The 115,343-nt window shown below is 56.2% G+C and carries 92 protein-coding genes (2 of these 92 only partly in view); 41 read left to right on the top strand and 51 right to left on the bottom strand.

Translation table 11 applies throughout. The annotated features are described in order from the left end of the window. Nucleotides 1-946 carry the 3' portion of a TRAP transporter large permease gene (locus tag RBH33_RS04985; RefSeq protein ID WP_306731039.1) on the top strand. The gene continues 356 nt to the left of window position 1, outside the view, so 946 of the gene's 1,302 nt are visible here — the last part of the coding sequence; its start codon lies beyond the left edge, outside the window; its stop codon occupies nucleotides 944-946. Between the two features lie 42 nt (nucleotides 947-988). Here RBH33_RS04985 and RBH33_RS04980 read toward each other — a convergent pair whose 3' ends face one another. Continuing rightward, nucleotides 989-1,933 (bottom strand): sugar kinase, encoded by a 945-nt coding sequence (locus RBH33_RS04980; protein WP_306731038.1) that lies wholly within the window; start codon nucleotides 1,931-1,933, stop codon nucleotides 989-991. Nucleotides 1,934-2,179: 246 nt separating this feature from the next. Here RBH33_RS04980 and RBH33_RS04975 point away from each other — a divergent pair, with 246 nt between their 5' ends. Further along, nucleotides 2,180-3,655, top strand: coding sequence for a mannitol dehydrogenase family protein (locus RBH33_RS04975; protein ID WP_306731037.1), 1,476 nt, complete (start codon nucleotides 2,180-2,182; stop codon nucleotides 3,653-3,655). Nucleotides 3,656-3,962: 307 nt separating this feature from the next. On the opposite strand, the gene RBH33_RS04970 is transcribed toward RBH33_RS04975, so the two are convergent. From RBH33_RS04970 to glnA, 5 genes are all read right to left on the bottom strand, one after another. Then, nucleotides 3,963-5,444: a methyl-accepting chemotaxis protein gene (locus RBH33_RS04970; protein WP_306731036.1), complete on the bottom strand. Its 1,482-nt coding sequence runs from the start codon at nucleotides 5,442-5,444 to the stop codon at nucleotides 3,963-3,965. A gap of 253 nt (nucleotides 5,445-5,697) precedes the next feature. Continuing rightward, a complete protein-coding gene (gene glnG / locus RBH33_RS04965) occupies nucleotides 5,698-7,113 on the bottom strand; it encodes a nitrogen regulation protein NR(I) (protein WP_306731035.1) in 1,416 nt (471 codons plus the stop codon). Further along, the gene (gene glnL / locus RBH33_RS04960; protein WP_306731034.1) at nucleotides 7,113-8,174 is read right to left on the bottom strand and encodes a nitrogen regulation protein NR(II); all 1,062 of its coding nucleotides are present in this window, start codon (nucleotides 8,172-8,174) and stop codon (nucleotides 7,113-7,115) included. Before glnL ends, glnG begins: the two co-directional genes overlap by 1 nt. A gap of 248 nt (nucleotides 8,175-8,422) precedes the next feature. Continuing rightward, a complete protein-coding gene (locus RBH33_RS04955) occupies nucleotides 8,423-8,950 on the bottom strand; it encodes a DUF4124 domain-containing protein (RefSeq protein ID WP_306731033.1) in 528 nt (175 codons plus the stop codon). Nucleotides 8,951-9,096: 146 nt separating this feature from the next. Next, complete coding sequence (gene glnA / locus RBH33_RS04950; RefSeq protein WP_306731032.1) at nucleotides 9,097-10,503, bottom strand: glutamate--ammonia ligase; 1,407 nt, start codon at nucleotides 10,501-10,503, stop codon at nucleotides 9,097-9,099. A 395-nt stretch (nucleotides 10,504-10,898) separates the two neighbouring features. On the opposite strand from glnA, the gene thiI reads away from it, so the two are divergent. The 6 genes from thiI (at nucleotide 10,899) to RBH33_RS04920 (ending at nucleotide 16,301) form a co-directional block, all read left to right on the top strand. Further along, nucleotides 10,899-12,350, top strand: coding sequence for a tRNA uracil 4-sulfurtransferase ThiI (gene thiI / locus RBH33_RS04945; RefSeq protein WP_306731031.1), 1,452 nt, complete (start codon nucleotides 10,899-10,901; stop codon nucleotides 12,348-12,350). 41 nt (nucleotides 12,351-12,391) lie between these two features. Then, nucleotides 12,392-12,865, top strand: a complete 474-nt coding sequence (locus RBH33_RS04940) for a hypothetical protein (protein ID WP_306731030.1) — start codon at nucleotides 12,392-12,394, stop codon at nucleotides 12,863-12,865. A gap of 104 nt (nucleotides 12,866-12,969) precedes the next feature. Next, nucleotides 12,970-13,599, top strand: a complete 630-nt coding sequence (locus tag RBH33_RS04935) for a 2OG-Fe(II) oxygenase family protein (protein ID WP_306731029.1) — start codon at nucleotides 12,970-12,972, stop codon at nucleotides 13,597-13,599. Between the two features lie 118 nt (nucleotides 13,600-13,717). Then, entirely contained in the window at nucleotides 13,718-14,605 is an 888-nt protein-coding gene (locus RBH33_RS04930) for an ABC transporter ATP-binding protein (protein ID WP_306731028.1), read from the top strand. Further along, entirely contained in the window at nucleotides 14,602-15,924 is a 1,323-nt protein-coding gene (locus tag RBH33_RS04925; RefSeq protein ID WP_306731027.1) for a hypothetical protein, read from the top strand. Before RBH33_RS04930 ends, RBH33_RS04925 begins: the two co-directional genes overlap by 4 nt. Then, nucleotides 15,924-16,301, top strand: coding sequence for a GntR family transcriptional regulator (locus tag RBH33_RS04920; protein WP_306731026.1), 378 nt, complete (start codon nucleotides 15,924-15,926; stop codon nucleotides 16,299-16,301). Before RBH33_RS04925 ends, RBH33_RS04920 begins: the two co-directional genes overlap by 1 nt. A 61-nt stretch (nucleotides 16,302-16,362) precedes the next feature. On the opposite strand, the gene RBH33_RS04915 is transcribed toward RBH33_RS04920, so the two are convergent. Beyond that, the gene (locus RBH33_RS04915) at nucleotides 16,363-17,202 is read right to left on the bottom strand and encodes an alpha/beta hydrolase family protein (protein WP_306731025.1); all 840 of its coding nucleotides are present in this window, start codon (nucleotides 17,200-17,202) and stop codon (nucleotides 16,363-16,365) included. 474 nt (nucleotides 17,203-17,676) lie between these two features. Between RBH33_RS04915 and typA the strand changes: the two genes are divergently transcribed. Then, nucleotides 17,677-19,494 (top strand): translational GTPase TypA, encoded by a 1,818-nt coding sequence (gene typA, locus RBH33_RS04910; protein WP_306731024.1) that lies wholly within the window; start codon nucleotides 17,677-17,679, stop codon nucleotides 19,492-19,494. 100 nt (nucleotides 19,495-19,594) lie between these two features. Here the strand turns inward: typA and RBH33_RS04905 are convergent, their stop codons facing one another. After that, a complete protein-coding gene (locus RBH33_RS04905; protein ID WP_306731023.1) occupies nucleotides 19,595-19,867 on the bottom strand; it encodes a DUF378 domain-containing protein in 273 nt (90 codons plus the stop codon). 230 nt (nucleotides 19,868-20,097) lie between these two features. Between RBH33_RS04905 and RBH33_RS04900 the strand changes: the two genes are divergently transcribed. Genes RBH33_RS04900 through RBH33_RS04890 form a run of 3 tightly spaced genes read left to right on the top strand, consistent with a single transcriptional unit; the run spans nucleotide 20,098 to nucleotide 22,748 of the window. Continuing rightward, nucleotides 20,098-21,240 (top strand): AsmA family protein, encoded by a 1,143-nt coding sequence (locus RBH33_RS04900; RefSeq protein WP_306731022.1) that lies wholly within the window; start codon nucleotides 20,098-20,100, stop codon nucleotides 21,238-21,240. 8 nt (nucleotides 21,241-21,248) lie between these two features. Then, the gene (locus tag RBH33_RS04895; protein ID WP_306731021.1) at nucleotides 21,249-21,893 is read left to right on the top strand and encodes a hypothetical protein; all 645 of its coding nucleotides are present in this window, start codon (nucleotides 21,249-21,251) and stop codon (nucleotides 21,891-21,893) included. A gap of 48 nt (nucleotides 21,894-21,941) precedes the next feature. Continuing rightward, nucleotides 21,942-22,748 (top strand): sulfite exporter TauE/SafE family protein, encoded by an 807-nt coding sequence (locus RBH33_RS04890; protein WP_306731020.1) that lies wholly within the window; start codon nucleotides 21,942-21,944, stop codon nucleotides 22,746-22,748. On the opposite strand, the gene RBH33_RS04885 is transcribed toward RBH33_RS04890, so the two are convergent. The 3 genes from RBH33_RS04885 to RBH33_RS04875 are packed head-to-tail and all read right to left on the bottom strand — an operon-like array spanning nucleotide 22,745 to nucleotide 24,573. After that, nucleotides 22,745-23,212: a GFA family protein gene (locus RBH33_RS04885; protein WP_306731019.1), complete on the bottom strand. Its 468-nt coding sequence runs from the start codon at nucleotides 23,210-23,212 to the stop codon at nucleotides 22,745-22,747. The two genes, RBH33_RS04890 and RBH33_RS04885, sit on opposite strands and share 4 nt — an antisense overlap. A gap of 23 nt (nucleotides 23,213-23,235) precedes the next feature. After that, nucleotides 23,236-23,847 (bottom strand): TIGR04282 family arsenosugar biosynthesis glycosyltransferase, encoded by a 612-nt coding sequence (locus RBH33_RS04880; RefSeq protein ID WP_306731018.1) that lies wholly within the window; start codon nucleotides 23,845-23,847, stop codon nucleotides 23,236-23,238. 33 nt (nucleotides 23,848-23,880) lie between these two features. Continuing rightward, the gene (locus RBH33_RS04875; protein WP_306731017.1) at nucleotides 23,881-24,573 is read right to left on the bottom strand and encodes a TIGR04283 family arsenosugar biosynthesis glycosyltransferase; all 693 of its coding nucleotides are present in this window, start codon (nucleotides 24,571-24,573) and stop codon (nucleotides 23,881-23,883) included. Nucleotides 24,574-24,752: 179 nt separating this feature from the next. Here RBH33_RS04875 and RBH33_RS04870 point away from each other — a divergent pair, with 179 nt between their 5' ends. Further along, the gene (locus RBH33_RS04870) at nucleotides 24,753-25,403 is read left to right on the top strand and encodes a hypothetical protein (protein WP_306731016.1); all 651 of its coding nucleotides are present in this window, start codon (nucleotides 24,753-24,755) and stop codon (nucleotides 25,401-25,403) included. A gap of 25 nt (nucleotides 25,404-25,428) precedes the next feature. Continuing rightward, complete coding sequence (locus RBH33_RS04865) at nucleotides 25,429-25,614, top strand: hypothetical protein (protein ID WP_306731015.1); 186 nt, start codon at nucleotides 25,429-25,431, stop codon at nucleotides 25,612-25,614. Nucleotides 25,615-25,748: 134 nt separating this feature from the next. On the opposite strand, the gene RBH33_RS04860 is transcribed toward RBH33_RS04865, so the two are convergent. Genes RBH33_RS04860 through RBH33_RS04850 form a run of 3 tightly spaced genes read right to left on the bottom strand, consistent with a single transcriptional unit; the run spans nucleotide 25,749 to nucleotide 28,152 of the window. Further along, a complete protein-coding gene (locus RBH33_RS04860) occupies nucleotides 25,749-26,693 on the bottom strand; it encodes a 5-oxoprolinase subunit C family protein (protein ID WP_306731013.1) in 945 nt (314 codons plus the stop codon). Beyond that, nucleotides 26,690-27,382, bottom strand: a complete 693-nt coding sequence (pxpB, locus tag RBH33_RS04855) for a 5-oxoprolinase subunit PxpB (protein ID WP_306731012.1) — start codon at nucleotides 27,380-27,382, stop codon at nucleotides 26,690-26,692. The genes RBH33_RS04860 and pxpB overlap by 4 nt, the downstream gene beginning before the upstream one ends. After that, complete coding sequence (locus RBH33_RS04850; protein WP_306731011.1) at nucleotides 27,379-28,152, bottom strand: 5-oxoprolinase subunit PxpA; 774 nt, start codon at nucleotides 28,150-28,152, stop codon at nucleotides 27,379-27,381. Before RBH33_RS04850 ends, pxpB begins: the two co-directional genes overlap by 4 nt. A 172-nt stretch (nucleotides 28,153-28,324) precedes the next feature. Here RBH33_RS04850 and grxC point away from each other — a divergent pair, with 172 nt between their 5' ends. Continuing rightward, entirely contained in the window at nucleotides 28,325-28,582 is a 258-nt protein-coding gene (grxC, locus tag RBH33_RS04845; protein ID WP_306731010.1) for a glutaredoxin 3, read from the top strand. A gap of 75 nt (nucleotides 28,583-28,657) precedes the next feature. Continuing rightward, on the top strand, nucleotides 28,658-29,137 hold the full coding sequence (locus RBH33_RS04840; RefSeq protein WP_306731009.1) for a hypothetical protein: 480 nt from the start codon (nucleotides 28,658-28,660) through the stop codon (nucleotides 29,135-29,137). Nucleotides 29,138-29,162: 25 nt separating this feature from the next. On the opposite strand, the gene trmH is transcribed toward RBH33_RS04840, so the two are convergent. The 7 genes from trmH to RBH33_RS04805 all read right to left on the bottom strand — a co-directional run bounded on the left by trmH (nucleotide 29,163) and on the right by RBH33_RS04805 (nucleotide 37,137). Beyond that, nucleotides 29,163-29,846 (bottom strand): tRNA (guanosine(18)-2'-O)-methyltransferase TrmH, encoded by a 684-nt coding sequence (gene trmH, locus RBH33_RS04835; protein WP_306731008.1) that lies wholly within the window; start codon nucleotides 29,844-29,846, stop codon nucleotides 29,163-29,165. 61 nt (nucleotides 29,847-29,907) lie between these two features. Next, entirely contained in the window at nucleotides 29,908-31,632 is a 1,725-nt protein-coding gene (locus RBH33_RS04830) for a bifunctional protein-serine/threonine kinase/phosphatase (protein ID WP_306731007.1), read from the bottom strand. 15 nt (nucleotides 31,633-31,647) lie between these two features. Beyond that, complete coding sequence (locus RBH33_RS04825) at nucleotides 31,648-32,466, bottom strand: formate/nitrite transporter family protein (protein ID WP_306731006.1); 819 nt, start codon at nucleotides 32,464-32,466, stop codon at nucleotides 31,648-31,650. 317 nt (nucleotides 32,467-32,783) lie between these two features. Next, nucleotides 32,784-33,824: a ferrochelatase gene (gene hemH, locus RBH33_RS04820; protein ID WP_306731005.1), complete on the bottom strand. Its 1,041-nt coding sequence runs from the start codon at nucleotides 33,822-33,824 to the stop codon at nucleotides 32,784-32,786. Between the two features lie 140 nt (nucleotides 33,825-33,964). Continuing rightward, nucleotides 33,965-35,116 (bottom strand): PQQ-dependent sugar dehydrogenase, encoded by a 1,152-nt coding sequence (locus tag RBH33_RS04815; RefSeq protein WP_306731004.1) that lies wholly within the window; start codon nucleotides 35,114-35,116, stop codon nucleotides 33,965-33,967. A 153-nt stretch (nucleotides 35,117-35,269) separates the two neighbouring features. After that, nucleotides 35,270-36,409 (bottom strand): endo-1,4-beta-xylanase, encoded by a 1,140-nt coding sequence (locus tag RBH33_RS04810; protein WP_306731003.1) that lies wholly within the window; start codon nucleotides 36,407-36,409, stop codon nucleotides 35,270-35,272. Between the two features lie 98 nt (nucleotides 36,410-36,507). Next, nucleotides 36,508-37,137, bottom strand: coding sequence for a DNA-3-methyladenine glycosylase I (locus RBH33_RS04805; protein ID WP_306731002.1), 630 nt, complete (start codon nucleotides 37,135-37,137; stop codon nucleotides 36,508-36,510). Between the two features lie 118 nt (nucleotides 37,138-37,255). Here RBH33_RS04805 and pip point away from each other — a divergent pair, with 118 nt between their 5' ends. Continuing rightward, entirely contained in the window at nucleotides 37,256-38,227 is a 972-nt protein-coding gene (pip, locus tag RBH33_RS04800; RefSeq protein ID WP_306731001.1) for a prolyl aminopeptidase, read from the top strand. 10 nt (nucleotides 38,228-38,237) lie between these two features. Beyond that, nucleotides 38,238-38,675 (top strand): D-aminoacyl-tRNA deacylase, encoded by a 438-nt coding sequence (gene dtd / locus RBH33_RS04795; protein ID WP_306731000.1) that lies wholly within the window; start codon nucleotides 38,238-38,240, stop codon nucleotides 38,673-38,675. Between the two features lie 14 nt (nucleotides 38,676-38,689). Here the strand turns inward: dtd and ubiB are convergent, their stop codons facing one another. The 3 genes from ubiB to ubiE are packed head-to-tail and all read right to left on the bottom strand — an operon-like array spanning nucleotide 38,690 to nucleotide 41,750. Continuing rightward, complete coding sequence (gene ubiB, locus RBH33_RS04790) at nucleotides 38,690-40,339, bottom strand: ubiquinone biosynthesis regulatory protein kinase UbiB (protein WP_306730999.1); 1,650 nt, start codon at nucleotides 40,337-40,339, stop codon at nucleotides 38,690-38,692. A gap of 9 nt (nucleotides 40,340-40,348) precedes the next feature. Beyond that, nucleotides 40,349-40,999 carry a ubiquinone biosynthesis accessory factor UbiJ gene (locus tag RBH33_RS04785; RefSeq protein WP_306730998.1) on the bottom strand — a complete coding sequence of 217 codons (651 nt, stop codon included), beginning with the start codon at nucleotides 40,997-40,999 and terminating at the stop codon, nucleotides 40,349-40,351. Between the two features lies 1 nt (nucleotide 41,000). After that, nucleotides 41,001-41,750: a bifunctional demethylmenaquinone methyltransferase/2-methoxy-6-polyprenyl-1,4-benzoquinol methylase UbiE gene (gene ubiE / locus RBH33_RS04780; RefSeq protein ID WP_306730997.1), complete on the bottom strand. Its 750-nt coding sequence runs from the start codon at nucleotides 41,748-41,750 to the stop codon at nucleotides 41,001-41,003. A gap of 666 nt (nucleotides 41,751-42,416) precedes the next feature. On the opposite strand from ubiE, the gene RBH33_RS04775 reads away from it, so the two are divergent. The 3 genes from RBH33_RS04775 to RBH33_RS04765 all read left to right on the top strand — a co-directional run bounded on the left by RBH33_RS04775 (nucleotide 42,417) and on the right by RBH33_RS04765 (nucleotide 48,840). Next, the gene (locus RBH33_RS04775) at nucleotides 42,417-43,298 is read left to right on the top strand and encodes an alpha/beta hydrolase (RefSeq protein WP_306730996.1); all 882 of its coding nucleotides are present in this window, start codon (nucleotides 42,417-42,419) and stop codon (nucleotides 43,296-43,298) included. 155 nt (nucleotides 43,299-43,453) lie between these two features. Continuing rightward, nucleotides 43,454-45,265 (top strand): autotransporter assembly complex protein TamA, encoded by a 1,812-nt coding sequence (locus RBH33_RS04770; protein WP_306730995.1) that lies wholly within the window; start codon nucleotides 43,454-43,456, stop codon nucleotides 45,263-45,265. Further along, entirely contained in the window at nucleotides 45,262-48,840 is a 3,579-nt protein-coding gene (locus tag RBH33_RS04765) for a translocation/assembly module TamB domain-containing protein (protein ID WP_306730994.1), read from the top strand. Before RBH33_RS04770 ends, RBH33_RS04765 begins: the two co-directional genes overlap by 4 nt. 20 nt (nucleotides 48,841-48,860) lie before the next feature. Here RBH33_RS04765 and RBH33_RS04760 read toward each other — a convergent pair whose 3' ends face one another. Beyond that, nucleotides 48,861-50,759: a putative bifunctional diguanylate cyclase/phosphodiesterase gene (locus RBH33_RS04760; RefSeq protein ID WP_306730993.1), complete on the bottom strand. Its 1,899-nt coding sequence runs from the start codon at nucleotides 50,757-50,759 to the stop codon at nucleotides 48,861-48,863. 175 nt (nucleotides 50,760-50,934) lie between these two features. On the opposite strand from RBH33_RS04760, the gene RBH33_RS04755 reads away from it, so the two are divergent. After that, complete coding sequence (locus RBH33_RS04755) at nucleotides 50,935-51,735, top strand: TatD family hydrolase (RefSeq protein WP_306730992.1); 801 nt, start codon at nucleotides 50,935-50,937, stop codon at nucleotides 51,733-51,735. Between the two features lie 83 nt (nucleotides 51,736-51,818). On the opposite strand, the gene RBH33_RS04750 is transcribed toward RBH33_RS04755, so the two are convergent. After that, entirely contained in the window at nucleotides 51,819-53,399 is a 1,581-nt protein-coding gene (locus RBH33_RS04750) for a glycoside hydrolase family 28 protein (RefSeq protein ID WP_306730991.1), read from the bottom strand. A 160-nt stretch (nucleotides 53,400-53,559) separates the two neighbouring features. Continuing rightward, nucleotides 53,560-54,954 carry an MATE family efflux transporter gene (locus RBH33_RS04745; protein ID WP_306730990.1) on the bottom strand — a complete coding sequence of 465 codons (1,395 nt, stop codon included), beginning with the start codon at nucleotides 54,952-54,954 and terminating at the stop codon, nucleotides 53,560-53,562. A 146-nt stretch (nucleotides 54,955-55,100) separates the two neighbouring features. Here RBH33_RS04745 and radA point away from each other — a divergent pair, with 146 nt between their 5' ends. From radA to RBH33_RS04730, 3 genes are all read left to right on the top strand, one after another. Then, nucleotides 55,101-56,474 carry a DNA repair protein RadA gene (gene radA / locus RBH33_RS04740; protein WP_306730989.1) on the top strand — a complete coding sequence of 458 codons (1,374 nt, stop codon included), beginning with the start codon at nucleotides 55,101-55,103 and terminating at the stop codon, nucleotides 56,472-56,474. Between the two features lie 122 nt (nucleotides 56,475-56,596). After that, on the top strand, nucleotides 56,597-57,691 hold the full coding sequence (locus RBH33_RS04735) for a porin family protein (protein ID WP_306730988.1): 1,095 nt from the start codon (nucleotides 56,597-56,599) through the stop codon (nucleotides 57,689-57,691). Between the two features lie 39 nt (nucleotides 57,692-57,730). Further along, nucleotides 57,731-59,758, top strand: a complete 2,028-nt coding sequence (locus tag RBH33_RS04730) for a BCCT family transporter (protein WP_306730987.1) — start codon at nucleotides 57,731-57,733, stop codon at nucleotides 59,756-59,758. Between the two features lie 109 nt (nucleotides 59,759-59,867). Here RBH33_RS04730 and RBH33_RS04725 read toward each other — a convergent pair whose 3' ends face one another. Together RBH33_RS04725 and RBH33_RS04720 are read right to left on the bottom strand one after the other, a co-directional pair. Continuing rightward, nucleotides 59,868-60,239 (bottom strand): PilZ domain-containing protein, encoded by a 372-nt coding sequence (locus RBH33_RS04725; RefSeq protein ID WP_306730986.1) that lies wholly within the window; start codon nucleotides 60,237-60,239, stop codon nucleotides 59,868-59,870. Between the two features lie 19 nt (nucleotides 60,240-60,258). Next, nucleotides 60,259-60,624: a PilZ domain-containing protein gene (locus tag RBH33_RS04720; RefSeq protein ID WP_306730985.1), complete on the bottom strand. Its 366-nt coding sequence runs from the start codon at nucleotides 60,622-60,624 to the stop codon at nucleotides 60,259-60,261. Between the two features lie 188 nt (nucleotides 60,625-60,812). Between RBH33_RS04720 and RBH33_RS04715 the strand changes: the two genes are divergently transcribed. From RBH33_RS04715 to RBH33_RS04705, 3 genes are all read left to right on the top strand, one after another. Further along, the gene (locus RBH33_RS04715; RefSeq protein WP_306730984.1) at nucleotides 60,813-61,724 is read left to right on the top strand and encodes an ROK family protein; all 912 of its coding nucleotides are present in this window, start codon (nucleotides 60,813-60,815) and stop codon (nucleotides 61,722-61,724) included. A gap of 140 nt (nucleotides 61,725-61,864) precedes the next feature. Beyond that, complete coding sequence (locus RBH33_RS04710) at nucleotides 61,865-62,296, top strand: hypothetical protein (RefSeq protein WP_306730983.1); 432 nt, start codon at nucleotides 61,865-61,867, stop codon at nucleotides 62,294-62,296. A 51-nt stretch (nucleotides 62,297-62,347) separates the two neighbouring features. Further along, entirely contained in the window at nucleotides 62,348-63,583 is a 1,236-nt protein-coding gene (locus RBH33_RS04705) for a substrate-binding periplasmic protein (RefSeq protein WP_306730982.1), read from the top strand. Between the two features lie 84 nt (nucleotides 63,584-63,667). Here RBH33_RS04705 and ettA read toward each other — a convergent pair whose 3' ends face one another. The 8 genes from ettA to RBH33_RS04665 form a co-directional block, all read right to left on the bottom strand. Then, entirely contained in the window at nucleotides 63,668-65,332 is a 1,665-nt protein-coding gene (ettA, locus tag RBH33_RS04700) for an energy-dependent translational throttle protein EttA (RefSeq protein WP_306730981.1), read from the bottom strand. A gap of 139 nt (nucleotides 65,333-65,471) precedes the next feature. Then, the gene (locus RBH33_RS04695; RefSeq protein ID WP_306730980.1) at nucleotides 65,472-68,054 is read right to left on the bottom strand and encodes a sensor domain-containing protein; all 2,583 of its coding nucleotides are present in this window, start codon (nucleotides 68,052-68,054) and stop codon (nucleotides 65,472-65,474) included. 145 nt (nucleotides 68,055-68,199) lie between these two features. After that, nucleotides 68,200-69,486: an alkaline phosphatase gene (locus RBH33_RS04690; RefSeq protein ID WP_306730979.1), complete on the bottom strand. Its 1,287-nt coding sequence runs from the start codon at nucleotides 69,484-69,486 to the stop codon at nucleotides 68,200-68,202. 107 nt (nucleotides 69,487-69,593) lie between these two features. Further along, on the bottom strand, nucleotides 69,594-70,925 hold the full coding sequence (locus tag RBH33_RS04685; protein ID WP_306730978.1) for an outer membrane protein assembly factor BamB family protein: 1,332 nt from the start codon (nucleotides 70,923-70,925) through the stop codon (nucleotides 69,594-69,596). A gap of 83 nt (nucleotides 70,926-71,008) precedes the next feature. Further along, the gene (locus RBH33_RS04680; protein WP_306730977.1) at nucleotides 71,009-72,385 is read right to left on the bottom strand and encodes a tetratricopeptide repeat protein; all 1,377 of its coding nucleotides are present in this window, start codon (nucleotides 72,383-72,385) and stop codon (nucleotides 71,009-71,011) included. Nucleotides 72,386-72,433: 48 nt separating this feature from the next. Further along, nucleotides 72,434-73,726 carry a serine hydrolase domain-containing protein gene (locus RBH33_RS04675; RefSeq protein ID WP_306730976.1) on the bottom strand — a complete coding sequence of 431 codons (1,293 nt, stop codon included), beginning with the start codon at nucleotides 73,724-73,726 and terminating at the stop codon, nucleotides 72,434-72,436. A 45-nt stretch (nucleotides 73,727-73,771) separates the two neighbouring features. Continuing rightward, nucleotides 73,772-75,721, bottom strand: a complete 1,950-nt coding sequence (locus RBH33_RS04670; RefSeq protein WP_306730975.1) for a TonB-dependent receptor plug domain-containing protein — start codon at nucleotides 75,719-75,721, stop codon at nucleotides 73,772-73,774. A 75-nt stretch (nucleotides 75,722-75,796) separates the two neighbouring features. Continuing rightward, nucleotides 75,797-76,756 carry a sensor domain-containing diguanylate cyclase gene (locus RBH33_RS04665; RefSeq protein ID WP_306730974.1) on the bottom strand — a complete coding sequence of 320 codons (960 nt, stop codon included), beginning with the start codon at nucleotides 76,754-76,756 and terminating at the stop codon, nucleotides 75,797-75,799. A gap of 351 nt (nucleotides 76,757-77,107) precedes the next feature. On the opposite strand from RBH33_RS04665, the gene trhP reads away from it, so the two are divergent. Together trhP and RBH33_RS04655 are read left to right on the top strand one after the other, a co-directional pair. Continuing rightward, a complete protein-coding gene (trhP, locus tag RBH33_RS04660; RefSeq protein ID WP_306730973.1) occupies nucleotides 77,108-78,376 on the top strand; it encodes a prephenate-dependent tRNA uridine(34) hydroxylase TrhP in 1,269 nt (422 codons plus the stop codon). Nucleotides 78,377-78,379: 3 nt separating this feature from the next. Further along, a complete protein-coding gene (locus RBH33_RS04655; RefSeq protein WP_306730972.1) occupies nucleotides 78,380-78,577 on the top strand; it encodes a YfhL family 4Fe-4S dicluster ferredoxin in 198 nt (65 codons plus the stop codon). 38 nt (nucleotides 78,578-78,615) lie between these two features. Here RBH33_RS04655 and RBH33_RS04650 read toward each other — a convergent pair whose 3' ends face one another. The 4 genes from RBH33_RS04650 to RBH33_RS04635 form a co-directional block, all read right to left on the bottom strand. Continuing rightward, entirely contained in the window at nucleotides 78,616-79,692 is a 1,077-nt protein-coding gene (locus RBH33_RS04650) for an OmpA family protein (RefSeq protein WP_306730971.1), read from the bottom strand. Then, a complete protein-coding gene (locus tag RBH33_RS04645) occupies nucleotides 79,689-87,077 on the bottom strand; it encodes a beta-propeller fold lactonase family protein (protein ID WP_306730970.1) in 7,389 nt (2,462 codons plus the stop codon). Before RBH33_RS04645 ends, RBH33_RS04650 begins: the two co-directional genes overlap by 4 nt. A 531-nt stretch (nucleotides 87,078-87,608) precedes the next feature. Continuing rightward, nucleotides 87,609-89,108, bottom strand: a complete 1,500-nt coding sequence (locus tag RBH33_RS04640; RefSeq protein WP_306730969.1) for a tryptophan halogenase family protein — start codon at nucleotides 89,106-89,108, stop codon at nucleotides 87,609-87,611. 19 nt (nucleotides 89,109-89,127) lie between these two features. After that, entirely contained in the window at nucleotides 89,128-90,087 is a 960-nt protein-coding gene (locus RBH33_RS04635) for a hydrogen peroxide-inducible genes activator (RefSeq protein ID WP_306730968.1), read from the bottom strand. Nucleotides 90,088-90,266: 179 nt separating this feature from the next. Between RBH33_RS04635 and RBH33_RS04630 the strand changes: the two genes are divergently transcribed. Further along, nucleotides 90,267-91,355 (top strand): sulfite exporter TauE/SafE family protein, encoded by a 1,089-nt coding sequence (locus RBH33_RS04630; RefSeq protein ID WP_306730967.1) that lies wholly within the window; start codon nucleotides 90,267-90,269, stop codon nucleotides 91,353-91,355. Between the two features lie 75 nt (nucleotides 91,356-91,430). Here the strand turns inward: RBH33_RS04630 and RBH33_RS04625 are convergent, their stop codons facing one another. Next, entirely contained in the window at nucleotides 91,431-94,013 is a 2,583-nt protein-coding gene (locus RBH33_RS04625) for a glycoside hydrolase family 9 protein (protein ID WP_306730966.1), read from the bottom strand. A gap of 215 nt (nucleotides 94,014-94,228) precedes the next feature. Here RBH33_RS04625 and RBH33_RS04620 point away from each other — a divergent pair, with 215 nt between their 5' ends. Continuing rightward, complete coding sequence (locus RBH33_RS04620) at nucleotides 94,229-94,546, top strand: hypothetical protein (protein WP_306730965.1); 318 nt, start codon at nucleotides 94,229-94,231, stop codon at nucleotides 94,544-94,546. An 85-nt stretch (nucleotides 94,547-94,631) separates the two neighbouring features. Here RBH33_RS04620 and RBH33_RS04615 read toward each other — a convergent pair whose 3' ends face one another. From RBH33_RS04615 to RBH33_RS04575, 9 genes are all read right to left on the bottom strand, one after another. After that, complete coding sequence (locus tag RBH33_RS04615; RefSeq protein WP_306730964.1) at nucleotides 94,632-95,120, bottom strand: hypothetical protein; 489 nt, start codon at nucleotides 95,118-95,120, stop codon at nucleotides 94,632-94,634. Between the two features lie 147 nt (nucleotides 95,121-95,267). Beyond that, on the bottom strand, nucleotides 95,268-96,752 hold the full coding sequence (locus tag RBH33_RS04610; protein ID WP_306730963.1) for a tryptophan halogenase family protein: 1,485 nt from the start codon (nucleotides 96,750-96,752) through the stop codon (nucleotides 95,268-95,270). Between the two features lie 117 nt (nucleotides 96,753-96,869). After that, complete coding sequence (locus tag RBH33_RS04605) at nucleotides 96,870-97,559, bottom strand: DUF6445 family protein (protein ID WP_306730962.1); 690 nt, start codon at nucleotides 97,557-97,559, stop codon at nucleotides 96,870-96,872. Next, on the bottom strand, nucleotides 97,559-99,052 hold the full coding sequence (locus RBH33_RS04600; protein ID WP_306730961.1) for a tryptophan halogenase family protein: 1,494 nt from the start codon (nucleotides 99,050-99,052) through the stop codon (nucleotides 97,559-97,561). Before RBH33_RS04600 ends, RBH33_RS04605 begins: the two co-directional genes overlap by 1 nt. A gap of 36 nt (nucleotides 99,053-99,088) precedes the next feature. After that, nucleotides 99,089-100,096: a cupin-like domain-containing protein gene (locus RBH33_RS04595; protein WP_306730960.1), complete on the bottom strand. Its 1,008-nt coding sequence runs from the start codon at nucleotides 100,094-100,096 to the stop codon at nucleotides 99,089-99,091. Nucleotides 100,097-100,101: 5 nt separating this feature from the next. Then, complete coding sequence (locus RBH33_RS04590; RefSeq protein ID WP_306730959.1) at nucleotides 100,102-100,836, bottom strand: SapC family protein; 735 nt, start codon at nucleotides 100,834-100,836, stop codon at nucleotides 100,102-100,104. 90 nt (nucleotides 100,837-100,926) lie between these two features. Beyond that, complete coding sequence (locus tag RBH33_RS04585; RefSeq protein ID WP_306730958.1) at nucleotides 100,927-102,474, bottom strand: tryptophan halogenase family protein; 1,548 nt, start codon at nucleotides 102,472-102,474, stop codon at nucleotides 100,927-100,929. A gap of 89 nt (nucleotides 102,475-102,563) precedes the next feature. Beyond that, on the bottom strand, nucleotides 102,564-105,479 hold the full coding sequence (locus RBH33_RS04580; protein ID WP_306730956.1) for a TonB-dependent receptor: 2,916 nt from the start codon (nucleotides 105,477-105,479) through the stop codon (nucleotides 102,564-102,566). A gap of 433 nt (nucleotides 105,480-105,912) precedes the next feature. Beyond that, nucleotides 105,913-107,295 (bottom strand): DUF3300 domain-containing protein, encoded by a 1,383-nt coding sequence (locus tag RBH33_RS04575; protein WP_306730955.1) that lies wholly within the window; start codon nucleotides 107,293-107,295, stop codon nucleotides 105,913-105,915. 362 nt (nucleotides 107,296-107,657) lie between these two features. On the opposite strand from RBH33_RS04575, the gene glyA reads away from it, so the two are divergent. From glyA to acs, 9 genes are all read left to right on the top strand, one after another. Then, a complete protein-coding gene (gene glyA / locus RBH33_RS04570) occupies nucleotides 107,658-108,923 on the top strand; it encodes a serine hydroxymethyltransferase (RefSeq protein ID WP_306730954.1) in 1,266 nt (421 codons plus the stop codon). Nucleotides 108,924-109,553: 630 nt separating this feature from the next. Beyond that, complete coding sequence (rpsF, locus tag RBH33_RS04565) at nucleotides 109,554-110,009, top strand: 30S ribosomal protein S6 (RefSeq protein WP_306730953.1); 456 nt, start codon at nucleotides 109,554-109,556, stop codon at nucleotides 110,007-110,009. A 3-nt stretch (nucleotides 110,010-110,012) separates the two neighbouring features. Beyond that, nucleotides 110,013-110,240, top strand: coding sequence for a 30S ribosomal protein S18 (rpsR, locus tag RBH33_RS04560; protein ID WP_306730952.1), 228 nt, complete (start codon nucleotides 110,013-110,015; stop codon nucleotides 110,238-110,240). A gap of 28 nt (nucleotides 110,241-110,268) precedes the next feature. Then, nucleotides 110,269-111,129 carry a YybS family protein gene (locus RBH33_RS04555; RefSeq protein WP_306730951.1) on the top strand — a complete coding sequence of 287 codons (861 nt, stop codon included), beginning with the start codon at nucleotides 110,269-110,271 and terminating at the stop codon, nucleotides 111,127-111,129. Nucleotides 111,130-111,168: 39 nt separating this feature from the next. Continuing rightward, nucleotides 111,169-111,615 (top strand): 50S ribosomal protein L9, encoded by a 447-nt coding sequence (gene rplI / locus RBH33_RS04550; RefSeq protein WP_306730950.1) that lies wholly within the window; start codon nucleotides 111,169-111,171, stop codon nucleotides 111,613-111,615. 135 nt (nucleotides 111,616-111,750) lie between these two features. Continuing rightward, entirely contained in the window at nucleotides 111,751-113,142 is a 1,392-nt protein-coding gene (gene dnaB, locus RBH33_RS04545; protein WP_306730949.1) for a replicative DNA helicase, read from the top strand. Between the two features lie 119 nt (nucleotides 113,143-113,261). Then, on the top strand, nucleotides 113,262-114,131 hold the full coding sequence (gene panC / locus RBH33_RS04540) for a pantoate--beta-alanine ligase (protein ID WP_306730948.1): 870 nt from the start codon (nucleotides 113,262-113,264) through the stop codon (nucleotides 114,129-114,131). A gap of 5 nt (nucleotides 114,132-114,136) precedes the next feature. Next, nucleotides 114,137-114,517 (top strand): aspartate 1-decarboxylase, encoded by a 381-nt coding sequence (gene panD / locus RBH33_RS04535; RefSeq protein WP_306730947.1) that lies wholly within the window; start codon nucleotides 114,137-114,139, stop codon nucleotides 114,515-114,517. A 783-nt stretch (nucleotides 114,518-115,300) separates the two neighbouring features. Then, nucleotides 115,301-115,343, top strand: partial view of an acetate--CoA ligase gene (gene acs, locus RBH33_RS04530; protein WP_306730946.1) — the 5' end (the start) only. 1,895 nt of this gene lie beyond the right edge of the window; the window shows 43 of its 1,938 coding nt (coding positions 1-43); the start codon lies at nucleotides 115,301-115,303; its stop codon lies beyond the right edge, outside the window.

The raw sequence follows: 115,343 nt of genomic DNA, 5'->3' as shown, positions 1-115,343 counted from the left end.
GTCTGCCGTAGGCGGTTTTATGGTTCCGGCCATGACGAAAGAAGGCTATGACCGGGGCTTTGGCGCGGCGCTTACCGCCACCGCCTCCACCAGCGGTCTGCTGATTCCACCCAGTAACGTGTTGATTATTTATTCTCTTGCCAGCGGCGGCGTGTCCATCGCCGCGCTATTCGTTGCTGGTTATATCCCCGGGCTACTGATGATGCTGGGCCTAATGGTGGTGTGCGGAATCTGGGCCAAGAAGAAGGGCTACCCGGTGGGGGAAAGAATTCCCGCCCGTGAAGCGGTGAAAAAAACGCTGGATGCTATACCCAGCCTGCTGCTGATTATCATTGTAATAGGCGGCATAGTGGCTGGGTTTTTCACGGCGACAGAAGCCAGTGTGATTGCGGTGCTGTATGCCCTGCTGCTAGCGGTTGTCATCTACCGCGAAGTCGAGTTTAAGGCTTTGCCGGGTATCTTTATTAAATCAGTGGAAACGACAGCCATTGTTATGTTGCTGATCGGCGCCTCGTCGGCCATGTCTTGGGTTATGTCCTATGAAAACATTCCTCAGGCAATCAGCGATGGTTTGATCGCCTTAAGTGACAACCCCATAGTGATTTTGTTGACCATCAACTTGATTCTGCTGGCGGTTGGTGTGTTTATGGATATGACCCCGGCAGTACTGATTTTTACCCCCATCTTTCTACCGGTGGTTACTGAGTTGGGCATGTCGCCTTTGCACTTCGGCATTATGATGGTGATGAATCTGTGTATTGGTTTGTGTACGCCGCCGGTGGGTAGTGTTCTGTTTGTCGGTGCGGGCATTGCCAAATCGTCGATTGCGGAAATGTTTAAGCCGTTGATTCCCATGTACTTCGCAATGTTTGTCATGTTGATGCTGGTGACTTATGTCCCGGCTATGAGCGAAGCGCTGCCACGGTTATTCGGGCTGTACGAATAAAAAGGGGCGCAATGCGCCCCTTGGAAAAACGTGTAGCCAAACTTAACCTTTATTCAGTTCCGTCTCGAACACCGTTTTAGGTAATACACCCCCGCGATGCTGAATAACAATGCCAGCGCAGCGGTTTCCTTGACGGGCGGATTCTGCAGCACTCTCCCCTTGTAGGCGGGCCGCTAGGTACCCGGCATTAAAGGTATCACCAGCGCCAGTGGTATCGATGACGTGCTGCACCGGAGTCACAGCGACGTGTTCAACTTGACCATCCACTATAACTACAGTGTCTTCACTGCCGCGCTTTAAGACCAGCTCGTTAAGCTCTAAGTTGGCGTAGCGTTTTTGGCAGCCCTCCACGGAGTCATCTCCCCACAACTGGTATTCGTCGTCGAGGGTCAGTAAGGCGATATCGGTATGCTCTAACACGGCTCTCATGGCGCTTTGAGCTTGGGCTATGTTGTTCCAGAGGCGCGGTCGGTAGTTGCTATCAAATACAATCCGAACGCCTTTGCTGCGCAACTTAGCCAGACACTCAACCAGATTTTCCCGAGCAGTGTCTTTTAATATCGCCAGAGTTATTCCACTCAGGTAGATACAATCGAATTGGGCCAATTGTTGGTACAGCTTTACGCTGGCCGTGGGATCGGAAAACAGCTCCCGTGCGGGCGCCTCACGCCGCCAATAAAAAAATTCCCGCTCGCCTTCGGGGGAATTGTGAATCATGTAAAGTCCAGGATTACGCCCGGGTGTACGAGTTACCAGGTCTACACCTATGCCCTCATCGTGCATGCACTGAAGAATCTGTTCGCTGTAGTGGTCGTCTCCGAGCAAGGTAGCGTAATGCGTTTTAAGGCCCAGGCGGGCCAAATAGACGGACGTGTTGTAGGTGTCGCCAGCGAACGACAGGGCCTTGATCTCCCTGGTTTCCTCCGGTGCAGTAGGGTAGGGAGAAAGCTCGATCATTACTTCGCCGATAGCGGCTATCTGTGCCATAAAAACTGCCTGTTCGTTGATGCTGGTGGTTCCGTTCCCGAAAAAGTCACGGCGCTGAAAGACTCCCACCCACCTTGGCGGCGAAGGTATTCCTATTGTTATTGGTCGACAAATATACCACCGGACCCGATGGGTTTCTAGCGACGATTCCACTGTAGGGTGAGCCCTTAGGCCCGTTTCTTGACAGTTTCTAGAGCTTCTGTGACCATCCCGACACATTTAGCTCACCTGTTGGAAAGCACTGTTATGAATCGACTCTCAAACAATTCCATGGCGGCACTTCCAGCCGACGTTCAGGTTCCCACTTACAATCGCGCTCAGATGAAGACCGGTATTGTTCATCTGGGCATTGGCGCTTTTCACAGGGCTCACCAAGCTTTTTACACTGAAGCGGTTCTGAATCGCTTCGGTGGTGACTGGGGAATCCTCGGTGCCAGCTTGCGCTCGCCCACTGTGCGCGAGCAACTGGCTCCTCAGGACGGGCTCTACACTCTCGTGGAACGCGCCACCGACGGCGAGCGTCTGCAGGTTATTGGTGCGGTTCAATCGGTACTTGTGGGGCCGGAAGATCCCAGCGCCCTGGTAGCCGCCATGGCCTCCCCAGAAGTGAAAATAGTCTCCCTGACGGTCACCGAAAAAGGTTATTGCCACGATCCTGCAACAGGCAATTTGAACCTCAATAACCCCGATATCATTCACGACCTGAATAATATTGAAAAACCCCGCACAGCTGTGGGCTACTTGGTGGCTGCTTTACAGAAACGTCAGCAGGCGGGCTTGAAAAGTTTTACCGCACTGAGTTGCGATAACTTGCCCGACAACGGCGAAGTTTTGGAAAAGGTGGTGTTGCAGTTTGCTCGTGAACTTTCCACTGAACTTATGACATGGATCCAGGAAAATACTTGCTTTCCTTGCACCATGATTGATCGCATTGTGCCGGCGACTACGGATGCGGACCGGGATCAACTGGCGGAGCGGATTGGCCTTAGGGATGAAGGTGTCGTGGTGGCCGAGCCATTTACGCAATGGGTGATCGAAGATCGCTTTGTGGATGGCCGACCGGCCTGGGAGCAGGTCGGGGCGCAGTTGGTGTCGAGCGTCAGTGAGTTTGAAAAAATCAAATTGCGGCTTTTGAATGGCTCGCATTCAACCCTGGCTTACGCAGGCTACCTGTCTGGTTTTGACTACATCAGTGAAGTGATGCGGGAACCGGCTTTCGAAAAGTTGATAGCCACGTTTATGGCACGCGAGGCGGGCGAAACGGTGTCCGCCCCGGAGGGGTTTGATCTTGAGCACTACCAGGAGCAGTTGCGGGAGCGCTTCCGCAATACGGCGCTGAAGCACCGCACTTGGCAAATCGCTATGGATGGTTCGCAAAAGTTACCGCAACGACTTTTGCAAACAGCGAGAGAACAACTGCGTGGTGGCGGACACATTGACATTATATGTTTGGCGGTGGCGGCGTGGATTCGCTACGTTTCAGGCGTCGATGAGCAGGGCAATGCCATTGAGGTGTCTGACCCTTTGGCCAATCGATTACGCGCAGCGTGTGATAAGCACAAGGGCGATGCCGCAGGAATGGTTAAAGAGGTTCTCTCCATCACCGAGGTTTTTGGAACAGATCTTCGTGATGAAGCGGTGTTTGTGGAGACCACTACCAACTGTCTGCAGCAATTTTATCAACAGGGCGTTTTAAATACGGTGCGCAAGCACTTTGATTAGTTTTCTCGTGCGTTGATACGCGTTAGGTGGCTGAGTTTTTCAGTTATGTGTGCTCGGACAAAAACAATCCAATCGGCTACTTCGTAAGCAAGCTCAAGGGTCGCGCAGGGTGTGTGTTCAGCAAACGTCGTGAACCCATCCATGGGGACTGCCTCACAAGGTCCCTCTTGTGAGGCTTGCTGAACACACACCCTACACGCCCCTGGTAAGCTGAGACTACTGAGTTCAAACAAAAAATTTGAAGGGCGAGAGCTGAGCCTGGAAGTGGCGGAGCGCTCTCCCACAACAGGAGAGCGCGCTATCACCTTTAAAGTTTGAAGTTATTCAACTGCTTCTTAAGTTCGGTACTTTCCCGAGCTAGCTCGGTGCTGTTGTCTCGCACGATCTGAGAATCCCGGGACACGTTTTCCGACAGGGTTTGAATGGTGGTAATAATTTTACTTACCTCCCCTGCCACCGTGTTCTGTTCCTGAGATGCCGTGGCAATCTGATGGTTCATATCGTTAATACGGTCGATCTTCTGACGCATGGCACCGAGAGACTCGGCCACTTTCTTCGAAGACGCCGTGGTTTCTTTCACCGAGTTAACACTGTTGTGCATGGACTCATGGGCCTCATCCGCTGCGCGCTGCAGCTGGGTAACGATTTGGCCGATCTCTTCCGTGGACTTCTGAGTCTTCTGCGCCAAAGCGCGTACTTCATCCGCGACTACGGCGAAGCCGCGACCCTGTTCGCCTGCGCGAGCCGCTTCGATGGCGGCGTTTAGGGCCAGCAAGTTGGTTTGCTCCGCGATGGTGTTAATCACCTCCATCACAGAACCGATGTTGCCACTGCTGTCTTGCAGCAATTGAATGCGGCTGGCTGTGGCTTCGATTTGTTCGGTCAGTTGTTGCACGGTAATGGCTGAGGACGCGACCACTTTGTCACTTTCTTCGGCCAGGGTACTGGTTTCCCGCGTGTGCTCGGCTGTGTTGCTGGCGTTGTGTGCCACTTCTTCCGCTGAAGCGGAGAGCTCTTGCAGAGCCGCCGCAATCTGCTCGATTTCCCGGCTCTGCTGAGCGCTGGCTTCGGCGGTGCTGTCCGTTGCCTTGGTCATGGCATGCACATTCAAATCCACTTGATCAGTTACATCAATAACGTCTCGGATGATCTGTGCTATGTGTTCCATGACTCGATTGAAATTATGGGCGAGCGCGGCAACCTCGTCGCCTTTGTCGCTGGGTAGGCGGCGGCTCAGGTCACCACCCCCGTCGGCGATGCTGGCCAAAGACCGGGTAACCTCAGCCACTGGGCCGAGCATCAGTTTCTTCGTCAGAATGAAGACGGTCAGCAAGCTGACGATCAAGAGAATGACCACCACAACCGCGTTCTGCCGGACTTGGCTGGCGAGCAAGCGCTCCATATCGGCCGTGGAGAAGCTGATGTCGTATTGCCCAATTTGATTATCATCAGTGCCCACGGCAACACCGCTGCGATGCACATCGCCTTGGCCGGTTTGTGCGCTAGCCAGTTCGCGACCGCGGTGGTCGACAATATTAATGGCGGTAATGATGGAGGTGTTGACCAGGGAATCAGCGATGGCCTGAATTTGCTGGAAGTCGTAGGCGAATACCGCTTCTTGCAAAGAAGAGTTCGCCAGCTCGATCATAGCCTGGGTATCGTGTTCGAACTCCGCCTGCATCTCGCTGGCGACCAGACGATAATTTACAAAAATCACCGCAATGGAGATCAGCACCATTATCAGCGTTAAGATGAGCATCAACCGGGTCAACAGTGATTTTTTTATCATCGGCCTGGATCCTGTGTATATAAGGTTGCCGGTGGCCTCTTTGGCCTAGGGCGGACATTGAGCTGGGCGGGAGGGCCCGCTATCAGGTTCTGCTCTTACCAGTTTGTCGCCTGCGCGCGGGCTTTCTTTAGGTTTAATTCCCAGCAGCGGGCTGAGAGCCGGCGAGAACTGGCGCAATATTTAGCATAGCACAGAGTCCTGGCCCGTGACGGGCCAGGAAGGAGGGGGGGATAAAGGAGGGTTCGACGGAGCGTCAGTCTTCGCCGTTAGCCATGTCCAGTTCTTTCAGCTTGCGGGTCAGGGTATTGCGCCCCCAGCCCAGCAGGTTGGCGGCATCGCGTTTGCGCCCGGCGGTGTACTTAAGGGCGGTTTCAATCAACGCGCGCTCAAAGGTGGGCACGGCTTCGCTCAGCAGTTGGTGGTGGCCGCGTGCCAGGGCTTGGTCCGCCCAGTGGCGCAGGGCTTTTTCCCAGTCATCGCCGGGGGTGGCGCCTTCTTTGTTGCTGAGCAATTCTGGTGGCAGATCCTCAATGTGAACCTCACGGCCCGAGGCCATGACGGTAATCCAGCGGCAGGTGTTTTCCAGTTGACGGACGTTGCCGGGCCAGGGCAGGGAACAGAAAAACTCCTCCGTCTCCGGCAGTAAAACCTTGGTGTCCACGTTCAGTTCGGTGGCGGCTTTGTGCAGGAAGAATTGACTGAGCTTGGGAATATCCTCACGCCGTTCGGCCAGCTTGGGAATGTGAATTCGGATTACGTTCAGGCGATGGAACAAGTCCTCCCGGAAGCGGTTGTCGGCGACTAGGGTTTCCAGGTCCTGGTGGGTGGCGGCTATGATACGCACGTCCACTTTTACCGGTGTGTGCCCCCCGACCCGATAGAACTCGCCATCCGCCAGTACCCGCAACAGTCGGGTTTGAGTTTCGGAAGGCATGTCACCGATTTCGTCCAGGAACAAAGTGCCGCCATTGGCCTGCTCGAAGCGGCCCTGGCGTTGTGCGGCGGCGCCGGTGAAGGCACCTTTCTCGTGTCCGAACAGCTCAGATTCCATTAAGTCCTTGGGGATCGCGGCCATGTTCAGCGCGATGAACGGCTCGTTGCGCCGAGGGCTGTGGCGGTGCAGAGCGTGCGCCACCAATTCTTTACCCGTACCCGATTGACCGTTAATCAGCACCGTAATGTTGGATTGTGACAGTCGGCCAATAGCGCGGAAGACTTCCTGCATGGCAGGCGCTTCGCCGATGATTTCAGTATTGACCTCAAGGGCGTTGGCCGACCCCGACTCCACTTTTTGTTCTTGCGCGTGAGCCAAGGCGCGCTGAGTCACCGCCACCGCTTCATCCACGTCAAACGGCTTGGGCAGATACTCGAAAGCCCCGCCCTGATACGCTGCGACGGCACTGTCCAAGTCCGAATGGGCGGTCATAATGATTATGGGCACGCTGGGGTGATTGGCGTGCAGATTGCTCAGCAGCGCCAAGCCATCGATGCCCGGCATGCGAATATCACTGATGATGGCGTCCGGGACCTCTCGGTTCAGCTGGCTCAAGGCGCTGTCGCCGGAGTCGAAAACCTGAGTCTCCATCCCCGCTCCAACCAGTGCCTTTTCCAGCACCCAGCGTATGGAACGGTCGTCGTCGATGATCCAAACCCGATTAGACTTCTGCATTACTGTGCTTCCATTGGTAAGTAAAGCGAGAACCGGGTTTCCCCAGGTTCGCTGTGGCATTCAATCAGCCCATGGTGTTGGTGTATCAAGTGTTGCGAAATGGTTAGCCCCAGGCCGGTGCCATCGGCGCGCCCGGAAATCATCGGGTAGAAAATATTGGCGATGATGTCCGACGGTATGCCGGGGCCGTTGTCCACAATATCCACCAGGCATACCAGCGCATGGTTCCGGCGGCCGATGGTGTAACGGCGCACAATGCGCGTGCGCAGGCGTAACTGGGGTGATTCGGTGCCGGCCTCCAACATAGCTTGCATGGCGTTGCGGGCGATGTTGAGCAGGGCCTGAATCAGGTGCTCCTTGTCTGCGGAAAGCAGGGGAATGCTGGGGTCGTAATCCCGTACCAGGCGCACGGCGCCACTGCTCTCGGCCTTAATAATGGTGGCCACTCGCTCCAAGGCCTCGTGAATGTTCAAGGGCTGAAGTTGAGGCAACTGGTTGGGGCCCAACATCCGGTCCACCAGATTGCGCAGGCGGTCGGCCTCATCGATGATTACCCCGGTGTACTCTTGCAAGCCGCTATCGGGCAACTCCCGGGCCAACAACTGTGCGGCGCCTCGGATGCCGCCCAGGGGGTTCTTGATTTCGTGAGCCATGCCGCGCACCAGGTTGCGGGTGGTCTCCTGAGAGGCTGCCAACAGCTCTTCCCGGCTAATGCGCAGCAACCGGTCAATGGACTGGATCTCGATGATCAGTCCAGAGTCTTCGTTGAAAGGTGTGACCGTGTAGTCCACCGTAATCTGGCCTCCCGTGAACAGCTGCCATTCGGCGTGCCGTTTGGTGTAGTGATTGGCCTGAGCTGCAGCCAGCATGAGTTGATGCTCCGTCTCATCCGACTCGTAGAAAAACGCGGTTAGCGGCTCGCCCCGGCTGCGTTCGCTGCTGATGCCCAAAAGGGCTTCCGCCGCCGGGTTCATGTGCCGCAGATGCAGCTCGTTATCGACCAGAATGACAGCGGTATTCAGGCTGTCCAGCAACGGTTTGTGGAGTTCTCGGGGTGACACAGGCTTCGCGACTCCTACGGAAAATTAACCTGGCGCCCTGTCCATTGGGCGAGTGACCCGGATCGGGGCGCCTGGTGGTTACGATGAAGGAACTATGCAAGAAGCAATCCAACTTGCGAGGTGGCCGGGAGGCGCCGTTTCTGGGCGCTGGCGAGGGTCAGTTTAACGCAGCGGGAGTGAAGGTGCACCATATTGGTGCTTTGGGCTATTGTTGCCCGTTGGGTTGACGCAAACTGGTGCGCGGGCGCTTATTGGCGCGCCGGGCTGTGCAGGCTCGGTCTGTGAACGTGCACGACGACGGGTTCGGAACTACCCAGTATTCGGCCGTCCTCATCAATGACATCCACCTCCAGCGTATGGCTGCCCCGGAAGATTTCCTCAATGATGAGCTGAGACCGACGAGTTTCCTCCAGTAGGTCATTGTTTTGGTAGAAAGCCAGGTAGTGCCCTTGCTGTAATTGGGGCTCCACGGAGACGCTGATGGTCAAATCCCTCTGCCCAGGAGGCACGCTGCTGTCCTGAACCGGTGCGTCAATGCGCACCTGGTAACGGATCGGCTCCTCCTCGGTTTGTCTGGGGGCGCTTTGCGGTTGCGCTTGGGTTTGGCCCGGCTCCATCGTGTTCAGAGGTGGCAGTTGGGTTTGAGTGTCGGCACCGGGGCGGGGCTGATCGCTGTACACCACCCGCCCCTGGGCATCCCGGGACTTGTAGATGGTATCCGCCGTAGCACTCAGGGCGAACAGGGCGAGACAGCAAAACGCAAGCAGACGGCGCATGGGAACCTCCTGAACAGTTATCGGCGCGTGTGGCGCCTCCTTTCAGTGTAAGCCCGGAATCGGAAAACAAAAAGCCCGTTCAGTTTCCTGAACGGGCTTTTCGTCACAAACCGCCTCAACAAGCGCGGCTTATTCGTCTACGGCGCTTACACGCTGTAGTAGAGTTCAAACTCAATCGGGTGCGGAGTCATGTTCAGACGCTCGATTTCCGCGCGCTTGAGTTCAATGTAAGACTGAATGAAGTCTTCAGAGAACACGCCACCGGCTTTCAAGAAGTCGCTGTCTTGCTCCAGGGCATCCAGAGCTTGCTCCAGGCTGGAACATACGGTGGGAATACCCAGTGCTTCTTCCGGGGGCAGGTCATACAGGTTCTTGTCCGCCGCGTCGCCGGGGTGGATTTTGTTCTGCACACCGTCCAGGCCAGCCATCAACAAGGCAGAAAAGGCCAGGTAAGGGTTGGCGGTGGGGTCAGGGAAGCGGGTTTCAATACGCTTGGCCTTGGCGCTGGATACGAACGGGATCCGGATAGAAGCGGAGCGGTTGCGGGCTGAGTAAGCCAGCATAACCGGGGCTTCAAAGCCAGGTACCAGACGCTTGTAAGAGTTGGTGGAGGCGTTACAGAACGCGTTCAAGGCGCGGGCGTGCTTGATGATACCGCCGATGTAGTACAGAGCGGTTTCGCTCAGGCCAGCGTAGCTGTCACCCGCGAACTGGTTCTTGCCGTCTTTGGAGAAAGACTGGTGCACGTGCATGCCAGAGCCGTTATCGCCAATCAGCGGCTTGGGCATAAAGGTGGCGGTTTTGCCGTAGGCGTGAGCCACGTTGTGTACGCAGTACTTCAAGATTTGAACTTCGTCGGCTTTTTTCACCAAAGTGTTGGCGCCAACACCGATTTCACACTGACCAGCGGTGGCCACTTCGTGGTGGTGAACTTCAATTTCCAGGCCCATGGCTTCCATGGCATCACACATGGCACCGCGCAGGTCGTTCAGTGAATCGACCGGAGGAACGGGGAAGTAACCGCCTTTAACCAAAGGACGGTGGCCGGTATTGCCTTCTTCAAATACTTCACCGGAAGACCAAGCAGCCTCTTCGGAATTGATTTTGTAGAAAGAGCCACCCATGGTGGAGCTCCAGTGCACGCTGTCGAACACGAAGAACTCGGGCTCTGGGCCGAACAGAGCGGTATCGCCCAGACCGGTGGACTTCAGATACTCTTCGGCGCGCAAGCCAATGGAGCGCGGGTCACGATCGTAGCCCTGCATGGTGGTGGGCTCAACGATGTTACAGCGCACGATAACGGTGGGGCTGTCGGAGAAGGGGTCCATGACGGCGGTGTCGTCGTCTGGCATCAGGATCATGTCGGATTCGTTGATGCCTTTCCAGCCGTTAATGGAGGAGCCATCGAACATCTTGCCGTCTTCGAAGAATGACTCGTCCACCGTGTTCGCGGGAATGCTGACATGCTGCTCTTTACCGCGGGTGTCGGTGAAGCGCATATCAACCCAGCGCGCTTCATTATCTTTGATCATGCCCAGTGTTTTTTTAGACATTGAATGCCTCCAAGTGTAGTAATAGCCCCGTGGGGACTAGGGTAGTGAATAAACCAAACAGTAACTGTTTCGCGCTTCGCGCGTCCGGGTCAGTTGGGACCTCCGGGGCTGTGCGCGAACGGGTACACCACAGGTGGCAAGATATATGCCACTTTCGTAAATAACCGGCAGCGCAGGCGAATACAGGGCTTTCAAGCAGGGGGTGCACCAATTTGGCTCTAAGCTAGCACCAATACGGTGCTTAATGGGTGCTTAATGCACTTATTTGGTGCAAATGTGGTTAGGCGATGGATTTCCTGACCCCTTGCGCCCGGATCCGGCTTTGGTCGGCCGGGACGGTTTCCTCTATAATGCGCCCCTGTTTTTTCTTCCAGGGCGCACAACAGTAGGCTTTCATGCATTTCATCGTCAAGGTATTTCCCGAAATAATTATCAAGAGCGCTCCGGTGCGTAAGCGCTTTATTAAGCAATTGCGAGATAATGTGCGCCGCTTGCTGCAGCCCCTGGGGGCCGATATTCGCGTGACCAGGGACTGGGAAAAGGTCGAGGTGCAAGCCCCAGGCGGCTCTGACGCCCTGGCCAATCAAGTGGCGGACGTACTGGCCCGCACACCGGGCATTGCCAATTACTCCCGCGTGCAGGCGTACCCCTTGGGGGATCTGGACGACATACTGGCAAAAACCCACCAGCATTGGGCCGAAGCACTGGCGGGCAAGACCTTCTGTGTGCGGGTCAAGCGCGCAGGTCAGCACGACTTCAGCTCTACGGATGTGGAGCGCTATGTGGGCGGCGGTCTCTTGCACCAAACTCGGGCATCGGGGGTGGACCTCCATAACCCAGACGTTACGGTTCGTCTGGAAGTTAAGCGTGACAAACTGTTTGTCGTAGCCAGTCAGGGCCGTGGGCTGGGCGGCTATCCGCTAGGCACCCAAGACGGTGTGCTGTCCCTGATCTCGGGCGGTTTTGATTCCACCGTATCCACTTATCTCACCATCAAGCGCGGTATGCGCACACACTACTGCTTTTTTAATCTGGGCGGCCGCGCCCACGAAATGGCCGTGAAAGAAGTGGCCTACTTTCTCTGGCAAAAGTATGGCGCCTCCCACAGCGTTAAATTCGTCACCGTGCCTTTTGAGGGTGTGGTGGCTGAAATCCTGGAAAAGGTCGATAACCCCTACATGGGCGTGATTCTCAAGCGCATGATGCTGCGCGCCGCCACCCAGGTGGCGGAGGATTTGAAATTGCCCGCTCTGGTAACCGGAGAGAGTGTGGCGCAAGTATCCAGCCAAACCCTGCCTAACCTCAGTGTCATTGACCGGGTCACCGATACCCTGGTGTTGAGGCCGCTGATCACCATGGATAAAGGGGACATCATTAATTATTCCCGCCAAATCGGTACCGAAACCTTTGCGGCGGCTATCCCTGAGTACTGTGGCGTTATCTCGGTGCGGCCCACCACTTCCGCTCGGCCGCATATGGTGGAGCGGGAAGAGAGCAAGTTCGATTTTGCGGTTCTCGATCAGGCGTTAGCAGCACGTGAAAGCGCCGAAATACACGATTTGGTCTATGCTATGGGTGCTGACCTGAGCGCGCCAGTGGAGTCGCAGGTGCCGGCAGGTGCGGTGGTGATCGATATTCGCCACCCGGATGAAGAAGTGCTTAAACCCTTGGTTCTGGGTGAGGTGATGGTGGAAAAGATTCCCTTTTACCGCCTCAATTCCCAGTGTGAAAGTTTGGACTCGAGCACCCGCTACCTGCTGTACTGCGAAAAAGGCGTGATGAGCCAATTGCACGCGGCCCACCTGCGCGACGCCGGGCATAACAATATTGGAGTCTATCGGCCCTAGGGAGACTCTGAACAATAATCATTGAGGCGGTTCGACCTACTATGGCGAAGCAGCAGCTTACCTTCCGTCAGAAAGCGGTGTTCTTCTGCGGTGCTTTCATGGCCCTGAGTTTGTCCATGGGTTTGAGTCTGTTCTTGCTCGGGGCGTTTGCCGCTGGGCCAGATGAGGTTGCCGAAGAAGAGGCCGAGACTCAGGCAGAGCGTTTTCGGCGTATTTCCATGTCCGATGCCGAAGACGCCTGTGAGCGGCGCGCCCGCTCGGAGTTTGGTGAGCGAATCTGGCTGCTTACCCTGGATCGTCGCTCTTCGCGTTTGGACCGGAAGGATCAGCAGTTCAAACTCTTTTACGAATCTGAGCTTTTCCTCAGCACCGCCCGACAAGGTCAGCCGGAACGCTACTACATCAACTGCTTTACCGCCGTGGATAGGCCCAGGGTGGTTAACTTTGAATACTCCGCCGATGGCTATGAATTCGGTGAGCCCGGAGAAGAGGAGCGGGGTCTGTTTGGGCTCTAAGCGCCCAGCTGCGTATAATCACGACCATCGAACACCGCGACCGCTGTGCCACCCGCTCGGGTAAACGCCGTGCCCGCGTACTCAAATAAAGGGAGCTATACCCTGTGAATGACAAAATGCACGTCATGGAATTATTTCCAATTCCGGTTTTCATCATCAAGACCAACCAGGTGGACAACGATCACCTGTGCAAGTTGGTCTACCGGATTCGTGATGAAGAAATCAGCAGCGGCCGGGGGGATAAAGTAGGGCTGTCCAATCTCGGCGGTTTTCGCACCTACGATATTGCCAAAGCGCCGGGGTTTGAGCAGCTCAGAGCGCACATCGTCTCTACCGTTAACACCCAGATACTCAGCGGCAAATGGTATCCGGGAGGCCCCATAGACGAGAGTTATATCGTCGGCATGTGGTCGGTCATCAACAACCGCGGCCATGCCAACAGCGTCCACAATCACCCCAACTCCTGGTTTAGTGGGGTCTACTACGCCAAGGTCCCGGAAGACAATCAAAAGGCGGGCAGCATCTGCTTCCGAGATCCGATCCTGGCCCGCACCTTTTCCCGCTCGTTTTACCGCTCTGCGCAATCTGAACTCTGCTGTCTGCCACCGGAGGAGGGGTTGATTGTCATTTTCCCCGGCTGGTTCGAACACTCAGTGCGGCCCAATCAAACCGACGAAGATCGAGTGGCCATCTCCTTCAACATCAAGCCCCATCCCGATCCGGCGATACAGTAAAAAACGTCGCGTTGATCGTCAGTCCGATAGGGCTGAATGGATACCAAAAGAGGCTTGCACATCCGTTATATGTGTATTACTGTATTATTTGAATAATACACAAGTGGTGGGTGTGCATATGGAAACGCAAGTCTTGGATACGGTGAATATCAACGCTCTGCGGCGCCAGGTGGATGGGCAAGACCTGCTCAGTAACATCAGTGCCAGCATCGGGCCGGGTGAGGTGGTGGGGCTGTTGGGCAAAAACGGCGCCGGTAAAACGACCTTGCTGGAAACCATACTGGGCTTTGCTCTGCCCACGTCTGGGCAAAGTAGTTTGTGGGGTGAGCCCGCCGATCGGCTCGCGGCAGACACCAAGCAACGCATTGGCTATGTACCGCAGCAGGATGAACTGATTACCTCCATGCGCGGTGCACAACATCTGGACCTATACCGCGCGCTGCGCCCGCACTGGAATCATGACCTGGTGGAGCGCCTGTGCCGGGAGTGGAACGTGCCCCTGAATCGCACCGTGGCTCGGTTGTCCGTGGGCGAGCGTCAGAAGCTGAGCATTGTGCTGGCGCTGGCTCACGAACCGGAGCTGCTGGTGCTGGATGAGCCGGTGGCCTCCCTGGATCCGTTGGCGCGACGTCAGTTTATTCGGCAGCTGATCGACGTGGCGGCGGACGGCGAACGGTCGATCATTTTTTCATCCCACATAGTGTCAGACATCGAGCGTCTGGCCACCAATATCTGGCTGCTGGATAGCGGCACTTTACTCTGGCAAGGCGCACAGGACGCACTCAAGGAGTCCGTGGTCGCACTGAGTTGGCCGGATCAGGGGCGGCAGCCAACATTGAATGGTGTGCTGCATCAGTCGTTGGTTGGGCGGCAGGTTCGGTGCATTTGCCGGGATTGGTCCGAGCACAATCGGCCATCACTGGAACAAGAACTCGGGGTGCCGATTGAGGTGGAGTACCTGAACCTGGAGGAGATCTTCCTAGCCATGACTGGGGGTGCCTCATGAGTTTGTTGCAAACTCACTACCAGCTGTTCCGTTTTTTATTTTGCCCGTCTCGCCTGCTGGGAATCATCGTTTGCGCAAGTCTCGCTGTATTACTCGGTGCTTCGGGGCTGCTGTGGTTGAATCTGGCTGTAGGCTGGATGGCTTTCGGTGTGGGTGCTGCCTTGCTGGCGATGGTCACGGTAATAATTCTTCAGGTGCAGCTGAATCTATTGATTAGCCGAAAGACTCTGGTGCTAAGCGGTACTACAAGCATTCATGTGGGTGTTTTGGTGTGCTTGGTTTTGGTGATGAATGCGTTGTTGATTGCGTCCTTTGGTCAGGCCCCTACTCAGAATCTCCCGGAATATCTCCGCTGGGTTCTGCTGTGGTTCAGCGGACTGTTGCTTATAACCACCATCAGTGCCTTGTCCCGATTCGGTTTATTTGCCGTCAGTGGGGCCATGTTGATACTGGCGAGTTTTAACTCACTGTTTGAGCTACTGAGTAGTTGGCCGGTGACCAATCATCCGGGGCTTTATGTGTTGGCCATTTTAGGTGTGTGCGGTTGGGGTGCATTTTTGTATCAGCTGTATCATGGGCGAGTCTTTCCGGTGCCGGGCATCCGTGCGGGTAACTTTAGTTTTCAGCAAGGGGCTGGCCGCCACCAAGCAGGGCGGTTTGAATTTCCACAGTTTGACATTGGCCAAGGCAAACTGGCGAAAGAGTCAGTCCTGTTGTTCGAGTCCAGTTCATGGGGGCAGCTGTTCGTCTTCTGCTGTGTTCCCATCGGTCTCTTAGCGCTAATGGTTGGTGCTCCGGTGAGCAGGTCTTTGGCGCTTATGTTTCTGCTGATATCGGGTGCGATGACTTTTGCCTGTTTAACCATGGTGCCCACTAATATACGACGTCTCTGGCTGATAATGCCGGGCAACCGCGCGCAGCACTTTCGTTTTATGGAGTGGAACATTGTCAAAGTCATCGTGTTTTTTCTGGTGGCGGGCATCACTCCTTCGGCTATTCTGCTCCTGTATGGTGGTGCAGGTGGAGTGTGGACCGCCGCCTTTTTATCGTTTGTGCTGATGCTGGCCGTTCATTACGGTTACTTCGCTGTGCTCACGTCGACACTACCTGCTACCTGCGGAGCCATTGCCGGACTGCTGTTTTGGATCCCGGCTTATATCGGATGGTTTATGCTTGAGTCATCAACGCTTTGGCTCTTATCCGCTACGCTTTTGGCAGCGCTGTTAATCATTCGCTATATGGCGCATCGTCATTGGTTACGCGTAGACTTGTCGAGGGTGCGAAAAGCTTACGCATCCTGGGCGATGGGGAATAGCTGATGTTTCATCTAAACCCTTCATCCGGCGTTCCCATCTACCGTCAGCTGGTGGACCAAATCCGGCGTTTAATCGCCGCTGGGCAATTGCGCCCAGGAGACAGTCTGCCCTCCGTGCGCGAGTTGGCCCAAGCCCATGCCATTAATCCCATGACCATTTCCAAGGCCTACAGCTTGCTGGAACATGAAGGTTTGTTACTGCGTCAGCGGGGTAAGCCCATGCGGGTGGCCGGCCGGGGCGCGTCCCCGCCCAGTGATGTGCAGGGCGCTTTACATGAACCGCTGGCGCAATTGGTGGCGGCTGGCCGCCAATTGACACTTACCGATGCGGAGATTCAAGAGGCGCTCGCGAATTTTTTGCAGCGCGAGCGTCGTCGGTAGTTAAATAACTCGATGACTTCAGCTGGCAGGCGCGCAAAGTGCGCGCCGTATTTTTCTCTCCTCAACGCAACGATTCAAAGAACTCAAAAATTTTGTTGTTGGCAAAACACGGCCAGCCGTGGTTGGTGTCACTATAATGTGGATCGTCGTGGTTGCAGAAAATCGTTCTGGCGCCGCACTGCTGATACTCCACACACCCAGGATTAACGACACCGCCGCCGGTTAAGGAGCGACAGCTGGCGGCTTGAATGGGCCGGGTGCTCTCGGCGCACTGATTGCTCGTCACAAATTGCACAATATCTTTCGACCCATCGGCGTCATCGATCCCTTCGCGTACCGTATCGTTGAGGCCGTGAATGACCAGCGAGGGAATCGGTTCCCAAGGCGGATTTTGATAAGACGAGGCGACCACGGCGATGCCGTCAAAAAGATGCTCTTGCTCACTGTCGTCGCCCAGGATCTGCGCGATAAACTGCGCACCATTACTAAGGCCCATCGCAAAAACCGCACGGGTATCGACACAGGATGTCGCCAATATGTCCGCCCTAATCGCTTTAACGCGCGGGTAGTCATCCTCCAGCACATAACCGGATGCCGCACTTTTCACAAACGCCAGAATATAATGTTCTTCCAGTTCAGATCCCAGAGTGCGGGCATCCTGCTCGCGCATCTGCTGAGCATCTCGGTTTCGGCCGTGGAAAACCAAGACCAACGGCTTGGGGGTAGCGCCATCGTAATCACTGGGCCATGTGATCAGCGTGTCCGGAAGCTGGCTATTGCCTTGTGCGTCGGCACTACAACCGGCGCTGGCATAGGAGGGGAATGCAGGGGTTGCTGGGTCAACTGAAGTGCATGCGCTTAGTAGCACGGCGAAAACAATAAAACATGAAAGTCGAAACATAATGCAAACCTTAATTGTTATTGGTGTTCGGGCTTAAGCGCTTAGTCCAGGGGGCGAAGAGAGACGAGGGCGGCGATTTCCCAACTTGCTAAATTCACCTAATTCTTCACCCATTCTCCAATGCCTTGGCCAATGGATCAATGCTACGGTTGGCATAGCACCCCGTCCCCACATAAAGGACGGTTGTTCCTGTTTCCACGGAATGATGTCCGCCGTGGCATGATTGCCGAAGAGTCAGTGCCATTGTTGCGCCAATCTCATGGGTGGCGAGATGGAGGCATCCTTCAAAATTAGACGCTCATAGCAACGCTCATTCTTGTTCCACTGGCAGAAATTCGTATATTTGAGCGGTCAAACCATGTACAATTTCGCACCTTTTGTTTCCCATTCGCGGCCTTTTGGCTGGGAATTCGTTTTGGGGTTTGTACAAATAGTTGAGCATGCCCCCGTTCTCAAGCAGGTAAAACACCTTTTATGTCCTCTGATATCAACAAGTTACGCAACATTGCCATTATCGCCCACGTTGACCACGGTAAAACCACTCTGGTGGATAAGCTGCTGTCCCAGTCCGGCACTCTGGATCGGCGCGCCGAAGGCTCCGAACGCATCATGGACTCCAACGATCAGGAGCGCGAGCGCGGCATTACCATTTTGGCCAAGAACACCGCGATTCAATGGCAGGGCTACCGGATCAACATCGTAGATACCCCTGGGCACGCCGATTTTGGCGGCGAGGTGGAGCGGGTTCTGTCCATGGTGGACTCGGTATTGCTGCTGGTGGACGCCGTGGACGGCCCCATGCCGCAAACGCGCTTTGTAACCACCAAGGCGTTTGAGAAAGGCCTCAAGCCGATTCTGGTCGTGAACAAGGTGGATCGCCCCGGCGCGCGCCCCGACTGGGTTGTGGATCAGGTGTTCGACCTGTTTGACCGTTTGGGTGCCACCGATGAGCAGTTGGACTTCCCGATTATCTATGCCTCGGCGCTGAACGGCGTGGCCGGTCCTGAGCCCGATGATTTGGCAGAGGATATGACACCGCTGTTTGAAATGATTGTGGAGAAGGTTGCGCCACCGGAAGTGGACACCGAAGGCCCATTCCAGATGCAGATTTCCGCTCTGGACTTCAACAGCTATGTCGGCGTTATCGGCTTGGGTCGTATTGCCCGCGGCAAACTGTCCCCGAACCAGCAAGTCATTGTGGTGGACCGCGAAGGTAAGCAACGCAAAGCGAAAGTTTTACAAGTGATGGGTTATCAGGGGCTGGAACGGGTGGATACCGATCGCGCCGGCGCCGGGGATATTGTGTGCATCACCGGTATTCCTAATTTGGGCATTTCCGATACCTTGTGCAGCCCGGATCAAGTCGAAGCGCTGCCGGCTTTGACGGTGGATGAACCCACGGTCAGCATGACCTTTCAGGTCAACGATTCTCCCTTTGCCGGTAAAGAGGGCAAGTTCGTAACCTCCCGCAATATTCGCGATCGCCTGGACCAGGAGCTGATCCACAACGTTGCCCTGCGTGTTCGTCAGGGCGACACCCCGGACAAGTTCGTGGTGTCAGGGCGCGGCGAGCTGCACTTGTCCGTACTGATTGAAAACATGCGCCGGGAAGGTTTTGAGTTGGGTGTGTCGCGCCCGGAAGTAATTCAGCGTGAAGTGGACGGCCAGATTCAAGAGCCCTTTGAGCAAGTGGTCATTGATGTGGAAGATCAGCATCAAGGGGCCGTTATGGAAGAGTTGGGCTTGCGCAAAGCCGAGATGACCAACATGGAGCCCGACGGTAAAGGTCGGGTTAAGTTAGAGTTTATGGTTCCTTCCCGGGGGCTGATTGGTTTCCGTGGCCAGTTCCTTACCTTGACCTCCGGCTCCGGCATCATGACCAGTATTTTCGACCACTACGGTCCAGTCAAAGCTGGTGAAGATCACAAACGCCAAAACGGCGTTTTGGTGTCCATGGTAAAGGGCAAGACTCTGGCCTACGGTTTGCACCCTCTGCAGGATCGCGGCCGCTTGTTTGTGGACTCGGGCGTGGAAGTGTACGAAGGTCAAATCGTCGGCTTGCACTCGCGCAATAATGATTTGGTGGTCAACCCCACCAAAGCCAAGCAGCTGACCAACGTGCGTGCGTCAGGTACCGACGATGCGTTGACCTTGTCGCCGCCGATTCGACACACGCTGGAGCAGGCGTTGGAGTTTATTGAAGACGATGAGCTGGTGGAAGTGACTCCGGCAAGCATTCGTCTGCGCAAGAAATTACTTACAGAGAATGAGCGAAAGCGGGCTAAAAAATAGCTAACAAGCCGGGCCTAGCGCCCGGTTTTTTTTGCCTAAAAAAAGGGCTATAAATATAGCCCTCAGCGTTACCCTTTAACGTTGCTATACTTGGTTGGCACTAGGGTTTCTTGCCCGCGAGTTTCGTCGATGTGTAAATGGAGTACACAGCGGCTACACCCACCAATGTATAAATAATGCGTGAGAGCGGCCCAAAAACAGCGGCCACCAAATCAAACGTAAATAAACCAATTAAACCCCAGTTAACACCCCCGACAATTAACAGTGTCATAGCGATCCAATCCACCGCGCTCATAGCGTTGGCGGAAGTGGCGTTTGCTCGTCTGTCGGGAATGCGTCGTCTTTCTGTGGGATGCGTGTTGACTGTCGCCATAAAAGCCTCCTTGAAGAACGAATGGTTGACGTTGGCGCGCGATAATTGCGTGTCACTGTGTTTGACACTCGCTCCCCATGCTGGTTCAGCTACGGCACCTAAAGGGGTTCTAAGGCCCAAGAAGTACATCTAAATCTCACTCCCAGCGCCGTTAGGAACTCGCTCCTGTTTTTCAGGTTCGTAAACTTATAGGTGTGTAAGTCCAAATATTCTTTTCTGTCGGGGGAGGTGTGAAAAAGCGTACCAAAGTCATCATTTTGGTAGGTGTCGTCGCACTATTAGTTGGCGCGCGCTTGGCTGCGCCCGTAGTAATTAAGAACCACCTCAACGATGAAGTGCTTGCGGATTTGGGCGATTATCGCGGCTCGGTTGATAATGTGCGACTGGCACTTTGGCGTGGCGCTGTTCGGGTCGAAGATTTACGCATTGAGAAAACCGTTGGCCGCACGTGGGTGGATTTTGTCATTGTGCCCGCCGTCGATGTATCCATTGCTCCGAGCGCACTCTTTAGAAGAATTATTAGAACGACGGTTGTCATTGAAGATCCGGAAATCAATTTTGTTGATGGCGACGAAGAGGATGTGCAAACTGGCGCCGGGCTACACTACGAAGTTGACCCGGACCCTCCCGATCCGCTGTTTGAATTTGAGTTGGAAAAACTGGAAATACGTAGTGGCACCGTCGCCTTTCGAAATTTCATCTCCGATCCTGAGGTGAACTTACAAGCACGCAATATTGACATCACCGGTACAGAACTTGTGGTGGTGGATAATGGTGAACGGGACGGAACCCTGGAGCTGACGGGTCAGTTGCTTGGCGACTCCCCCTTATCCATTGAGGCCGAATTTAATCCGGTGGATTACCGAACTTTTGTATTTGCAGCAGAGGCGTCTATAGTAGACATTCGTCGACTCAACGATTTTTTCCAAGCCTATGCCGACCTGGACTTTAGCAGTGGTGAGGGAAATTTAGTCATGGAATTGCGCGCCGAAGATGGTAGGCTCACGGGCTACGCCAGGCCTTTGTTAGACAATATGGAAGTCATTGATTGGGAGGAAGGCATACTCGAACAACTCAGCGAACCTTTTCATTTGTTGAGAGAGGGTGCGTTGGGAGCGATTTTGGCGGTGTTCGGTCACCCCGACACCGGTGAATTGGCCACGGAAGTGGAGTTCAGTGGTGAGGTGCCGGAAACCATGGATGCCGACGCTTGGGCCGCTATTTTTACCATGATGCGCAACGCTTTTGTGGAAGCTATCGATACGGACTTTGAATCGGCGACGCCTTTGACGGACGAGGTGAGTGAAGGTTTAGAAGAAGTCGAGAAGGATATTGCTGAGGGTGATGATGGTAGTGGCGATGAGGACGATTAAGGAGTTCTATGGCGGGCAGTGAGACAATCCAATACAAAGTGCGCGAGCATCGTTTGCCCGTTTCTGATTTTTGGCGACTTTTATTATCCGCGTTTGTTTTTGGGCTTCTGGTTGCTTGCACCAGCACGGTTACATGCCCGGCCAACCTTGATGACCCGCGCCCAGTGTTTTTGTTGGATCATGGTCGCCACGCATCTTTGGTCATTACCAGCGCTGAAGGTGAGTTGTTTCGATACGGGTATGGGGATTGGCGTTACTACGCCGAAACCGATTTGCGGTTGCGCACGGGTGTTCGCGCCTTATTGTGGCCCACGCCGGCGGGTCTGGCGCGGCAGAGCTATGGTGACATAGAGCCAGAAACTGAAGTGCTGGTGAACGCTGTGGGCGTACCCATCGACGAGCCGCACAAGCTTATGGTTTCAGGTGCAGCGGTGGACGCCTTGCGGCGCGATCTGGATCGCACCTTTGAGCGCGGTGCGGAACAGGAGTATCTGGTAAACCGCTCGTTTGATTTCAATTTTGTGCCCCATCCAAGGGATTACTGGTTCTGGTATAGTTCCAACCATATGGTTGTAGACTGGCTGGACGCACTCGATTGCGAGAGCAGAGGCTTTACCGCTTTAACCATGCACTATCGGGTAGAAACCGACTGATTTTTACTGCCTGAAATTTCCCTCCCAAACGTTTTACTAGAGGCCCCCATGGATCCAGCCTGGATATTTGCGTATGTGCTACTTGGCGCGGGGACTGGGTTTATGGCCGGGTTGTTCGGCATCGGCGGCGGCGGAATTATGGTGCCCGCTCTGACGCTGCTGTTCATAGCGCAAGGATTTGAAGCAGAGTACCTGGTGCACTTGGCTCTGGGTACTTCGCTCGCGGCTATAGTCCCCACCGCTTGTGCCAGTGTGTTCACGCATCACCAGCACAAGGCCATTCTGTGGCCAGTGGTGGTGCGCCTGGTGCCGGGGATAGTGGTGGGCACCTTCGCGGCCACCTTTGTAGCGGCGTACTTACCGCCGGTGTTTCTGGCATTATTCTTTTCCGCCTTTATGTTTCTGGTCGCCGCGCAAATGCTGCTTAACCGTGTGCCGTCACCCGCAAACCAATTGCCGGGTGTCTTGGGGTTGTCTGCGGTGGGTACGGCTATTGGCGGTGTTTCCGCGCTGGTGGCCATTGGCGGGGGAACCATGACGGTGCCATTCCTCACTTGGTGCAAAGTGCGTTTGCCCTCGGCTATCGCCACCTCGGCGGCCGTTGGCTTACCAATCGCCCTAGCCGGTGCCGTCGGCTATGCCATTAACGGCGCTTCGGTTTTGGGGTTGCCGGAGCGCAGCCTGGGCTTTGTTTATTGGCCGGCGGTGGTGTGCATGGCAGCCGCCAGTTTGTTTACCGCACCGCTGGGGGCTCGCCTCACACATCGGTTACCGATCCCGCTGCTGAAATGCTTTTTTGCCGCGCTCTTGGTTGCCCTCGCGTTACAGATGCTCTGGACGGTGTTAACCGGTTAAGTCAGCCCGTGGTGCTCATGCCACTGGGCCAGGCTCTCGTCCGGATACTCATCAAAGCACAGATCCCCTTCCCGAGTATCCGTGTCTACCCAGGCGGGTTTACTGCCCAGCATCATGTGCGTGCGCTCGGGTGCGGTTGGCAAATCGGAGTCGATGGCTGAGGCGAACGGGTGCACATGTTCTGGCCAGGTGTCGTCGTACAGCCAGAGCGCGCTGGCACAATGCCGACAAAAGTGTCGTTTGGCCGAGCTGGTTTCGCCATCGATTTTCGCTTGATAGACGCTCGTATGTTCCAGGCCACGAACGTTTAATGTGTCGGCATCGCCGTCCAGGTTAATGGCGAACCCACCACCGCCGGCGGTTTTGCGACAAATCTGACAGTAGCAACGATTGAATGGGTAGGGATGGCGCGATTGCACGTCAAAACTGACCGCGCCGCAGTGACATGAACCTTGCAATAACATGATCGCCTCCTATCCTGAGGGATTCAAAAGTCGGTCCGGGCCTCCAGGTGCACCAGGTCGCCGGGCTCGTCCACATCTTGCAGAACTTCACCTACGGCCAGCGACCAACCTAAAGTGTCTATCCGTGCGCAGGTGTGTTCGAACACGGCGTCGGTGCTCCACGGCATATCCTGAAACAGACTGGGGGCAAAGCGACGCAAACCCAGAAGGGCGTAGCCCCCGTCCCGTGTAGGGTAAATGACCGCGTCCTGGGTGTTAAGTTGTGTCGCGGCGCGTCGAAGCAATTGGGGATTCATGTCCACACAGTCTGTGCCGATTATTATCACTGCGCCAGAGTGTGTGAGTGCTCGCTTACTGGCTCGGGCCATACGCTGACCCAGGTCCCCTTCGCCCTGATGGCTAAAGCGTAAACCGGGCGGCAAGGTAACGGCCTGCCATTCTGGGGAGTCGATGGCCGGTGATGTGCACAGCTCTACCGTGCCAATCTGCGCCTGCAGCGCCGCATTGAGGGTTTGCTCCAGCATTCGATGTGCGAGTCGGGCGGCACCTTCCGCGCCCAGGGCCGGAATTAAGCGTGTTTTGGCGTAGCCGGGTCTGGGAGCTTTGGCCATGATTAATAAAGTGAGTGTTTGCAAACGTCGTTGGCCCCTGCAGGAATAGATCGAATATCAGCGATAGCGTGCTAAGAGCCGGGAGGGTGACTCCCCGCGCCAATAGGCCCAGCGCAAGCGCCACATAAGGCCGATGGTACGCCAGGTGCCGCGCTCGTCCCAGCGGCGACCGGAGGTGACGACTTTTTCTCGCAAACACAGGGGGCGCGAATAGGCTTTTAGGCGAGAGCAGATCTCCACATCTTCCATCAGTGGTTGATTGGGAAAACCGCCCACTTGCTCGAACGCCTCGCGGGTCATAAATAGACATTGGTCCCCGGTGGCAATGCCGGTTAAGCGAGAGCGCGCATTCATCAGCTTGGCTACCACCGGTAACCAGAAAGTGCGGCCTTCAATGGTGACGTCAAAACGACCCCAAGTCCGTCCCTTTCGATCCAGGCGATGGAGAAGATCGGCCAGATTTAAATTCGGCAGATAGGTATCGGCGTGCAAAAATATCAACAGCCGGCCCTGCGCCTGGGCCGCTCCGGCGTTCATTTGTCGGGCCCGCCCCGGTTTGCCGTGAAGTAGTTTGAAGCCCGCGTCGCTCACTAGTGTTGGACTCTCGTCGCTACTGCCGCCATCCACGAATAAAACCTCAATACCCTCCTGTCTACCCAGCCCCCGCACGTGGTTTAGCAGACGCGGAAGGGCGACGCCCTCGTTGAGGATAGGGATTACGATGGACACAGTCACAGGGTTGGGGGTCACGGCGATTCCGTTGATTCAGTGCCAAATAAGTGGAATAGGCATAGGGTAAGGGTTGAAGGCTGCCATGTCAGCGGTTTTAGGCGGAGCAGCCAGATATTTCGGGCCTAATAGCCGACTTCTGGGATTGTTTGGTAGTCAAAGCAGAACCATCAGCGCTGACACCTCCTAAGGAGGACGTGATGACAGATCAACCTAGAGTTCAGCAAAACCCGCCACCAAAACACCGTGCTATGCACCATAGCCAGTTCGGGGATAAGGGCGAAGAAATCGTGCGCGAGGTGATTGGCATATTTTTCGATCAGAACCACTTAAAAGCCGCGATCAATGACCTGCATGCCTCGGGCTTCAATACTGGCCAGATAGGGCTCCTGGCCAGCGAGTACGCGGTGGAAGAATCACTCGGGGATCTGTATACCCGGATCAATGAACCGCGCGAGGAAGTAGCGCCCCCGCATATGACCTTTGTACGTAAAACTTCGGTGGGCGATACGTTTCACGCGTTGGGAGGGGGCCTATTTTTTGTTGGCTCCACGGCGGCGCTGGGGGCGGTAGTGGCGTCGGCCGCTGTGTTTGGCGGCGCCCTGGTTGCCGGTGTGGCAGCGGCGGTGACTGTCGGCACCATCGGGGCGGTGCTCGGTAGGATCATTCACCAAAGTGACGCGGAATATTTGGAACAACAGGTGGATGAGGGTAACCTATTGTTGTTTATTCGCGCCGACACTCGGGAGGACGAGGATCGAGCGATTCGGATATTGTCTAAGCACTCGGGGTTCGACGCCAGAGTCCATGAAGTACCCGTGGCGCCGGAGCCGCCGTTGTTGCATCGTTGATGAGGCTAAAATGTGAGGTAACACCATGAGTGATGACCGCCCCAACTCCGAGCAAAAACAACTCAAAGAAAAACTCAAAAACATTCTCAAACGTAATCCGAATCCGGGCCACGAGCCGGCTGACGAGGAGCGTGGCGTATTCGATCGTCCGCTGAAACGCCAGAAGCTGGAGGAGGATGCTCCCGAACACAAAACCCGAGACGGGCGCTGATAACGATTTATTGTTGACGTGGCAGGAAAGGATACCCGGCATTTTAAGACCCTCGGAGGCAGGAAGCCGACGCGGAGCGTACACGGACGTATTCACAGCGTGTCTTAAAATGCCGGGTATCCTTTCCGGATTGGTCAATCGAAAGTGAACCCAAAAAAAGCATAGAAACGCCGCAAAGCTTTTTGCTCTTCCTCCAGTGACCCTGGAGTGAAGCGCAAAAGGGCGCCCGGTTGCCGTTGTGCCAACAGAAATAAATCCCGCGCGAATGCGGTGCCCAGCTTTGGGTAGCCGCCAATGGTTTGTCGATCTTTCAGCAGAATAATGGCTTGGCCATCGGGGGGCACTTGAATGGCGCCAAAATTAATTCCCTCTGAAACAATTCCGTTTATTCGAGGTTTGAGTGCGGGGCCTTCGAGCCGTGCCCCCATGCGATCACTGTGATTGGAAAGCCGGTATGACGCCGAATAAAAACGCTGGCGGTCCTCGGGGTGAAACTGGTGACTCTGATGCCCCTCGATAACTCGGATGGTCAGAGGTTGACTGTAATCCGGAATGTATCTGGGCGCGACACGCATGAGCGGCCCTGGCTTTGTCGCCGAGCAAGGCACGCAGTCACCCGATTTTAGTGGTCTGCCTTTTCCGTCCAAACCTCCGATGCCTTCGCGCATCACCGTGGCGACCGACCCAAAGCTTGGCTCGATGGTAAAGCCTCCCTGCACGGCCAAGTACGCGCGCACACCGGTCTTCGGGTGACCGAAGTGAAGCCGATCGCCCGCGACTAGGTTGTGGGTTTGCCAGGTGTGGATGGCTTGGCCGTTCAGCGTGGGTTGCAAGTCGGCGCCAGTAATGGCGATGCGTGTGGGCACTTGCGCTTCCAGTTGCAGGCCGCCATAACAGATTTCCAGCGTCGCGCTTTGCGCCGAGTTGCCCAGCAAACGGTTGGCCCATAGGTGGGCCTGCTCATCGGCTGCGCCACCCGTGGTAAGACCCAGGTGCTGGTAGCCGAAGCGGCCAAGATCCTGCACTAGAGTGAGTATGCCGGGCTTAATGACCCCTAGGCCGTGTCGCGCTGGCGTCATTCGACGTTACCCCCGGCGCGCAGAAATTCTTCTTTACTCACGGGCACAAAGCGCACACGATCGCCGGCGCTCACAGGGCATAGCCCGTGTTGCTGGCGGTCAAACATCTTCACCGCAGTTCGTCCTAGAATATTCCAGCCGCCGGGTGTGCTGATGGGGTATACAGCCGTTTGCTGATCGGCCAGGGCCACTGAGCCGGCCGGTACCAGCGGTCGTGGCGTGTCGAGTCTGGGAGTGGCTAGGCTGGGGTCCACATTGCCCATATACGCAAATCCCGGCGCAAAGCCGATGGCGAAAACCTGGTAATCGCATCCGCTGTGGCGATGTATTACCTCTTCTACACTGATCTTGTGATAGCGGGCGACTCGCTCCAGGTCAGGGCCCACGCTGGAGTGATACCACACTGGAATTTCCACTCGACGACCGGCGGAACGGGCGTCAGAAGTGACGGCCGAAACTCCCTCAAGCGCATGGGTGACCTTCGCTGCCATGCGCTCAAAGTCGCTGTGTACCGGGGAGTAACACACCATGAGTGTGGTGTAGGAAGGGATCAGATCACGCACAGAGGCAACAGTGCGCAGCCGGTCGGTGGCTAGACGAATGGTGTCAGCCAGTGCCGGATCAATGTGCTCGCCAAAGCGGACGATGAGCGCGTCCGCTCCCGCGGGATCAATCCGCCAGTGGGTCATGCCGTTGGGCTCTGTGAAGCGTAGAGCTGATCGAGCGCCGTGCGCAGCCGTTGCAATACCTGCACGGATTCGGCGTTGTCACCGTGCACGCACAAAGTATCCACCGCGAGTTGTAGCCGGTGGCCATTCACGGTTTCGATGAGTCCCTCTTTGGCCAACAAAAGAGACTGCGCCATAATTTTTTCCGGGTCCTGATACACCGCACCCTCGAGGTTTCGCGCGACGAGAAAACCCTGCTCGTCATAGGCGCGATCTGCGAAGGCTTCGAACAGCAGCGGCACCTTAAACTCATCCGCCAGCCGCTGGGTTTTTTCGTTGTCGGCGCGTGCAAGCAACATCAGGGGTAGAGGCTTAGAATCGTGCGCCAGGGCAGTCAGTACCGCGCGTAGGATGCTGTCGTCGCGCATCATGTCGTTGTACAAGGCGCCGTGGGGTTTTACGTAACTGACGTCTACACCCCGTGCGCGACAGATGCCGTTCAGTGCGCCCACTTGATACTGCACCATGGCGGTAATTTCCTTGGGGGTGCATTGCAAGCTTCGTCGTCCAAAACCGGCTAAATCCGGGTAGCTGGGATGGGCGCCAATGCGGGTCTGATGCTGATTGGCGAGCAGAACCGTGCGCGTCATGGTGAGCGGATCAGAGGCGTGAAAACCGCAGGCGATGTTGGCCATATCGACCAATGGCATGGCGTGCTCGTCCATGCCCATTTGCCAGGGGCCAAAGCTTTCGCCCATGTCACAGTTCAACAACAAACGTTTTGTGTTCATGAAGATCTTCCACTGGTTGGGCGGCGCATTCTTGTCACCCCGTTGCTCTCGGATACAGCATAAGCATTTGCGCCCTGGCTGTCATGGGTGGGGTGCCGCTCTAGGGTACAAATGGTGTACCATGAAATTTTAGCGGTAGGGACGTGGCGTCCTTAAGTAGTGAGTTGTACCCATGAAAGAAATTGTTTTATATACCACGCGTTATTGTCCGTTTTGCGTTAACGCTAAGGCACTGTTAAAGCGTAAAGGCATCACGGAGATTACTGAAATATCGGTGGACGGTTCGTCGGCCAAACGCGAGGAAATGACCCGTTTAACTGGCAATAGAACCGTGCCGCAAATTTACATTGGTGATACCCATGTGGGCGGCTTTACTGAACTTTATCATCTGGAGAAAACCGGCCAGCTGGATCGTTTGCTTCAGGATTGAGCTGCAAGAACTCCGTTCAGGACCTACCATGTATTAACGATGACAGAATATCAATAATATTAAGGAGACTTCGAGATGAAAAAAGGGCTTTATTTGCTTTCCATTTCTGCGCTCACGCTGACGCTTACTGTAAGCGCCGATGAAAAACCCCAGGGCTGGCTGGCGGAGGTTGAAGAGGCGCAGCGTGTTGAGCGGCTACAAAGCTACCTGGGTGGTTTTAGCAGCGCTATGTGGGAAGTTGGAGAACGGTTTGAGCAGGTCCACCAGGCTCTTGAGCGGGAAAATTACCCATTGGCCGGCTATCACTGGGAGAAAATTCGCGACGCCATTCAAAACGGCTACATGAAGCGACCGGGGCGCCAAGCCAACAGCGATGCCCTGTTTCTGGATGCGGTGTGGAGTGATGTGGATAGTGCCGTTGCCTCGGAGGATTCAGAACGGGCTTGGGCTGGCTTTACCAGTGCCAAGGATGCGTGCATGGCGTGCCATGTCGCGGAAGACGTTTCTTTTATGAATAATCAACCGCTGTTTGATTTGGCTGCACCGCGAGATTAAATCGGGCGGGGCACTCGCGTGCTGATTACCTTAACGTCGGGATTCGGTAGGCCGGATCGTCGGGTGGGATCAGGTCGCCGTCTTCATCCAGTTCCGGATAAGGCAACTGATGGCGATCGCAGTAGTTGGCCATGGCCGGCTGTGCCCATCGAAAGAGCGTGCGCTGAAACTGCTCATCTTCTGGAGTCTCTCGGTCGTAGAGTCCCGCTTGCTGGCGTTGGTGCATGGCTTCTTGCAGCACAATCCCAGCCGCGACACTGACGTTGTAACTCTCCACCATGCCGATCATGGGAATCATCAGGTGTTCATCGGCGTGCTCACGAGCGTAATCGCTGAGCCCGTGTTTTTCCGCACCCATAACCAATGCAAAAGGGCGTGTGTAGTCCAGGTTGCGATAGTGTTTGGCCCGCTCCGAGGCGTGCGCGGCGTACAGTTGAAAACCCTGTGCGCGTAAATGCTGCATGCCCTGTTCAATGCTGTTGTGAATGACACGGCCAGTGAAGCGGCCGCTGCCGCCTGCCGTGTTGTGGTACACCAGATGCCCGCGCTCCGGCTTTACCATGTGAATTTCAGGAATACCCACCGCATCGGCGCTGCGCAAAATGGCGGAAATGTTCTGCGCTTTGTGTACCTGATCCGTCAACACGGTCATATCCGCTTGACGTTGGCGCAGGACTTGTTTGAATTTCTCGAAGCGGGAGCGGCTCATGGGTTTTTTCGCGGGTTCAAATAGGCCGCATTATAGCATTTGATGCTGCCCTGGCCGCCAACTATAGGTATGGCATGGCCAATGAGGCGACTAAAGCGCCGGCCAGCAATAGGGAAGTCCCCTGCCAAAAAAGCACGGGATTGCGCTCCAGCAACGGTGGCCGGGCTTTATTGAGCATGGCCGGGTCCGGCCGACGCAGCTCCACGACAAACTCTGACAGCTCGCCGTAACGCTTGAAGGGGTTGGGGTGTAGGGCTTTTTTGAGCACCTCATCCATCCAAAAGGGCAGCTCTGGATTGGCGGGCAGCGCCGAACGATAGCTTAGTTTAAGTTGCGCCGCGCGGGTGCGTTTTTTGGCAACCTGGGTTCCGTAGGGCATGTTGCCCGTTAGCATTTGGTAGGCGATTACCGCTAGCGAAAATAAATCGGAAGCGGGAGAAATGTGGCCGCCCACAAAGTATTCCGGTGCCGTGTACTGAGCGGTGCCCAGCAACGCTTCGCTGTCGGGGTGGGCTCCAATTTCCAAAATTCCAGCCACGCGAGCCGAGCCAAAATCAATGATCTTCACCGTGCCGCTGTCGTCAATCATAATGTTGGCAGGGCGCAAATCCTGGTGCAGCATTTCCAGTCGATGAAACGCTCGCAGTCCCTGGGCAACCTGCCCCACAATGTCTCGCACTTGATTGATGGACGGGTGCGGGTTGTCACGCAACCACTGCGTTAGCGTTCTCCCCTCAAGGTATTCCATCACGGTGTACAGACAGGTGCGTGGCCGTTCGCTGTTTTGTGGGCGGGCCACGTGCGGGCTGTCAATGCGCCGGGCGATCCACTCCTCGGTTAGAAAACGCTCCACCTGACGTGGATCGTCTTGCAGCTCCGTGGACAGGGTTTTTAGCACCAGTTTTTCGCCGGTGAGCGAATCCTTGGCTAAATAAACATGGCTGCGACTGCTGGCGTGCAGCTTGCGTAAAATCTGATAACCATCGAGGGTTTTGCCCTGATCCAAAAGTGGTGGCGGTGGCAGTTCAATGAGATCCTGCACCGCACCCGTGCCTTCAGGAAGACTCAGGACACGCGCTATCTGCACGGTCAAGTTGTCATCGCTTCCCTGAGCCAGAGCGTGTTCAACAATGACTTGCGCTGCGGTATCCAGGTCGTCACTGTGATCGTCAATGGTCTGGACCATAAACGCTTCACTGCAAAATTCGTATACGCCATCGGTGGCGAGCACGAATGTGTCCTTTGGCTCAAGACTTAGCCGCTGGTAGTCCACTTCCAGGTGTTGTTTAACCCCCATGGCCCGACTCAACAAACTCTCGTCCTGGCTCAACCAATAGCGATGATCCTGGGTCAGCGGCTCCAGTTTTTCACCCTGACGGCGGTAGATGCGGGCATCCCCTATGTGAAACAAATGCGCGCTCCGACCTTTCAGTACGATAGCGCTTAGCGTGCACACGTAACCCCGATCTTTCTCAAAGCGGTAGGGGCTGCGAGAGGTTTGACCGTAGAGCCAGGAGTTGGTGGCCATAAGAACCCGCTGTGCGGATTGTTTTACGGACCAGGTTTCGGGGGTGCAGTAATAATCCTCCAGAAAACTGCCCACGGCCGCCTGGCTGGCGATATGGCTTACATCGCTGCTGCTGATCCCGTCCGCCAGCGCCAGGGCTATACCCTTTGTGGTTAGTTGGGGTTTTTCGGGCAGGCAGGCGCCGTGAAAATCCTGATTGCGGGGCTTGCGCCCCGCGCTGGAGTGTTGGCCCAGGTCAACGGTGAGTGAAGCACTCATTTGCGATACGCTCACTTAAGGTGTTTGGATCGCCCGTTGGGCGCCAGTGCGCACATGGGTGGCGTAAAGCGTGAGGCCGGTAAGCGCAATGCCGCCGACGAAGTTGCCAATCACCACGGGCAATTCGTTCCAGATGATGTAGTCCATCACAGAAAAGTCACCGCCAACCATAAGCGCAAAGGGAAACAAAAACATATTCACGATAGAGTGCTCAAATTCCATGGCGAAGAACAGCATGATCGGCATCCACATGGCGATGACTTTACCGCTGACGGTGGTGGAAATCATGGCACCGACCACGCCCAGCGACACCATCCAGTTACACAACACCCCACGAATAAAAATGGTCAGCATGCCCGCCGCGCCGTGCTCTTTGTAACCGAGCGTGCGGTCGTGGCCGATATTGGCAATACGTTCACCTACCGCGCCAGGCTCGATAGAAAACCCGTAGGTAAACACGATGGCCATCAAAAAAGCCACCAACAGAGCACCGAGCAAATTGCCCATAAAGACCACGCCCCAGTGTCTGAGAATACCGCTGATGGTTACCCCCGGACGACGGTCAAAGTAGGCTAGTGGTGTCAGCACAAAAACCCCAGTGAGCAAGTCGAAACCCATCAGGTACAGCATGCAGAAGCCGACCGGAAACAGCAGCGCTCCAATCAAGGGCGAGCCGGTCTGGACCGATATGGTGACGGCAAACACGGCCGCAAGAGCCAGGATGGCGCCCGCCATAAAGGAGCGAATGAAAGCGTCGCGGTTAGCCATAAAAAGTTTGGCCTCACCGGCGTCCACCATTTTGGTAGCGAATTCAGAAGGTAATAAATACGACATAGACTTCCCACTGGTAACGGATTTAAAAAGTTAACTCGAGCCGGCGTGAGCTGGACTCTTGGCGTTTCGACTTTTTGTATTGGGCAAAAACCGGTCCAGTTTTTATTTTTATGATTTAACTTGTTGATTCAGAAGAAGTTTGTGGTGGAATTGTGGGGCGTTTGCACTTCGATAGGGCATCTTCGGTGCACAGCTTTCGTGCACATAAATCGGTTGGATTCGCATTGTGCCCCAAAAGGGAGTCATTTTCGGGGCGGGGAGTGGTTTTCTTGTGGTGCATTTTTTTGACTGATGCGCTAAATCTGATCAGCCTGCCGTCAAACGCCGTGGCGGCGCAGAATATCCGCGATGGCCTCGATATGATCCGGTCGGTCATTTAGGGCGAGGATGTAGTGGTACGCCTCGCCGCCGGCCTCCATAAAGCAAGCACGGTTCTCCACTTCGAGCTCTTCCAGCGTTTCCAAACAGTCGGCGCTAAAGGCGGGAGACAGTATGGCGACGTTCTTAACGCCTTCCTTTGGTAGCGACTCGAGTGTGTGGTCCGTGTACGGCTTGAGCCACTCTTCCCGGCCGAAACGAGACTGAAACGTGGTCATGCACAGATCTTCCGGCAAGCCGAGTTTTTCCCGCACTAAGCGCGTGGTTTTGTGGCACAGGCAGTGGTAGGGGTCGCCCGCCGTCAGGTAACGCTTGGGGGTGCCATGGTAGGAAAATAAAAATCGATCCGGCATGCCATGGTTATTAATGTGTTCTTGCAGAGTTTTTGCGAGCGCCTCAATAAAAAGTGGGTTTTCCACGTAGCCATTGATAAAGCGCAGCTCCGGAACCCAGCGCCATTGGGACAACTCCTTGGCCACGGCGTCAAAGGTGGAGCCGGTAGTGGCGGCAGAGTACTGAGGATAAAGTGGTAACACCACGATACGGCGGATGCCCAGCGCCTGAAATTCTCGCAGTGCGCTGGCGATAGAAGGGTTGCCGTAGCGCATGCCCAGTTTCACCACGGCGTTCTCCCCTAAAGCTTCCTGCACAGCCTTACATTGACGTTGGCTGATGACCAGCAGTGGCGAGCCTTCATCAGTCCAAACCGTTTGGTAGGCGGCGGCGGATTTGCGGGGGCGAATACGCAAAATCACCCCATGCAGAATGACCAGCCACAACAGGCGGGGCAGCTCAATAACGCGCGGGTCGGATAAAAACTCACTCAGGTATCGGCGCAGAGCCTTGGGTGTGGGCGCGTCTGGAGTGCCGAGGTTGGTGAGCAGTACGCCGGTTTTTTGTTGCAAGGCGCGGGCGCTGTCACTGGGTTGGTGAAAACGCTCTTCGATGTTGTCATTGATGGCGCTATAACGTGGTGTCATGTTTCCTCCGAACAGGGCGGGGAACATACCCGCTCGCTCACCAAATTGCCAGCGGCAGAAATAGGAAAGGCGCTATAGCGCTGGGTAGGTCAAGAGAAGAGCGGCGGCCGGGGGCTGGCCACCGCCATCAACCGGCAAACTTAGTTTGCCGGTTCCATGCGCAAGATTTTACCATCGCGCTCATCGGTAAGTAGGTACAGAAAATCGTCGGGCCCTTGCACTATGTCTCTCAGGCGCAAGCCCAGCTCATCATGGAGCAGACGCTCTTCGTGAATCACCCGATCACCTTCCACCACTAGGCGGGACAACAAACGACTGCGCAACCCGGTTACCAGCAAGTTGTTTTGCCACTGGGGGAATTTATCGCCGGTGTAAAAGGTCATGCCGGCATTGGCTATGGAGGGTGTCCAATAAAAGATAGGTTGCTCCATTCCTTCCGCATGAGTTTTACCGTCAAGAATCGTGGCGCCGCCGTAGTGCACACCGTACGTGATGATGGGCCAGCCATAGTTTTCGCCGGCGCGTGTGCGATTGATTTCATCGCCTCCCTGGGGGCCGTGTTCTCCGGTCCAGAGTTCGCGTGTTGTGGGGTGCAGATCGGCGCCCTGAATGTTGCGGTGGCCGTAGGACCAGATTTCCGGCAGGGCGTTGTCATCACCCACAAAGGGGTTGGAGGCGGGCACTCGGCCGTCCGGGTAAATGCGTACCACGGTACCGATGTGGCTACCTAGGTCTTGGGCGTCCGCCGCTTCGTAACTCTGTTGCCGGTCGCCCAGGGTGATAAACAAGGTGCCGTCATCGGCAAACACCAGGCGGGAGCCGAAGTGTCCGTCGCTTTGCACCTTAGGCTGTTGGCTAAAAATAACCTGTACGTTGTTTAGTTGATTGCCATCCAGTTGCCCGCGCGCCACGGCCGTGCTGGTGCCGCCATCGCCTGGCTCGGAGAAGGCCACGTATACCCAGCGATTATCGTCAAAGTCCGGGTCCAAGGTCACATCCAACAGGCCGCCCTGTCCGCGACTGACAATAGTGGGCAGACCCTCAATTGCGGGCCCTTTTTCACCTTCGGGGGTTACTCGTCGCAAAGTGCCGGCCCTCTCGGTCACCAGCATGTCGCCATTGGGCAGAAAGACCATGCCCCAAGGGTGGACCAGGCCGTCGGCCACGGTGGTGATTCGCAGCTTGGTGGTTTGAGCTTCGGCGAGAATCTCATCCTGAGCGTGCACAGAGCCAAAACACAGGCACAGAGCTGCAAAGGTGAGAGCGGAATAATGCCTGAGGGTAAGGGTCATGAGGACAACCTCCTGGTGATAATGCGGAGTCAAAGAGTAGCAACTGGGGCGCAGGGAAACAAATGCTGGCGTGTAAATCGGTGTAAAGCCCACCACCCCCGTGACGCCCCGGGCAGGGGCGACGCAGAGGTGGCAGTAGGGGGATGGTGAAGACTAGCGACGCAGATTGGCCACGGCGTAGTACGCGGGTTTGGGCTGCATGTTGCGGTCGAATAGCAACGGGTAGTTGGTGCGGCCGCGGACCGGGAAGTTGTTTTTCCAGGATTCGCCATCGTGGGTGCCCCAAGTGGTAACCCGGTCGATCTTGTCCCGATGCTTCAGGTACAGCTTGAACAGCTCCACGTAGCGCTCGGTCAATTGCTCTTCAACCTCGGCCGGTAAGCCGTCCACATAGGGGTTAAGCTCGTCGGCGTATTCGAACTCGGTGGAAATCTCCGCACCCATGTGCTCCCAGGCTACGGGCAGTACGTCCACTTCCAGCTCGGTCATATGCAAACGCATACCCAGGGCGGCAAACGCTTCAATACTGGCTTCGTATTCCTTCATGTCCGGCCAATCCAGGCCTACGTGACTTTGCATGCCCACGCCGTGAATGGGCACTCCGCGTTTCTTGTAGTCTTTGATCACGTCTACCAGGAAGTCGCGCTTGCCTGGGCTGTGCATGTTGTAATCGTTGTAAATCAGGTGTGCTTTGGGGTCCAGTTCATGAGCCAAACGGAAGGCGCGCTCCTGGTATTCGGCAGAGCCCATAACCTGATACCAGAGGCTCTGGCGCCAGCCTTGATCTTCGTCGATGGATTCGTTGACCACATCCCAGGTGTGGATTTTACCTTTGTAGCGTTCCATGACGGTGGTGATGTGAGTGTCCATGCGGCGGATCAACTCTTCTCTGGAGATCTGCCGGCCATCTTCGTGGACAAAAAAGTCACTCGGCGCCTGCGAGTGCCACACCAGCGCGTGACCAACGATGTTCATATCGTTCTCTACGCCAAACTCGACAAAGCGGTCTGCCAACTCCCATTCCCACTGGCCTTGAGCAGGTTGGATCAAACCGGACTTCATGCAGTTTTCGGCGGTAATGGAGCTGAATTCGCGCGCGATCAAATCCAGTAGAGGCTTATCTTGAGTTTCCAGTGTCTGGTTGCTAATGGCTGTGCCGATCACGAAGTCGTTTTTGTAGATTTTGCGCAGACCGGTGTATTCGGCGGCATTATTGATCGCACAAGCTTTCAGATTGGCCAGAGCGGCAACACCCGCGGACCCCAACAGGAAATTACGGCGAGATAGCTTCATAAGAGACTCTTATTTTATCAAGTTTGGTTGACGGTTTTCTTATATTCAGAATGACTATTAAAGCACGGATTATCCCAGTGGGAAAGTCCGGTGCCGGGCTAGCGCTGAGGCGACTTAGACGCGCGGCCAGTCTCAGCAGGGGTCGCCATAGCGTCGCATTCGCTGTGGCGGTAGCAGTCTACGAGGTGGTCGTTGACCATTCCCGTCGCCTGCATGAAAGCATAGCAGATGGTCGGCCCGACAAAGTTAAAGCCGCGTTTCTTGAGCTCCCGGCTCATGGCGTCAGACTCTGACGTAGACACAGGTACCTCGGCAAAGGTGCGCCAGCGATTGCGCAGGGGGCTACCGCCCACGAACCCCCACAAAAAAGCGCTGAAATCTTCGCCAGCTTTCTCCATGGCCACATAGGCCTGGGCGTTGCGTACGGCGCTGTCGACCTTAAGCCGGTTGCGGATAATGCCTGGGTTGCGCAGCAGTTTGGCTTTGCGAGCAGGGGTATAGCGTGCCATGCGATGGGGGGCAAACTGATCGAACGCGCGGCGGTAGGCTTCGCGCTTACGCAATACAGTGATCCAGGCCAGGCCGGCTTGAGCACCCTCCAGGATCAGAAATTCAAACAGTTGCTGATTGTCGTAAAGGGGGTTGCCCCACTCCTGATCGTGATAGGCGCGGTAGAGCGGATCATCACCGCACCAGGGGCAACGTTTGAGTTCGGTTTCCTGCGGCATGCTCCCGCTCCGTTTCAAAAAATTATTGGCCTGCTCGCCAGGGCAGCGTTAGGCAAAGGAGTATGCTACCTTTCCTTATTTACTCATTCTCATTCGACAGGGCGTCCCCAACACAACCATGCTGACCTACTACCCCGAGATCAAACCTTATCAACGCCACCAGTTCGACGTGGAGCCCCCGCACCAGCTGTATGTGGACGAATCCGGCAATCCGGACGGGATCCCAGTATTGTTCGTGCACGGTGGTCCCGGTGCGGGCTGCGGCCGTTACGATCGCCGTTATTTCGATCCAGAGGTCTACCGTATCATTCTGTTCGACCAGCGTGGCTCCGGGCGCTCGACGCCGCACGCCAGTTTGGAGAATAACACCACGGCGCATCTGGTGGCGGATATGGAAGCCATTCGTGCGGCGCTGGGCATCGAGCGGTGGGTGTTATTTGGCGGTTCTTGGGGGTCCACACTCAGCTTAGTGTATGCGCAAACCCACCCTGATCGGGTTATGGGGCTGATTTTGCGTGGCGTATACCTATGCCGCCCGGAGGAGTTTCACTGGTTTTACCAGGAGGGCGCGAGCCGTATATTCCCCGATTACTGGCAGGACTTTGTGCGGCCCGTCGCTCTTGAAGAGCGCGGCGACATTATGGGCGCCTACTATAAGCTTCTGACCGGAGACAATGAGCTGGCGAAAATGAGCGCAGCCAAAGCCTGGTCATTGTGGGAGGGCCGTTGCGCGACACTACGACCGCACCAGGAAGTATTGGATTCTTTTTCCCGCCCGCACCGGGCCCTGTCGCTGGCGCGCATCGAAGCGCACTATTTTGTCCACCGCGCCTTTCTGGATGACAACCAGATTCTTCGCAACGCCCATCGGTTGTCGGGGATTCCGGGCATCATCGTGCACGGTCGTTACGACATGATTTGTCCGCTGGACAATGCTTTTGCGTTGCAAAACGCCTGGCCCGAAGCCGAACTGCAGATTATCCGAGAAGCCGGCCATGGCGCCAGCGAACCGGGCACGGTAGACGCGCTCGTGCGCGCCACGGAAGAAATGGCGCGCCAGCTACGCCACGAAACCGATTATTTGGCCTGAGGAGCGCGCGATGTTGGCATTAGTGCAGCGGGTAAGCCGCGCTTCGGTCATGGTGGACGAGCAGACCGTGGGCGCCATTGGCCCAGGCATGTTGGTGTTGTTGGGGGTGGAAAAAAACGATGATCCGACCCGCACCGAGGCCTTGGCCAAAAAGGTGCTCAGCTACCGGCTATTCTCCGACGAGCAAAACAAAATGAACCTGGATGTGCGGCAGGTGGGCGGGGGTATTCTGGTCGTCTCGCAATTTACGTTGGCGGCGGATACTCGCAAGGGGTTGCGCCCCAGTTTTTCCTCTGCGGCGGAACCGGCCACGGCTGAGAACCTGTACCACTATTTTGTGGAAACGCTCAGCTCTGCGCACAGCCCGGTGGAAACCGGCATCTTTGCCGCGGACATGCAAGTGAGTTTGATTAACGATGGGCCAGTGACCTTTATGCTATCCAGCTAGCTTACCATCGGGGCTTATTTTCGGAATAATATCAATACCGCGCCAAACGCTAGCAGCGCCCAACTTTGCATGGGAACCAAATGCAGATCCAGCCCCGCTACCTGTGTCTCCAGCGTTGGCCAGGCAATAATGCCCGCGCCGAGTATGGCCAGCACACCAATTGCCGCGCGTCGCCTTGAGCGAGTGATCAAAATTCGCTGGCGCTCCAACTCCCCTTTGATGTCCCGCAATTGTGGCGCCACGTCGCCCACGTTTTGAGCCTGCTGCAATCCACTGAGTAACAATTGCGGCACCATGGGGAATTTTTCCAGCCACTCGGGCCCGTAACGCTTGAAATCCGACCACACGGCTTTGGGGTGAAAATGTTCCTTCAGCCAGCGCTCCAGGAACGGGTGTGCGGTGGTCCAAAGATCCAGGTCCGGATACAGCTGCCGGCCCAGTCCTTCGATATTGAGTAGGGTTTTTTGCAGAAGTACTAACTGCGGTTGCACTTCCATATCAAAACGCCGTGCGGTGCGAAACAGATTCATCAGCACTTGTCCGAAAGAAATATCCTTCAGTGGCTTTTCGAAAATCGGTTCACACACGGTGCGCACCGCCGCTTCCAACTCTTCTATTCGGGTGTGTTCCGGCACCCAACCACTTTGTACATGCAGCTCGGCTACCTGACGGTAGTCACGCCGGAACATGGCGAGCATATTGCGCGCCAAATAATACTGATCCTCTCGCGTCAGGGAGCCCACGATGGCCATATCCACGGCAATGTAACGCGGGTATTCGGGATTCTCCCTGGCCACAAAAATATTGCCCGGATGCATGTCGGCATGAAAAAAATTGTGCTCGAACACCTGCTTAAAAAAGATTTCGACACCGCGCTCCGCCAGGGCTTTCATGTCCGTGCCCTGCGCCACAAGTGCGCGCACGTCGTTGACGGGGATGCCGTCAATGCGCTCCATGACCAGAACATGGTTGCGGGTATAGTCCCAAAAAACTTCTGGCACATAGAGCAGTGGCGAGTGCAAAAAGTTACGGCGCAATTGAGAGGCGTTGGCCGCTTCGCGCTGCAAATCCAACTCGTCAAAAATGGTGGTGCGGTAATCCTCTACAACTTCCACCGGCCGCAGGCGTTTGCCGTCTACGCTGTAGCGCTCCACCATGTGGGCCAGTACGTACAGTAAGCGCACGTCTTTTGCGATCACCCGCTCAATGCCGGGCCGAATGACTTTAATGACCACGCTCTGGCCACTGTGTAAGGTGGCTCCGTGTACCTGTGCCACCGACGCTGACGCCAGGGGATCGCGCTCGTAACTTTGGAACACGGTTTCCACTGGTGCGTCCAGTGCTGTTTCCACCAAGCGTCGAAACAGCTCTTTGTCGAAGGGCGGAACCTTATCCTGCAGGCGATTAAGCTCTTCGACGATGTCTTCGGGAATCAGATCCGGACGGGTCGATAAGAGCTGGCCGAATTTAATAAAAATCGGCCCCAGATCTTCAAGCGCGTGGCGCAGGCGCTCGCCCCGGTTAAGTTTGGGCGCGGGCCAGAGTTTGCACGGCAGCAATAGCAGGCGCACATGCCAAGGCAATTGTTCAGCGGGTACCACCTGATCGAGGCGGTAGCGGACCAGAGTCCAGAGGATGGTAACTAAGCGAAAAAAAACGGCCACGATGGATCCTTATGTTCGGCGACGAGTTGAAGGCGCCTCCGGAGACGACGGTTGAAGTCGGGCGGCGAGGTGGCGCATTCGGGCTTCAACCCGGTCTAAATCAAAGCGCACGTCATCAACGGCGCGGTAGTAATCTTGCAGCTCCTGGCGCGAGGGCAATACACGCAGCTCTTCTGTCATGAATTCACTCAGTAGCCGGCGGCTACTGGTGCCCCGGTCGCGCAGCCAGAGGCCGGCATCCCTCAGCCCCTGCGCGGCACCATGACCGGCCACGTCGCCAAACAGCTGACTCAGTGCCTCCTCCCAATCCAAATCCAGATTTTGCAGTACGCTGCGTAGCTCCAAAAGCACACCGCTGTCCCCGGAAACTTGTGCTCCGGTGGCTTTCAGGTTGCCTTGGTGACCGGTGGCCAAGCGAATCAAAGCGGGTAGTGGGCCGCGCACGTGAACGCTGGGTTCGCCCTCAAAGTGACTCAGCAATCGAACGGCTTCGGTACCGGGCGCCACATACACGGTGAGCGCTAAAGGCTCCAGCGTGAGTGCCAAAACGTGATCATTGAGTTTGCCCAGTGCGGCGCGACTGGCGGGGTCATACTCCAGAGCCTTGTTGATGGCTTGTTCTGTGGCGACCAGGGCTCCGGTGATCAGCGTGGCATCCATATCAGGGCTTAATTCCCTTATGCAGTGCCACTATGCCCCCGGTCAGATTGTGAAACTCGGTGTTCACAAAACCGGCGTTTTCCATCATGGCTTTCAAGGTGTCTTGATCCGGGTGCATGCGGATGGATTCGGCCAGGTAGCGATAACTGTCGGCATCGTTGGTCACCAGCTTGCCCATCAGCGGCAGCAGCTTGAATGAATAGACGTCGTAGGCTTTTTCCAGCAGTGAGTTCTGAGGCTTGGAAAACTCCAGCACCAGCAATCGCCCGCCCGGCTTGAGCACTCTCAACATGGCCGACAGGGCGAGATCCTTGTCGGTCACGTTGCGCAAACCAAACGCAATGGTAATGCAGTCGAAGGTGTTGTCTGGAAAAGGCAGGTACTGTGCGTCCGCCTGCGCGAACTGAATGTTGCCCGCCGTGCCCCGGTCCAGCAACCGGTCACGGCCCACGGTTAGCATGGAGGCGTTGATGTCCGCCAGCACCACCAGTCCTTCGTCGCCGACTCGGCGGGCAAATTGGTAGCTCAAATCGCCCGTACCGCCGGCAATGTCCAGCACACGCTGGCCGGGGCGTACGGCGGATAATTCAATGGTGAAGCGCTTCCAGATTCGGTGCACGCCTCCAGACATCAAGTCGTTCATCAAGTCGTAGCGAGCGGCTACGGAGTGAAATACGCCGGCGACACGGTCGGCTTTTTCGTCGAACGGAACTTCTTCATAGCCGAAATGCGTCGTTTTCTTGTCGGTCATTAGCTGCCATCTCTGCCGGATCGGGTGCGCCATTGTACAATAGCGCACAGCTTAACACCCAATGAAGGCGCAATCTCACCGCGAAGCGCGTCAAACCCCATGCGTTCTCCCCATGTATGCGTGCTGCGGTGGAATAAACAATCGAATTGGTAACTTCGTAAGCAGGCCCTCGGGCCATGCAGAGTGAGTGTTCAGCAAACGTCGTAAACCCCTCCCTGGGGACTGCCTCAAAAGGTCCCTCTTTTGAGGCTTGCTGAACACTCACCCTGCACGGCCCTGGCAGCCCCAACCTACCGAGTTCTTTTCTGTAGCCCCTACCTACCACCGTCATAGCAGGAGTTGCTGAGCGGTAAGAATGCCTTGGGTGGGGCTGCTAAGGCGATTTGCAGGAGGCTTTTCGAAACTCTCACAAGAGGGAGCTTGCGGCCGGCGCCCCGGTGAGAAAGCCCCCAGGGACGGGTTTACGGCGTTTTCGAAAAGCCTCCTGTGAAGCGCCTGGGATTCCTCTTACGAAGTACTCGCTAGCAGTTAGTTTTCGAGTGCCTGAAATTTAAAGCGAGTGCGAAGCAGTGCAAAACGCGGTCTACACCATCTGTGGACCTTTGCGAGAATGACGGGCTGTTCAGTAAAAAGTAGAATACGCAAAAATCGATAGATAGGAATATCATGTCTTCCAAGGTTTGGTTTCTCGGTGGCTTCTTCATTTTGGCCGCCACAGCTCTGCTCGTCGCCTGTCAGCCCGTAAAAGTACTCAATGGCGTCACCCCTCGGGGTGCCTTCACCCTCGAAAGCGACGTGCCCTACGGCACGGAGCATCGTCAGGGAATGGACATTTACCTTCCTCGCAACCGCCCCTATCGGCGCGCCGTGCTGGTGTTTGTCTATGGCGGCTCCTGGGAAAGTGGTGATAAAGAGGACTTCCTGTTTGTGGGGCAGACCTTTGCGCGCATGGGCTACGTTACCGTCATTCCCAACTACCGGCTGTACCCGGAAGTCGAGTTCCCAGACTTTGTCGACGACATTGCCCTTGCGATAGCGCGGCTCAGTGCGGAAATGCCCGAATCCTGCCCCGAGGGCCTGGATGTGATTCTTATGGGGCACTCCGCCGGTGGGCATACCGCCGCCATGCTGGCGACCGACCCCAAATACCTGGCGCGCAATCAGGGTGAAGAGGTTCAAGTGCGCGGGTTGATCGGTCTGGCGGCGCCTTACGATCTCCCGCTGGACCATGAGCTGGTAGTGGACAAGTTCACTCGGGTAACCGATGACGCGGAGGTCAACCCTTTGGCGTTGGCGACGGCCGAGGCGCCGCCGAGCCTGCTGTTGCACGGAGGCGCTGATACCACGGCCTACCCCTACCACACCGAGCGTTTTACAGCTCGACTGGAGGAACTGGGGGTGCCGGTTACCAGTCATATTTATCCTCGTGCACGGCACGTCAACCTGCTGGCCGGTGTCGCCAGTGTGCTGCGCTTTTTGAACCCGGCCACTGACGATATTGAAACTTTTCTGAAGGCTCATGGCTTAAGCGATACCTGCCCCTACTGAAACGTCTGTCACTCGCGGCTCGCGACGCTGAAGTTAACAAAAAATAACTTTCAGATTGACGAGTTCACTTTGAGTAAGCGGGTCTAACTGGTTAGAGTAGTGGTCTTGATCCGTCGGGGCACAGCCGGCAAGCACTGCTGTGAAGTACTTCAACCTTGGAAGACTGGTTTGTTATCCGAGACTTTGCCTTGTTAATTTTTCGCCTTTCTTCGCCCAGACTCGGGCGCCGTGCGCTGGTGGCTTTCGCCACGCTGCTTCTGACCTCCGTGGCCAGTATGGCTGCTGTGGCCGACAGTCCCAGAATCACCATCGAGGGTGGTCCCGAGCGCTTGCGCGACAATGTGCGCAGTTTTATTCGCATGGGGGATGAACCCTGTGCAACGCCTGAATGGCGTTTGCGCGCGCGTATGCGGGAGCTGGACAATCAGATTCAGCGGGCGTCTCGAGCCGTGGGCTACTACCACGTTCAATTCACACGCGAACTCACTCGCGACGAGAACTGCTGGGGGCTGCACATTGATCTGGACGCGGGACGTCCTGTGCGCATCACCCAAGTGGACATTCGCATTGAAGGTGAGGGCGAAACCGACCCCCGTTTCCAGTCGCTAACTCGACAAACCACACTGGTGGAGGGTAACCGCCTCGACCATGGGGAGTACGAATCCTTAAAAGGCCGTTTCGGCGCTGTGGCTTCCGCGCGCGGGTATTTCGACGCGCGCTTTGTGCGCTCTCGGGTCACCGTGGACACGGAGGAGTATTCCGCCCACGTGGAATTGGTTTACCGCACCGGCCGGCGTTACCGGTTCGGCGACGTAACCATGGAAAACGACATACTCAGCCAGGACTTCCTGTTCCGCTACCTAACGTTTGAGCCGGGCGACCCCTACGACATGTCACGGCTTTTGGAACTCAAGAGCCGCTACAGCGGCAGCGATTACTTTAATTATGTGAACGTGGTGCCGAGGTTGCGTCAGTTGGGGGATGAGGATGTTCCGGTGGAGATCCAGTTGGAGGGGCGCCCGCGCCACGGCTACTCTGCGGGTGTCGGTTACGCCACGGACACGGGGCCGCGGCTATTGCTCGGTTACGAAAACCGTTACGTCAATGATCGTGGCCATACGTTTAATACCGAATTGCGCATCGCCGAGGTCGGCGGCAACATTGCGGCGTCTTACCGTATCCCCATGACCCGCCCGGCACACGAGAGTGTGCGTTTTTATACAGGCTATCAGCGGGAGCGTGTGGCCGACACCGAAAGTAATCTGTGGACCGTGGGTACCAGTTACATCCGTTCTGAGGAGGGCAGCGATTGGCTGCAAACCTACTCCGTCAACTACGAACAGGAAGATTATGTGGCGGGCGGGATACGCCGCACCTCGCATTTGGTGGTGCCTTCAATCAGTTTGTCGCGTACCAAATCTGACGAAAGCGCCTATCCGCTTTCCGGCTGGAGCCTCATGGGGCGCCTGTCCGGTTCCCCTCAAACGCTGGGGTCTGACATCAGTTTTGTGCAGGTTTACGGTCGCGCCAAATACATCCAGGCGTTCGGCCCCGGCCGGTTTTTGGTGCGTGCCGAAGGTGGCGCCACGGATGTCACTGATTTCAGTTTGCTGCCCGTCTCCCAGCGATTTTTCGCCGGTGGTGACGCCAGTGTGCGCGGCTATAGTTTCCGATCTCTGGGGCCCAGTGTGATGTCTCCAGACGGGGATGAAGAACTGGTCGTCGGCGGCAGTCATTTGTGGGTCCACAGTGTCGAATACGATTATCGCTTCCGGCCCAGCTGGGCGGCGGCGGTGTTTTTTGATCAGGGTAATGCCTTTGACGGGACTGACATGAATTTGAAGCGCGGCCTTGGTGTGGGGGTGCGTTGGATTTCGCCCATTGGTCCGGTGCGTGTCGATGTGGCCAGAGCCTTGGATGACCCTGGCGGCTGGGGTTTGCATTTGAGTATAGGTCCGGATTTATGACCCTGGTGTGGAAAGTACTTTTTTGGCTCAAATGGAGCCTGCTGTCAGTGCTGATCACGCTGGTGCTGGTCTTGGCGCTGGTGAGTTCTCTGGTGTCCACGCAATGGGGTAGCCGCTGGGTATTGAATCAAGCCGCGCAGCGTTTACCGCTGGAGCTTGGAGCGGTGGAAGGCAACCTCATCGAAGGGCTCGACATTAGTTATCTGGAGTTTATTCCCGAGTTGGAAGAAGGGGAGCCACCTCAGCGCTATCGAGTGGAAGGCTTGAGTTTTCGGTGGCGCCCGGTCGCTCTGTTGGGACGTGCTGTGTCTATTCAGTCGTTGAGTGCTGACTCGGTGCTGCTGGTGCTGCCCGAGGGCGAAGAAGACGAGGAGCCCGCCGAGGCCATTACCGACTGGCCCGACTTGGCGCTGCCGGTGAGCATCAGATTAGGCGATGTGGAACTGAACAACATCCGCATTGAACAGGGCGACACGGTTACCGAATTGCAGCGGGTCAGCGGTTCCATAGCGTTGGGCGCTTTCAATTTGCGGGTATCGGAACTGGAAGTGATCAGCGAGGAATACCAGGCCAGTGTCAATGGTCGCATTGGCGTTCGTTATCCTTATACCGCTGACCTTCGCGTTGTCTGGGCGTACCGATTGCCTATGGAGGACGGGGAGCCACTGGGTTTGAATGGGCGTGGGCATCTTACCGGCAATGTCGAAGAAATCACGCTGGAACATCAGCTGGCCGCACCTTTGGCATTGAGCTCTGTGGTGCGATTGCAACCGCGCCTCGACGACGCCGAACAAGACCCTTGGCTCTCCCTGCGCAACCGTTGGCAGAACCAATCGCCGCCGTCCGCGTTTTGGCCCGAGGAGCAACCCGTGCCAGTGACCTCCGGCGAACTTTCCGTTGAAGGTTGGCTGGACGCCTACCGGTTGGCGCTGACCACTCAAGTGCGCACTGACGACTTACCGGACCTGGATGCGCGCCTCAGTGGTGTGGGAAGCCTGGAGCAATTCGACATTGCCGAAGCCCGTGTGCGGATGCTGGATGGGGTGCTGGACGTGAGCGGGCTGGTGACTTGGCTCCCCGGCGTGACTTGGGATCTGAACATCGACGCGCGAGAGCTGAACCCAGAAGTGTTCCTGGAAGACTGGCCGGGCGTCATTAGCGCCGCCTTCGCCACCCGGGGTGAGCTGGGAGATGAGGGGCAATTGCGGGCTCGGGTTCAGGATCTACAGCTCTCGGGTGAGCTGCGCTCCATCGCCCTGGCCGCTTCGGGGGCGGTGGACTATGAAGGTGACCGCATCCAAGCCGAACAGTTAAATCTGGCTATGGGCTCCAACACCTTATTCATCGACGGCTATGCTGTTCTGGACGGCGAACAAATGCCCTCGGATGTGGCACTTGATTGGTCCCTGGAGGCGCCGGGTCTGGCGGAGTTGGACCCTGGTCTCGGTGGCAGCCTGTCGGCCCACGGTCGAGTGGAAGGCAATCTGGAAGATCCGCGCGTACGCCTTAGTGCACGCGGGGAAGATCTTCGGTGGCAGGATGAGTACCACCTGGAAAGTGTGCTGGTGGACCTCGATCAAATCGACCCGGCGCGCTTCCGCGTGTCTGTGGATGCCCGTCAGATTACCGCAGCTGAGCAGGTCATTCAGCAAGTCTTGATGCAAGGCTCAGGTTCCATGGCCGATCACAGCGTTGAAACGCGTGTAATTAGTGAGGAGCTGGGGGAGATAACTTGGGTGCTGGCGGGCGGCTACGATGCGGAGCGCTGGCAAGGGGAGATTCGTAAATTGTCTCTGCTGCCAACAGAATACCCGGCCGTGCATCTGGCAGCAGCAGCGCCATTAACCCTTAGCGCCGATGAGGTAGCACTGGGCAATTTCTGTCTTCGCCCTGAACTGCCCGCCTGGCTTGATCCGGACAGCGAACGCGGTGCGGCCGAGTTGGAAGCGCGTCTGTGTTCGCGGGCGCAGTGGCGACCGGAGCAGGGCGCCCAGGCCGAGGGCGAAATCTTGGCGTTACCCCTGCGCCTTGCACACGCTTTCCTGCCCGCCGATGTTCGCGTGCGCGGCATGCTGCAGGGGCGCTTCTCTTTCACAGCGCCGCCCGAGTCCGCGCCCAGCGGGCGTTTGTTACTGGAAACCGAAGGGGCGGAAATTCACCATATGTGGGGCGTTGAAGACGCCGATACCTATCCCATTGAGCGCTTCGAGGTGAACGCAACCCTGCAAGACAATCAAATCCAAGCCACTCTGCTTAGCGACTGGGGTGACTATGGTGACATAGGGGCAGAGCTGGGATTGCTGCTGGAAACCGGCGAGCTGGATGGCAAGCTAACTGCCAATTTCGCCAACCTGGCGCCACTGGAAGCCATGGTGCCGCAACTGCAAGATGTAACGGGCGAATTGAGTGCTGAGTTCGCGCTCGGTGGCACCCTTACCGACCCGGAAGTTAAAGGTACCGCTGCACTTGCTGATGGCTCAGCCAGAGTCCCTGAAGCGGGGCTGGATTTAGAGAACATTGGCCTGCGCGCCACGGCCGACTTGAACCGCATCACCCTGGAAGGTGAGGTTTCCTCTGGCGAGGGGATTTTGCGCCTAGAAGCGGCGCTAGAGCGTCTGGGCGAGCCCGACTGGCAAGGCCAAGCCTCACTGACAGGAGAAAACTTTCAGGCTTTGAATACGCGGGAAATCACAGCGCTTCTCACCCCTGACTTGACGTTACGAGTCAGCGCTGAGGAGCTGCGCCTGGAGGGCTCGGCCACCATTCCCGAAGCGCGCGCGAACATTCAAACCATTCCAGAAACCGCCACGCAGGTGTCCGGCGACGTGGTAGTACGGCAAGAACTTGAAGAGGAAGAGGCCGAACCAGGGATACCCGTATTCGTAGACTTGCGCCTGATTCTGGGCGACGAGGTGCACTTTGAAGGCTTTGGTTTGACCAGCCGTCTCTCCGGTGAACTGGGGCTGCTGAAAACCCCCACTCGGGATCTGTTTACCACGGGTGAGGTGGGCGTTGCCGAGGGCCGGTATGAAGCTTACGGTCAGGACCTGACCATTGAACGGGGGCGGCTAATCTTTCAGGGGCCCTATGATAATCCGGGGCTGGATATTCGCGCTGAGCGCACGGTGGAGCAATACGTGGTGGGGCTGGAGATCGGCGGCAGCTTGCAAAGCCCGCGCAGTCGGGTTTTCTCCACCCCTACGCTGCCCGATAGTGAGGCCATGGCCATGTTGTTTACCGGGCGGCCACTGTCCGGAGGCAGCTCGGCGGACGGCAATATGCTGATCAACGCCATTGGCAGTCTGGGCTTGGAACGCAGTGGTTTTATTACCGAGGAAATCGCGCGCACCTTTGGTTTTGATGAAGTAACCATTCAGACCGAAGACGACGTAACCGAAAGCACCTTGCACATCGGGAAATACCTAACCCCCCGGCTGTTCGTCCGCTATGTGGTGGGGCTGTTTGATCAAACCAACAAAGTGGGCTTCCGCTACGACGTAACGCGAAACCTGCATTTGGAGGGCGAATCGGGCGTGCATCAGAGTGTTGATGTGATTTTTAAAATCGAGCGTTAGCCACTGGGGGTAATAGCGGACTAGGGCTGTTCCAGGCAGTTCTCACGCTCCCGAAGAAGCTGCTCCAAATCCCTCGCCGGCAGAGGTTTACCGTACAAATAACCCTGGGCGTAGTGACAACCCAGGGTGCGTAAGTAGTTTGCCTGGGCCTCCGTTTCCACGCCTTCCGCAATGGTCTTAAGGCCAAGCCCTCGCGCCAGAGTAATAATGGAACCAACGATGGCCTGATCGTCTGGGTCGCTGTCCAAGTCGCGTACCAAGGACATATCAATTTTCAGGGTGCGCAGATTAAAGCGGCGCAGACAGCTCACGGATGAGTAGCCGATACCGAAGTCGTCCATGGATAAGCTGATGCCCGCCCGGGTGAATTGGTTGGTAATGCGGATGTTGTGCTCCGCGTCCTGCATGGCGGCTGTCTCGGTTAATTCCAGCTCCAAATATTCAGCGCCCAGCTCGGCTTCACTGAGTATTCCCAGCAAAATTTCGAAGAAATTATTTTGGTTGAACTGGTGAGTTGACAGGTTCACGGCCATTCTCACCGGTGTCAGCCCAGCACTGCTCCAGCGGTTGAGCTGTTGTGTTGCTTCGCGCAGGACCCACTCTCCCAGCGGCAGTATCAGCCCATTGGTTTCGGCAATGGGTATGAATTCCTGGGGTGGGACATCGCCCAGCTCGGCATGGTGCCAACGCAGCAGTGCCTCAATACCCACCAGGGTTCCATCCGCCAAGTTGTATTGCGGCTGGTAGTACACCTCGAATTGTTGCTGCTCCACGGCTTGCTTCAAGGCGCTTTCCAGCGTCATGGTACGCGCGTGTTTGGCTTGTTGTTCTGACGTAAAAAAGCGATAGACGCCGCGCCCATCTTGTTTGGCCCGATACATGGCGATATCGGCACTGGTGTAGAGCTCATCCAGCGTATGGCCGTCGGACGGATAGAGAGCTATGCCCAGAGAACAGGTCACTGATAGGCTGTAGCCGGAGATTTGAAAAGGAGCCTTGAGCAAATTGAGCAGCTTTTGCGCCGTATGGGCGGCGCCATTGGCGTCGGTATCCGGCAGCACCAGGATAAATTCGTCCCCGCTGCGCCGCGCGAGCGTGTCCTGATCACGCAACGCCAAGGCCAGCCTGCGCGCAAAACCAATCAGTAACTCATCGCCTACATGGTGGCCGAGGCTGTCGTTAATCTGTTTAAAGTGATCCAGGTCCAGAAATACCAGAGCCATGGATTTGCCACTTCGTTTGGACATCCCCAGTGCAAAGTGAGCGCGCTCATCCAGCAGCAGGCGATTGGGCAAATTGGTGAGAGGGTCGTAATAGGCCAAATGCTGCACTTGCTCCTGGCTGTGTTTCAACCCGCTGATGTCGCTGATAATACCGATGTAATGGCAGACCTCCCCCTCCTCGTTGCACACTTGACTGATGCTCAACCATTCTGGGTAAATACTGCCGTCCTTGCGACGGTTCCAGACTTCGCCCTGCCAGCTGCCGGTGCTGGCCAACTCGCTCCACATGGCCTCATAAAATGCGGCGTCGTGGCGGCCCGAAGACAGTAGGGCAGGTGTCTGTCCTAAGGCTTCCGCTTCGCTGTAGCCGGTGATGCGCGTGAAGGCCTTGTTAACCATAACAATACGCTGGTCGGGCGCGGTGACAATAAAGCCCTCGTTGCCGTACTCAAACAGCTTGGCCGATAAATCGAGGCGAGAATCCTTTGCCGAAGTCACTCGGCACCGAAACCACAGCAGGCTTATGCTGACCAAAGCCACCAATGCGCAAAGGCCCGTGGCCATTAACCACACGTTGCTAAGGGGGGGGGAGGTGAGCGCCAAGGCTGCCAAGGCAGACGTGGCCAACAGGGCCGTCACGGTGAGCAGCCCAGGCTGACCTGCGAGCCGGGCGAGAGAAGAGCGGACGGATAACATAGGGCTCTCAACAACGGTTTTTTGTTAGGATGGCGTCATGCCCGTTTGGCGCCTAATACGACTATTGTAGTACTTTTCTGAGAGCCGGGGATACGACCGAATGCCGCAGAACTTGGCTTCGGCGTCCCCCAGGGAAGTGCTTCCTTTTTCAAATCAGAGGCTTATGAGGTAATTCATGTCTGCCATTCCGTTAATCGATATCGGTGCAAATTTAACCAACCGCCGCTTTGCGACCGATTTGGACGAGGTAATGGCCAGAGCCCGTGAGGCTGGAGTGGCGCACATAGTGATTACAGGCACGTCAGAGAACGCGAGCCGGGACGCGCTGCAACTGGCGCAACAACACCCCGGCTTTATGAGCGCCACGGCGGGGGTTCATCCTCATGACGCGCGGCACTGGCACTCGGAATCCGCTGATCGGCTGGCGGAGCTGCTCAGCGAGCCAGAGGTGGTGGCCGTGGGGGAGTGTGGGCTGGATTTTAACCGGGATTTTTCGCCCCGTGATCAGCAGCTTACCTGTTTTGAGGCGCAGCTGCAGTTGGCGGTTGAACTGCAAAAGCCGGTGTTCTTGCATCAGCGCGATGCCCACGCGGCGTTTTTAGCGCTGCTGAAAAAATATCGCTCACAACTGAAAGGCGCGGTCGTGCACTGCTTTACCGGAGCCACTAATGAGCTGCGGGAGTATTTGGAGCTGGACTGCCATATCGGTATCACCGGTTGGTTGTGTGACCCCAAACGCGGTGCTGATCTGCGGGTTCAGGTGCGCGACATACCGGTTGATCGATTGATGATCGAAACCGACGCGCCTTATCTAACCCCTAAAAATCTGACGCAAAAGCCCAAAAACAATCGCAATGAACCGGCGCTGTTGCCGGTAGTGCTGGAAGCTCTGGCTGAGTGTCGCGGAGAATCTGTGGAGGTTCTGGCGGAGCACACCGTCAGAACCTCACGGGCGTTTTTTGGGTTGGGGAATTAGCGGCCTCCGACCAGGCGATTACCTTCCCTGTGCTGGCGCCGGTTGCCGTGATCGTAATTATAGTGAGGATTGCGGGCCCGCGCTTACCAGGCTTGGCGGGTTGATTCAGGGTTGACCACCTCGCGCGACACATCGCGGCCAAACTGAATGTCGTCAATCTCCAGGCTATCGTCAATAAAAACAGCGCCGGTGTAGCGGCCTTCCAGGCGCAGAGGGCCGCCGGGCACGCGATCTTGTAGTGAAACACGCTCCAGTCGGAGCTCATAAGTATCCATTACCTGCATGGCCAGCGATTGGGATCGTACGGATACGTCTTTGAGCACCAGGTTTTTTACCCGGGTGACTTGGACGGCCATCTCCGCGTTGGTGATTTTCACGTTCTCCAAGGTAATGTTTTCCAGCCATTTTTCCGGCAAGCCGGTCAGGTTAATGGCGGTGGGGCTGCGATCAATGCTGATACTTCTCAGGCGTATATTGCGTACCAAAGGCGCGGGGCCGGTGGCCGAGCGGCCGGTAAAGAACGTGTTGATACTCACCCCTTCGTAGGTGAGATTGCGCATAGTGATATCGCGTACCCAAATATTTTCTACCACATTGCCTCGACCGCGCTCAGTGCGAAAACCGATACCGCGGCCGATGCCATCGAACAAGCCGTTGTGAACATAAACGTTGCGAATGCCGCCGGAGGTTTCGCTGCCAAACGCCACGCCAGTGTTGCGCACATTGCGGGCGGAGAAGTGCCGGATCACGACGTTCTCTGTGGGAATATTGATATTCAGTCCGTCTTCATTTAGACCCGACTTCAAGACAATGGCGTCGGAATCTGTCTGTATGTCGTTGTGCTCAATCAATACATTCCGGGACGAATCCACGACGATGCCGTCGCCGTTGGGGGCTTTCATACTTTCGATTCGGGTTCGGCGCACGATAATGTTTTCGCTGTACACCAAGTGCAGGTTCCACATGGGGCCGTCGACTAATCTAACGCCCTCCACCAGAATGTTCTCTGATTTCCAAAACACCACAAAGCTGGGCCGCATGCCTTCCATGCCGGAGCCTTTGCCAAAAATGCGCTGGGATAGCGGAAACTGGCTGGCGAGCACGCGGGGGGGCGCGCCGTGTTTTTCAAACCAGTCCCACCAAGGTTCACCTTGACCGTTCAGAGTGCCTTGCCCGGTGATCGCGACGTTTTCCACATGAGCGGCGTAAATCATTGGAGAGTAGTTGTAGGCCTCGACACCTTCGTGGCGCTGATGGACCACGGGCAGGTAAAGTTCCCGGTCGGTACTGAAGAAGACCTCGGCGTTCCGCTCCAGGTGCAGGTTGATATTACTTTTTAAGTGAATGGGGCCGCTGAGCCAATTACCAGCGGGAATGACCACCTTGCCGCCACCGGCTTCGACGGCGGCTTGGATGGCCCGGCGCACCGGTTCGGTGATCATGGGGCCGTCTTGCCCGTCCATTTCCCGAGCGCCGTAATCACGGATATTGAAGCTCTTTTCTGGAATCGTGGGCCGGGTTAGTTGCTCCATGGGGAAGGGCGGAGCCAGGCGCTCAATGGTTTCCTGCGCCGTCACCGCGCTCGCAGCTAGCATGAGCCACAGCGCTGTCGCCACGGCCGCCAGAGGTCGCAGTGCCGAGGGCAGCAGTGTCGGTTTGAACATAGGGAGCTCCCAGCTTTATCAAGTTATCAACGGCTCACTGCGTAGCAGCCCCGCGGCGAGGCGGGCACGCCTTGTATCATTCTTAGAGTATGTTGATCCCGGTGCCAGGTGTCTCATTGGGATGGCTGCGTGTGGATCGTCCGTTGGATACTAGCACTTTTTATACCGGCTGTGGGAGCTCCCGGAAGCGCCACAGGCGCAGGGTCAACAAGACGCAGGCACAGCTCAGTCCGACGATCAAAGCCAACCAAAACCCCGAGGCGCCCAGGGCTGGCACCAGCCAGTCGGTAAAGGTCAGTACATAGCCCAGAGGCAGGCACAGGCCCCAAAAAGACAGCAGCATAATGCCCAGTGGCATGCGCGTATCCCGATAGCCGCGCAAAGCGCTGATCGCGGTAACCTGCAGAATATCCGCCAACTGAAAGATGGCGGCGAATACCAACAAGTGCTCAGCGATCTGCTGCACACCCGGGTCGTTGGTGTACAAAGCGGTAATCAAGCCTCGGCCCCAAAGAATCAACGGTACGTAGGTGACGGCCACAGCCAGCCCCAAAAGCAATGAGCTGCGCGCCACCAGACGAGCGTCGCTGGGTGCTCCGGAACCCAGCAAAAAACTCACTCGCAGCGTCAGGGCCATGCCCAAACTGAGTGGCAGCATAAAAAACAGTGAAACCACGTTCAGAACAATTTGATGTGCGGCCACCACCTGCGCACCCAAAGGTGCCAGAAACAGGGCGATCACCGCGAACATACTGACTTCCACGAAAATCGTCGCCCCAATGGGGAGCCCCAAACGCAGCAGGGAGACAATGTCCCGCCAGCGCGGTGCCGACCAGTGAGCCAGCAGGTGGAAGCGTTGGTAGTGGCGGCTGCCGTACAGGTACAGCAGCAGAGCCAAAGCGGCGATGCTGTTGGAGAGCGCCGTGGCCCAACCGCAGCCCACACCGCCCATGGCGGGCAGACCCAACTTGCCGTAAATAAAAATGTAATTCAGGGGTAAGTTGAGCAGGGCACCAAATAGGGAAAACACCATAATCACGCGCGTATGGCCGAGCCCGTCAGTCAATCCGCGCAGGGCCGCAATCAACAATAGGGCAGGTACGCCCCAGGAAAAAGCGCGCAGATAACCTTGCACGATTTGAGCAGTGCTCGCGTCAAGTCGAAGCAACCGCAACACCGGCTCCACGTTGATCAGCAGCAGTATCATCAGCACCGCAGACACCGCCGCGATATAAAGACCCTGCCAGGTGGTGGGCATAACCCGACCCAACCGACCGGCGCCCAGTTGCCCGGAGATCGTCGGTTGCAGTGCGCTCAAAACACCGAAGAAAAATAACAGCAGGGGCATCCACAGGCTGGAACCAATGCCCACAGCCGCCAAGTCCTCGGCGCTGTAGTGGCCCGCCATAATGGTGTCGATCACGGCATTGGCGGTCTGCGCCAGTTGCGCCACCAGAATGGGGCCGCCCAGCACGGCCAGTGTTTTCCACTCGCTGAGTACCCGGGCGGTACGACCGGGTACGGCGGGCGGTGGGGGCTGGTGGGTCTGATCCATGAGTGCGGAGCCAATCCGGAAATTTCGGGGCCTCACTATACCGAAGTTTGTGCTGCCTTTGGGGCGTGTGCTTGACCTTCGCTGTACTGGCGCCACAATAGCCATACTTCGGGCCGATTCACGGCCGGTTTAGCAGGGGAACGTCCGTGGCCAGCAAATCCAAAACCGCCTATGTGTGCAATGAATGCGGCGCCGACTACAGCAAGTGGCAGGGTCAGTGCAGCGAGTGCGGTACCTGGAACAGTGTCGTGGAGGTTCGTCTGGGGCCCACGGCCAGCAACCGTTCTGCCAAGTTTGAAGGTTATGCGGGAGGTGCGGGAGGCAACCCGGTACAGGCGCTTGCGGACATCAGCCTGGGCGATTTGCCCCGCTTTGGCAGCGGCGCCGGGGAATTTGACCGGGTGCTGGGGGGTGGTTTTGTGCCCGGCTCAGTGGTGCTGATCGGCGGCAGTCCGGGCGCGGGGAAAAGCACGCTGCTGTTGCAAACACTGTGCAAGTTAGCGCAACGCATGAGCGCGCTTTACGTAACCGGGGAGGAGTCCTTGCAGCAAGTGGCCATGCGTGCCAAGCGTTTGGAGTTGCCCACCGATAAGTTGCAAATGCTTAGCGAAACCAGCGTTGAGGCCGTGTGTGCGGCGGCGCAAACCGTCGGTCCCAAAGTGATGGTGGTCGACTCTATACAAGTCATGCATCTGAACGACATTCAGTCCGCGCCCGGCTCGGTTTCTCAGGTGCGTGAGAGCGCCGCTTACCTCACTCGCTTTGCCAAGCAAACCGGAACGGTAGTGATTTTGGTGGGCCACGTCACCAAAGACGGTTCTCTGGCCGGCCCCAAAGTTTTGGAACACATGATCGATTGTTCCGTACTTTTGGAGGGAGACAACGATTCCCGTTTTCGCACCTTGCGCGGTCACAAAAACCGTTTTGGCGCCGTCAATGAATTGGGCGTGTTCGCCATGACTGAGCAGGGCATGAAAGAAGTCAGCAACCCCTCGGCGATTTTTTTGCAGCGCGCTGAAGACGTCGCTTCGGGTTCTGTGGTGATGGTCATGTGGGAGGGCACCCGCCCGCTTTTGGTAGAGTTACAGGCGCTGGTGGATGACAGTCATTTGGGTAACCCCCGGCGGGTAGCGGTCGGTTTGGATCAAAATCGCTTGTCCATGTTGCTGGCTGTTTTGCATCGCCACGGTGGCGTTATGGTGGGCGATCAGGACGTGTTCGTGAACGTGGTTGGGGGTGTGCGCGTGATGGAAACCAGCGCTGACCTGGCTCTGCTATTGGCCATAGTGTCAAGTTTTCGCGACCGGCCCTTGCCGGAAGATTTAATGGTATTTGGAGAGGTGGGGTTGTCCGGCGAGATTCGCCCCGTGCCCAGCGGTCAAGAGCGCTTACGCGAGGCGTTTAAGCATGGGTTCAAACGCGCTATAGTGCCGAAAGGCAACGCGCCCCGGGAAAAGCACCCAGGGCTGGAAGTCGTGGCGGTTAAAAACCTTTCCGAAGCACTGGACGCGATCGGTTAGTTCACGTCAGCCACATGTGACGAAGTGTTTTTAATGGGCTCTTGATTCACTCTGAGGAGCTGGCCTCTGCGCGCTGTAAAGTCGAGTTGCCTGGCTTTACCGTTGACGGACAAGGAGTGACGATGAAGACCACTACACGTCTGCAAACAAAAGTCCTGCAGTCCTTGCTGTTGTGTTTCTTTCTCGTGGTATCCTGCGCGCGCGCGGAAACAAATTTTACCCTCGGTTTCTGGGCGAACTATCGTTATTTGCCTGACGACTCCGCCAGTCGCGAAACCTGGGGGCAGATACGCGACGAAGCCATGATTCTCTATGCCAGTGGCCGAGCGCCAGAAGGCGACAGAAGTTGGCTGTATGAGAGTGAGCTGCGTATTGGACCCGGCAGCTTCACCGACCCAAACAACAACTCCACTGGCAACAATTTCGCCTTCAAAACCGCTTGGGTTGGCTGGGAGCTGACCGAGTACCACACTTTAAGAGTTGGACAAACTCGGGTGCCCTTCGGGTGGAACACAGTTAATTTTTGGCCCGGAGACATACTCCTCGGCGGTTTCGGGGATCATACCGATGTGGGTATCAAGCTTTCCCGTCGAACAGCGCGCTGGGATTACGACGCCGCTTTTTTTCTCGCCGACGACTGGGGTGGACGAAGTACGGATACCGTCGACGACAATGCACACTGGGGCAGCTCCACCACATTCCGCAAAGTGCGCACCTGGGTTGGCAACCTGAGTTATCACCTGTCAGACGCTCACTCTATCGGTTTAGCGGCACAGGCCGGTGGTTTGCAGGATCTCACCGACTTGGGTAGTGATGAGGTGGACGGGAATCATGAGGCGGCGATAGTGTACTATCAGGGGACGTTCGACAATTTCTACGTCAAGGCATCCTTTATCACCACGGAAAGAGAGCTACCCCCGCTGTATCGTCAGGAAGCACAATTACCGGAAAAAATTCGCAACCAGCGTTTGGCTACGGAGATCGGCTACGATCTGGGCCCCTGGTCTTTTTATTGGGACTGGACCGCCGCCTTTCCAAACACAGATGACTCCCAGCCCAGTAAAGTGACGGCGCATGTGCCGGGCTTGAAGTACAACTATGGACCGGGTTGGATTTATCTCGAGTTTTTGTCTCAAAGCGGCGATCTGGATCGGGATGGCCGCGTAGCGGAAGGGGACTTTGAAGCGGTTTATGTCACGATAGATTTTTACTTGTGAAGAGCCAACACTTTCTGGACGTTGAGGTAGAACATGAAAATGTCCGAGCAGTCGCACAAAGACGAGGGCTCATCTGGCCAGCCCGAGTCCACTTCTAACCGGAAGCCGTGGATTAAAATTAACCCACCGGTATTTCTGAGTTCGTCAATTCTCTCGTTACTGTTCGTGCTTTTCGCGGTTGTGTTTTCGGATCAGGCCGAGGAAGTGTTCTCTGCCATCCAAAGCTGGGTGGTACAAACAGCGGGATGGTTCTACGTACTCGCCGTAGCCCTTTTTTTAATTTTTGTGGTTCTTCTGGCGTTGTCAGATTACGGGCGTATCAAACTGGGGCCGGATCACAGCGAACCCGACTATACCTATCTGTCCTGGTTCGCGATGCTCTTCTCCGCTGGTATGGGCATCGGCCTGATGTTCTTCGGGGTCGCCGAGCCAGTAATGCACTTGATGAGCCCGCCGATCGGGGATCCCGCCACGGCAGCAGCGGCCCGAGACGCCATGCGCATCACCTTTTTTCACTGGGGGGTTCACGCTTGGGCTATCTACGCGGTTGTGGCTTTGTCCTTAGCCTACTTTGCCTATCGGCACAATCTGCCCCTGACTATTCGCTCCTCCCTTTACCCGCTGATTGGTGAACGCATTTACGGCCCCATTGGCCACGTCGTAGATACGTTCGCGGTGTTGGGTACTTTGTTTGGTGTGGCTACATCTCTGGGGCTGGGGGTTATGCAGATTAACTCCGGCATCCACTACCTGTTTGATGTCCCTGTCAGTGTGGGCATACAGGTTCTTTTGATTGTCGGTATTACCGGGCTTGCCACCTTGTCTGTAGTGCTTGGGCTGGACGGCGGTATTCGTCGCGTGTCGGAACTGAATATGATATTGGGCGTGACTTTGTTGGTGTTCGTGCTGGTAACGGGGCCTACGTTGTACTTGTTGCAAACCTTCGTACAGAACACGGGTTACTACCTGTCCAGTCTTGTGGATACTACTTTTAATCTATATGCGTACGAGCCCCGCGACTGGATCGGAGGTTGGACCCTGTTTTATTGGGGCTGGTGGATTGCGTGGTCGCCGTTTGTGGGCATGTTTATTGCCCGTGTATCCCGTGGACGGACCATTCGCCAATTCGTGACCGGTGTGCTTTTAGTGCCTGTGGGTTTCACCTTTATTTGGATGACGTTTTACGGCAACACCGCCATTCATATGATCCTGGCGCAGGGCATGGTGCAACTTGCAGAGGCTGTTGCCGACGATCCTTCGGTGGCTTTATTTCAGTTTTTTGAGCGGTTGCCCTTCCCCGTTGTGGCCTCATCGATTGCTACGTTGCTGGTGATTACGTTCTTCGTTACGTCGTCGGATTCCGGATCGCTGGTAGTGGATATGCTCACTTCCGGTGGTACGGACGACGAATCGCCGGTTTGGCAGCGTATTTTCTGGTCGGTGACCGAGGGCGTGATTGCGGCCGCTCTGTTACTGGCCGGTGGTCTGGCAGCCCTGCAAACCGCTACCATTTCCAGCGCCTTGCCGTTCACCATCATCATGCTGCTGATGTGCTGGGGGTTGCTGCGCGCATTGCGTCTGGAAATGGTCAAACGCACCAGTTTACGGGAGGCTATGCTGGCGCCCCGTGCGGTGCAAAGCCCCATATCGTGGCAGAAGCGTCTGGCACTTATGGTGCGGCAGCCTCGAAAAGAAGAAGTTTTGGCGTTCCTGTCGTCAGTGGTTAAACCCGCATTGCAAAGCGTGTGTGACGAACTGTCGAAACAACAAATTAACTCAGTCGTAGTCAGTGACGATCAGGACCGCGTCTGGCTTGAAGTGGCACACGGCGACGAGTTGGACTTTTTCTATTCCGTGCACGCGCGTCCGTATACGCCACCGTCGTTTGTCATGCGAGACACGCGCAGTGCCCGCGGCGAGCGCTTGCGCTATTACCGGGCCGAGGTTTACCTCAAAGAGGGCGGGCAGGATTACGATGTGATGGGGTGGAGCAAGGAGCAGCTGATCGCTGACGTCCTAGACCAATACGAAAAGCATATGCACTTTTTGAATACGCTGCGTGAATGATGCTTGCGGATTTAACGTAGGCGGATCACTCCGGTGCAAAGCTCACTGGACGACGGCCAGCATAGCCTCTGGACTCAGCCGGATCTATTTGATTATGCCAGTAAAGTCTTTACTCATCGGGCTGAGCCAGAAGCAGCGCCAACAAAACCTGATCCACACCGCTGAGTGGCCGGTACTCGACGCCCAGCATGTGTTCCCGCAAATGCACCAGCGTGCCTCGCAAGCGCAGAATCTTGTGCGCCTGCTCATCGATGAGGGGTTTTATGTTGGGGGTTCGAATGTCCTCCAACTCAATGGAGAGATTAACGTCGTCACCAGGCTGCAAGGAGTGCTCCTCCAGCACGGCTAGGCGCGCGCCGGTGGCAGACATATCCAGCAAATGCACCGGCAAACTGTTGGCGGCACCTTCAAGATAGGCATGGGCGCGAACAGGGTGGCGCGGGCTCTCTCGTCGTTCTGAATGATGCGTCGGTGAAGCCATAGTGAGCGGTCCTTGTCCTCTAACCGGTGATCAATTCTGAAAGCTCTCGTTCAAGAGCGTGCGGATCGCCGGTGTTGAGCTCCAACAGGCGACGCAGATGGGTAATGCTGTCGACATCGATGGATTCGCAGGCCAGGCCCAGATACGCTGCCTCCTGGTGAGCAACACGGCAATGCATGATAATGCAGGTACCTGCATCCAGTTGCACTTGAGCGAGCAGCGGGCGCTTTGGATCCAAGCGGTCCGCACCTTGTTGAACCATGAGCAATCCGTTGAGGGAAATATCCAGCAGGTTACCCTGCCATTGATGTTTTCCCTGTTCTAACTCCACCCGAGCGTCAAAATAAATACGGCTAAAACGCCGCTCTTGCGGGTGATGGGGCATCTTATTTACTACCAAACTGCTGTTGTTGGGATTGCAAACGTGTTTCTTGTTGTAATTAATTGAGCTGTTGTTTGAGGTAAGTGTAGCTGGTTTTCTCCAGGAAAAGACAGCCCATGGCGGTATTTGCCCCACACTGGGGCGTAACTTTATACTCGACCGCACATTTTGAGGGGGTGGAATAGCGAACGATGACGGAATTACGTATAGGCGTTGATTTAGGTGGTACCAAAACCGAGGTAATTTTGTTGCGGGGGGACAGTCAGGAGCTGTTCCGGACCCGTGTCCGCACCCCCAAGGATGATTATCCGGGCACTCTGGACGCCATTGCAGACCTGGTTCAGCGAGCCGAAGAGGCCGCTGGTCAAGCACATTTGCCGGTGGGCTTGGGGATTCCTGGCACCGTTTCGCGCAAGACTGGGCGGGTCAAAAATGCCAATTCCACCTGGCTTAACGGCCAGCCCTTGAAGGACGATCTGAGCAACCGCCTGCAACGGGACATTAAAGTCACCAATGACGCGAATTGCCTGGCCGTGTCCGAGGCCACCGACGGTGCAGCGCGCGGCTACGAATTGGTATTCGCGGGTATTATTGGCACCGGCTGTGGTGCCGGCATCGCATTTCGCGGCGCGCCCCTGGTGGGCCCCAATGGGGTTGCGGGCGAATGGGGGCACAACCCCTTACCTTGGACTTCAGAGACGGAGCTCCAGGCTCGCCCCTGCTATTGCGGGCGGTACGGCTGCCAGGAAACCTTTTTGTCGGGCACGGGCCTAGCGCTTTCGTACTTCCAAAGCACGGGAGAAACTCTCACCGGCGAACAACTGTTGGCACGGGCGGAGGCTGGCGAGGCGGCGGCGGTGAAAGTGCTGGATCAGTACCTAGAGAGACTGGCCAAAGGCTTGGCTGGCGTGGTCAATGTGTTGGACCCGGATGTGATTGTGCTCGGTGGTGGTGCGTCCAACATCCGCGCCATCTATGATCGAGTGCCGGAGCTGTTGCCCCGCTATGTGTTTGGGGGCGAGTGTGATACCCCCATTATCCAAGCCCAGCACGGCGACTCGAGTGGTGTAAGAGGCGCCGCCTGGTTGAATCCTCTGCCCTAAAAGTTACTTTATGCGAACACGCGCAAATAAAGACGAAAAAATGCCAGAGAGTTCCGGTTAGTGTGCATAATCTGTCACGGCGGTAGGGAATTCGAGAGGGTACGCTGAGTCACAGTCGAACTCATTCACTCGAGGCCGTTATGATCGCCACTCAGCATCAACCACTTCAAAAACGTGAACCCCAAGGAACAGAGCCTAGTTCGGCAAAGGATTTGTATCTGGTGGAAGTGCCGCCACCGATCTTTCTCGGTCACCCCGCATCGCAACGTCGTGGTGTCTGGCGCGGCGTATTCGACATTGCGGTCTGGCTGCGCACGCCCACAGGCGTGCAGGAACCCTTGCAATTGATCCTCAAATATTGGGACGACAGTGGTGTGCAGCAGTTGGCTTTGGATCGTTGCCACATTGGCGGCCATCGCACAGTGTTGCTAAATGCGAGTTTTTTATTGCGGGTTACTGGCCAGGTCCGCCGGGCGGGACTGTATATTAAGTCCATTGGCCGTCGACCCGCCGTTTACTTGGAAGAATGGCATCTGATCCCGCAGGATAGGTCGGTACGAAGAATGAAGTAGCGACCGTTCGTTGTTATACTGAATCCTTGGCGGTAGGCGCAGGGGAAATCCATGGAACGGTTGTTGTGGCTTTGCGTAATACTTCCGGTATTGGCTGGAGCTGGAGCTGCGGTTGCGTCCCCTTCCGAAGTACGTTTGGGCACTAACGTGTCACCCTCTCCCACCAGGCCCGGTGAAACGACCAAGAGTGGGTCCATAGACCACGTCGAGTGCATCTCTGAACGTCTCGATATTCCCTTCCAAATAATGAATATGCCCTGGCGACGGGCTCGTCAGGAGGTGTTCGGCGGTGATCTGGACGGCTTCTTTACGGCGATGATGCGCGGACGGGGTACGGACGCGCGTCTGTCCGCTCCTCTGGTGCTGGAAAACTGGTACTGGTTCTGGCGAAAAAACGACTCTCCTCCCGGCGACCCTGGCTTTCGGGGCCGCGTTGGCGTTATTTTGGGTAGCCATCAGTCGGATTGGTTTGAGCAAACGGGTTTCGAGGTTTCCCAGCGGGTCAACACTATGGAGCAACTTCTGAAGTTGGTCCTCAGTGGCCGGATAGACGCTTTTATTGCGTATAAGGATCAATTTGAGGAGGCGTTGAATAGACTCGACGCCGACGAGGATTTTTTCTCCCGGCGGTTTTTCCGCTATATGCCCCTCAGCGTTTACTTCGGGCCTTCGTTTTTGGAGGCCAATCCCGGCTTTATGACGGAGTTTAACCGCCACGTTTTCAATTGCGCACCCGAAGGTTTCTCGCTATCCAAGGAAGAGCAAAACGTCATCGCGGAGCGAGTGGCGCCCACACTGAATCGTTGGGCGCGCTCGTCAGGGGTCCACGCGGCCCTTGAGGAGTATAACCGCCTCAATCAGGAGTTGGAGGCGGCAGACATCCGCGCACGTGAGCGTCAGTGGCAAGAAGCGTTCAAGGCGCGGCAATATGACGTAGTCGATCATTGGCTGCACAGTGAACTGTCCAAAATTTTTGCGAATTGGATCGCCGATTCAGAGGGGATTACTATAGAGGTTGTGCTCATGGATGCCCGCGGCTTTACCGTTGCCGCCAGTCCCATGCCTGCCGAGTATTGGCAAGGTGGCGAGGCCAGATATGAGCGGGTTTTAGGACGTGACGCAGGAGAACTGGTGTTCGACGATGTGCGTTTTTACCGTTCCACCGAGCGCTTTAAGGCCCATGTGGGCATGCCGGTCATCCACCCCGACACTCAAGAGCAACTGGGGGTTGTGAGCGTCGGGGTAAATGTGGAAGAGGCGTTGTTCAACGACTGGTCCAATCGGTAACCCTGCCTAGCCGTTTGTCGAACGGCCGAGCGGGGTTTTAACTCCGGGTACTTTCTGCGTCCCTGCAGATAGCGGCGGAAGCGATTAGTGCTTAAGCGGTTTGTACTTCACTCGTTGCGGTTGGGCATTATCCCCCTTGCGCTTAATTAAATCCTCATGATATTCAGAGTAATTGCCTTCGAAGAAGACTACCTCCGAGTTGCCTTCATACGCGAGAATGTGCGTGGCAATCCGGTCCAGGAACCAGCGGTCGTGTGAAATCACCAATACGCAGCCAGGGAACGCAAGAATGGCATCTTCCAGGGCACGTAGGGTTTCCACATCCAGGTCGTTGGACGGTTCGTCCAACAGCAGGACATTGGCGCCTTGCTTCAGGGTGTTGGCCAAATGCAGACGTCCGCGTTCACCACCGGACAACTCGCCCACACGTTTTTGTTGATCCGAGCCCTTAAAGTTGAAACGGCCAACATACGAACGTGAATTCACTTCGTAATTGCCAATGCGCAGAATGTCCTGGCCATCGGAAATGGCTTCCCACACGGTTTTGCTGTCGTCCAGGTTTTCACGACTTTGTTCCACATAAGCGACCTTGACCGTATCGCCCAGAGTAATGGAACCACTGTCCGGCTGCTCGCCGCCGGCAATCATGCGAAACAGGGTGGACTTACCCGCACCGTTGCCGCCTACGATACCCACCACGGCACCTTTTGGAATGCTGAGAGTGAGGTTGTCGATCAGCAGGTGATCTTCGTAACCTTTGCTCACACCGTCCAACTCGATCACTTTATCGCCCAGTCGCTCGCCGGGGGGAATATAAATCTCATTGGTTTCATTGCGGGCCTGAAATTCTTGAGATTGCAGTTCATCGAAACGGGACAGGCGCGCCTTACTTTTGGATTGGCGTCCTTTGGGGTTTTGTCGCACCCATTCCAGCTCCGCCTTCAAGGCTTTTTGGTGGGACGCTTCGGCACGGCTTTCCTGCTCCAGACGCTTTTCTTTCGCTTCCAACCAATGGGTGTAGTTGCCCTCATAGGGGATGCCGTGGCCCCGGTCCAGTTCCAGAATCCAGCCGGCCGCATTATCCAAAAAGTAGCGGTCGTGGGTTACGGCGACCACGGTGCCGGAGAAGTTGAGTAGAAACTGCTCCAACCAGAAAACGCTTTCGGCATCCAGGTGGTTGGTGGGCTCGTCGAGTAGGAGCATGTCCGGGCGCGACAGCAGCAGACGGCACAGAGCTACGCGTCGGCGCTCGCCACCAGAGAGTTTAGTGACGTCTGCATCCCACGGCGGCAGGCGCAAGGCATCGGCAGCCACTTCCAATTTATGGTCCAGAGCGTGGGCGTCCCAGGCCTGAATAATGTCTTCCAGTTCGCCCTGGCGCTTGGCCAGCGCATCGAAGTCAGCGTCTGGCTCGGCGTAGGCGGCGTAAAGCTGTTCCAGTTCTGCCAGCGCATCCACCGCTTCGCGCACGCCGTCTTCTACGTTGCCGCGTACATCTTTGTTGGGGTCAAGCTCCGGTTCCTGGGGCAAGTAGCCCACTTGGATGCCCGGCATGGGTCGCGCCTCGCCGTTATAGTCTTTGTCGACGCCCGCCATGATGCGCAGCAAGGTGGATTTACCGGAGCCGTTCAGCCCCAACACCCCGATTTTCGCGCCAGGGAAAAACGACAACGAGATGTCTTTCAGGATTTCCTTTTTCGGGGGCACCACTTTGCCAACCCGGTTCATGCTATAGACGTATTGCGCCATGGGGGGCTAAACCTCGTTCATTTCGTGAAGGTATGAGTTCTTCAAGCGGATGAGTCAAAAAGCGGAAGGTACCGAAAGCGGAGCGGGAGTGCAATCGTGCCGACCTGTTCTTAGGCCCGTTGCGGGCCTAATTGGGGGGTTAAGCTGGGGTGGTATCAGGCTCGGGTGGGTAATTGCGTATTGCTTCGGGTTGCTGTTTCATTAATTTCACAAACTCATCCGAGGTGATCGGTCGGCTGAAGTAATAGCCCTGGGATTGATCGCAGGCGTGATCGCGCAGAAAGGTTTCCTGCTCCACGGTTTCTACCCCTTCGGCTACCACCGTCAAGCTCAGAGTGCGCCCCATGGCGATAATGGCTTCGGTAATGGCACGGTCTTCCAGGTTTTTGGGGATCTCCCGGATGAACGAACTATCCACTTTAAGGGTATCGATGGGGAAACGCTTGATCTGCGCCAGGGACGAATAGCCGACGCCGAAGTCGTCTATAGCCAGCCGCACGCCCAACGCTTTAATGGACGTCAGTATTTTGATGGCCCGCTCGGAATCCTGCATGACCATGCCTTCGGTGATTTCCATCTCCAGCAGCTCCGGGGCCATGCCGGACTCTTGCAATGCCGCCGATACATCGTCCACCAAACCCTCATCGAAAAACTGCCGCACGGACAGGTTTACCGCCATACACAAAGGAGGCAGTCCTTGCTTTTGCCAGGCTACGTTCTGTGCACAGGCGGTTTTCAACACCCAGCGCCCGATCAAGACAATCAGGCCGGTTTCTTCCGCCAGGGGGATAAACTGAGCGGGCGAAACTACACCAAGCTCCGGATGCTGCCAGCGCACCAGCGCTTCAACACCGGCAATGGCTCCGGTTTTCAAGTCACGCTTGGCTTGATAGTGCAAGAAAAATTCGTTGCGTTCGATCGCCAGGCGCAGGTTGTTTTCCAACACCAGGCGCTCCAGTGAACGGGCCTTAATGTCGGGGGAATAAAACTGATAGGTATTTTTGCCTTCTTCCTTGGCCCGATACATGGCGATGTCGGCGTTTTTCATGAGCGTCTGTTCATCCTCGGCATCCTCCGGGTACATGCAGATGCCTACGCTGGCCGTAACGCGAACTTCCTGCCCCAAGACGATTACCGGTTTAATAGCGGCAGAGAGTATTTTTCGGGCCACTTTGCCCACCTGCTCCGCGTCTTCGAGTTCTTGCACCAACACCACGAACTCATCCCCGCCCAATCGTGCTACCACGTCGCACGAGCGCAGCGAGTTGCCGAGCCGTTGCGCCATCTCTTTTAAGAGTATGTCGCCCGCATCGTGCCCCAGGGTGTCGTTAATATTTTTGAAGCGGTCTAAATCAATAAAAATCACCGCCAGCTTGCGGCCATAGCGCCGCGCCGACTCAATGGAAATATTCAGGATTTGACTGAACATGGTGCGGTTCGGAAGGCCGGTCAAGCTGTCGTGGGTGGCCAGGTACTGAACGCGTTCCTCCGATGATTTGCGCTCGGTAATGTCGCGGCCAATACCACGGTAACCCTTGAAGGTCCCGTCCTGATCGAAAATGGGCAAGCCGCTCAGGCTTAAATAAACGGCTTCGCCATCTGGCATGGCGCGGCGCAACTCCAAATCCCGAAACGGTTTTCGCTCGGCCACCAGCGATTCGTATTCCAGCCAGGTGCCAGACAGGGGCATGGTGTTCGGCAATTGTTGCAAAATCTTGCCCATCACCTCGGTGCTCAAGTAACCGGACTTGGCATTGGCGTGGGTCATGGCGACAAACTGCAAGCCCTTACCTTGCTCCCAATACCAGTCGGAGGAAAGATCAGTCAGGCTCCGGAAGCGGGCTTCACTTTCTCGGGAGGCCTGCTCGGCTTCTCGCCGGGCGGTAATGTCACGGCCTATGCCTACCAAACCCACGACCTTGCCATCAGCATCCCGGACAGGGACTTTACTGGTCAGTAGCCAACGGATTTTTCCGGTTCCTTTATCAACGGCGGGTTCTTCCAAATCCAACAGAGGTTTGCCGGTTTGTACGATGCGCTGTTCGTCATCAAAAAAACTCTGCGCCATTTTCTGTGGAAAAAAGTCAAAGTCGTCTTTACCCAGGAGGTTTTCCGGGGTGGTTCCCATGCCTCGGGCGACCGAGTGATTGGCCAATAGAAATTTGCTTTGGGCGTCCTTGGCAAAAATGTTATCGGGCATGGAATCTATGAGTGTGCGCATCAGGTTGCGCTCTGACTGCAGTGTCTGCGCTAACGTTTCCAGTTCCGCAGTGCGTTCGGCTACGCGCTCTTCCAGGGTGGCGTTAAGCTTGCGGGCCGCAAATTCCGCCTCTTTGGCGGAAGTGATGTCCCGGGTAATACCCATAATGCCGATGGTTTGGTCATGGTCATCAAACAGGGGTACCTTGGTGGTGGAATGCCAGCGGGACTCGCCGGTGATGGGGTTTCTCACCAGTTCTTCGCGGTCCACTAGGGGCGTTTTTGAGGCGATAACTCGCTGGTCATCGTCATAGAAACCCTGGGCCATGTCTTTTGGGTGGAAGTCGAAATCAGTCTTGCCTAAGGCTTCCTCCTGAGATTTAACGCCCAGGAGCCTAAGCAAGGCTGAGTTTACAAAGGTGTAGTGCCCCTGTTTGTCCTTGGCGTAAATAAGGTCAAGCGTGTTGTCACCCAGGGTGCGCAGCAAATGCCGCTCAATGGATGGCTTGTCGTCTACGGGCATGATGGGGGCCTATACAGGATTTCCAGTTCAACCGATTTTCCAAGTATAGGCGATATTTGGCGACATGCAGGGTTGGGGCGAATGGCGGAGAAGGGGCAGTTGGCCGCCCGGCAGGACCCGACATAGGCCTCCGGGCGGTTCAGGTTTAATCGCCGATAGCTTCCATCAGGCGAGCACCGATGTCGGCGTTGTCCACAAAGCCGTGAAAACGCTCGCTGCCCGCTCCGTAGGCCATGATCGGGACATCCACGGCCGTGTGCCCGTGACTGGTCCAGCCAGTGTGAGAGCGGCGATTGATGATGTCCTTAATGGCCGTGGCCAACTCTTCTTTTCCGGCGCTGCGTGCCTGGCTCAAGGCGGATTGCTCTTCCTCGTCCAGCTCAATGCCTGTGTGTTTCTGCCAGGCTCTCTGCCACCGTTTTGTTTTCAACAAACGGTCACTCAAGGTATTCGCCGTGAGTTTGACGCCCCTGATGACATGGGGATGCCAGTGGTACTGGTTGTTGGCACCTAAGGAAAGACCGCCAGTTTCGTGGTCGCCAGTAATTACCAGCAGGGTATCGGGGTGGGCATCGACAAAGTCCCGAGCAACGGTGACTGCAGCGGCGAAATCATCCATTTCGGCCATGGCGCAGGCGATGTCGTTGGCGTGACTACACCAGTCGATCTGGCTACCTTCTACTACCAATACAAAGCCCTTTTCATTTTTCGACAGCAATTGCAGGGCGCGGTCGGTCAGAGTCGCCAGTGGATCGGGGACAGGGCTCTCCAGGGCACTGGGCAGCGCCACCTTGGCCAACAACCCCAGCGCGGGAGCTCGATCCAGTTTGTTTAGACTCTTCCAACTGTCCGCATACTGATAACCTTCGGCTTTCAACTCTTCTACCAGGTTGCGATCTTCGCGCACGAAAAACTGCACTCCACCACCCAAAATGACGTCCACGGGTAATTGCTCGTTGACGCGATTGTCTACTAATTGATCCGCGATCTCGTTCAATTGGTGGCGCGTGGGTGAATGGGCGTAAAAGGGGGCGGGAGTGGCGTGGTTTACCTGCGAAGTCACGGCTATCCCGGTCCACTTACCGTGTTGCTTGGCTTTTTGAAACAGCGTCTTAAGCGGGCGGTCATTGCAGTCCATGGCGATGGACAAATTGCAGGTTTTGTGACCCGTGGCCAGAGCGGTGGCGCTGGACGCGGAATCCGTGACAATGGTGTCGTCGTCCGGGTGTGTGCTGGACCAACCCACAAGCAGTTCATCCAGAATAGTGGGCTTCACTTCCCCACTCGTGTGTTGCATATGCCGGTAGCCGGTGACGTGAGACGGCCCCATGCCGTCGCCCACCATGACGATGATGTTTTTGGGCGCCGCGACGCTGCTGGCGGCGAAGGTAAGCAACAAAAGTGATAGGGCAATTGGGCTTATGTTACGCATGTTTGAGCTCCTGATTGGCCCGTTTGATCTGGGCACTTTATTATTGGCGTAACGGCTGATATTGCCCCAATCGGGGCCCGGTCTCAAGTCTACGCGCTCACTTGAGCTTAGGGCTCAGCAGTAAATACCAATATTTGACCGGTGGCGGTAACGGCTATTAACTGGCCCCGGTGCCAGATGGGCGAGGCGATGAATGCGCCCAGCCGTTTGACGTGCGCCATGGCGGAATAGAGTTGGTGTGTTTCGCCATACAATCGATCGCGACGGAAGCGGCCCTGCTCATCCAGAATGCCAAACGCGTCTTCTTGATGGGCGGGGGTTTGGTAGCGCCAGTGCTGCTCACCAGTGGTGGCGTCCAGTGCGTAAAGCTCGCCCGCCATGGTGCCGAACACCAAGTCGTTCCCCACTCTTAACGCCGAAGCGTAAGTCCATACTCGGGTATTAAAACGGTAGCTTTCCTTCCCCGTGCGCTTGTTTACGGCGATCATTGCAGCGGTATCCGACGTGCCAAAATACACATGCTGCTCATCCACGGCCGGGGTGGCTACTACCCAGGAACGCTCGACATCGTAACGCCATTGTTGTTTGCCGTCGGAGACGTTAAGGCGGTACAGGTAGCCGTCTCGCGAGCCGACGAAAACGCTGTCACCATCAATGACCGGGGACGATTGAACACCCAGCCAGATACTGATTTTTTGTTCGGCCTCAGTCTGAAAGCGCCACCGCTCGGCACCGGTCTGTGCATCCAGGGCGTAAATGGCACTGTCCCAACTGCCCACAATTAATGTGTCGCCCGCCAATGCCGGCGAAGCATGCACCACGCCGCCAGTTTTAAAGCTCCATAGTCGAGCGCCAGTTTCCGCATCCAGTGCGTAGATGCGCTGGTCACTGCTGCCGACATAGACGCGGCCATCCGCCACCAGCGGGGATGACAAAAAGAAATCCCAGGGATCAGGTACCGGATCGTCGCTGTCGATGCCGTAAAGATTGTAGGTGCTGAAAATCGACTCGCCGCCGGTTTCAAATCGCCACAGCGGCTTGCCGTCCTGGAGATCCAGCGCGTACACATAGCCAGCCCGGTTTAGAAAATACACCTTGTCCCTATCGATTGCGGGTGTCGAGCTGATGCCCCCGTGACTGTGAAACAGCCACTGCAATCGCCGGGTTTCCATGTCGATGCTGTACAGGTTGCCGTTTTCGGCGGCGATCAGCAGCTGGTTATCCTTGACCACTGGTGAGGCTATCACCTCCGTGTGTAAGGGCATGTCCCAAGCCAGGGAGAGCTCGCTGGTGTTTACCTTCTCCGAGGTTAAGCCTGCGCTGCCGGAGCGAGTGGGGTCGCCCATAAAGGTGGGCCAGTCAGCCGCCGCCTGAAAGCTCAGCCCTGGCGAAAGAATCAGTAGTGTACAAACACCTGCTAGGAACGATTTGATTTTCATGGTTGCCTCTCAATGCTTTGCGTGAAAGGAGGCGAGAGTGGCGGGAAGAATCCAATAAGTCCTGAAAACGGGGTTAAAAATTCTTAAGAATCGGGGTTGCTCAGTTTTAAGCCATCAAGCAGTGCCTGGAAGCGCGGTTCTTGGCGCAACGGATCGTACTTGGGATCTACTGCCAACCACAAAACGGGGAATTGCTCGCGCGCCTGCTCCAAATAGTCCAGGGCCAAGTCAAGATCGCCGGCACCGATGGCATAGCGAGCCCACGCCAGCGGTGGACGATAATCGCCCAGGTCCGCCGCTTCGCGCCGCTCCAGTAGCCAACGATTAAATGCCCGCAAGCCGCCGCGGTGGAAGGTTTGTTCGGCATGGGAGATTTCCTGGTCAGTAAAGCTAGCGTCTCGCATCAACCACAGGCTGTGTTCGAAAGAGGCCCGATAGTCACCCAGGCTTTCCATAACCCGCTGGGCGGAGATGCGGTAGTAGCGGTCTTCCGGTTCCGTGCGGCGGATACGTTCGAATTCCTGCAAGGCTAAATCGTGACGGCGCTGCATTTGATAAATCCAGATCACCGTCGGGGCCGAGTAGGTCAGCGGGTTCAATGCCCGCAGTCGGTCAACATGCTGGAGCGAATCCTCGAAGCGGCCCATCGCTAGCAGGAACTGGGCATAGTCCAGATGCAGTCGCTCATTGTCCGGGGCCAGCAGCAGGGCTTGCTGGAAATGCCGCTCCGCTTGCAGGTCATCCCGGTAAGACCAAAAGTGCAGGTTGGCCAACCAGCGATGGGCATCGGACAGGGAGTCATCCAACTCTAGGGCGCGCTGCAAAAGCGCGCGGATTTCCGGCGAGTGTCCGGAGGCCAGAATTTCCTCCCCCAGCAATTGGATTTTGGCTTCGGCAATGCCCAGGTAGGCGTCGGCGTCGCCGGGATTCTGTGCCAGTATGTCGCGATAGTGACCAATGGTTTCCCGCATTTTCTGGTCGTGAGGCTCGTTGGTCCAGGTGGCCACTTCTGTGGAGGGTGTCTTAGGTGCAAGGAGCAGCGCGCCGAGCCCGAGGGCCAGTAACAAAACCCCCAGGGCAGCTAGCCATCCGCGCCCAGAAAAACGCGCACGAACTGATGGCGCCTCTGGCTGGTAATCTGCGATCCATTGATACCCTCGACCGGATAAGGTTTTGATGTAACGGGGGGTTCGAGCCTGATCTTCAAGCGCTTTGCGCAGTTGGCTGATGGCCACAGAAAGACTGTCGTCGCACACAACCCGACCCGGCCAGATGGCCTTCATCAGTTGTTCTTTGCTTTGGATTTCGCCGGAGGTTTGAATGAAGTGATGCAGCAACCGCGCCAGACGATCTTCCAGCAGCTGCACTTCCTCTCCCCGACTCAAGCGGTTGTGTGTGGCATCGAACCGCCAGTCGCCGATCTGGTAAACAGTAGCGGTTGTGAGTGGAATATCTGGCATAGGTATCAAGCCCCCGGACGCTTCCCTGCGCCCAACTTAATGGTGTATTCAGTGCTCAGTTGAAAAAGGGCCGTAGACGGCATCGCGAAAGGCTTTGTGCAGACCAATTTCATCGAATGGCAATAGTTGTACAAACAGGATCGCTGCAAGATCATTTTCCGGATCCACCCAAAACAGTGTGCTGGCGGCGCCGTCCCAAAAGAACTCTCCCACAGTACCGTTGTTCTCCTCAGCCGACGCGGGAGGATTAAGCCGCACGGCGACGTTCACACCGAAACCCACCTGGCCCTTGTGGGGCAACCAGGAGCGATCAGTGACGTCGTCGGGCAGATGGTTGGTGGCCATGGTGCGCACGGTATCCGGCTGCAAAATTCGCGCGCCGTCAAGCTCACCCTCGTTAACAAGCATGCGGGCAAAGCGCATGTAATCGTCCAGGCTAGACGTTAGCCCGTAACCACCCGGGGTCAGTGCCCAGCGTTGAGTGGCAAGTCGTTGACCCAAAGCATCGGGCATCCGGTTCAGTTTTCCGTTGCCGTTGCGCTCATAAACCGCGGCGAACCGAGAGCGATCTTCTTCGGAGACGAAGTAACTCGTTTCCCGCATTTTCAAAGGTACGAGAATCTTCTCGCGCACGTAGGCGTCGAATGGCTGGCCGGACACCCGCTCTACCACCAACGCGAGGACGTCTACTTCTGGCCCGTACGACCAGCGTTCACCGGGTTGAAAGTACAGTGGCACACGCGCCATTTTTTCGGCCATTTCACTGAGCGTGTTTTCCTGGGCGCCCGGTGCTTCCGCCGCGAGAATTGGGCCCACGCCGGGTAGATCGGGTGAATTGGCAAACCCCGCGGTGTGTCGGGTAAGGTCGCGAATGGTGATTTCCCGATGCGGAGCTTCGAGTATCATTTCTCCATGTTCATCGGTGCCCGCGTAAACGCGTACATCGGCCAGTTCCGGCACGAACTTTGAGACGGGGTCGTCCAGATCCAATTTGCCCTGCTCGTAGAGTGTGAGCATGGCCACGCCTGTGATCGGCTTGGTCATGGAAAAAATTTGTACCAGGGTATCTCGGGACATGGGCACGCCCGCTTCCCGGTCAGCCATTCCAAAGGTGTTGAAATACACTTCCTGGCCACCTTCGAAAATGAGCACGGAGGCGCCGGCGAGATGGCCGGATTCCACAAAACCACCCAGAGTTGCATTCAGTCTCTCAATAGCGGCCTGATCAATAACCCCTGCGCTCTGTCCTTCCTGCGTGTCCGGGTTGTTGCCCGAGCAGGCGGTGAGTGTAAGCGTTAACAGCGCGGCGAACGCGCCCTGAATAATCCATTGCTTTTGCATGCAGTCACCTGTTTTATATTGAAACTAACTCGCCGCTGGTGGTGTTTACCTAAAGCGGTACGTTAGCCTGCCTTCGAACGTACGCCCCGGACGCGGGTATTCGTAGTTGCCGGAATGAGACGACCAGGCCTGATAATCGGAAACTACTTCGTCCGTTAGATTCAAGACCCGGATACCCAATTCCCAGTCGCCGTCCCGCCAAATCATATTGGCGTTCCACACCAGTGTGCTGGCCAACTCGCCTTGGGTATTGAAGTTGTCGTCGATGCGGTAGCGAGGGCCAGTGTATTGGGCATCCACATAGAAGGCCAGTATGTTCATGGGCTCATAGCTCAAAGTTGCATTGGCCAAGCGTCGGGCCACAAAGGGTACCTGCATGCCGGCGGATTCACCTTCTGCGAGTGTGGCGTCGGTAAAGGTGTAGTTGACTTGCCCACTCCAGCGTTCATTAAACTGATAATTAACATCCACCAGTGCGCCCTCGCGCTCCGAATCCGGCAGGTTCACGTTCGCGCCGAAACCGGCGCTGGGATCGTAGGCAATTTCATTGTGCAGGCGCATGCGAAACACCGAGGTGGTGATATCGTGTTTGTTGCCACGCCAGTTGAGGCCCACTTCCGTGGAGCGGCTTTCTTGAGGATCCAGAAACTCCACACCCTCATCGGTGAAGGTGTATTCGTCCACATTGGCGAAACGAAAACCTTCGGCGCTGCGACCGTAGAGTCGCCAGCTGGGTGTGAACTGATAACTCAGCCCCCATTCACGTACGTCCGCCTGATGTTCCCGTTCGGTTTCGTCTTCTGCCAGTGGATCGCGATCCGTTACCGTTTCCCGGCGCAAACCAGCGCTGCCCGAGAGTTTGGCGGTCAGTGGATAAACTAACTGGCCGTAATTTCCCTTTAAATCCTGTTCGGCCTGAGTGGTGCCAAACTCACTGCTGCGTTGATACTCCGCGCGTTGACGATCGGTGCCTAGGGTGAGAACGGCGGTTCCACCCGGCGCGCCAAAACGCCCGATCAAACGGGGCGTGAGTGTTTCAACCTCGGTGCGCTGCTGAAAGGGTGAAAAAATAAAACCCTCGGCTTCGGTTTCTCGGGTGCTGTACTCGGAGAGCAGTCGCCAGTTTTCCGACAGGTACCATTCGCCACTGATCCGGGAGAGGCGGGTGTCCTGGTTGGAGAAATCGTCCGGAGTGCTCGCCTGGCGGCGGTCTTCCTCCAGCTGCTCGTCGGAAAGAGCCCCGGGCAGGCGCAACTCGTCATCCACCCGCTGGTACTCGTAGGCGATTCGTCCAGCGGCGAAATCCCAACCCAGGCGAGCTTGAATGTTGCGGTATTCCTGTTCGTTGTTGTCCCGGTAATGATCCGCTTCCCGTTGGTGCAGAGAGACTCGGTAATGCACACCATTATCCAGGCCTTGGGCCAGGCGCACCCCATACCCTTTCTGTCCGTGACTGCCGCGCCGGATTTCCGTGTAGCCTTCAATATGCTCACCGCGGGGACGGCGCGTAACGATGTTGATGACGCCGCCCACGGCTTGATCGCCATAGAGAACACCGGCGCTGCCTTGAATAATTTCGATGCGTTCAATGTCCGATACGGGAATATCATTCAGGGCCGGACCCGCCAGCGATGGGTTGTTCAGTTTGCGCCCGTCCACCAGTACCAAGGTGTTGTTGGCGGCGTTGCCGCCGAAGCCGCCCATGGACACCGTGACATTGCGCCCGCCGCTGCCGTCGGCATCGCGCAATTGCACACCCGCTTGGGTGCGCAGAAGCGTAGAAACCTGCTGCGCGCCGCTGAGGCGAATCTGCTCCCGATCAATGACCGTGACTGTGGTGGCCACCGGCCGTTGGCTGGTGTCGCCGCGCACGCCACTGACGTAGATCTGCTCCACCGGCGGTGTCGATTGAGCTTGGGCCGTGTTCACGGCTCCGGTGGCGGTTATAGGCAACAGCAAAGCGGCGCCCAGGCGGCGGGGGGTGAGTTTGTTCATGAAGTCTCAAAATTCTAGGGTGGGGTAGGGCGAACATAAAGCGATGCTGCAGGCCCGTCAAGGGGCGGGGGTATGCTACCGAGCCAGTGGGCGTTGGGTTTTGGTGAGTTCGATGCTTTCCGCACTGATGTGTTCAGCGACAAGCCGGTTTTTCCCTTGGTGTTTTGCTTGGTACATAAGCTGATCGGCGTGTTTTATCAGCACTTCTGCGCTGATGTTCGCGCCTGCAGAACAAGTGACGGCGCCGATACTGGCGGTGATGCTGACCTCTTTGTCTTCAACGTGCCTCAAATGTTTTATCGCTCGAAGAATGCCCTTCAGCGTCTTCTGAATACCATGGCCGGCATCGGTGCCTCGGAAAACCAAAAGAAACTCGTCACCACCCAAGCGCCCCAAAAAATCGCTGCGACGGATAAGGCTGCGCAGAATATCCGCAACGGCTTTTAGGAGTTTGTCTCCCAGGTCGTGCCCGTGTTGGTCATTGACCGCTTTAAACCCATCGAGGTCGACAAATGCCAAAGTGACGGCGTTACCGTCCGACGCCGTAGTCAGTGCGTCATCCAAAATACTCAGCAGCTGCGCTCTGTTGGGTAAGTCGGTGAGAGGGTCATGCGTCGCCATGTGGGCGAGCCGGCTGTTGGCGGCTTCCAGATCCTCCGCCCGTTTGCGATCACTAATGTCCAGCATTGAGACCAGCACATAGTTGTTTCCGCCTAAACTCACTGGCGATAAGCCAACCTCTACCGGAATTTCTCGCCCGTCTTTTGTCAGCGCCAACAGATCTCTGTTGCCGCCCATGCTGCGAGCTTCGGGCTGTTTGTTATAGCCCTTGCGACTGACTTCGTGGGCGCTGCGGTATCGGTCGGGAATGAGGGCGTTGATGTGCTGTCCGGGGAGATCATTTCCATCCCAGGCGAGTATGGTGCAGGCGCGGTTATTGCAAAATACCACTTGGCCGTGCGCGTCTACCAATAGCATGCCTACTGGTGTTACCTCTAAAATGGCTCGGATAACGCTATCATGGGCGCTTAGCATTTCTTGTCTACCCCGCGGTTCCGAAATTCCGATAAAAAACGGCTTATTATTTTGTTTATCCCTGAGTGGGCTTTGGGGGCGACTGAGGCTTCCCGCCGACACAAAAGATAGCGCTACCATGGTACGAAACGCTGCCGTACAGGTCAATCTTTCGGCTCGAAGCCGCACCAAAAAACTTCTTTAATAGGTGCACGTTTTCAAGCTGTACATCGAAATTTATATGGGCACAAGTGATCAAAGGTGGTGCCCACAAAGTAGTAGAGGCTAAACCTAGTCGGCCTTTGTTCTGAATCAAAACACCGCAAAACTCGTCCACTAAAATAAGCGGTTTTTTGAATTGAGGACTCTCGAGTGTTCAAAGCGGAACTCCTTTCACCCGCCGGCAGTTTGAAGGCCATGCACCTGGCGTTGGCCTACGGTGCCGACGCGGTATACGCGGGGCAGCCCAGATTCAGTTTGCGAGTACGCAACAACGAATTTGATGTGCGCAATTTGGGTTTGGGTATTGAGCAAACCCATGCGGCGGGGAAGCGTTTTTATGTGGTCGCCAACATCGTTCCGCACAACAGCAAGGTAAACCACTTGCTGGATGAACTCGCGCCGGTTGTTGAGCTTGGTCCCGATGCGCTGATTGTCTCTGACCCGGGCGTTATTTGGTTGCTGCGTCAGCAATTCCCCCATGTGCCTCTGCATTTGTCCGTACAGGCAAACACGCTGAACTGGGCCGCGGTGCGGTTTTGGCAGGAGCAGGGTATTGCGCGCATCATTTTGTCACGCGAACTTTCTATTGAAGAGATCGCGGAAATTCGCCAGCGCGTGCCGGACATGGAATTAGAGGTGTTCGTGCATGGAGCATTGTGCATGGCCTACTCGGGCCGCTGTCTCCTGTCGGGCTATTTCAACAAGCGCGATCCCAATCAAGGTGCTTGTACCAATGCCTGTCGTTGGGACTACAAGGTTCACCCTGCACAGGAAAATGCCGTCGGGCAGTGGCAAGCGGCACCAGTGCTGCTGGAGGACCCGCAACGCCCGGGTGAGTTGCTGCCCATGGATGAAGACGAGCACGGCAGCTACATCATGAATTCGCGGGATCTGCGGGCGTTGGAGTACGTTGAACAGTTGGTCAACCTGGGTGTGCACTCGCTTAAGATTGAGGGGCGTACCAAGTCGCCCTACTATGCGGCGCGCACGGCACAGGTATACCGGCAAGCGATTGATGCGGCCGTGGCCGGAAAGCCTCTGCAAGCGAGCCTATTCGAAGATTTGGATGGCCTCGCCAACCGCGGCTACACCCCCGGCTTTCTTCGCCGCCACATTCCGGCCGCTGAGTTGCAGAACTATGCCACAAACCATAGCGACGGCAATCAGCAATGGGTTGGAGAATTCTGCTCCGACCCCGGTCCGTCGGACTATACCTGGGTGGACGTGAAGAACCGTTTTCATGTGGGCGACAAATTACTGTTGCTCAGCCCAAGTGGCAACGTGCCCTTCACTCTGGAAGATATGCTCGGCCTTGACGGTACGCCAATATTGACCGCTCCAGGTTCCGGCCACCGGGTGGCGATACCTCTGCCCGTGGCATGCGACACTCGTACGGCGCTCCTGGTAAGGCTGCTCTAGGCTATGGCACTTGCGATCGACGACAGCTGCATCAACTGCGACATGTGTGTGCCGGAGTGTCCGAACGAGGCCATAGCCATGGGCCGCAAGCACTATCAGATAGACACAGACCTATGCACCGAATGTGAGGGTTTTTATGACTCGCCCACCTGCATTGCGGTGTGCCCCTTGGATTCTATTCATCGTCTCAAGGGGACTTAGGACTCACGGTTTTTAATTGGGTTGCGCCCATCTTGCTGCTAGGGTTCAACCCAGTCCAGTATGACCCGTCTATTCAGTGCGCGGCCTTCTTCCGTGGCATTGTCCGCGAAGGGTTGGGTGTCACCCAAAGCCCGCAATTCAAAGCGATCGGGATTGAGATTGTATGTCTCCACCATAAAGTCACGAACCGACTTAGCTCTGTGTTTTGACAGGGTACGGTTGTAATCGCTCGGCCCCCTGCTGTCCGAGTGCCCGGTCAGGAGCACACGCTTGTTCGGGTTCTGATGCAAGTGATTGGCTACCACTCTCAACCTGGGCTGAAACTCACCCGACACTTCAACGGAGTTGTAATCAAAAATGATCGCGAGGTGGAGTGTCGGCGGTGGGGTGGCGACCGGTGCCGGCTCGCGTTCTGTGGGGGGCGGAGCGGTTGCGACCGACGGTACATGGCGATCACGCTGACTAGGCTCCCCGAACTGGTAGATTAAACTCACCGAGGCCAGGGAGGTACGCTGATTATCGAGATCGTAATAGCTTATCCCAGCGCGGGTACGCCATTGCGAATTGAATCTATAACCAATACCCAGCCCGAAGCTGGGTCCTTCCGTGCTTCGAGCCCATTCTTGAGCCAGCTCCGCTGAGCTGGCTTTTGATCGGCTAGCCATCACACCCACACGTCCGTATACGTAATAACGCTTGCTCAACGGATAGGTGCCAACGGCGGCCAGTTCCCAGCCAGCGAGTGTTTGTGGCAGGGCATCGGCGCCGCTATCCAAGTAGCGGCGGACTTCGCTGGGCTGGCCCGTGATACGGGCGTCCAAAGCCCCCATATCCAGATAACCCAGTTCAGTGGCGAAGTGTGGCGTCCACTGATAGCCCACAATTGCACCCCAAGCCCAGCGGTTGCGATCCTCCAGTTCGACTTCAAAATCATATCCCAGAGACTCGAAGCGGTCGGCTACCCGCTGTTGACTGATGCCACTATGGGCAACGCCCAGGGTGCCACCCAAATACAGACCGTCACCGGACCAAATGGAGGAATCCGCCTGAGCGGGAATGCTCAGTGGCAGTGTCAGGCCAGCCAGGGCAACTACGCGGCGAGTGTGTCGATTCATGACCGACCTCCATTAGTCTGTTGTTTTTGCGTAGTGAGTCCCTGGCGCAAGCCATAGCCCAGCATCAATAACCATAACCACAGGCCACTGTGTCCGGAGCGGCGGCTGCTGGTTACCGTGATTTGTTCGATGGGCTCCACCTCCACGGGCGGCTCTGGCTCTTCCCCCTCTGCCAGGCGACGGCTGACGGCGCCGGGGTCAGAGATGGAGCCATCCGCCTCGCCGTCGGCGTCGTTGGGACCGCCGTCTTCAATGGTCAGCTGTACACACCAGTAGCCGGCGATCAGCCCGCTCTGCCAGTCGTCGCCGCCCGGCGCGGGGCAGTAGCCTTCTTCCCCCGACGCGGAGTGCAGGGCGTTGTGCTCGTCCTCCACAAAGGTTTGCCAGTGACCGTTGATGAGTTTGCGGTAAACCGCATTCTCTGGAATGACGGCACGCTGGGGCACGACGACCCGCACACTTTGACCGGACTCCAACAGGTCGTGGATTTCAAAGTCGAACACACCGCCAACTGGCTGATAACCGGTATCGGCAGGCAGGTCGCTCAGGTGCTCGAAGTCTTCATCCAGCAATTGCACGCCACCGGACTCGCTCATCAGAGCGCGGCTGCCGATTCGGCAGCGTACGCCCGGGTCGCACTCCAACAGGTATTGAATCTGTTGGGCAACGCGTTGCGGCAGAACGTTTGCGGAAGGCGTAGCGTCCAGGTAGTCCGGTATGCCGTTGCCTTTCTGATCACCCAGCCCTTCGGTCAGGTCGTCGATGCCGTTGTTGTTGCTGTCCTGATTTGGGTCCAGCGCCGGGAGACTGGCCGCCACTCTGAAGGGCAGGAGCGCCCGGCCGGTGTTGCCGGCGCTGTCGGTGACCACCAGTTGCAGGGTGTATCGGCCCGGAGACAGGTCGGCTGGATCCAAGCTCAGGGTGTCGGTGCTCAGGTTGTTCGCCAGCGCTGTGATGCTGTTGTCCGAGCCGGACCAGTCGAAGCTGTGGCTGTCGCCGACATTGGGGTCAAACACGGTTGAGGTCACCGTGATGGTGCCCGCATCAGCGGCGATCAGAGCCGCGTTGTTGCCGCTTTGGTTCAGGTACAACCGTACTCTGGGTGGCACATTGCCTTCGCGGATCAACACCCGGTGGCGGTTGCTGGCGCCGGAGTTGAGGTTGTAGAGCCCGGGTTGCGTACCGGTAAAGACGTCGGTCAGAACTTGCTGCTCGCGATCATCAAGGCGCACCACCAGCAGACTGCCATCGGAGGCCTGAACATCGTCAATGCGCAGGGTCACTGTCTTCTCCGTCTCGCCCTCGTCAAACACCACCGTGCCGTCGGTCAGATCATGCTCGTCCGCACGGGCGGTGGTGGCGCTATCCAGGGTGTAGGGAAGCTCCAGCGGATAGAAGGGCGAGGTGCCGTTCAAAATGACCCTGAAGCTGACTTCCGAGCCCGGAACAGCAATCTGGTCCTTGCTCAGGGAAACCATGGGTCTTACATGAATCACCTGAACGGCCTCGGCTTCGTTGCCCGCGCTGTCCTGGGCGCGCCAGATGATTTCGTGATGCCCCGGGCGTAGACGCTGGGCACCGTCTTCAAAACCTTCTACCGTGGGAGAGCAACAGCCATCGCCATCCACGTTGTCGGTCGCCAGGGCCGCGAGCGCTTGATTGACCGACGCCGCCGAGGCATCCGCCGGAAGCCCCAGCAACTGAGCCACGGTAATGCGGGTAAACAAGGTGCGGGCGTCAATGATGCGATCCGCCGGGGCATTGAGCTGCGGTGGTTCCAGGTCCACAAAGGGCACCACCGCCAGGGTGAACGCCGGCAAGCTGGCGCTGAGTTCACCGTCGCTCACGCTCAGGGTAATGGTCGCGCTGGAGCCTTCGTTTGACGCACCGGGCGTGCCCGTGAGAGCCCCGGTTTCGGTGTCGAGGCTCAGCCAGCTTGGCAGACCCTGGGCACTGAAAGTCAGCGTATTGCCATCCGGGTCGCTGGCCGTAGGCACAAAGCTGTAGGGCTCACTGACCATGGCTTCCAGGTCGGGTGTGCCGCTGATGATCGGCGGTTGATTGGCTTCCAGCACCTCAATGGAGAAGGGCGCCAGAACCACACTGTCCAAACCGTCGCTCACCGAGATCACGATATCCTGGTGAGTACCCACTTCCGTTGGGGTACCGCTTAACAGGCCGCTGTGCGGATCAAAGTCCGCCCAGGTCGGTGCATTGCTGATGGCGAAAATCAGAGTGCCGCCGTTGGGATCGCTGGCCGCTGGCTGGAAGGCGTAAGGCTGTCCCCGGTCAGCCTGTGCGGCAGCCGTGCCGCTAATCAACGGCGGGCTGTTGACCAGTACCTCGAAGCTAATCGATCCACTGTTGCCCGCCGAATCACTGCTGGTCAGCGTGATTTCGGTCAAGCCGGGGGCTACGCCCATTAACAGGATTGATCGGTCTTCACCACTGCCGCCGAGGTCGATATTGGCTTCGGGCAACACGTCTGGGTTGTTGCTGACTACCGCCAGGTCAATCGTCTCTGCGTCAGTGACGTTGTCGGCCAGGGTAAAACTGATCGGGTTGCTGCCGTGCGCCAGACTGATGTGTTGGTTAGCAATGGCGCTGATGACCGGCGCTTCGGTGTCCACCGTTACGGTCAAGGCATCGGAAGCCGCGCTGACATTGCCCGCCGCATCGGTGGCGGTGGCGGTCAGTTGGTGCTCACCATCGCTCAGGCTGTCGGTGGTGATTTCCCAATCACCGTCGCTGTCCACGGTGGTGGTGCCTACCGCATCGTCCAGGTCGCTGGTCAAGGTGATGGTGCTGTCCACCTCGCCGGTACCGCTGATCACCAGTTCGGTGATGTTGGTGATGCCGTCGCTGTCACTGGCGCCACTGTCACTGGCCGGATCAAGCGTCAGGTCTTCCGGTGCATCCGGGGCGATATTGTCGTGGCTAATGATCGGTACCACCACCGGCGCGGAGCGGTTGCCCGCCGCATCCTGAGCTACCACCACCAGAGGGTTGTCGGTGTTCTGGAGCAGAGTGTGTTCGATGAGCCACTGGCCACCGGTCACGGTCGCCGTTCCCAATACCGCGTTCAGGTCATCGGGCGTGCCGTCCTGGTTGGTGTCGGCGTAGAGGCGCACCGTTACGCCGTTCTCGCCCATGGTGCCGGTGATTTCAAACGCATCGGTGTTGACGTCAATGGCCTGGGTCGGAGCGGTGACTACCGGCTCGTCCGGGGCAATGGTATCCACCTGGACATTGGCAAAGCTTTGCTGGGCGAAGCTCAGGTCGGCGCTGTTGCCGGCGCTGTCTTCGATAGTAGTGCCGTTGAGGCCAATGCCGTTGGCTAGCACCGTCACACCGTTGGTGTCGGTATTGTCACTTGTCTGCACGATATAGCGGAAGCTCAGAAGTCCATCCACTTCGCTGACAAACTCGGCGCTGCGGGTATCGGGGCCTATATCGATGGCCAGTGTGGCATCGGTGCCGGTGACGGTAACATTCTTGTTCAACTCGACGGTGATCAGGAGTTGATCGCCTTCGGCGTAGTGGCCATCGGTCATGCCCAAACTCAAGACTTCCGCCGGGTGAGCGTCTTTGGCGACGGTGGCGGTGGCCGGGTCGGAGACATTACCCGCCGCGTCGGTCAGGGTCAGGCTCACCGTCAGGGTGCCATCCGGCAGGCCGGAGACATCGATACCACTCAGCGTCTGCCCCGGATCGGTGATGGTCGCCGAGCCAGTGATGGGGGTGCCGCCGCCGTCGCTGCTGATGCTGTAGTTGGCGGTGGTGTCGACCTCGGCGCCGCTCAGGGTCAGGCTGATATTGTCGGCATTAACGCTGGTGATTGGGGCTTGGTCAAAGCTGACGCCGGGAGCGTCAGGCACCTGGGTGTCCACCGATACATTGCTGGTGCTGGCGGTGGTTCGTTGGTTGCCCGCCTCGGTGATGGCGGTTACCGAGGCGTTCAGGTTGGTGCCCTCAAGGCCCGCTCCCAGTGTGAGGCTGGCGCTCCATTCATCACCGCTGGAGCTGGCGGCAACGGCACTGCCACCGCCAAAGGCGGAGAAGTTCACTGTTACACCGGCTATCGGTTGGCTGTTGTTATCGCCGGCGGCGCTGTTGTCCCAGGTAACGGTCAGGGTGTCACCGGCGATAAAGGTGCCGCCCGTACCGGAGGCGCCGTCTAAAACGATGTTGCCGGCACTGACTTGAGGGGCAATGGTGTTTACCGAAACGTCATGATCGCCCGCCGTGGTGGTTTGGTTACCGGCATCGTCGGTAGCGGTGACGCTGATATTGCGGTCAGGGGCGTCGATAACGCCGGGGTTCAAGTCGAAGGTGGCGGTCCATACACCGGCGTTATTGGTGGCGGCAATGGCCGAGCCGCCAAACTGGCTAAAATCGATGGTTACCGCGGAGGTATCCCCATTGTTGTCGCCGCCCGCCGTGTCGTCCCAGGTGGCGGTCACAGTATTGCCAATGATAAAGGCCCCATTGGTACCCGTGGCGCCGGTCAGGTTGATGTTGGCGTCGGTGACAATGGGACGAATGTTATCCACCGTAGCATTGGTGGTGTCGGCGACTATGGTGGTGCCATTGGCATTGGTGGCGGATACGCTGACGTTGCGGTCGGTCCCGTCTATCGAGCCGGGCACGATGTCATAGGTGGCAATCCAGGTGCCGTTGTCATTGGATGCGGCCAAGGCAGCCGAGCCGCCAAACTCGGAGAAATTCACCGTCACGCTGGTCACTGGCAAACTGTTGTTGTCCCCATCGGCGGTGTTATCCCAGATGGCTGTGACCGTATCGCCAATGCGATAAGCACCGTTGGCGCCAGTGGCTCCGGAAATAGTAATGTTGCCGGGTGTGACTGTTGGCGTAGCGGTATTCACGAAGACTGCGTTGGTATCGCCAACGGAATTGAGGGTGGTAGACAGGGTATTACCGGTGCCATCGAGCAAGGTGCCGCCATTCGGTTCCAAGGCAGCTGCCACAGCAATGCCATCGTTATCGTTATCGCCCGTCTGGACGGTGTAGCGGAATACCAATGCGGACGTGCCGCTGCCACTGAGATACAAGGCATAATGGGTGGTGGCGCCAATTGTCAATGCGATGCGCGGTGTACCACCGCCGGTATTAACGGTGACGTTTTCGCTGGTGTTAATGGTGAAATTCAGATTCTGGCCCGCGATGTAAGTGCCATTGGCGGGAACGGCGACGCTGGTCACTGCGGCTCCGGAAATGCCATGTACCGTTACGGTTACTATCGCCGCTGCACTTTCATTGTCGCCGTCATTGACCCGGAAGGCGACTTTTCTTTCCGCAGTTTCCCCCTCGACAATATCCGGATCGGGACCTGCCTGGAAACTGACCGATCGCAAAATGTCACGGTAGGTCTCCAATGTGGCGCTACCAGTTAGCGTAAGCACTCCGGTATCGGCGTCATAATCTGCCGTTACCCCGCCCTGTGTCGTCACATGGAGCTGGTCGCCGGGTTTAAATCCGGATTCAATCGTAACACTGCCTGATTGCAGGTGTGTATCATCACTGTCAAAAATCAGCAATTGATCATCAAGTGTAACAGCGGGTCCGCTTTCATCCGCCGAAGCTGTGACAGATGCCAATACGATACCCGGTATGGGGAGGCTAAACACGGCGATAGCATGTAAACCCTGACCCGCTGAGTATAAGTTCTGATTAAGAGGGTCTGTTACCATGCCCGAAACAGCAGAAATACCGAGGACACCATCCTCACCATTTATTCTTGATGCTGCAAGTGAAAGGGTTCCGGTATGTACATTTCTTTCAAATACGGTGATGGCATTACTTTGGATGGCACTCACATACAGGTAGCGCCCATCAGGACTCATAGCCAGGCTGCGTGCTTGCTCCATGGTACTTATCCCGCCCGTACCATTGGTATAATGCTCCACATAGGTAATATGCCCGGTATCCTTGTCGCGTGAAAACACAGATACAGCATGTTGACCTTGTCCGCTTACATAAACAAAATTTTCATCAGGCGAAACGACAAGAGATGAGGCAGCCTGAATGCCCTGAACTCCGTTGATTCCGTTTTCTGCAACCTGCTCCAGCGTTAAAGACCCGGTATCCGTATTTCGGGCATAAACAGATACGGCATGATCTGCAGTGGATGTTATATAGAGATAATCACCTGCGGCAGAGTAGTCAATGTTATTAATCGGGCTGGCTGTAGGGGAAAAGACCTGGGTTAACTTATTCCCGTTTTGACCGGCTATATGCTCTTCAACATAGGTTAACCTGCCGGTTTCGGGGTTGCGATCAAACACTACCAGGCCATGTAATTCGCCACCGCCACCGCCAACACCATATACCGACTTTCCGTCCGGGCTTACCGATACCATAATGAATCCGCCTACGGCAAAAGCTTCATTAGCCGTTGTTTTTGATTCAACAAAAGTGAGCTGCCCAGTATTTTCATTACGGGCAAAAACAACGACCGCATGACTGTTTGGTGAACCAACATATACATGCTTTCCGTCAGGACTGATATCCACGCTGAATGCCGACTGCATATGTTGGACGCCATCCATATTATGAACAACAGCACCTGCAGGGGTGAGTTCACCTGTGGCTGCGTTCCTGCTGAAAATATTAATCGCGCTACTCGTAAAAGCGGCCACATATACATGCCGGCCATCCGGACTAACAGCCGGGTCACTGGCTCCACTCATCCAATCAACACCCGGATCACCTTGCTTTAAATGTTCTATATAAACAATGGCATCATTACTTTGCAGAAGGACCTCAAAGCCTTCTACGCGTTGTGCGAACAGTGGCTCGGCATCCAACGCCATGGAGCTGTATTCCAGTTCCCAGTCACCGCCCCGTTCTCTATTTCCGGTCGAGTTTGCTGAAGCGATGACCGGCCGCCCAAGTTGACGAGCGAGCGAGTCGACAAACGCCGTGCCCTCGATATTGCCGGCAATATCGCAACCGTATAAGTAGACCACTCCATCTTTAAGCAAGAGCCTATCCAACAGCCGGGCCAGCTCATCCACCTCAAGCTCCCGCTCACCCAGTAAAATTTTGCCAGGGCGGCCATGCGTGATGAGATGGATCCCGCTGTATAGAGAACCGTCAGGCGCAATGCCCGTCAATTCATTCAGGGAGCTGAAGAGCTTGGCATCAATGGGGCGCTTCGCCGCCGACACCAATGCTTCTTTCTGCTCAGCCAGTTCGGCAGCTACGAGAAGAAGGTCAGACTTGCCGGTTATTTCAGCAAGCACCGCAGATGCATTCAACAGGCGCTGACTTTCCAGTTCCTTGTCGGCGATAGCAGTTGAACCCTGAGCTGCGTACAAAAAGAGGGATGCAATCGCTGCAAGAGAGGCGAGTATTTTTTTCATCGTTGTTACCTGTTGACCACGGGGTGTTGTGCCGAGTTGGGAATCACGTGCTGGGGGATCAGCTCGCCGTCCTCGGCCGGGAGTGTAGTTACTGCGAACACGGGTTTGCCTTACTTGGTAGTTGTGAGCGGTCTTCGAAAAACAGGAAAGGATAGCGGTTAAGTTTGACCTCTTGGCCTAGCTGATTCAGAGGCTCCTTCAGCGAGGGCCAAATGTGAACAGCAATGGGTGAGCCGATCAATCGGCGGCTCAAGATAGCCAAGCTCTTGGCGGTCACTGTCGGGTTGTCCATTTATCTGCAGTTTTTGCTGCGTCACTGCGCTAGCTGCATCGTGGAAGAAGGGTTTTCTGGAGAGCTATTTTGTAAGGTTGGGTGTCCCCACCCTAAAGAGTTTCTAATTCTTTTTAAAAGGTAGTTCAGATAACCCCGGTGCGCAATCTTTATTGCTTAAAGAGCTACATATAAGGGTGCAAGGAAAGGCGGTGGCCAAAATGATTGCCCCTTGGGAAAGTGCAGCCAGTGGCCGAGTGTTAACTCGAAGTGGATTGCAGGCCTTTTAGATATTCTTCGTGCGTGGGCTGAAGCGTGGTCACCGCGTTGACGGCGGCATGGGTCTGTTCCAGTGCCTGGCGTAGGGTTTCCATGTCCAGGGTGTCGGTTTGGGGAGCGGGGCGACGGGGGCGGATGCCCATGCCTTCGAACACCGCCTGCCAACTGCTGGGGCGAAACAGTGGGTCCAGTTGCTCCCGTAGCAGCCCTTGGGCCCGGAACAGATCAATGCGTTGTTGCAGCGATTCCGGTACGGGCAACTGGCGGCAGTGCTTCCAGAAGTCGCTGTCGGTGCGCTGGCTGGCGCAGTAGTGCAGCAAAATAAAATCCCGGATCTCTTCGTAGTCCGCGCTCATGCGCCGGTTGTATTCCCGGATCAGAGCCGGATCGCAGTCGGTGTCCGGGAAGTAGCGCAAAAAGAACTCCACACCGCGCGCGATCAAATGGATGGAGGTGGATTCCAGGGGTTCGATAAAACCGGCCGAGAGCCCCAATGACAGGCAGTTGCCTTTCCACATTTCCTCGCGGTGGCCGGGCGTAAAGGGAATAAAACGCGGTTCGCTGATGCGCGGGGCGTCCAGAGATTTCAGCAGAATGGATTTTGCCTGAGCATCGGTGCAAAAGCGGCTGGAGTACACATGGCCGTGACCGGTGCTGGTGCGCAGGGGGATGCGCCAGCTCCAGCCCGCTTTGCGGGCGGTGGCCTGAGTGTACGGCCGCAACACGTCGGGCGCTGCCGTTTTGACGGACACCGAGCGGTCGCACGGCAAAAGTTCTGACCAATCCTTAAAACCCACGCCCAGTGTTTTTTCAATCAACAACGCCGAAAAGCCGGTGCAGTCGATAAAAAAGTCCGCGCATAGGCTCTGGCCATTTTCCAGTTGTACGCTGGCAATATTGCCGCCGGGCTGCTGGTTGACGCTGGTAACGCGGCCCTCCGTATGATGAACCCCCTTGGCCTTGGCGTAGCGACGCAGATAGTCGGTGGCCAAGCTGGCGTCCATATGCAGCGCGTAGCTGGCCGTGCCGGCCGGCCCTCCACCAGCGCGGGTCGGTTGGTAGAAGCGTCCTGCTTCGGCCATGGCGGCACAGGGGGAAAAAGCCATTAGAGGCGCGACCGGCCCCTCCTGACGGGCCTTTAACCAGCACTGATAAAAGTCGTGGTTGCCGATGTTGCGGCCCAGAGCACCGAAGGGGTGGAAGTAACTGTGCTTTTGTTCCAGCCAGTTCTCGAAGCGAATGCCCAGCTTGTAGCAGCCCTGGGTGGATCGCACAAAGTCTTGCTCGTCGATGCCCAATTTTTGTAGCAGCCGCACAAAGGGTGGCAGGGTGGATTCGCCTACACCGACGGTCCCGATCTCCTCCGATTCCACCACTTCGATCCGGCAGCGCTCCGGGGGAAAATGACAGGACAGCATGGCCGCCGCGGTCCAACCCGCGGTGCCGCCACCGACAATGACAATGTTTTTTATGGGCTGCATGGGTGTCCAGGTCCGGCCATTACCAGTATTGGTTTTCAACGAATACGCCGCTGGGTGACTCGATGGGGTCTAGCCAGTAGGCGGGGTTGCAGGCCAGCAGCGCTTCAATCAGAGCGTCTATGGCTTCGTGCCGGGGAAAGCTCGCCCGCCAGGCCAAGCCCAGGGTGCGGTGGACTCCGGGGCCGATAAAGGGGCGATAGAGCGTTCCGGGCATCTGCAGGCCAAGGCTTACGGCCGAGATGGGAACCACGGCGAGCCCCAGGCCACAGGCTACCATATGTCGCAGGGTTTCCAGAGTGCTGCCGTGGGTGAGTGACCGGTCTTGGCTACTTTCGACGCGGTCTCTCAGTTCAGGGCAGGCGGCCAGAATGTGCTCGCGCAGGCAGTCGCCGGGGTCCGGTAAAAGCACTTTCTGGTTGGCCAGCGCTTCAGGGGGCACGCTCACTCGGCTGGCCAAGGCGTGTCTGGAGGGCATCAACACCACCAGAGGTTCGTCGAATAGGGGCCGGGTAACAATATCCGGGTGCTGGAAGGGTAAGCTCACCAACAGTGCATCCACCTCTCCATTCGCCAGTTTACGCTTGAGCGCGGCGCCATCATCTTCCTCCAGGTAAACCTGCGGATCTTCGCTCAACTGACGCAGATGCGGCAGCATCAGGGGAAAGAAGTAGGGCGCGATGGTGGACGGCGCCCCTAGAGTCATGGGTTCAGCGAGCGGATTGGTGCTATTAGCGGCCAGGCTGATAATGGTGTCGGCGTGGGTCAGGGCACAGCGGGCGTGGGCCAGTATCCGCTCACCTTCGGGTGTGGCACGGATACCGGCCGGTGAGCGCTCGAACAGGACAATGTCCAGCTCGCTCTCCAGGCGGCGGATGGCCATACTCAGGGTGGACTGGCCGACACAGCATTGGGCGGCGGCGCGGCCAAAATGCCCCTGGTCTGCCAGAGCCTCTAAATAGCGTAAATCGGTGAGCGTCATGGGCCCGTCATCTTAAGAAAAAACACGGTCATAGTATCGGGTGGGGATGAGATTGAAAACGTCATAGCCAAAATTGATGGCGCATCGCTTGATCTTGTTCGCGCCTGGCGTAAAACTTGCCGGTCTACTATAGACCCTCTATCCCTGGGGTTGTCACCAATAAGAACGAGCTGTATTTCATGTCCATAAAAGCTTCTCCGCGCAAACATCTTTGGGTCTGGTTCCTGTGGCTGGCCGTTTTCTATTCAACGTGGTTGCTGTTACTCCAAGCTGAAGGTGCCTGGGAGGCCGCCAAGGGCCACTGGCCTATGGCGCTGGCCATGGCCATTGGCAGCTATGCGGCCGGTTCTACGCCCATGGGCGGGGGTACCGTAGGCTTCCCGGTCCTGGTGTTGTTGTTTGATATGCCGGCCACTCTGGGGCGGGACTTCAGTTTCGCGGTCCAGTCCATCGGTATGGTCAGCGCCAGTATTTTTATTCTCGCCCGCCGTCAGCCGCTGGCCTGGGCCATGCTCAAAGGGGCGGTGGTGGGCGCTTTGATTGGTGCACCCATCGGAATCATATTTTTCGCGCCTCTGGTGCCGGATTTGTGGATCAAAGTTGTCTTTGCGGTGTTGTGGGGGAGTTTTGGGGTTTTACACCTGTACCGGATTGGCGAGATCGCTGGCCACGTGGGAATGACCGAGTTCGATGAACAATGGGACCACCGGGTCGGCTTTATGCTGGGATTGGTAGCCAGCTTACTGGCGGTTTCAGTGACTGGCGTCGGCATCGATATGGTGATCTATGCCGCTCTGGTACTGCTGTGCCGTGCCGATCTTAAAATCGCCATTCCCACTTCGGTGGTGATTATGGCGTTTACATCCGTTTATGGTGTGGCCATTAAAACGCTGACTAACAGTTGGCAACCGGGAGTTTACGAAAACTGGTTGGCGGCGGCGCCAGTGGTGGCGCTGGGTGCACCCTTGGGGGTGTTTATTGTTGAGCGAATCGGCCGCAAGCCTATTTTGATGGTGGTCGCGGCCTTATGTGTAGGGCAATTTATCTGGACCTGTTTTGCCGAGCAGGACGCCCTGGGCGTTTGGGGTATAGCTCTTTCTCTGGCGGCTTTGGGCTTGTGTCTGATGGTGTTTGAAAAGCTTCGCTCCTGGGGCGGTATTCTGGTGGCGGAGGCGCAGAGAAAGAATGACCAGCGCCGAGCACCACCTGAAGCTGCGCCCGAGCCATTTATTAATCCTGACGAACCCGCCGTCACCAAATCGACTTAATGTAAAACACAAAAAAAGGCGCTCGCAGCATGGGCGCCTTTTTTGTGGGTGTGACCTCTTGTCACTGTACCAATCCTATTGCTGTTCCAGTAGATCCTGAACAGCGTTGGCTAAAAACATATAACTGCCCCCAACCGTAATCACATATTCGTTCTGACCCCAGAAGAAAGGCCAGTTGTCCTTGTTCTCGGGGAAGTCTGGCGGCAGCACCAGAATGCCCGGGACGATCCCGCCGGGGATGAAGGAGAAGTCCGCTCGATTCATGCCGTAGGCAACCAGTTGGGAGTCAGCGCCGACGCCGGACACCAGCGAGTAGTTGGAAGCCGGGCGAGTGCCAAATACGAAGTTCAGGCTGCGAAACGCCAGATCCGCTTCAACGATGTCCGGAAACGCTTTATGCAGCCAGTAGTTGGCGATACCGAAATTGATTACCGTACCGGCGCCGGCCCAGCCGCCCCGGGTGATGGGTACGCCGAAGGGGTTTTCCGCTTCATGTTCACGAATGTCTTCCCGGTACTGCCGGGTTAATTCTTCCAGGCGCTGTGCGTAGGCTTGGTCCATGTGCGGTAGGGCCAGAGCCAACATAAACGCGTTGGCACCAAAACGCTCTTCGACTTGAGGCAACAGATCTCGAACCGCGTCGGCGTATTGCTGCTCACCGGTGGTGATCAGCAACTCCACGGCGGCTTTCAATTGCTCCTCGTGGGGGAGGCCGCCCGTGGTGTTGCCGTGACGGAACAGGTTGGGTTCGCGGTTCTGTTCGTAGACCCACACGTTTTGCGCGGTTTCCAAACACTCGTCCGCCAGCTCATCGTTGTAGCCACGCAGGGCGCGGCTGGCTGCCGTGAGGGCGGCCGCTGAACCGTAGTTCAGAGCAGTTGTGTTGGTGGTAAAGGCCCAACGATCATCGAAGCGGCCGCTGGTAAGACCATCGGTTGCCATGACTCTGTCTTCGGGTGCTGGCGCATCGGTGGACGGGTTGTACATGTCACCCACAGTGCGCTGATCCGAGTAGGGATCCAGTTCTGGGTTGTACACCCGGTTGTCAGTCTTGGTGGAGCCATCGCCCAGATGGGGGTACTGGTACAAATGGCCGGCCACGATGCCGGGGATGGCGTGGCCGATAGCCCGATGTTGCGCGATCAACGCAAGCGTCCCGTGCTCAATTTGCTGAAGGATATCGGGATTGCCGTCGGGCCGATGAATTTCCGTGTACAGTTTTTCCTGACTGACGGTGGTGTTGTCGCGATCGATACCGAACTGCTCCCAGGTGTGCACCAGATGCTGCACGGTGAAGTATTGAGATTGGGTGCGGATGTCGTAGTCACCGGCATCGTACCAGCCGCCATAATTCAAACCGGGAATGTGCTCGAAGGTTTCGAAGTTGGTATCGGTTTCCGGGCCGTGAGCGTAGAGATCAAAATGCTCGTAATTTGCGGGCGCCTGGAGGGCGTCATCCAGATGCGAGGCGCCGTGCCAAACCCGATAGGCTTCGCGCACTTTCATGTGGTCCATTTGCACTGGGAAAAACACATCCAGAGTCAAATGCCAGGTGTCTTCGTGCACGCTGGGATCTATACGGAACGGCTTGGTGGTTTGATCGCCGTATTCGATGACGTAGAGACCCGGTTCGGTCACCGATGAGAAATCGAAGCTGACGTATTGATAGCGCAAGTAATTACCCCAGGACTCCACCTCGCCACGGTGAGCGCGAGTTTTGTTGCCCTCGGCATCGACCCGCAGCAGCGTGGCACGACTTTCCGGGCGGGCCTGTGCGTCCAGTTCAATGATGGCGGTTTTAGGCTGGGCCGGGTGGTAGCCCACTTGGGAATAGCTAATTACCGGGTCGCGCTGCCAGCCAGGAATACCGTGTACGTCCAACTCCCACTCAATGACTTTCCCGGACTGGCCTTCAGGGATCAAGCTGCGTACTACGTACCAGCCGTTTTGAGCCTTGTTGCGACCATCGAACACCATGAGTTGGTTGTCACCCGTGGCTTCACGCACGGTAATGCGATGTTCGGGATCTTCTGGCGCAAGCACAAAAGTACTCCCGGTAGTGAATGGGGTGGGTTCCGTCAGCCCTTCTTCGGTCACGTTCATGGGGCCACTGGGGTGACGGGGAAAGAGACCGCTGTTGCCATCCATCAGATAGCCTTTGCCAAAATAGGCCGCGGGCAAAAACTCCATGTTAAAGCCGGCTTTGCCCACCAGCTCGGCGGGCAGGGGATCGTCCAAGTGCACGCTGAGCCTGACCACTTGGCCATCCGCGGTGGCCCGAACCCGATAGGAAAAATCGTGCTCGGGGTACGCCAGCTGAGTCTCTATGCTGTAGTCGTCTCGGTTGACGACGCGCTCCACAAACTCTCCCATGCCGTCCCACTGCTCGGGCGTGTGCAGAAGCCGTACGTCGCCGTTAGTGGCGGTGCGTTCGCCGTGGTGAATCACTTCGATGCCGCTGGTTTTGGCATCAAAGAACATGCCGCCGGGTGGGCTGCTGAATGCCAGCACGTTTACGCCGGGTCGCGCGAAGTATTCCCGCTCATGGAGCGTGAGACCCTCGGGGCGTGGTTGTTGGGTGGCGCAAGCCGTGATTAGCGAAACAATTAGCAGGGCGCCACTCAGTGGCCAAAGTAAAGAGGTTGGGCGGATTTTCATATTATCCCTCATCGTTTTTAGCGTTATGGAGTGTAGATAATGCGCAGGTCGAAACGGCTTGACCCGAAACTAGCCTTATATTCATTGTGACCATTTAAACACGCTTTTCACGAAGGTGTAACCGGCAAGCTTGGTCGGAAGCTCAAAGCAGGGCATAGTGACGCTGTATGTTGATGCCAAGCCGCGTCGCTGAGCGGTAAAGAAGGACGCTACCCATGTCGTTGTTCCCCGAAAAACACATTTCACCTCTGAGCAAAGAGCAAGTAGTTACTTACCTGGTCGCGCGGTTAAATCAGGAGCCGGTGCCGATTCTGCCGTCCAATGTACATAGTCTGCTCGATGATGCTCTGGAGAAAGGCGCCCTAAGCGCAGCGGAGTATCTGCAGGACTATAGTGCCCGACGCGGGATCAATGCCCTGGCGCCGGTTGAACTCAAGGCGCGCTGTACGGAACGACCGTATGTTTTCGTATGGGCGGGTTTTGCGCTGATTTCTGGAGTATTCTTTGGTTTGTTGGCTGGAGATTCCAGTTAGTCTGTTTTACCGGGCGAGCAAACCTCGCGGTGGTTAAGGAACCACCGCGAGGTGCGTTATTACAAAATGTAATTCCTGGGCCTACTTAATAGGAGCGTACACACTCAAACCTTACGCTCCGCCGGTCCTCATCCAGGCCATTGGTTACCGGCCGAGCCTCGGCGCCATGTTTGGCGCAGTGGCGCTGAGCTTCCATAGTGGCTTCTATTAGGCTCTGCTGGTCGTGGTAGTTATAGTTCAATGCCGAACCTCTGGGCAGAGACCGACTTTCGGTTTCTTGTACCCTCTCCTGTTTACAGGTGAAGGTGACTTCTCCGCCTCGGCCCCTTCGGCGCTGATCCACCTCTTCGATTTCGGGCCAGGCGTTGTACTGGCGACAGTAAACTTCTGCCTGAAAAGACGCGTCCACAAGCCCTTCGTTGTTAGAGAACTCGTAGGATACTCTGGGTGCGTCTTCCTCCATTGGTCGTGCATCATCACGAGTTGGTGTGCATGCCGCTATGGCGGCGCCTATAAACGCCACCAAAGCTAAACGTGAAAATCGGTTGGTTACTAATGCCTTGAGGTTAGCCATTCTCGAATCTCCTTTCTCGGTTGCCACAAGTTTCCACGGGGAGTAGTCCGTAGTTTATGACCGGCAGGAAAATTACAAGTTCAAGAAGGCGCGAGCGGGCGTCGCTAGCGCTCGCTTGGCCGTCGTTGAAGTCACTGCTTGGCGTCTTTACGGCTTGGACGCAGGGCAGTATTGCTTAACGAAGTCTTCGTGAGTGGGTAACTTGTTCACAGCATCGCTAACCGATTGGCGGTAATCGGCAAGAAATTTTCGCAAGTGTGCCTCTTCCATGATTCGGGCGACGGGGTGATAAGCCTTGGGCATCAGCCCTTGCCCCAGCATAACCTGGGTCCAGGAATCGACGCGGAACAATTCGCTGTCCCCTTGGAACGCTTGCGCGTCTTCGCGAAACAACTCAATGCGATGTGCCAGGGAGTCGGGGATTTCCATTTGACGGCAGTGTCTCCAGAAGGGGGTGTCTTGCCGATCAGTGACGTGATAATGCAGCACAATAAAATCGCGAATTTTTTCCAGTTCATCCACCGCCACGGCGTTGTAATGATCCACAACCGCGGGGTTGATGCCGTTAAATGGAAACAGTTTCAGCAAGCGGGTCACACCCATCATCATCAAATGGATACTGGTCGACTCCAAGGGCTCGACAAAACCGCTGGATAAACCCAGGGCGATACAATTCTTGTTCCAGACTTTGCGTCGGCGGCCGGTACGGTAACGGATCAAGCGCGGTTCTGTGAGCGGTTTGCCCGGCAGGTTTTCCAACAGCTCGTCGCGGGCGTCTTCGTCTGACAGATAGCGGCTGCAAAAGACATGGCCATTACCCACCCGGTGCTGCAATGGAATCTGCCACTGCCAGCCAGCGCGCCGGGAGATGGAACGGGTATAGGGGACGGAAGCTTGCACTTTCTCTGTCTGCACCGCCCACGCACGGTCGCAGGGAAGCCAATGACTCCAGTCCTCATAGCCCGTGTGCAAGGTTTCTTCGATCAGTAAGCCGCGAAAGCCAGTGCAGTCGATAAACAGGTCGCCCTCGATCGTCTCCCCGCTGTCCAGTTGCAAGGCGCTCAGGCTGCCGTCGTGGTCGTGCTGAATGACTCGGGTAATCTTACCTTCTTTACGGACCACGCCTTCCTTTTCACACAGCGTGCGCAAGTAGCGCGCGTAGCGGGTGGCATCCAAATGGTAGGCAAAGCTGATCGCGCTGGAGTCCGGTGCGGTAGCAAATCGGTTTTCCTGGGCCGCTCGAAGTTCGTAGCAGTAATCGCCGAACTCGTCGCCGAAACCCAGCTCCTTGGCCCGCAACCAAAAGTGGTGAAATTCGCCCAGCCAGGTTTCCTTCCCGGTGCGACCAAAGGCGTGGATGTAATCCTGGCCTACAACTTTCCAATTCTCAAAAGAGATGCCCAACTTAAAGGTGGCCTGGGTTTCGCGCATAAACTCCTGCTCATCGATACGCAGAAGCTTGTGAAACACGCGCATGGGAGGGATTGACGCTTCGCCCACGCCGACGGTGCCTATCTCCTCGGACTCAACCAGGGTGATGTTGATCAACTCGCCCAGTTGCCTCGCTAAAGCCACTGCGGCCACCCAGCCGGCGGTACCGCCGCCAGCGATTACGACATTCTTGACTTGCATAGCACGTCCTGACTTCCGGGTAATAAATTATTGTGGTGTCGGTGCGGGGTTGCCCAAAGCATGATTGTAACGCATCTATGGTAGCGCTACCAATATGCGCTGCCAGATCAGAAGGGGCTAACGAAAATCCACAAACATATTGGCGGTGAGTCGTCCGGTCAGCGGATCATCGGAGATGTCCGTCGGCAGGTTTACCAGACCCGAGTGCAGCATGTAGCCGCGAAATAGGATCATTCGGTTGGTCTTGTAGGGGACCGAATGATACAGCTCGAACTCCGGATGCTCGGCATCAACGTAGCTCAATGGCCGCTGATCGCTGGACAAAAACTGCTGGACTGAATGAAGAAACTGATCCTTCCTACCTTCGTCGATGTAATCGAAACCGGTGGCTTTGTGACGAAAAAAACCGGTGCTGCCGAAATTGCCTTCGTTCAAGTAATGAATAAAGGCGATCATGTAGGGGCTGGTTTTGTCGAAGTGAGGGATTGTTTGCCAGGGCGAAAGCTGGTCCTCTGTTTTCGTTATCAACGAATAACTGCCTTTTGGATTTGGCTTGAGGTGCCCAGGGATCTTGAAGATCTTATAGATATAAGGCAGCAGGGGTTGCAAACAAGCGATGATGTAGTCCCGGGGCAGGGGAGCCCTGACCCCGGGGTATTTACTGATCTGATCCGGCGTATAGTCGGCGGACGCGATGGCTTGCTGCCGGACCGCGTTCAGATTGCCGGAAAAATTGTCAATCGTCAGTATAGGCGACTTTTGCTCGCCCAAAAAATCAATACTGAGATCGCCCTTACCCGCTTGCATTAGCTCACCTTGTCTGTGGCGCGGCAGTAACGATTGATGAAGTCCATATGATTGGGGAGATTGCTCACCCCGCTTGCAATGGAGTCCCGGATTTTACTGAGGAAGTAGTTTAGTTCCTCTTTGTCCATCATATCGACAATTCGGTGATACTTCTCGGGCATGATGCCCTGGCCCACCATCACCTGTACCCAAGACGGATCCCCAAACAATTCGGCTTCAAGCTTATAGACGTGGGCGGACTGTTTAAACAACGCGATCCTTTCGGCTAAGGTGTCCGGAATTTCCATGCCCTTACAGTAACGCCAGAACTCGGTATCAGATCGCTCCGTAACGTGATAGTGCAAAACAATGAAGTCACGGATGTTCTCCATTTCGTAGCGCATTTGGTCATTGAACTTGTTTACCTTTGCAGGTTCCATTTCCTTGGATGGCAACAGTTTCAAGAGCCGTACGATACCCTGCTGTATCAGGTGAATGCTGGTAGATTCCAAAGGCTCAATAAAACCGCTGGACAGGCCGAGAGCAATACAATTCTTGTTCCAGTGCTTACGCCGTGTGCCCGTCTGATACCGGATTACCCTGGGCTCGTTTATGGGATTGCCAACTATATTATTTAACAGCGCCTCTTTAGCCTGATTTTCATCCCAATATTTTGAACAGAATACTAACCCGTTACCGGTACGGGTTTGTAGGGGGATGCGCCACTGCCAGCCATTTTCTCTGGCAATAGCCCGGGTATAAGGCACATGTTGGGTAACATCGGTTTGTACGGCAATCGCGGCGTCGCAGGGTAACCAGTGGGACCAGTTCTCAAAACCCGTATGCAGTGCTTTTTCCATCAGCAGGGCTGAAAACCCGGTGCAATCGATAAACAGATCGCCCTCTACAACATCTCCGGACTCCAAATGCAGCTTTCTGATATAACCATTGGCTTGGTCCAGTTCCACGCGGTTGATCTTGCCTTCCACTCGCTTTAGCCCACTTTGCTCAGCCATGTTACGCAGGAATTTGGCGTATCGGCCAGCGTCTATGTGGTAGGCATATTTGCGATTCTGTTTTGGGTTCACGGCAAAACTGTGCTTCCGTGCCGCCAAGTGCTCTGGACAGTAATCGCCGAGCTCACTGGCGATGCCTTCCTGCATGCCCTTGATCCAGAAGTGGTGAAAGCCGCACGCCCAACAGTCTTTGCCTAGCGAGCCGAACGAGTGAAAGTAGTCTTTTTCGACATCTCTCCAATTTTCAAAGTTGATGCCCAGTTTGAACGTGGCGTTGGTAGCCGACATAAATTCAGCCTCACTGATTTTCAGCAAGTCGTGGAACAGGTGTAATGTAGGAATGGTGGATTCGCCAACCCCCACTGTGGGAATTGCGTCCGATTCCACTAAGGTGACCTGTAGTATTTTTCCAAAGTGCCTGGTTATTGCCGCCGCAGCCATCCATCCTGCGGTGCCGCCGCCGGCGATGACGATTTTTTCAATGGGCTGATTAGTCATAATTCGCTACTCATTATCGATTGTCTGTGTAACTGCTCATCGTCGAAGCTGGTTTTGCAGTTCTGCACGCAGTTGTCGGGCCAGTTGCTCCGTTAAAGGAACCGTCAAGTATCGTCTGGCGGGTTCGGGAATGTGTTCAAACTTATCGGCCGTACCGTCAAACACGTAATAATCAAACAGCGCTCGCCAGGCGGCTCTGTGTGGTGCAGGCAAATCTCTTACGGCCAAGAGTGCGTGCATAAGCGCACTGGCCGGGCTGCCCAAATACGCGGGCGACTCTTTCCACCAGTGCGTTAGAAGTACATTGACGTCATCCAGGCCTTCGACGTGATGCCACCACATGCTGGGGATTACCAAAGCATCGCCAGGCATTAGCTCTACTTCAATGGCGGCGGCTTGGGCTTGCGCAAATCGAGGGTATTTTTCAAGGTCAGGCGCCTTGAAATCCACCATGCTGACTTCCCGGCCTCCTGGAGCAAAATTGAGTGGACCGGGGTACAGGTTGGTTACTTGCTCCGGGGGGAACAGGGTGAACTTTCTTCGTCCTGCCAGACAGCAGGCTAGGTTTTGGACGGCGTCGTAATGGGCGGCCACTCTGGATCGCCCGCCGATCCAGATATTCACCAAGCCTCGAGAGGCTTGATGCTCGATTTTGCATTCGCGGCTTAGTGCCGGGAAGCAGCGCGCCACCTCTGTGGAACTGATGTATACCGTCGAGCGTGCCCGGAAGTCAGGGTCCATCAGTTGCTTGGCAACATCGAGAAAGTTCGATCTGCGCTCTTGATAGTTAAACCCGGTTACGTCTGGATTGTAAAACACCCGGCCGTTTTCGCTGGCGTCCAGGTAGCAGGTCCGGATGGGTTCGCCCGAGTAACCCTGCGCTAAGTGATCCAGCGCGTCTTGCAAGCCTTTTAGCGCCGCTGACACGACCGGCCAGTCGGCGCAAAAGCCCGGAAGATAAACCGGGCTGGAAGATGCCAAGACTTCATCGGCGATCTTGTCCGGTGACTGGTTGTCCAGCGTTGTCAGACCGGGGTAGGACATGGTTACTACGCGCTTGTGGGCAGGCTAAGGTTCTTGCGGCGAACAAGCTCCTTAAATTGTATCTGAGACATTATGGCGCTATAGATTGCCTCTAGGTACCCAGTTTTGTGCAAGTCGGTAATGACTTCAGCGGGAAGCGCTTTGAACTTCTCTTCATCAATGGTATGAAAACCAATCAATTGGTTCTTGCTGCCATCCTTCAATTGAATGTCGAGCGTTACAGGCTCCAGTAGGTCGTTGTCCACCAGCGCTTTGATGAAGTCGGGGTTTTCTTGAATGCCGCGGTGCATGGTTTCCAGAATGTCCGCAATGGTCTCCAGGTACTCGCTGTTGCCGCCGAATTCGTGGAACAGCTCTCTACCCTCGGTTCGGCTGACCCTGGGAGACGACATGTCGATGGTGATCACCCGCTCTTGCACAGGCTCGCCGCCTTCCTGTTTGTTCTGAAAGCCAATGAAAAACGGCATTCTTTGTACGGTCAAAGGGACGTATGACGCGTCCCAGCCGTCGTTGCTCAGGAATAGGTTTTCACCTTTCTGGAACCCAAAGAAGGTTACGGGAGTGAAGGCCCCCTCGGCTTTTTCCGCCTGAAAGAGAATGGGATAACAGGATTGGACGCTGCGGAATTCACGCCAAAAAGTAGGTACATACCAAACATCATCTCCGTACTCCGGTGATCTTTCGGTAATAATGCGGATGTCTTTGTGGTCGATGTTGTTGAGTAGTTCGTGCTGAGGCATGAAAAATCCTAACTAGAAATTAAAAGTTCTTGTTAATTTATCATCGAAATCACAACTTCTTGCGTTGATCGAAATCAATGTTTGTGTTGTTTAAGCGGTCGTTTTGTTGTGCGTATTAAGTGCGTTTAGCAATTCACGGTTGGTTGGCAGGCTCCGCACCAATTGCGCCGCTTTGCGGAAGCTGTCTTCCAGTTGCCGAATAATCATTTGCTCTGTTTTCCGGAGCTTGGCGGCCGGAGTCGGTTCCGCTTGGCCCATGCCATAGAGGACATATTGATAACTGGCGGTAGGGAACAGTTCCCGCAGCGCCGTATCGTCGTATCGGCTGGGTGAAAAGTGCTTCCAGAATTCCATTTTCTCGACGAGCTCCTCGGGCCAGCTTTGTTGCTGCCGGTTATCCGCCCAGTAGTCACCGTCGCGCTGCGACGTTACATAGTGAAGTTTCAGAAACTCGATAATGTGTTGCCAATGGCGGCTAAACCGCTCGTTATATTTCTTCTCGATCAGGCTCATGGCTGAATAGGTGGCCGGTAGGTTGTCTGCCAGCATGTCCGAGGCCTGTTCAATCATGACCAGTGCTGAGGCTTCCAGAGGTTCCAGAAAGCCACTCGAAACACCGATGGCGACACAGTTTTTATGCCAAAACTTTTTCAAATGGCCGGGGTTAAACTTAATGTTTCGATAGCTTAAGTCCTGCCAGTTGGCGGTAACGCCTTTGGCGTAAGTTTCCAGCTCGAGTTGCGCTGCCTCAGCCGTACAGTGAGCACTGGAATAGGTATATCCCACGCCTCGCCGGCTTGTCAAGCCGATATCCCAGATCCAGCCCGAACTCTTAGCGGTGGAGTGGGTATACGACTGGATAGGCGCTGCATCGCTCGAATATGGAATTTGTACGGCGATGGCCGAGTTGTTAAAGAGGCGATGCTCGCAGCTGACAAAAGGAATCTTATAGTGGCCTTTCATCAGTATCGAAGCAAAACCCGAGCAGTCAATGAACAAGTCACCTTCAATGCGTTGACCGCTAGCAGTGGTGACTGCCTTGATGTAACCGCGCTCATCTGAGTCCACACCTTCTACCGTATCCACAAGGTGTTTAACCCCGAGGTGGTTGAGAGCGTGATCGCGCAGGAGTGTGCCGAATTTGTTAGCGTCCAGGTGGTATCCGTAATTCACCACATGGGCGTAGCTGGCTGACGTGATCAGTTTGGGGGCGAGGTCGCTGGAATCCAGAGCTACCGTGGGGCAGACGCACTCCGCAAAGCTTTTGCCAGAAAATGTTGTTCCCAGGGTGCCGATAAAATCGTCGGCATAGGGAGCCGGCAGTTCGAAGGGGTGGTAGTAAAACTCACCTTTGCCTTGCTGCCAGTCGATAAACTTTGAGCCTTGTTTGAAGCTCGCATCGCAGTGGGTCATGAACTGCGTTTCGGGGATGCCAATTTTGTTTAACGTCGAACGCATTGAAGGCCAGGTGCCCTCGCCGACGCCTAAGGTGGGAATGGTTCCCGATTCAATCAGGGTAAGATCCAGACCGTTGTCGGTAGTGCTGTCTTTAAATCGGTTTGCCAGCCGTCCCGCGACTAACCAACCTGCACTGCCACCACCAATTATGACTATCTTTTTAACGCGTTCTTCAGTCATGGCGATTTATTGGACCTCACTATAAAAAGAAGCCGCAGGGCCCTTGCGGACCCTGCGGACTTCGATTGGGAATGTTACAAGCTAATTAATTAGAAGCTGTAACGTACCCCCAGGGCGTAGCGCGGACCGGTCTCGGTAATCCGATAGATCAGATCTTCGTGACGGCCATGCGTTTCAACCCGCTCGTCGGTGATGTTGATACCTTCGAAGAAGACAGTCAAACCATCGAAGGCCGGGATGTCATAGCTAGCAGACAGATCCAGCTGGTGGTATGGAGCAGTGTAGACACCTGCTGTCAGACCATCGCCGCCAACACGACGCTCATTCAGGAAGCGAGAGCGCCAGTTGTAAGCTAAACGTACCTGCAGACCGCGGTCATCGTAGAAGGCAACCAAGTTAGCGGTATCGCTCAAGCCAGGAAGTGCTGGTGTGTCGCCGATTCTGGTGTCGTCGTAGGAAATGTCAGCATCCACCACGGTGTAGTTGGCAATGGCACCAAAGCCGGTGTGGCCAAACATGTGCTGGATATTGAACTCGTAACCGCTAACGGTACGTTTCACATCACTGTTGACTGGAACCAGGTCGTTGAAAACAACATCGGGGTCTTCACCCTGGGTGCCACGAATCGTTTGAGTCGCGACATCCACGTCCGGATGGTCAGCGCGATTTTCGAAGATCCACTGACGGATGTGTTCGTTGGAGGCGCTGGAACCCAGTGCTGCGATGGCATCATTGAAGCGAGGCCCTTCGAACACGTTAGGTAAGCCTTCATAGATCACCCGCTCTTGCAGCTGAGTTGATACCCAGTTCGACACGTCCTTACGGAAGGCACCGATAGACACGTAGCTCACGTCGTCATAGTACCACTCGACGGACATGTCGAAGTTGGTTGACTCAAGAGGCTTCAGGCCGGGGTTACCACTGTTGGCGGTAAAACCACCACGGGTACCCGCACCGCCGGCACTCGTGCCGCCGCGCAACGAACCGAAACCATGACGAGCGATGGTTTTGCCCGCCGCCAAGCGCAGTATTACGTCGTCAGACACGTCCAGGTTGAAGTTCACGCTGGGCAGAACGTTCGAGTAACTGGCGCTTTGCTCCAGTGTTGTGGTGCTTCCGTCGCCGTCCAGGGCAGCCTGGGTGGCTTCAGTCCAAACCACATCGGTGTAGTTAGCAGCCGAAGAGCTGGAGTATACGTCAGTAGTTTCATACCGGAGGCCAGCGTGGAAGTCGTATGACTTGCCTGCCAGATCTCCTGAGTAGTTGAAACGTGCGTAAACAGCAGTGGTTTCTTCTTCGGTGTAGTTGTTGTCGCCAAGGTCATAGTTGGTGGAGGGGCAGAACTGGCCTGCGCCGCCGGGACCTGAGACTGCGCCTGGTGCCGCCTGACAGTCACCAAAGATGTTGTTGGTGGTGTTGGCGTCCGGATCTGCCAGTTCAGCAGCGAGGACGATTTCGTCGAAGTTCGCATACCACATGCGATCCAGAACAGCGTAGTCCAGGCCGGCAAAGTTGCCCGGCGTGCCACCGATTTTGTCTACGATACTGGTCTCTGTCCAGTCAAAGCCAGAGAAGTCACCAGGCTCGCCTACACCTTCCCAGTCGGGACGCTCAACTTGGACAAAGCGGTTGGTGTTTTCGACGGTATTTAGTGAAGCGCCAAAATCGATGCTCATGGAGTCATCGAATTCGAAGTTACCGCGCAACTGAGTTTGGCTAACGTCGGAGATCCAATGATGGTTCTGGAACCAGCTGCCAGACAACTGGAAGGTGTCGGGCTGGAACGCCGCCACTTCATCCGGGTGAATACCAATGCCTGGCAGGCTGCCAGTCAGGTCGAGCGCAGTGCGGCCACGGGTGTAAGACGGCAGTTGCATGTTGTTGGCAGTACCGCGATTCGGGTCACTGGCTTTGCGCTCACCATCAGAGGTGTGGTGATCAAATTCCAGGGTTAGCTGGTCGTTAACTCGCCACTCTACATTCAAGCCGAAAGAGTTAATTTCCTCGTCGGAACCGTAGGAGCCCACAGTCAAAGAGGTGTCGCGAGTAGCCTCGGGGTAGATCTCTGAGTAAACGGTTGGCCAGAAAATACCTCGATCGTCGCCGTCCCAGATAGTGTCGCTACGGTCATCAGAGTAGTTGAACCATGCGGAAACGTCGTTGTGCTGGATTTCGTAGTTGTTGTGAATGTACACGTAATCCGCAGTAATGGTGATGTCGTCGGTAGGCTCAAACTGGATTACCGCCTGACCGTTGATACGTGTGCGTTCACGGTCTTGGAAAACGTAACGCGGTTGCTGAGGTACCGAGTAGATGCCGCTGTGCTCGTCTGGACTAGGGCGGTTGGCGCCACCAGCCGGTGCTTGAGGAGCGCCACCCCAGCCATCAAAGCCCAAGTCCCAGGCGCGATAGCCCTGGTCTGCTAAGAATTCACGGCTGCCGCTTTCACGCTCTTGATAAGAGCCAGAGATGGACACACCTAGGCGGTCATCCATAAAGGTGTTGGAGAACAAGCCACTCAGTTCTGGGGTAGTACCACCAGTGCGAGCGGACTCATCGTGTACTACCTTGGCGCTACCGGCAAGACGCAGGCCGGGGTTGTCCAGAGGTCTGTGCGTGGACAGGTTGATTGTGGCGCCCATGCCACCAGAGGTTACTGTGGCGTCAGCGGTTTTGTAAGCCTGTACGCCTGTTACGGACTCAGCCGCGATGTTGGCGAATTCAAATGACCGACCGCCAGTGGTGGTGGGCAGTTGACGATTGTTTAGGGTGATGAGGTTTTGGTCGGGACCAAAGCCACGAACCGTTACCCGGCTGCCTTCACCATCACGACGGTCAATGGACACACCAGTGATACGCTGGAGAGATTCTGCCAGGTTAGTATCAGGGAATTTACCAATGTCTTCTGCGGAAATGGCATCCACAACGCCTGTAGAATCGCGCTTGATGTCCATTGAACGCTCAAGTGAGGCCCGGATACCGGTAACCAGCACTTCTTCTAACATGGGTTCTCCTTGAGCCATCGCAGGTACAGCCAGCGATGAAGAGGCCAATGCCCCCATAATAGCCCAAGAAAGTTTATTTTTATTAAACATAGTCACTAATCTCCTACAATTAGAGTTTTTCCATACCGAGGATAAGCGGACTACGACCGAGCACAGATGATGGTAAGCCTTAAAAAACCATAAGCGACTCACTCACCTGGTCGAGCATGGTCGCGATCTTATTGCTGTGTGCATGTTTTCTTATGGATAGTCTTATTAGCCAGTCATATGACTGATGCTTATAGTCAAGATGACTGACGCTTATGGTCAGATTGGATATTACAGAGGTGGTAGTAGGAGTCAACAGGTTTTTCCGCAGCTCCTAATAAATGATAGGTAGCTCAGGGAAGGAGGTTAAATCTATATTATTATAATATTTACCGGTTTATTTTCGTTAATCCCCGCGTCGCGTACGACTGTTTTGCCGTTCACGGCGGGGGCTGCTTGACCTGTCAGATCGGGGCGCCGGGGCGGCGCTGCTGTCGCGCCGCCCGCCGGAACTCTGCGGTGAAGGTTGGCGGGATTGCCGTTGGGTTCGCTGTGGAGTCTGTTCTTGTCTTTGTGGGGCGGCAGACGGCTCGGGCTGAGTGCGCTCGGGCTGGGTACGCTGTTGGCGCATGGGGCGTGCTGGCTCGCTGGGCTGCGAACGACGCACTTCCGCACCGCTGCTGCGATCACTTCGGTCCGGACGCTGTTGGCTGGGTTGTCTAGGATCCGCCGTGCGCTGGGTGCTGCGCACGTCGCCGCCTCGTTCAGGCCGTTGCGAGCGCTCGGCGCCCGATACCCGCCCTGGTGCTCTTTGAGCGTCTGGCCTAGGAGTCGGGGAGCTAAGTCGTTCCCGGGTTTCGCTCGCCTGTGGACGCGACGGACGTACGTATTCACTTTGAGTCCCACGGCGCCGATCCAGGCGTGCTGGTTGGCCTTCGTTGCGGTGGACTTCTACTCGACGCTGGTCTGGTCTCTGACGATACTCTACGCCTCGGCGGTGATAGGGATCATGGCGCCAGTGTTGGGCGCGTTCATGGCGAGCAATAGTGCGCCCAGTATAGTAGCGCGTGGGCGGCTGGTAGTGATGATTGTGTATTACCACGGTGCGGCGCTGCCCCCAGTGGAAGCTGCTGAAATAAAAGCCGTGATGCACGCGCACGCCGGGGCCCCAATAAAAGCCTGAGTGCCAGTAGTAGTGGCTGGGCCGGTGCCAGTAGACCGGGTAATAGCCAGGCCAATGCCAGGCGCCATACACCACTCGGGTGTCATAATAAGGAATGTACACCACTTCGCGGGTACGGGATTCAATAATGATGGTGTCGGGCTCGCGCACGACTTCAACGTATTCGGTGGTTTTCAGGTTGCCCTGGGCATAGGCGCGCTGGCGCAGCTCCTGAACGCCGGCGAGTACCCGCTCCTCATCCAATAAAAAGGCATCCCCTAGATCCTGAGTCCAATCCAGGTCTTCGCTCATGCGCTCCAGTATTTGCGGAAAGGCAACCAGGGCTTTGACGCTGGGGTCCCAGTCCTGATCCTCCACGGCCGCCACTGCCTCGGCGCCCTCCAGGTCGGAGTTGCGTTGAGTCCATCGTTCGGCCTGTACCACTTCCAGGGGATAGGTAGCCGCAATAAGGATGTGTGAGAGTACCGTATCCGGGTAAAGGGCAATGGGTGCCAGCATCTGCTCAATTTCGGCCTGAGTGAACACCGGGCCCTCGTCTTCGCCCCAGACATAATGGAGGGGGGCTGCGAGCAACAGCAGACCGACAAAAACAAGGATGTTTTTCATGGGCGTTTCTCCCCGGGGCGGATGACCCCAATTAACAAATGGTCGGTTCAGACCTTGGCTTGTTTATAGCACATTACCTTGTCTTGCCTTAACTTAAGCTGAACAGACGGTATTGCCCTTACGAACATGGAGCTTATGTGGCTAAGAACCGCTGGCGCATTAAAGGTTCCAGCGGAGCTTCACGCCACCCGGCTGGGCTGTACCGCTCACACGGCGTTCGCCCCATAGTTGAGCCATTTTCGCCTCGCTCATGAGTGATTTGCGTGGAAGAGCCCCGGAGCCTTGGTGTACAATCCGCCCTCTTTTCAACTCCCGGCGGGCTGTGGTGCGTGCCTGCTATATCCTCCAATCAGGAACGATGCATGTTTGACAAAAACCAGACTATCGCCGCTTTTGATCCCGAAATTTGGTCATCCATTGAAAACGAAGGCCGCCGCCAGGAGGAGCATATCGAGCTGATTGCCTCCGAGAACTACACCAGTCCGCTGGTGATGGCTGCTCAGGGGACCAAGCTGACCAACAAATACGCCGAAGGTTATCCAGGCAAGCGCTACTACGGCGGTTGTGAATATGTGGATCAGAGCGAAAGTCTGGCTATTGAGCGCGCTAAAGCGCTGTTCGGTGCCGACTACGCCAACGTGCAGCCACACTCAGGCTCCCAGGCTAACACAGCGGTGTATGCGGCGCTTTGCGCTCCTGGCGACACGATTTTGGGCATGAGCCTGGCCCACGGCGGCCACTTGACTCATGGCGCCAAAGTTAACTTTTCCGGAAAGATCTACAACGCGGTTCAGTACGGCTTGAACCCAGACACGGGTGAGGTGGATTACGACGAAATCGCCAACCTGGCGCGCGAGCACAAGCCGCGCATGATTGTGGCTGGCTTTTCCGCCTACTCCCAAGTTCTGGACTGGCAGAAGTTTCGCGACATTGCCGACGAAGTGGGCGCTTACTTGATGGTCGATATGGCGCACGTGGCGGGCTTGGTGGCGGCGGGTGTGTACCCCAGCCCGGTGCAGATCGCCGACGTCACCACGTCTACTACCCACAAGACGTTGCGCGGCCCCCGTGGCGGCATCATTTTGGCCAAGGCCAATGAGGAAATCGAAAAGAAACTGAATTCGGCGGTTTTCCCAGGCGGCCAAGGCGGCCCGCTGATGCATGTGATCGCGGCCAAGGCCATCAGCTTCAAAGAGGCCATGAGCCCAGAGTACAAAACCTATCAGCAACAGGTGGTTAAGAACGCCAAGGCGATGGCGAACACCTTTATTGAGCGCGGCATTAAGATTGTATCCGGCGGTACCGAAAACCACCTGATGCTGGTGGATTTGATTGGCAAAGAGTACAGCGGTAAAGACGCTGATGCGGCCCTGGGCAATGCCAACATCACCGTCAACAAAAATGCTGTTCCTAATGACCCTCGGTCCCCGTTTGTGACCTCAGGTCTGCGTGTCGGTACTCCAGCGGTCACTACCCGCGGCTTTGGCGAAAGCGAGTGTGTGCAGTTGACGCACTGGATGTGCGACATCCTGGATGCTCTGGAAGCAGGCGATGCCGAGGCGAAGATCGCCGAAGTGAAGCAGAAAGTGCTTGAAGTCTGCGCCCGCTTCCCGGTTTACGGTGATTGATTAACCCAAGACTGGAAGTGACTTGTTTGGGGTGGGTTTTTGTGGCTCCTGAAGGAAGCTCCCCAACCATTGCAATTCGGAACAAAAATAGTCGCTTCGTTAGAGAGTCCTCGGGCCGCACAAGGTGAGTGTTCAGCAAACGTCGTGAACCCATCCGTGGGGACTGCCTCAAAAGGTCCCTCTTTTGAGGCTTGCTGAACACTCACCCTGCGCGGCCCTCATAGCCCCAAGCTAAGGAGCTCTTTTCTCGTCGTTTCCGAGAATGCTTCAGCCTTAGTGGCGCCAGATGGTCGGTAGGCGTTGGGTTAAGGTGCTCGGAGACCTTCGCCGACAGGACGTCGGCGCAGAGGCTACAGGGAAGTATTTACGCCGTGTCTCCGAGTGCCTTACCCAACGACTGCCCCAGAAGCCCGAAAAGAAGTAGTAGCTAACATTTTTGAGTCCAAACGAATTGCAAAGCTCCAGCCACGCTACCCCCGCTCGAACTTGACGATTTTTTAACCTTGCAACCTCGTCGTTAAATCCATAGAATACCCGCCCCAATCTGGCCCTGGGTAAATCGGGCCCTCCTTGTCTCACTTCGGCTGACCCCACGGGCCCGGAGGAGGCTTTAACCCGTAAGGAGCTACAATGCGTCATTACGAAATAGTGTTTATGGTCCATCCGGACCAGAGCGAGCAGGTTCCCGGCATGGTGGAGCGTTACACCGCCGCCGTTAAATCCAGTGGTGGCCAGGTTCACCGTCTGGAAGACTGGGGTCGCCGCCAGCTGGCTTACTCCATCAACAAGATTCACAAAGCTCACTACGTGCTGATGAACGTCGAGTGTACCGACGAGGCACTGGATGAGCTGACCACCAACTTCCGCTACAACGATGCCATCCTCCGCAATCTGGTGATTCGTGAAGACGAAGCCATCACCGAAGAGTCCTTCATTATGAAGGCGGAGAAAGACAATCGTGAACGCAAGCCGCGTCCCGCACGCCCAGCGCGTAGCGACGACACCGATTCCTCCGATCAGTCCTCCGACGACAGCGATGACAATGATTCGGAAGGCAGTGACAACGACCAAGAGAAGGGGGAATAAGAGATGGCACGTTTTTTCCGTCGCCGTAAGTTTTGCCGCTTCACCGCCGAAGGCACCAAGCAGATCGACTACAAAGATCTGGAAACCCTGAAGGCTTATATTACTGAAACCGGTAAGATCGTACCCAGCCGTATCACTGGAACCAAAGCCAAGTACCAGCGCCAGCTGTCCACGGCAATCAAGCGTGCGCGCTACTTGGCACTGATTCCGTACACTGACAGCCACGAGTAACAGGGCCTAGCCCTAGAAGGAGGCTGCCGTGCGGTTCCTGGCAGAGTTTATTATGCGCGGCCGCACTCAGGCCGCCGTGGTGGCCCTGATAGGTAACTGGGTGCCGCTGATTGCCCCCGGGGCTGTTGCCCTGGTCACTCTGCGGGCCGGTGCATCGAACGGTCTCTTGGTTTTACTTTGGGCGCTGCTACCCGCAGCCCTGATGCTCGGGTTCAGCCAGATCGACCCGCTGGCCCCGGTGATCATGATCAGCGGGCTGGTAGTCACCTTTCTGCTGGCGTCGATGTTGCGGGCCCAGGTGTCCTGGTCCCAATGCTTGATGGCCGCAGTGGCCCTGGGAATGCTGGCCGCTTTGCTGCAGAGGATGCTGGTGCCGGATTTGGTCCAGGCGCTGGCTGACAACCTGGCTCGTGTGATGGAACAAATCCACGAGCAAGCCGGTAGCGAAGCGGTGCCCCCCGGCCCAAGTGTGGTGCTGGTGACCGGCTTACTGGCTAACGTCATCAGCTTTTCCAGTGTGCTGGGGCTGATTTTGGGGCGCTGGTGGCAAGGGTTGCTGTACAACCCCGGCGGGTTCGCGCAGGAGTTTCAATGCCTGCGCCTGAATGCGCCACAGGCGCTGGTGTGCCTGGGTGCAGGCTTGTACAGCTTGCTGCAGGGCCCGGAGTACGCCTGGTGGGGGGCATTGTTCACTCTGCCGTTGCTGTTTGTCGGCCTGGCCATTGTGCATCGTCTGGTGGCCCTGAAAGGCCTGGGGGTGCACTGGTTGGTGGTGATGTACATCGCCCTGGTGGTACTTGATCCGGTGAGCCAGTTGTTGGTGGCCCTGGCATTTGTAGATACATGGCTGAATATTCGCGGGCGGGTGAAGCCCAAGCCTGAGGTTTAGCCGCCCGTTGCATAGATGAAATAATTGAGGGTAAACGAGATGGACGTAATTCTGCTCGAAAAAGTAGGTAAATTGGGGAATATTGGCGACCAAGTAACCGTTAAGTCGGGCTTTGGACGTAACTTCCTGTTGCCCCAGGGCAAAGCTATTCGCGCCACCGCTGAAAGCGTTGCCGAGTTTGAAAGTCGTCGCGCCGAGCTGGAAGCGGCCGCCGCTGAGAAGAAAGCCGAAGCCGAAGCGCGTGCCGCCAAGCTGGCCGAACTGAGCGTCACCATTGGTGCTAACGCCGGTGACGAAGGCAAGTTGTTCGGTTCCATTGGTACCCGCGACATCGCCGAGGCCATCACCGCGGCGGGCGTTGAAGTGGTTAAGTCCGAAGTTAAGCTGCCTGAGGGCGCGCTCCGGGAAGTCGGTGAGTACGAAATCGACGTTCAGGTTCACGCTGAAGTGATCCAGTCAGTTAAGCTGAGCGTTGTTGCAGAATAAGTCAGTTGCCTGATTTTCAAGCTGTATCTCTGTGAACAAGCGCGCTAGAATCGGGTCGTGCCAATCTTCCACAAGATTGGTGCGGTACCCGATTTTTTTGCATCTGCCGCCTGCAGTTTGAATCAAGTGAACCCTATGTCTGAAGCCTTCCTGCCACCCTCCTCGGAGGACACCGCCGTCAATAAGCATCTGCCTCCACACTCGGTTGAGGCGGAGCAAGCGGTGCTGGGTGGCCTGATGCTGGACAACCAGCGCCTGGACGCTGTGCGCGAAGTACTGGCAGAAGAGGATTTTTACCGGGACGATCACCGCCAGATCTTCCGGATGATGTGCGAACTGGGGGAGGAATCCGAGCCCCTGGACGTGATCACTGTGGCGGAAGAGCTGCACCGCCACGACCAGTTGGAGCGGGTTGGTGGCTTGGCCTATTTGACAGAGTTGGCCGCCAATACCCCCAGCGCCACGAACATCGTCGCTTACGCCAATATCGTGCGCGAGCGCTCCACGCTGCGCCAGTTGATCAATGCCGCCCAGGAAATCAGCACATCCGGCTTCAATCCCGCCGGCTTGGATGCGGATGACCTGCTCCAATTGGCGGAAAAACGGGTAGCGGAAATTGCCGAGCATCGCCCAAAAGAGGGCGGGCTGACGGAAGTGAACGCGCTGCTTAAGGCAACCGTTCAGCGTATTGATGAATTATTTCGCTCCGGTAGCGATCTTACCGGCGTTAGCGCCGGTTTGGATGATCTGGACGAGCGCACGTCCGGTTGGCAACCTGGAGAATTGATCATTCTTGCCGCCCGTCCCTCTATGGGCAAAACCGCTCTGGCTTTGAACTTCGTCGAAACGGCAATCTTCACTCAGGAAAAACCCGTCCTGGTATTCAGTATGGAGATGCCTTCGGCCTCATTGGTCATGCGCATGATGTCCTCCGTGGGGCGAATCGATCAGGGCAAGATCCGCAACGGCAAGCTCACCGAAGAGGATTGGCCCAAACTCTCGGCGGCGGTCAGCAAGTTAAAAGACAAGCCTTTGTTTATTGACGACACCCCGGGCCTGACGCCCCAGGATCTACGCGCCCGCGTGCGTCGCCTCGCTCGCGAGCACGGCAACCCGGGGCTGATCATGGTGGATTACCTCCAACTGATGCAGGTGGCCGGAGCCAGTGAAGGGCGTACCCAGGAAATTTCTGAAATCTCCCGCTCTCTAAAGGCCTTGGCGAAAGAATTCGATTGCCCGGTTATTGCCCTGTCACAGCTCAACCGGGGGGTAGAGCAGCGCCCCAACAAACGGCCCATGAATTCCGACCTGCGTGAGTCGGGCGCCATTGAGCAGGATGCGGATGTGATCCTGTTTATTTACCGGGACGATTACTACAACGAGGACAGCCCCGAGAAGGGCATTGCCGAGTTGATCCTGGGCAAGCAGCGCAACGGTGAGATCGGTACATGCCGGGCGGCGTTTATTGGCAAGTACACCCGGTTCGAAAACTTGGCTCCAGAATACCTGCAGCAGGATAACTACTGACCAGTTGGCAGAGTCAAACGCCGCAGTGGGTAAAAAATGTACATCTTTTATCGTTGGGTGTATTATCTCGCGCCCGCGTGGGTTAATTGGTAACACCCGCTGATGGCCGGAGCCTTGTGATGCAGGTTTTTCACCATATTCGTTCCATGCGAGAGGCGCTGGCCGCGGCGCGGCGCGAGGGCAAACGCATCGGTCTGGTGCCGACCATGGGCAACCTGCACGATGCCCATATCGCCCTGGTACACCAAGCTCAGTCCACGTGCGATTGCGTCGTGGTAAGCGTGTTCGTCAATCGCTTACAGTTCGGCCTCAATGAGGATTGGGACAAGTACCCACGGACCTTGCCAGAGGATACCGCCAAACTGGAAGCGGCGGGCTGCGACTTTTTGTTTTGTCCGGAAGAGACGGAGATGTACCCCAACGGCATGGATGGTCAAACTCGGGTAGTCGTGCCCACTATGACCGACATTCTCTGTGGCGCAAGCCGTCCTGGCCACTTTGAAGGCGTAACCACGGTGGTGGCAAAGTTCTTCAATATTGTTGAGCCGGACGAAGCCGTATTTGGCATTAAAGACTTTCAGCAGTTGGCCGTGATACGCCGAATGGTGGAAGATCTGTGCCTACCGGTACAAATCACTGCGGGCTCAATTGTGCGGGCGGATGACGGGCTGGCGCTCAGTTCCCGCAACAGTTTTTTGGATGAAGACGAGCGCCCCAGAGCCAATCAACTGTACCGCAGTTTGCGCTGGGTTGAAGACCAGGTCACGGACGGTCGCCGGGATTACCTGACCCTGGCAAAAGAGGCCGCTGAACAGATAGAGGCTGGCGGGTTCAAAGTGGACTATGTGAGTATCCGGCACAGTCGCACGCTGATGCCAGCCGCTGACGATGATCGAGAGATCACTATTTTGGGCGCTATGTATACGCGCGGCGCCCGATTGATAGACAATGTATCCATGCAAGTGCCGGCGCGCACCCCGGAGGAGTAAATTCCATGCATTCAACCATGCTCAAAGGCAAGCTGCACATGGCCAGCGTTACCCAAGCGGAACTCTGGTACGACGGCTCCTGTGCCATCGACAGCGATTTGGTAGCACTGGCGGGTTTGCGCGAGTTCGAGCAAATTGACATCTACAACGTCAATAATGGCGAGCGCCTGACCACTTATGTGATTCTGGCGGAAGCCGGTTCCGGCACCATTTCCATGAACGGCGCCGCTGCCCGCAAAGTGCAAGTGGGTGATCGAGTTATTATTGCTGCTTATGGCCAATACAGCGACGCCGAGCTACACAATTACCAGCCGCGCCTGGTGTATCTGGACGAAAACAACCGCGTCGAGCGGACATCTCATACCATTCCTGTGCAAGTAGCCTAGTCATCATTAATGCGCTGGCAAGTTGCCAGCGCAGCCTCCGCGTAGTCGGCGATTCTTTTCGCTGTAATCTGAGTTTTCTACAAATCCCGTCGTTCCCGCGCGGGCGCATGGCTGTCCAGAATACATAATCCGGCTAGCGGCTTCGTAAGCAAGCCCTCGGGCCGTGCAGGGTGAGTGTTCAGCAAACGTCGTGACTAATCGGCAGGATAGCCGATTTGCACAGCCGAATGCTGCCCGGAAGGTGCAGCACATGGATGTGCTGCATGACCCCCCTCCCTGGGGACTGCCTCACCGGAGCGCCGGCCGAAAGATCCCTCTTTTGAGGCTTGCTGAACACTCACCCTGCACAGCCTCCCGTAGCTCCACGCTAGGTTGTTCTTTTCCCAGTCCGCTTCCAATTTCGCCATTCCCAGGGAAAGCAGGGAGTCCAAGATAAGAATGACCGACTTGCGGCGGCGGAGGCGATTCGCAGGAGGCTTTTCGAAACTCTCACAAGAGGGATCTTGTGGGAGAGCCCCCAGGGATGGGTCTACGGCGTTTTCGAAAAGCCTCCTGGGAAGCGCCTGGGATTACTCTTACGAAGTGCTAGCCAGCTGATTTTCGAGTGTTCGAATTTAAGACGAAGCCGCATAAATTGTGGACTTCCATCTTCAATCCCCACGTGGAACCATGCTGCTGAGTAGCACATGAGCGTCGCACAATCACCGCTGCCCCCTAGAGCCCACCGCTCATGGCTGCTAAGCTAATGCCCCCATAAGTCAATAACACCAGGAGCGGTTTGTCATGTCCGAACATCACGTCTATCCGGTACCTGAGCACTTTAAGC

Origin of the sequence: Marinimicrobium hydrolyticum (assembly GCF_030848505.1) — a bacterium.
Classification (GTDB): domain Bacteria; phylum Pseudomonadota; class Gammaproteobacteria; order Pseudomonadales; family Cellvibrionaceae; genus JAVDDU01.
Note: the sequence above shows the minus strand (reverse complement) of the source record. Positions and strands in the feature narration are given on the sequence as shown.

What these genes read in the sequence shown, in the direction of transcription:
- RBH33_RS04930 (WP_306731028.1), top strand. Translation starts at nt 13,718, where the DNA reads ATGGAAACGCAAGTCTTGGATACGGTGAATATCAACGCTCTGCGGCGC.
- RBH33_RS04980 (WP_306731038.1), bottom strand. Translation starts at nt 1,933, where the DNA reads ATGGCACAGATAGCCGCTATCGGCGAAGTAATGATCGAGCTTTCTCCC.
- RBH33_RS04725 (WP_306730986.1), bottom strand. Translation starts at nt 60,239, where the DNA reads ATGGCTTCACCGACGCATCATTCAGAACGACGAGAGAGCCCGCGCCAC.
- rpsF (WP_306730953.1), top strand. Translation starts at nt 109,554, where the DNA reads ATGCGTCATTACGAAATAGTGTTTATGGTCCATCCGGACCAGAGCGAG.
- RBH33_RS04785 (WP_306730998.1), bottom strand. Translation starts at nt 40,999, where the DNA reads ATGGATGCCACGCTGATCACCGGAGCCCTGGTCGCCACAGAACAAGCC.
- RBH33_RS04680 (WP_306730977.1), bottom strand. Translation starts at nt 72,385, where the DNA reads ATGCCAGATATTCCACTCACAACCGCTACTGTTTACCAGATCGGCGAC.
- RBH33_RS04670 (WP_306730975.1), bottom strand. Translation starts at nt 75,721, where the DNA reads ATGAACAAACTCACCCCCCGCCGCCTGGGCGCCGCTTTGCTGTTGCCT.
- RBH33_RS04645 (WP_306730970.1), bottom strand. Translation starts at nt 87,077, where the DNA reads ATGAAAAAAATACTCGCCTCTCTTGCAGCGATTGCATCCCTCTTTTTG.
- rpsR (WP_306730952.1), top strand. Translation starts at nt 110,013, where the DNA reads ATGGCACGTTTTTTCCGTCGCCGTAAGTTTTGCCGCTTCACCGCCGAA.
- RBH33_RS04585 (WP_306730958.1), bottom strand. Translation starts at nt 102,474, where the DNA reads ATGACTGAAGAACGCGTTAAAAAGATAGTCATAATTGGTGGTGGCAGT.
- rplI (WP_306730950.1), top strand. Translation starts at nt 111,169, where the DNA reads ATGGACGTAATTCTGCTCGAAAAAGTAGGTAAATTGGGGAATATTGGC.
- RBH33_RS04815 (WP_306731004.1), bottom strand. Translation starts at nt 35,116, where the DNA reads ATGACCCTTACCCTCAGGCATTATTCCGCTCTCACCTTTGCAGCTCTG.
- RBH33_RS04710 (WP_306730983.1), top strand. Translation starts at nt 61,865, where the DNA reads ATGATCGCCACTCAGCATCAACCACTTCAAAAACGTGAACCCCAAGGA.
- RBH33_RS04620 (WP_306730965.1), top strand. Translation starts at nt 94,229, where the DNA reads ATGTCGTTGTTCCCCGAAAAACACATTTCACCTCTGAGCAAAGAGCAA.
- dnaB (WP_306730949.1), top strand. Translation starts at nt 111,751, where the DNA reads ATGTCTGAAGCCTTCCTGCCACCCTCCTCGGAGGACACCGCCGTCAAT.
- RBH33_RS04905 (WP_306731023.1), bottom strand. Translation starts at nt 19,867, where the DNA reads ATGGCGACAGTCAACACGCATCCCACAGAAAGACGACGCATTCCCGAC.
- RBH33_RS04655 (WP_306730972.1), top strand. Translation starts at nt 78,380, where the DNA reads ATGGCACTTGCGATCGACGACAGCTGCATCAACTGCGACATGTGTGTG.
- RBH33_RS04675 (WP_306730976.1), bottom strand. Translation starts at nt 73,726, where the DNA reads ATGCAAAAGCAATGGATTATTCAGGGCGCGTTCGCCGCGCTGTTAACG.
- pxpB (WP_306731012.1), bottom strand. Translation starts at nt 27,382, where the DNA reads ATGACCCACTGGCGGATTGATCCCGCGGGAGCGGACGCGCTCATCGTC.
- RBH33_RS04575 (WP_306730955.1), bottom strand. Translation starts at nt 107,295, where the DNA reads ATGAAAAACATCCTTGTTTTTGTCGGTCTGCTGTTGCTCGCAGCCCCC.
- pip (WP_306731001.1), top strand. Translation starts at nt 37,256, where the DNA reads ATGCTGACCTACTACCCCGAGATCAAACCTTATCAACGCCACCAGTTC.
- RBH33_RS04600 (WP_306730961.1), bottom strand. Translation starts at nt 99,052, where the DNA reads ATGACTAATCAGCCCATTGAAAAAATCGTCATCGCCGGCGGCGGCACC.
- RBH33_RS04640 (WP_306730969.1), bottom strand. Translation starts at nt 89,108, where the DNA reads ATGCAGCCCATAAAAAACATTGTCATTGTCGGTGGCGGCACCGCGGGT.
- grxC (WP_306731010.1), top strand. Translation starts at nt 28,325, where the DNA reads ATGAAAGAAATTGTTTTATATACCACGCGTTATTGTCCGTTTTGCGTT.
- typA (WP_306731024.1), top strand. Translation starts at nt 17,677, where the DNA reads ATGTCCTCTGATATCAACAAGTTACGCAACATTGCCATTATCGCCCAC.
- RBH33_RS04695 (WP_306730980.1), bottom strand. Translation starts at nt 68,054, where the DNA reads ATGCCCGTAGACGACAAGCCATCCATTGAGCGGCATTTGCTGCGCACC.
- hemH (WP_306731005.1), bottom strand. Translation starts at nt 33,824, where the DNA reads ATGACACCACGTTATAGCGCCATCAATGACAACATCGAAGAGCGTTTT.
- RBH33_RS04590 (WP_306730959.1), bottom strand. Translation starts at nt 100,836, where the DNA reads ATGCCTCAGCACGAACTACTCAACAACATCGACCACAAAGACATCCGC.
- RBH33_RS04865 (WP_306731015.1), top strand. Translation starts at nt 25,429, where the DNA reads ATGAGTGATGACCGCCCCAACTCCGAGCAAAAACAACTCAAAGAAAAA.
- RBH33_RS04705 (WP_306730982.1), top strand. Translation starts at nt 62,348, where the DNA reads ATGGAACGGTTGTTGTGGCTTTGCGTAATACTTCCGGTATTGGCTGGA.
- RBH33_RS04715 (WP_306730984.1), top strand. Translation starts at nt 60,813, where the DNA reads ATGACGGAATTACGTATAGGCGTTGATTTAGGTGGTACCAAAACCGAG.
- RBH33_RS04615 (WP_306730964.1), bottom strand. Translation starts at nt 95,120, where the DNA reads ATGGCTAACCTCAAGGCATTAGTAACCAACCGATTTTCACGTTTAGCT.
- glyA (WP_306730954.1), top strand. Translation starts at nt 107,658, where the DNA reads ATGTTTGACAAAAACCAGACTATCGCCGCTTTTGATCCCGAAATTTGG.
- RBH33_RS04825 (WP_306731006.1), bottom strand. Translation starts at nt 32,466, where the DNA reads ATGTCGTATTTATTACCTTCTGAATTCGCTACCAAAATGGTGGACGCC.
- RBH33_RS04635 (WP_306730968.1), bottom strand. Translation starts at nt 90,087, where the DNA reads ATGACGCTCACCGATTTACGCTATTTAGAGGCTCTGGCAGACCAGGGG.
- RBH33_RS04745 (WP_306730990.1), bottom strand. Translation starts at nt 54,954, where the DNA reads ATGGATCAGACCCACCAGCCCCCACCGCCCGCCGTACCCGGTCGTACC.
- RBH33_RS04830 (WP_306731007.1), bottom strand. Translation starts at nt 31,632, where the DNA reads ATGAGTGCTTCACTCACCGTTGACCTGGGCCAACACTCCAGCGCGGGG.
- RBH33_RS04735 (WP_306730988.1), top strand. Translation starts at nt 56,597, where the DNA reads ATGAAGACCACTACACGTCTGCAAACAAAAGTCCTGCAGTCCTTGCTG.
- thiI (WP_306731031.1), top strand. Translation starts at nt 10,899, where the DNA reads ATGCATTTCATCGTCAAGGTATTTCCCGAAATAATTATCAAGAGCGCT.
- RBH33_RS04730 (WP_306730987.1), top strand. Translation starts at nt 57,731, where the DNA reads ATGTCCGAGCAGTCGCACAAAGACGAGGGCTCATCTGGCCAGCCCGAG.
- RBH33_RS04975 (WP_306731037.1), top strand. Translation starts at nt 2,180, where the DNA reads ATGAATCGACTCTCAAACAATTCCATGGCGGCACTTCCAGCCGACGTT.
- RBH33_RS04685 (WP_306730978.1), bottom strand. Translation starts at nt 70,925, where the DNA reads ATGAAAATCAAATCGTTCCTAGCAGGTGTTTGTACACTACTGATTCTT.
- trmH (WP_306731008.1), bottom strand. Translation starts at nt 29,846, where the DNA reads ATGAGCCGCTCCCGCTTCGAGAAATTCAAACAAGTCCTGCGCCAACGT.
- RBH33_RS04750 (WP_306730991.1), bottom strand. Translation starts at nt 53,399, where the DNA reads ATGTTCAAACCGACACTGCTGCCCTCGGCACTGCGACCTCTGGCGGCC.
- RBH33_RS04920 (WP_306731026.1), top strand. Translation starts at nt 15,924, where the DNA reads ATGTTTCATCTAAACCCTTCATCCGGCGTTCCCATCTACCGTCAGCTG.
- RBH33_RS04805 (WP_306731002.1), bottom strand. Translation starts at nt 37,137, where the DNA reads ATGCCGCAGGAAACCGAACTCAAACGTTGCCCCTGGTGCGGTGATGAT.
- RBH33_RS04970 (WP_306731036.1), bottom strand. Translation starts at nt 5,444, where the DNA reads ATGATAAAAAAATCACTGTTGACCCGGTTGATGCTCATCTTAACGCTG.
- RBH33_RS04630 (WP_306730967.1), top strand. Translation starts at nt 90,267, where the DNA reads ATGTCCATAAAAGCTTCTCCGCGCAAACATCTTTGGGTCTGGTTCCTG.
- RBH33_RS04690 (WP_306730979.1), bottom strand. Translation starts at nt 69,486, where the DNA reads ATGCGTAACATAAGCCCAATTGCCCTATCACTTTTGTTGCTTACCTTC.
- RBH33_RS04775 (WP_306730996.1), top strand. Translation starts at nt 42,417, where the DNA reads ATGTCTTCCAAGGTTTGGTTTCTCGGTGGCTTCTTCATTTTGGCCGCC.
- RBH33_RS04650 (WP_306730971.1), bottom strand. Translation starts at nt 79,692, where the DNA reads ATGAATCGACACACTCGCCGCGTAGTTGCCCTGGCTGGCCTGACACTG.
- RBH33_RS04605 (WP_306730962.1), bottom strand. Translation starts at nt 97,559, where the DNA reads ATGCAAGCGGGTAAGGGCGATCTCAGTATTGATTTTTTGGGCGAGCAA.
- RBH33_RS04870 (WP_306731016.1), top strand. Translation starts at nt 24,753, where the DNA reads ATGACAGATCAACCTAGAGTTCAGCAAAACCCGCCACCAAAACACCGT.
- RBH33_RS04850 (WP_306731011.1), bottom strand. Translation starts at nt 28,152, where the DNA reads ATGAACACAAAACGTTTGTTGTTGAACTGTGACATGGGCGAAAGCTTT.
- RBH33_RS04755 (WP_306730992.1), top strand. Translation starts at nt 50,935, where the DNA reads ATGTCTGCCATTCCGTTAATCGATATCGGTGCAAATTTAACCAACCGC.
- RBH33_RS04940 (WP_306731030.1), top strand. Translation starts at nt 12,392, where the DNA reads ATGGCGAAGCAGCAGCTTACCTTCCGTCAGAAAGCGGTGTTCTTCTGC.
- RBH33_RS04860 (WP_306731013.1), bottom strand. Translation starts at nt 26,693, where the DNA reads ATGACGCCAGCGCGACACGGCCTAGGGGTCATTAAGCCCGGCATACTC.
- RBH33_RS04915 (WP_306731025.1), bottom strand. Translation starts at nt 17,202, where the DNA reads ATGTTTCGACTTTCATGTTTTATTGTTTTCGCCGTGCTACTAAGCGCA.
- RBH33_RS04810 (WP_306731003.1), bottom strand. Translation starts at nt 36,409, where the DNA reads ATGAAGCTATCTCGCCGTAATTTCCTGTTGGGGTCCGCGGGTGTTGCC.
- ettA (WP_306730981.1), bottom strand. Translation starts at nt 65,332, where the DNA reads ATGGCGCAATACGTCTATAGCATGAACCGGGTTGGCAAAGTGGTGCCC.
- RBH33_RS04840 (WP_306731009.1), top strand. Translation starts at nt 28,658, where the DNA reads ATGAAAAAAGGGCTTTATTTGCTTTCCATTTCTGCGCTCACGCTGACG.
- RBH33_RS04610 (WP_306730963.1), bottom strand. Translation starts at nt 96,752, where the DNA reads ATGCAAGTCAAGAATGTCGTAATCGCTGGCGGCGGTACCGCCGGCTGG.
- RBH33_RS04765 (WP_306730994.1), top strand. Translation starts at nt 45,262, where the DNA reads ATGACCCTGGTGTGGAAAGTACTTTTTTGGCTCAAATGGAGCCTGCTG.
- RBH33_RS04580 (WP_306730956.1), bottom strand. Translation starts at nt 105,479, where the DNA reads ATGTTAGAAGAAGTGCTGGTTACCGGTATCCGGGCCTCACTTGAGCGT.
- panD (WP_306730947.1), top strand. Translation starts at nt 114,137, where the DNA reads ATGCATTCAACCATGCTCAAAGGCAAGCTGCACATGGCCAGCGTTACC.
- glnG (WP_306731035.1), bottom strand. Translation starts at nt 7,113, where the DNA reads ATGCAGAAGTCTAATCGGGTTTGGATCATCGACGACGACCGTTCCATA.
- RBH33_RS04665 (WP_306730974.1), bottom strand. Translation starts at nt 76,756, where the DNA reads ATGCTAAGCGCCCATGATAGCGTTATCCGAGCCATTTTAGAGGTAACA.
- RBH33_RS04895 (WP_306731021.1), top strand. Translation starts at nt 21,249, where the DNA reads ATGGCGGGCAGTGAGACAATCCAATACAAAGTGCGCGAGCATCGTTTG.
- ubiE (WP_306730997.1), bottom strand. Translation starts at nt 41,750, where the DNA reads ATGACCGACAAGAAAACGACGCATTTCGGCTATGAAGAAGTTCCGTTC.
- RBH33_RS04955 (WP_306731033.1), bottom strand. Translation starts at nt 8,950, where the DNA reads ATGCGCCGTCTGCTTGCGTTTTGCTGTCTCGCCCTGTTCGCCCTGAGT.
- RBH33_RS04720 (WP_306730985.1), bottom strand. Translation starts at nt 60,624, where the DNA reads ATGCCCCATCACCCGCAAGAGCGGCGTTTTAGCCGTATTTATTTTGAC.
- dtd (WP_306731000.1), top strand. Translation starts at nt 38,238, where the DNA reads ATGTTGGCATTAGTGCAGCGGGTAAGCCGCGCTTCGGTCATGGTGGAC.
- RBH33_RS04595 (WP_306730960.1), bottom strand. Translation starts at nt 100,096, where the DNA reads ATGTCCTACCCCGGTCTGACAACGCTGGACAACCAGTCACCGGACAAG.
- RBH33_RS04890 (WP_306731020.1), top strand. Translation starts at nt 21,942, where the DNA reads ATGGATCCAGCCTGGATATTTGCGTATGTGCTACTTGGCGCGGGGACT.
- RBH33_RS04925 (WP_306731027.1), top strand. Translation starts at nt 14,602, where the DNA reads ATGAGTTTGTTGCAAACTCACTACCAGCTGTTCCGTTTTTTATTTTGC.
- glnA (WP_306731032.1), bottom strand. Translation starts at nt 10,503, where the DNA reads ATGTCTAAAAAAACACTGGGCATGATCAAAGATAATGAAGCGCGCTGG.
- RBH33_RS04760 (WP_306730993.1), bottom strand. Translation starts at nt 50,759, where the DNA reads ATGTTATCCGTCCGCTCTTCTCTCGCCCGGCTCGCAGGTCAGCCTGGG.
- panC (WP_306730948.1), top strand. Translation starts at nt 113,262, where the DNA reads ATGCAGGTTTTTCACCATATTCGTTCCATGCGAGAGGCGCTGGCCGCG.
- RBH33_RS04625 (WP_306730966.1), bottom strand. Translation starts at nt 94,013, where the DNA reads ATGAAAATCCGCCCAACCTCTTTACTTTGGCCACTGAGTGGCGCCCTG.
- RBH33_RS04885 (WP_306731019.1), bottom strand. Translation starts at nt 23,212, where the DNA reads ATGTTATTGCAAGGTTCATGTCACTGCGGCGCGGTCAGTTTTGACGTG.